The sequence below is a fragment of the uncultured Salinicola sp. genome (assembly GCF_937921195.1).
Classification (GTDB): Bacteria; Pseudomonadota; Gammaproteobacteria; order Pseudomonadales; family Halomonadaceae; genus Salinicola.
The window spans coordinates 1-96,409 of the sequence record NZ_CALFQK010000168.1 but is presented as its reverse complement, the minus strand read 5'-3'; the positions used below and the strand labels follow the sequence as shown (position 1 = coordinate 96,409).

Sequence of the window (96,409 nt, the reverse complement as noted above, 5' to 3'; positions counted from 1 at the left end):
GCTTCGGGCAGGCTTCCGTCGGGAAGGATCACCGCCTCGTCGATGAGTTGGATGTGTCCCTGCTTGACCGCGGCAGGCATGATGACCGTAGCCCCGCCGAAGATGTCGCGTCCGTGATGGATGCGGCATCCCATCGCCAGCTTCGTTCCGCCGGAATGCAGCGTGATGAGCGCCGTCCTCGTCTTCAGTCTCGTTCCTTCGAGGGTCTGCGAGAGGATTGCCTCCGAAAGCTCCTCGAAGGGCAGTTCCTGAGGACCGCTCCGATATGCGAGGACGATGAGCCTGCGTGCGTTGGTGCTGACGCGCAGGCTCTTCTTCGTCATTCGTCTCAGGCCGCGATCTTGTCGTAGTCGATCAGCTCGTCGTAGTGCTGCTCGACCCGGGCTTCGGCGCGTGCGACGAACGCGAGTTCGTTGTCGTTAACCGGCGTGAAGTCGCCGGCGCGGTGGGCACGGAAGACGGCTTCGGCGAGCGCGTCGGTCTGTGCGGCGATCTGCTCGTCGTTCTTCTCGAGCAGCGCCTTCTGCATGCGTTCGCAGGCGTGCGAGGGATCGCAGGCGCCGTCGATGATCCAGTGGCCCTGGCATACGGCCATCACGGTCTCGACCATGAGGTCGCAGCCGAAGTTGTAGGCGTCGTTGCGCTTGCGCTGCAGTTCGACGTGGCGACGGATGGATGTCATGGCTTTTTTCCTTTCAGCCTTGAGATTCGAAAGGGACGCTCAGTCCCCCAGGCCTTCCTTCTTTCCCGTTTCGCGGGACTTGGACATCTTGCGCTCGAGACGCTTCGCGTTCCAGACGCGGAATGCGAAACCGATGTCGCCCGTGAAGCGGGCGATCGGATTGGCGATCACGAACGCGATGCCGGTGGCGATGCCGATCGGACCGCCGAAGACACAGAGCGTGGCTGCTGCGGCACCGATGAGGTAGCTCGAAGCGCTCGCGGCCAGATACGGCAGGTATTTGTTGCTCGAGGTCTCCGAGAGCGTCTTCACCATGTGGCGGGTGTGCGCGGTGCCGGCGATCTGGTAGCCGAAGGCCTGGAATGCGACGGTGAGGAGGACGATCCGCATCATGGTGTCGTCCTCGATGAGTGCGGCCCCCAGGGCGGCCGATGCCACCATCATGCTGATGAGGAAGACGACGACGCTGCGCAGCGGGACGTTATCGCCGATGCCGTAGGTGGCAGCGAGCAGGTCGAAGTGGCTCACGGGGCTTTCGATGGTCTCACCGTTCGAAGCGGTGGCGCGGATGCTGAGGCCCATGGTCTTTTCCCTTCAATGACTGATTTCGAACTGGATGAGCATACGCTCGTCCGGAAGGGCCGCTCTCGGCGGCCCCTCCTGTCTCAGAGCTTGCGGTTGGTCAGCGCGACCATCCGGTCCATCCCGAAGGCGATCTCGAACACGATCAGCGGCACGTGCCCGTTGGGCGTGGGGAAGTCGGTGCGCCGCGAGGTGCTGGCGACCTCCCGCCATTCCCCTTCGGGGGTCAGGCATTCGATGTCGATCGTCTCGGTCGAATAGGAGGGCAGGCGGTCGGATTCGATCAGCCGAGTTTCGAGGCGGGTGATCGCCTCGACCATGGCGCGCAGGGCGTCACGCACCTCGGGGACAAAGTCCTTCGAGGTGTCGGCCCGGTAGACGCACTGCATCTCGAGCTGCGTGAACTCGTTGAACCGCAGCTTGGCCGCCGTGGCCCCGTGTTCGTCTCGCGGCGATAGCTCTTCCCCATCTGCCAGACGGCGAGCGGCACCTTGAGATTGGTGTTGCGCAGCAGCTCGACCGCGGCGAGATAGGATCCGTCGGTGGTCTCGGCGCGCATCGCCCACTGCTTGCTCCCTCCGGGAGCGTCCTGCAGCAGGAAGATGTCGTCCGAGGTGTAGGCCGAGCTCATCCGCTCGACCGGCATCATGGTCGGCGCCTCGACCTCCTCGAAGCGCCATGCCGGGTTGATCTCGGCGAGCGTGGTCTCGGCGGTCTCGACCAGCTGGTCCGCGATACGGCGGCGCTGGCGCAGTTCGGATGAGCGCCAGGTGCGCAGCCCGGCGAGATTGTCGTAGAATGCGTGGGACATGGGATCATGCCTCCTCTGTGAGATGTCATCGGGGATTGGTGGTGGATGCCGCCCTCCCGTTGATCTCGCGGGTGGCGGCCTAGATACCTCGTCCGTTCATTCTTCTTCTCCGTTGGCGATGGATCGCCCTTGTAGGATGGTCAGGCGGCGCGGCGCAAGGGGATGGGCATGCCTGCGGCGCGGTGGATCTCCGGATCGTAGTCCGGCCCGTATTTCTTCCACCAGCGCTTGACTTCGGAGCGCAGTGCGAGCGCTGCGAGCTTCGGTGGGATCACGAGGCGCTCGACGCCGAAGGTGTCCTTGTCGATCCAGCGCGGATCCATCAGCTTCTTGTCGTAGGGCTTGAAGATGGCGATCTGGAAGCCGTCGTCACGCCGCAGCCAGATGAGGTCCGACGTCCAGCGCTGGGGCTGGGTCCGGATCGAATCCGCGATCATCAGCGCGGTGCGGGCGTCGAGACGCTCCTGGTCACGGTAGATGATGTACATGGTCTTTTTCCTTTCGACCTGGTGGTCATGATCTGTCCCGATGGACGGATCAACCGCCGATGCCCGCGAATCTCTTGATCTCGGTCCGCACGAGGCCCAGGGCCTTGCGGTAGAAGGGCCGCGCTTCCGGCAGGATTATCGGCACGATGACGAGCGCGATGAGAGCGAGAGCCGCCGCGATGACCACGGCGAGCGGTAGCAGGATGGTCTTGACCGTCCACATTTTCCTTCTCCCTGATGGTTTCGTCCATCATGTCCTCGAGGGAGATTGTCGCATTTTCCGGATGGTCCTCCAAAGGAAAACCCTCCTGCCGGAAGGCAGGAGGGTTCCCTGGGCTCGCGTGGTGGAGGAGGATTACGCGGCCTTGTTCTTGGGCGGGAGCGGCACACCGACGGCGACCAGGAATTCGCCGCCTTCTTCGCCGTCGTCGTTCACGACCTTCTCGAAGAGGACGCGGACCTTGGCGTCTTCGCCGACGACCAGGATGTCGCGGACCGCATCGGCTGCCTTGCCCTGTGCGATCAGGGTGCGCGTGCGCTGTTCGCCGCGGATGTTGCCGGTGACCTTGGCACGGATGTATTCGTCGCCCTTGGCGTTGGTCGGCGTTTCGACGCTCACGACGTTCAGGGTCATGTTGTAGGCCTTGCGCGATGCGTTGGTCTGTTCGGTCATGTCGAAGATGTTCCTGTCACTGTGTTCCGGTGACCGCGTTCACGATTGCGGTCAGTGGCGTTCACGATTGCCACCCGGACGGGGTTGGTGCTTCCCTGCTGACCGGAGATATTTTTTCCCTCGGCCTATCAGGGCGAACATCCTTCATTCCCCTTCAGGATATGGTGGGACTTCGCCGGGTTCGGTCGACAGTCTTATCTCCTTCACGGTCACGGCGTCCTTCGCCTTGAGGGTCTCCGTGTTCCCTCTCTCGACGGGGGAAAGCTCCCCGGCCTCCTGCCTGACCTGCGTCATGGCCTCGAAGAGCGTCCCCCTGATGCGTCGGTATCCGTCAGGCGCTTGGCACAAGGGTCGCAGATGGGTGTCGACCCCGAATACTCCGTCCTTCTCTGCGGAGACGACGGGCCTCGCAGCGTCTCTATTGGCCGTCCTTGATTGCTGGACGTGGATGCCCTTGGTGCAGTCGAAGTCGACGATCGCGACCGTGTAGCCGCTCTGCGGCTCGACGCGTACGATCCGCTGCGGACCTTCCGTTCCGCTGACCAGCAGGGGCAGTTGTGCGGACCCCGGGACCACGAACCAGTTGGCAGGAGCCAGCATCGCGGCATCCCGTCCTGGGCGGCTCGTGCTCGACGCGACGATGTCCTCAGGAGTGACGGTCTTCTCCTGACAGGAGGTCAGCATGATCGCGCAGGCCATTGTTGCGCATGCGGAAATGTATTGTCTCATTGTTGACCTCTCTATTTAATTGTAGGATGGAGGACCAGCTTTTTTGTGCGGGCCGTCGTGCGTCCGCTCCATGGATGCAGACAGGGAAGGTAGACGATATGGTAAGGACACGGAAGGCGGCACTGGTCGCCGTATTGATGGGGACGTCGTTCTTCTCGTCCTCGGTGATGGCGCAGGAAGTGATCATGCGCCGGCCACTGCCGGTGACGGTGGGACAGCCAGGGGATCCCCTTCCTCCGTTGGACCCCTCGGACTGCCCGGCGGGTCACACCTGCGTCCCCGGCGACCCCGATCTTCCGCCGAACCCGAACCCGATGGAGATGCATGGATGGGACGTCGAATGCGACACGGTTCCTCCAATGGCCACGTGTGTCAGGGTCACTCCGGGGGAACCGGGGCCGGACGGTATGCTCGAGCTGATCACGACGAATGTCGACGATGATGCGTGCATGCGTCCGAACAACGATCCGAACATGAGCGCGGCGCTCATGGACATGATGGGATATGCGCCGGCGGGCCAGACGGTCGACCTCACCGAATTCTGCGAAGGCGGAGGCCCGGGCGGACCGGGCGGACCGGGCGGACCGGATGGCGACTTCGATCCGGACACGACCGCCGTCGGCTGGTATCGCAACTGTGCGCCGCCGAACTACGCGGTGTGCGAGAGGATCTCGGTGGAGGAGGATACCGGATACTTCATGTATCAGACGATCCCCTCCAGCGAGTGCGATGCGGCCATCGGCAACCAGACCGTGGAGCAGCTCAATCTGGTGAGCGCCTCGGGCGACCTGCCTCCCGGCGACTATGATTTCGAGGCCATGTGCGACGGCGGGGGTCTTCCCGGTCCCGGCCCCGGCCCTGGGCCGGGACCCGGTCTTCCGGGTGATGACGACATTCCGGGATTCGGCGACGATCCGGATCAGCTCGTCGGCAGCGGTGATCCGCCGCCCTGGGGCGTGGTCGGCTTCGAATGGGAGGTCGGCGAGTGGCAGGGCACCGCTCAGTGCGGCGAGGATGCGAACATGACGCGCCAGGTGTCCTGCGTGGCCCTGCGCTTCGCCGGCGGTGGTGAGATCGGCATGTCCCCGCTGGATGACGGCATCCGTCAGGCATCCTTCGGTGGCCAGTCCTTCGCTCCGGGAAGCGGCGAGGCGTCCTTCGTTCCCGCGCAGTTCCTGCCGGGCATGGGCCCGGACGAGATGGAGCGCATTCCCGTGTCGCCGTCCTATTGCCTGAACGAGGCCGGTCCGCCTCCGCCGACCGTCTACACCGGGACCGAGGCCGACTGCGGCTATACTCCCGTCGTGACGCAGGGACAGTGGATGAATCCCTACGGCGGTTCGACGACCTGCTCGCAGGACGCGATGCGTCAGAAGATCATGACCTGCATGAACAGCAGCGGCGATGTCGTGGATCAGGGCTACTGCCTGTCCGACCTGCGTCCTGGAGGGAAGTTCGACGAATCGGTCCTCCAGCCCGAGTTCGGCAACTTCTCGAGCTGCTCCTACTCGTGGGAGACGACCGGTTATTCGGCAGGATGTCATCCCGCGGGCCAGCCCCAGTCCACCGAGCAGGGTCCGGTCCACTACTACGAGATGGACTCGGAATGCCGCCGCGAGGACGGGATGATGGTCTCCGATTCGCAGTGCGGTTCCAAGCCGCAGGTCGATCAGTATCAGGCGGTGGGATCGTGCAACAAGACGTTCGACCAGAGCGTCTACAACGGGATCTGCCCCGCCTACAAGCCGGGGAACTACACACAGAAGGGCGCCTCCGATCTCCCGAACTGGCGCACCGTTGTCTTCGCCGGGTCGATGTATCAGGGTGGTCGTCAGGCGTGCGTTGACGCCGGATCGACCTGCTGCGAGCAGCGCTGGAACGACACGCTGAAGCGCACCGAGACGGTGGGCAGCAACCAGCCGGTGGCCCGTATGACCGATTACTATACGGGCAACGGCTACCGCATGGACGACGGTGACGGTCCGAACGTGCATTACGGGACCTCCACGTGGTCGGACGGGGAATGGCACAGGGACTACGGCATTCCCGAGCGGATCACGGGATCCAAGTCCGGCTACACCTGCAACCTGCCGGTCGGGACGATCACGGGGTGCAACGCCTCCTTCGGCTGCACCACGGAACCGGTGGAAGGCGGTCCGAAGATCATGAAGTGCGATCCTTCGACGGCCCACTGGAAGTATGACAACCAGCACCGTGTCCTCACCCAGGGTGCGTCCGGCGTCAAGTGGGAGCCCAGCTCCTATCCGGACATGGGCAACTGATGCTGTCCGTCGCGTCCGCGATGCTGCTGGCCGCCTCCCAGGCGGCCAGTGGCATGCTGCCGGTGGAGACCCCGGTCGACATCTCGCAGCCCTCGGAGGAACAGGAGAAGCCGCGTAGTGCGAACTGGAGGTTCCACGACCTGCAGACGCTCGCGTTCATGAAGATGGATCTCGATCACGACGACATCGTCACCGATCGCGAGCTGTGGAACTTCTACACGCGGCGCTACTCGATGGCGGACATGAAGCCGAGTGCCAGACAGGCGGTGGTCCGTTCCTCGATGGTGCGGTATATCCGCGCCTATGACATCGACGGGTCCGGGGATGTGTCCTTCGGGGAGGTCGTGGACGGCGGTGTCATGGGGGCCGCTCGAAGCGAGAGGGCCTCCGGTCCGCTTACCTGATCGCTCAGAGCAGGTTCCATCTCACTTCGGGGAAGTGCTCGACGGTCTCGATCAATGCCTCCTCTCGACCTTCGCTATCGTGCCGCAGGTAGATGTCGAACCGCTCCTTTTCGTTGGCGTAGCTGATGCGCTCCCTGCTTCCGAACTGGAAGCCGGGAAGGGGTCGCATGAGCTCCGCCTCGATGTGCTCGATCAGGTCGCTCTGCGTCCTCCTGCGCGCTTTGTGACAGTGGAGGACCTGGAACTCGTAGCGATGGAAGGCGCTCCGACCCTCCTTCAGGGGGTAGGTGCTGCGCCTCATGGACGACAGACAGGGAAGATGCGGCGAAGTTCTCGCGTCGTTCGTCGTTTGCCCCGTCATGACCCGATGTTCCATTCCCAGGCGAGCGGGTCTCCGTCCATCACGAGGACCCCTTCCTTGCCGAGCCGGTCGCGGATGGCGTCGCCCGCAGCGTAGTCGCCGTTGCGCCTGGCTTCGTGGCGTTCTGCGATCAGACGCTCGATCTCGGCCTCTTCGATCTCGGTCCCGTCAGGGCGGATCCGCAGGTCCTCGCGGGTGAGTCGCATGAGGCCGAGTCCCAGCATCGCATCCATCCGGTCGACGGCTGTCCGCCTCGAGGCGGCATCGGTCTTCTTGGCCGAGAGGACCTGTTCGAGTATCACGATCGCCTCGGGGGTGTTGAGGTCGGCGGCCATGGTGTTCTCGAAGCGTTCGAGCATCTCGGAGATCTTCTGATCCTCCACGTTCGCGGGTCCGCCGGCAGGCAGGCTCCCCGCCTGCATGACCATCCGCTTGAGACGAGTGGTCGCGGCGCGCAGGCCATCCCAGGTGAACTCGAGTTCGCTGCGGTAGTGAGCCTGCAGGATCATCAGGCGATAGGCGCGGGGGTGATGTCCGCGCGCTGTCAGGGTCGCGAGACGCAGGAAGTCGCCTTTCGACTTGCTCATCTTGCCGGTCCGGTCGACGAGGAAGTTGTTGTGCATCCACATCAGAGCGCCGGTCGATTCCGCATCCGTGCCGCCTCCACCGAGATGAGCCTGGTTCTGGGCGATCTCGTTGGCATGATGGACCTCGCGGTGATCGATGCCTCCGGTATGGATATCGAAGGGGAAGCCGAGAGCCTCGCTGCTCATGACGGAGCATTCGATGTGCCATCCGGGAGCGCCGCGGCCCCAGGGGGAATCCCATTCCATCTGCCGGCTCTCTCCCGGGGCGCTCCTGCGCCACAGGGCGAAGTCGGCCGGGTTTCGCTTGCCCTCGACGGTCTCGATTCGTCCGTGGGCATGGCTCTCGTCGGTGCAGCCGCCCGAGAGGCGACCGTAGGCCGGAACGGTCGAGGTGTCGAAGTAGAGACCGCTCTCCAACTCGTAGGCGTGCTTGTCCGCGATGTCCGAGATAAAGGCGATCATCCGCTCGACGTAGTCGGTGGCGGTCGTCCACTGATGGGGCGAACGGTTGCCGATGGCGGTGAAGTCCGCCTTGAAGGCGCGGGTATAGTGCTCGGCGATGTCCCAGATCGAACGGCTGCTTCCGGCGGCGGCCTTCTCCAGCTTGTCCTCGCCCTCGTCGGCATCATCGGTCAGATGGCCGACATCGGTGATGTTGATGATATGGGTGAGATCGAGGCCGGACGCGCGCAGTGTCCGTCCGAGGACGTCGGCGAACACATAGGCACGCAGGTTGCCGATGTGCGCGTAGTTGTAGACCGTCGGACCGCAGGTGTAGATGCGGGCCTCTCCCGGTCGAACCGGATCGAAGGTCCGTGTTTCACGGGTGAGCGAATCGAACAGTTCCGGAAGCCTCATCTCTTTTTCCTTCATCGCGTCTGCTCGGAGAACTCCGTCTCCTCTCCTGCTCTAGGTCCGACGAGGAGGATGGAACCCCGCTGGTATATGACCGGCTCCTCACCCGCCGCCCGCCGTGCCTCGAGATCCTTGATCGCGCGTGCGGAGGCCGATGACGGTCCCATGATCGTTGCGGTCCGGCGCACGACTTCCTCGTCCGCTTCCACCACCTCCATCCCGTTGGCTCGTGGCATGTCCTTCTCCTCAGACGACATAGGGGATGCGCTGGCGGAATCCGCCTTCGCGCTTGCGATCGGAGATCCACCCCATCAGGGTGATCATGAGATCGGGGTCGTGCTCGCGCGGATCGAACCGGTATCGAAGGATGTCGTCGATCAGTTCGATATGCTGCGCCGCGATCTCGTCGCGACCGCACATGCAGTCCGGTAGGCGTGCGTTCTCGAGGATGATATCGGGGACGCCCATCTCCTCGCAGGCGCGCATGACATCGCTCTTCCAGAGCGAGCGGATGGGCTGCATGGAGACGGCGTTGGCGAGGACGGAATGCTTGCCGAGCGCGTGCTCGGTCGCGTTGATGGTGCCCGCGACCCAGTAGCGTTCCTCTTCGGGTAACGCGGTGATGTGCGACCCGTCATCGCTCAGGATCACGGCGTTGACCGAACGCAGTTGCAGGTCGGCCCAGCGCTGCTGGTCCTGGTTGCCGCCGAGCGGTTCGACGACCATGATGTCGGCCTCCGGATGGCGCTCCTGGAGCCATGGAAGGGCGAGAAGCTGGAAGGCTCCCGGCTTCTTGGCCGGATCGGCGTAATGGATGCCGACGAGGCGGTAGGGCGTGCCGAACTTGCCCTGTGCACGCTCGAGAGCGCTGGAGAGGACGGAGAAGGCGACGATCGAATCGGTGCCGGAGAGTCCGATCATGAAACCGGGGACCGGGGTCTGGCTCATGCCGATCTTGTCGACGAGACGGTTGATGACGGCATCCAGCCGCGCGGTGATGTCCAAGGTTCTCTCCTTCAGCGCAACAGGCAGATGCCGTTGCCTTCCATGATGATGCCGTGTCGGCGCTCTACGTCCTTCAGACGCTCGATCTCGTCCTCGCCGTTGTTCGTTGTGCGCAGCGTTTCGAGACGCTGCTCCTCCTGACGCATCTCGGGATCGTCGTGCGTCACGATGGTGCGGTAGTCCTCGTGGAGCGCGGAGCGGTTGACGATCGTGACATCGGGCATGAGGATGGTCGCCTTCTGCGCCGAGCGTGCGAGATCGAGCATGGCCTGGTTGGCGACGATGTTCGCCGAATGGACGCGGATCTCGACCAGGCGCGGCAGCGCCGTCGGGGCGACGACGGGCGTGCCGAAAAGCTCGGCCATGATGTCGCGGCCCTCGGTCTCGAAGCCGAGGTCATTGTCGAAGGAGAGATGGGTGATCAGGTGCGCGTTGGCACGGATGACGCCGAAGGCCGTCGTCGGATCGCGCACGATGACCCATTCGCCGGCCTCGGAGGCGAGCGGCATGCGCTCGTCGTCGATGAAGATCCTCATGGCGTTTTCCTCATGATCATGGACACGGCCACGGCCAGGGTGGGCAGGAGGGTGACGAGACCCAGGATGTGGAAGTGCAGCTCGTAGCCGTCGTCACCGGTGATGGCGAGATGGACGATCATGGCGATCATCAGGAGCATCCCCCACAGAGACAGGGAGAAGCATGCTGCGGACCTGTCTCCCTCCATCCAGAGGCGCCATGGACTGAGTGCTCGCCTCATCCGTAGACGGCCTTGGCCACGGCCTCGCACTTGTCGAGGTCGAGACGGTCGTCCGTGCGGATGCCGCTCTCCATGTCGAGCCAGTGCGGGCCCGAGGAATCGACCGATGTCAGGACCTCGTCGATGTTGTCGGGCGAGATCCCGCCGGCATAGCCGACGAGACGGTCTCCGGGATGCTTCGGCCAGGCCTCGGGAGGCCGTCCGATGCCGCCTGATCGGTCGAACAGAATCGCGACGCCCTCGTCCTCGGGGAATTCGAGTTCGCGCGTCTGCATGATGCCGGTGAGCATGTGTCCCGCCGCGAAGCGGGCTATGCGGGCGGGATCGGGCTTGCGGCTGTTCACCTGGACACGCGTGAAGCGGGCGAGATCGAGGGGCAGGAGCGCGTTCTCCATGACCATCTTCGAGTATCCGCCGCACAGATGCGCGGACTTGACGACAGGCACCTCGCGGAACCGGTCGATCACGTCCATGGAGGGGTAGCGTGGCTCCTCGCCCTGGCGATCGGGCGAGAAGAGCACGCCCCACTCGAGAGGGAAGCGTCGCGAGAGGTCGAGGACACGGTCGAAGTCGGTCTCGGCATCGATACCGGTGAAGGTGAGGAAGTGGGGTTTCATGTCACGTTGTCCTTCAGCTGCGAATTGCGCAGGCGCCGGGTGACTGACATCAGGCGCACGTTCGTCTCGGACGAGGAATCGTAGGCCGTGGTCAATGCCTCCACCTGTGCGGTGACGTCCTTTCCTTCGGCGGCCTGATCGACCGCCTGACGGAGCAGGGTGGCGAAGTTGGAGCGCAGGGTCTCGTGCGCTTGCGCGTGTTCCTCGTCCGCGGCGATCAGTTCGTCGCTGGAGAGGATCCGGTATCCGAACTGCTCGCGCACCTCGCTCATGTGGCGACGCGCGGCTTCGCGGCGCTCGATCGTCTTCTCGTTCATGCCGCGCGGCTCCGCCATTCACCGTCGATCTTCTCGACCAGCGTGGGGACGTCGTCACCCATGAGGTGTTCGGCGATCGCGGGTTCGCGGCGCATGACGGCGACCGGGGTCCCGATCTCGAGCGGCATGTCCTCGGTCCAGCCCTCTCCGACGATCATCCAGCCGCCCCAGGGGAAATTGAGGCGTCCGCCGTCGTAGCCTTCGGGCTGCGGATGGCCGTTGGTCGCGCGAGCGGGGGCCATGTCGTCGTTCCAGACGCGCGCATCGACCCAGCAGCGATGGAAGACGCGGTCTTCCGTGACGTTCGTCTCCTCCGGGTCGTCCTCGCGGTCGGTCTGGATATCGATGATCGCGAAGCGGTCGAACTCGACCTCCTCGCCGTGGACCATCTCGAGGAAGGCCGGAATGTTCGTGAGGGTGCCGAGGAGCTTGCTCCCCCGCGTCTCGGTCACGTATAGCCACATGCGTTCGGCGCCGTCCTGGGGGTCCGGCGCCTCGAAGATGATCTGGACCATGTCACCGGTGGCGACTGCGTCCTGACGTGCCTCGCACGGCATGTAGAACGACCATGGGCTCTCCTTGCGGGTCGGCCGGGGATCGCGGATTGTGTAGCGCTTGGTGTCGGTCATTTCTCGTTCCAGTACTTGAGTGTGCCCAGGATCGAATCGACCCAGGCGCAGAAGGCGTCTGCGTGCTTCTTCTTCTCGAAGTAGAAGCCGAATTCCTCCAGCTTGCTGTTCGGATCGCACGACCAGCCGGGAGCATTCTCGTCAAGCCATGCGATCGCGTGCCGTGATGGCTTGGCGATCTTGCGACGGTTGTCGTAGCGGAGCTTCTGGAGCTTCGCGGCGAGTTCCGGGTCCATTCCTTCGTAATGGACCGGATCATCCGGGATCTCTCCGGCGGCGTATTGGCCTTCCGGTGGCATCTCCTCGTAGGCGAGGAACTGCTGGGCAGGGGTCAGGATGCCGTGGATGTAGCCGAACTTGTCGATGTCGGTGCTGTAGCGACTGATCGAGACCATGCATGGGAACGTGTGGACCTTCGTCTCGCCTTCCTCTTCGGTGAAGTAGGACCATCCGTTGCCGAAGCAGACGGTCAGACCGTGGGGTTTCTCGTGGAAGCGGCTCATTGGTCTTTTCCTCCCATGGATTCCTTGCGCACGGCGGCCTTGGCGAAGATCTCCTCGACCTTCCGGATCGACTCGATGCCGGGCAGTGCCACCGGATCCAGCTCGAGCGGCTCCATGGGTGTCATGACGAAGTCGGCGACCATGCCGGCCGTCTTCCCGTCGACGCCTGCTCCCGTCATGTGTGCGACGATGTCCTGCCTGTTGATCGGCTTAGGCTGCGCGAGCCGGTAGATGGTGTAACCCGGATGGCCGGAATGACCTTGCGGGAATTCATCACGGGTGACGACCTCGCCCGACTCGATCATCTGGATCATGGCATCGGAGAGGTCTTCTCCGGCACGCTGGGCGATCTCCTGGCGCGTCGTGCCGCCCGTCTGTTGGAGGACCGTTCGGATGGCGCGCTTGTCGCGTTCGAGCTGGGTCATGATGCTTTTCCTTCGGATCGTCGATTTCGTGGGAACACCGTCCGGGATCAGATGTCCAGGACGATGCCCTCGCGTGGTTGTGAGACGCCGAACTCGATCACGCCGTTCGGCTTGCGTCGGACGCTGGTGATGGTCCGGGTGTCGTCTTCCAGGAGGGAGCTCCCGATGACTTCCCCGATCCTGCGACCGATGCTGGCTTGGATCGCGGCCTCGGGCTGATGCTTCCGTCCTCCGGAAAGCGTCAGCGTGGTCCCCGAGAAGACCATGTCCTCCTCCCACGTGGAGAATCGCAGGTCGATCAGGTTGCAGGACCGCACCAGATGTCCGTAGACCCTCATGCTGGCAAGAGGTCGGATCTCGACCTTGTTGGCATCCTTGGTGCCGTCATCTGAAAGCATGGTGCGAAGGCACGGGCCTTTATAGGCAGTGCGTATAGCTTCTGCAGCAGCGGCAGTCGCGATCACCGGGCCGCACAGCGCATCGCGCCGTCCGGTGCCGACCTGACGTGAGTACTGGTCGAAGGTCCAGGCGAGGAGCCTCAGGTCGGTGAGGGGTATGTTCCCTCCCTCGACGGTCCAGAGCGGCACGACCTTGCGTCCCCTTGCGTCCACGGTCTCGATCCCGACACCGGCCGGAGTGGCGGAGCGCTTGCTGCGACGGGTGGCCGCTCGGCCGCACTGGTAGATGTAGGGCATCGGGAAGCCGGCGACCTCCGCGGCCTTCCTGCGGATGACGCCGAAGTCGAGGTCGCCATCGTATTCGAGGCCGTAATCGTCCCTGGCTCTCACGCGCCCGTCGAGGAGGTCGGAAAGGGATTGCTTCAGTGCGGTGATGCGAGGCAGCCAGGTCTTGACGAACGCATCCTTCCGCACGACCTCCCCCGGCATGGGATCCGGATGAGGATCGAGGGTTCCGTCTTCCATGCTCATGCCTTTCCGGTGTTTTCCATGGGGTGGTCCAAAGAAAAAGGACCGCCCCATCGGGACGGTCCTTCCTGCTCTGGTCGAGGGTCGATGATCAGGCCGCGGCGGACAGCGCCGTGTTGTCGTTCGCGATGATGCCGTAGCGCTGCTCGATCGCCTGTGCATAGGCGTCCGTCGCGGAGGCCAGGGCCGTCTCCTCGTTTGCCGCGCTGCGCGCCTCGCGGCGGACTGCAGCCTGCGTTGCCAGATCGAGGTTGTGCTGGGAGTGGGCTTCCATGCGGGCGGTCTTGGCAGCTGCGGCTTCGGCCTTGCGGGCCGCGTTGCGCTGTTCGTGGGCGATCTGCTTGGCGGTCTTGTCCATGGTGTCGTCTCCTGCTCGTGAAGCTGATTTTTCCTTCCCCGTCCGGGGAACGCCCTTCACTTCACCTCGACTGGATCTCGGTATCGGCCGGATCTGCCTCCAGCCGTGTTCCCCCGAAGGATTCCGCAGCGATCGCACTGAGGGCGATGAGGATGGCGGTGACGAGCAGCACCATCCGCCATTCTTCGCGCGGATCGTCGTTTCCGCGCAGCTGGTATCCCTCGCGGTCGATCACGGGCGTCTCCGCCCAGGGGTCGTCGTTCATTTCGCTCAACGCACTGTCTCCGTGGTATGGATGAAAGCGACGCCCGGCTTGTCGAAGCCGAGGCCGCGGATGAGATGGAAGCCTGATTCCCGGAGGGCCATGACCTTGCCATAGCGGTCGTTGGGACCGTCTATGAGAACGTGCTGGCCGGGCCGGGCATCTGTTCGCAGCTGATACAGATTACCGCTCATTCGCGCTAGCTCCTTTCTCGTATTCGATCGCGTCTTTCAGGAACAGAGAGACCCTTTCCATGATCTGCTCGTCAGGCGCCTCGATGCGGACGAGCATCAGTGGCTCGAGCATGGCGCGATCCATGTCGACCGCCATCCAGGCGGTGATCCTGGCGCGGTGGGCGTGGAAGGGTTCGTGGGTGACCCGGATGTCCATCGGGTCACCGAGCCGGTCGAGCGTCTCGGCCGAGCCGATCGCGAGGACGGTCACGTATTCACCCCGCATGCGTCGGTGGATCTCGCCGAAACCGGTCTTCCGGGCGACGAGTCGTCCATCGAGGAACAGCCGCGCGAGAGCGGCCATTCCGTTGGTCGTCGCGCCGTTCTCGTATTCCGACGCTCCCATGTAGTCGAAGCCGAATCCCCTGGTCTCGGAATCGACGAGGCGTTGAAGTAGCATGCGGTCTCTCCCTCAGGCGGCCTTGCGGGCGTTTCTCGTGCGTTCGTGCCGGTCCATCCTGTCGATAAAGACGGCGAAGGATGTCTGCGCCTTCGTCGTGAGCGAGACGTTGTCGACCCGTCGGTCGAAGGGATCGGGCGTCCTCTCGATGAAGCCGTCCTTCTGCAGGAGATCGAGATGACGGAGCGCGGTGGTCGCAGCGACGCCGGATGCTATGCAGACGGCGCTGACGCGCGCCTTGCCGTTGGCCTGGATGTCCATCAGCATCCGCCATTGCGGCTCGGTGAGAGGGCCGAAGGAATCCTCGCGCATCTGGTAGCTAGAGATGAGGGTAACGATGTCGATCATGCGGCGATCCTTTCCGGTATGGGGCCGAAGAGATCGTCGAGGTCGACGAAATCGTCGTTGTCGCCGCGACCCTCGCAGATCATCTCGAGGATAGGCAGGCTCTGTGACTTGATGCTGCGCTCGCCCTTCGGTTCGGCTTCGAAGCAGATGCGCGACTTCTCGCCGATCTTCTCGCGCGCGTAACTCATGAGGCCGGTCGCGTCGTTGATGTCGGCGAGCATGGCCATCTCGCGTACGTCGCCATCGCCGAAATCGACGGTGACGATGATCGCGTCCTCGTCGCGCGGACGGCAGGCGGTGACGGTGCCGTCTACCCATTCGAAGCTGTCGGAGAGCGTGCGGAAGTCCTCAGGAGCGGCATACGCGTCCTCGAGCGACATGGCCTTCCAGCGGACGAGATCGGTCTTCTCCAGGCGCAGGTGCCCGACCCATTCATAATAGCCCTCGGTGCCGGGGACGTAGAGGGAGAGGCTGGGATTGACCGACATCGCGTCGTTCACGACCGCGACGCAGCCGCGCAGGCTGCCTTCCGGGGTCGAGAACCAGTTGCGGTCGATGATGTCGCTGGCCCGGCGGTCGTTGAGACCGAGACGCGTCTTGATCGCGCGACGCAGCTGCTTGGTGGCGGTCTTGGTGAGCATCTCGTTTTCCTCTCGGTGACTGATTTCGCTTGGCTGATGCCGTCAGGTATCGTCGGAGGCGCTGCGTCCGCGCGCGCTCCTGGCTTCACTCTTCTCGAGAGCCTCGATGATCCTTTCCAGCGCCGATTCCACGAGCCGCAGAACGAGGATGATCGAATCGAGTGCTCCGAGGATGAGCATGACGCCGATCGTCGCGATAGCGATCATCAGGGAAACCGGATTTCCGCCGAGTGCGGAGCCGAGGACGTTCAGGACATCTTCCTGGGCACCCCTGAGGATGATCGTCACCGTCGTGATGAAAACCCCGATGCAGAGCCACTGCAGAATGTCCGAATGGACATGGGGGATGTTCATGCGGGCATTCTCGGGACGGGGTTCGGGTGTCATCTCGTTTTCCTGTGGAAGGGGAGGGATATCCGACCCGGTCGCACCCGCGGCGTCCCCCGCCCAGAGCCGGTAGGTGTTCATGCCATCCGGATGGTGGTCTCGTCCGCGCGTAGGCGCCGGGTCGGAATTAGGCTGGTCAGGCGCGCAGGCGTGACCGGGTGTCGGTGGGCCGTTCGTCGACGGAATCGACGGCGATCATGATGCTGCCGCCGACGAAGTCGTCGTGGGGCGAGTTCAGATTGGTGCCGTAGCCGATCACGTCGATACCGGCCGCCGTTAGCGCGCCGACGGTCTCGGTGATGTTCGTCATGTTGGGAGCACCGGGAAGACGGATCGTGCGTGCGCCGTCGTCATCGACGTGGACCGCGCCGGTCGCGTGGCCGGACTTGCGCAGGGTCTCGATGATGGTCGCGTTGATGAACATCTTTTTTCCTCCATTCATGCGTATCGCATGCATGTCTTGAGGAGGAGCCTTCTTTTCCCGCTGCGGCGGCATGCGAGAACGGTCAGAAGGAGAACGTGCAAGCATTCCCGATCTGACCGTTTCACATTCGGATCATGTCCTGATGGCGTTCCTGTCGATCATCCGCCCGGGAGCACGGTGCGGTGATTTCGACGGACGGTCCGCCCTGTCGTCGGACCGTCCCTGCGTCGGTCTCTCCCTATGGGAGGATCGCTCGCAGCGGCGGTCCGCTTTCCTGAGCCCGTCGTCCGGGTCGGCGCCTGCCTCCCGCGTGAGATGGGAGACCCGCGTGGACCTGATGGTCGAGGGGTTCGGCCCCGTCCTTGTCGGACGAGTCGCTTTCGCTGGAAGATGTGAGGACGACTCTCACCGGACGCTCATGGCGTCTCGCGTCAACGCACACCGATGTCCTGCCCCTGCGTCCCCGGGAGACGGTAATGGGCAGGACCGGTCGGTCCCTGGGCGGGCACCTCCCGTCACGCCCCTGGTCGGATCGCTGCAGGACGGATCCTGCTACCGCCGATGAGCGTGACCGTGGGAAGAGCCCGTTGATCCGTGCGCTGACGGGAGACGCCGCCCCTCGCGGGGCGGCGGCCCGTAGGCTCGCTTAGGCGGCCTTCTGTTCCTTCGGCTGCGGGAGGCCGACGACGGAGAGGAACTCACCGCCGCGCTTGCCTTCCTCGGTGCCGGGCGCGTTCTCGAAGAGGCAGCGCAGCTCGAGGTTGTTGCCCTTGCGCAGCATGCCCGAGATCAGCTCGGCCGCCTTGCCCTGGGCGACCACGGTGCGCGTGCGGAGCTGGCCGCGAAGCATCAGTTCGCCGCGGAACTTGATCTTCGGCGTGCCCTTGGCGTTCTCCGAACGGTCGGCGGTGGTGGTCTGCTTGATCTTCAGGTTGTAGGCACGGTTGCTCATGGTATTTCCTTCTCTACTTGAACCGATCCCAGCATGGTTGGCTGGGCGAGGTCGGAATGCCCGGATGGTGGTTTCGCGTCCGAAGGCCGGGCACCTTCTTGGCGAATTCTTTTTCCCCTCGAACCGAAGGGACGCTTTCATCGCCCTCAAGGCGACCTTCTTCAGAGCCTTTCGAGCGCGCCGAGCACGGCGTCCGCGTCCGCTGTCTCCTCGCCGGTCTCGTTGCGACCGATGACCGTTCCCGCGATGCCTCCGCCGGTCGCCGGCCGGAAGGTGAAGCGGTTGCGCGTGTCGCTGTGCTTGAAGTGGTGGAGGATGCTTCCGTCCGCCATCGTCTCGCTGCCCATCCACATGCATGAGGTGATCGTGCTCTCGTGGGCGGGATGCGCCTGGAGAAGGAGGCGGAAGGCCTCCGGCGCTTTGGCTTCGTCATACGAGAAGCCGTCGCCGGCGATGGCCTGCTGCGTCATAGGCCGCTTTCCTCGTATCGGATGATCGTGAGATACTCCTCGTATCTCGGCTGTTCGGTGATGTGGGACTGGCTCTGGTGCAGGCGGTATCCCTGCCGCAGCGCCCACAGATGGCCTTCTCGCCCATTGGCGAGGGACCTCTTCCCGATGACCACGTCGTCCTTGTCGTGGACGGAGACGGTCACGGCGGGGTTGTGCATGGGGTGGGCCGGGCCGAAGTTGCCCTTTCCGAAGAGCGTGTAGGTCACGCCTCCGTCAGGTATCGTCTGTGTCATGAGCGTCTCCGTATGGAATCCGTCCTCAGACGAACTGGATATTGATCTCGATGTCCTCGAAGGCCGGAAAGGCCTCCGACTGAGAGGGGTCGATCGCATGATCGATCGCGCACTCGACGGCATAGCACTGACCCGCGAGGTCGTACATGCGATCCCGCAGTCGATCGAGACGCCGATAGAGAGAGGGATCCGCCTTATCGACGCCGATCGCGACGATGCGCGCGCCGAGCTTTTCATGCCGCGCGACGGAGCGCTGGAAGGCGCGCCACAGGGTCGGCTTGAGATGGATCAGCTTGCTGCTGGACATCGATTTTTCCTCCGGAAGTGACTATCGTGGTCACCCGGATGCACCGCTGTCTTCAGCTCTTCGTGGAATTCCGCGGCTTCGGAATGACGCCCTTTCGGATCAGGTCGTTCCAGCGGGTACGCTCGATGAGCGTGCCGAGGGCGATGCCGGTCGTCAGCATGGCGATGATGAGCAGGATGAGGACCGTTCCCGGTATCTCCATCATTCGCCCTTCCGGTTCATGGCCCGCTCCGCGGCGATCGCCTCGTCGAGCGCGACCTCGGCGAGGAAGACCTCGTCCTCCTCCGCGAAGCCTGCGCGATGCATGTGGTCGATGACGTTCTGCGCGTGCGTGATCATCTCGCTGGCGGCGCCGCTGTTGCCTTCGCGATGCTCTTCGATGAGGTTGAGCACGATCTGGTCGTCGGCATCCGCGATGGCGCTGTCCACGTAGGGGAACTGACGCAGGTCGAGCATGCGTTCGCACAGGATGTCCTGGGCGGTCTTGAGTGTCTGCGTGCCCATGGTCATGCCGCCTTCTGGAGGCGGACCGGGACGGTCTCGCCGAGCAGGTTGACCTCGTCGACGAGCATGACGGTCGAGTATTCGCCGTCTTCTCCGTCCTGGAGGGTCGTGAGGCCGAGTTCGCACTTGCCGAGTGTGACGCGGGTCCGACTGACGCGCACGTCGCAGGGCTTGAACGGGTATGTCTCGTCTGCGATGGTCAGCACGGCCGGCTCGTTCTTCTCGAGGAGACGCACGAGATCGAGTGCGAAGGCCTGTCCCGCGCTGGTATCGGCGGAGCGACCCTGCTTCTTCAGGATCTTGTGCGCTTCGAGCAGCTTGTCGATGGCGCGGGAGTTGGTCTTGGGCATTCTCTTTTTCCTCTCAGGAATGATCCACATTCCTGTCGTTTCGTTCAAGGGTTTTTCAGGCCGCGATGTGCAGGTCCTCGACCTTGGGCCTCTCGTCGTAGGTCACCGTCGCCGGCTCCCAGTGGGTCGTGTTCCAGAAGTCGTAGTGACCGCTCCCGCCAAGGTCCTTGCAGTGCTGGCGCACCACCCGCTTCTCGAGGATGACGAGAGGAGGGCGCAGGAGCCGTTTGCGCAGGGCCAGGCGGTAGTTCCCGCTGGCGATCATCCGTGCGAGCTTCTCCGGCGCCGGAAGCTCCCTGAGTTGGGCGGCGTCCTTCTTGCGTGGTTTCGAGGTCATGTGCCTTTTCCTTCGTTCTTCGCCTGTCGCGGCGTGAATTCGAGTGAGGACAGGGACCTGGGGGCAAGTCCGAATATCTCGATGAACTCCCCTGAGGGCGATAACCTCTGGGCGATGTCGTCCTCTCCGATGCACGGGTGGTCGACGATGTCCTTCATGGGGCGGCCGCGCATGGCCGTCTGCCATGACATCGGCATCATCGGGACCGAGAGGGTCATGTCCTTGGTCGTCGTCAGCAGCCAGATGTCCTGTCCGAGATGGATGCTGAAGGTGGAAGGACCGGATTTTTCCTTCATGCAGTAGAGGTCCGAGAGGACCTCTCCGTCATCCCTGGTGTACTCGATGGTGAAGTCTCGCAGATGCCTCGACATCGCAAGGACGACGCCGGCATCGAACCCGCTCCCGTACTGCTGCATGTTGCAGCACCGGATGGCCTCGACGATCGCCGGATGCACCTTCCATCCCTCGTCCATCGCCTCGGCGACGTCCTGCGAGGCGATGGCGCTCAGTGTCCTGTTCTTCCCCGTCAGGCCGTCGGTCAGAATAGACAGGAGATCATCGAAGCTCCGCGCCTCGCTGCGCAGATGCCTCACGAAGGCGGGTGGCGTCTCGTCCGGCCACGGCCGGCAGCCCGGGTCGAGCTGTTCGGGGCTCCTGAACAGGAGGATGTCCATGTCGCTGTTGGAGGCGGTGACGTATCGTGTCATGTGATCCTTCCTCCTTTCGCTATCGTCTTTTCCTTCAGACGGCGCTCATCGTCAGAGGCCTGAACTGGAGATCCTTCTTGAATTCGAGACCCAGTGCGTCCCTGCCGGTCCTCTGTCCTGTGACGCGAGTCCCCTCCGGCGGCCATTCGGATGTCAGGAGTTCGGAGACGAGGCGTCCGACGTGGTCGGCGTTCTGGACGGATGTCGGCAGACCCTGCAGTTCGAGGCTCTCCTCGCGCAGGTAGTAGCGCTCCCGGACGGCCACCACCATCTCGATGAAGAGGACCCGTCCTTTGCCGAGATCGACGTTGGATCCGTTCACGGTGTGCTCGGTCTCGCCGCGCTTGAACCAGATGTGCTCCTCGTCGCCCTCCATGCTCTCGCCCATCTCCACGACGTAGCGATAGCTGGCGAGGAAGTCCTCGGCTCCTTCGTCGAGGAAGCGCTGGGTGATGCCGCAGTTCACGATTTGCTTCATCCCTTTGGTCCCCGGCAGCGAGATCGGATGGAAGCCTTCGTTCTCGACCGCGAAACGGATGCTGAGCGATTCGTCCTGTGACCATGGCGGCGTGGACTGGACGCCGGTCAGGTCGTCCACCTGTTCGCCCTTCTCGTAGACGATGCCCTTCCGGATCACCTGCCGGATGCCTACGCCGTCGACGAGTCCCTTTCCGATCAGCTTGGGGACGCTCATCGCGCCCGCGATCGTCGCCTGTGCGATCGTGTCCGGAACCCGGCGCACCATGGCGCCTGCGGCATCGACCCGATACAGGCCGATCCGTTCGACGGTGGCGGTGCAGGACATCCCGTCCTGATAGGGTTCGACATGCAGGGTGATCTCGCCACCATCACCCGGATAGACCATTCCGGCCGTTGCCTCGTCGGGATCGAGGGACCATTCCTCGAACAGGGCGGACAGCCTCTCGGCGACCTTCGTGCCCATGCGCTCGGATGCGAGCAGCCCTCGGGTGACGCGGCAGGCGTACAGGGGGCGTTCGCTCATGGTCTGATCCTGATCTTCTGGTAGTCGTGGGCGCCCTCGAGCATGATCTCGAGCTTTGTGTTCATCTCTGCCGGAGGATTGTGTGCGATCTTCTCTCCGTCCTTCCAGTGCTCCCCTCGCCACCACACGGAATGGATCGAGAATCCCTTCATCCACGGTTGCTGGATGACTTCCGAGAGGGAGCCCTGCCCGGACACGAAGCGGGTCACGAGGGATGCGGGGGGCGATTCGATGGCCAGTCTCGCCTGGTTCACCTCCCAGGGCGAATCGCCCGGGACACCGAGGGAGGCGTGGATCTCCACGTCCTTCGCAGGCTTGTCGTCATTGCTGGACCACGTCCCCTTGTTGAGCCGCTTGAGGAAGTCGCCGAGATCGCTGAATCCGGGAGGCGGATCGGTGTGCTTCCTCAGGGTCAGGACGTAGCCGCCGGGCGTCTCGCAGGTGACATGGTATTCCTTGGAACCCTCCATGTGGTTCTTCGCGAGACGCATCAGCGCCTTCTGCATCTCGTCCGACCAGCATTCCTCCATGAGGTTGCGGGTCAGCCTGCAGGCGGTCCAAGTGTAGAGCTCGGGCATCCTCTGGAGGAGATCGCGTGCCGCTGCGTCCGATGTCATGTGCATCAGGATTCGTCCTCCTGCTTGGGGTGCTTCGGGCGGCGTCGGCGTTCCTGCTTCTGCTTGGCCGTGGGGACGACCTTGGGCTGGAAGACGCCCTGCGACAGGGTGCCAGCCATGGGATTGCGTCGCGGCATGCGCTTCTTTTCCTTCTTCATGGCGGAACTCCTTCGTCCATGGATGATAGCAGGATCACCCCGGGTTTATCAGTCGTATTTCATGGATCCCGTCCGCCTTGGCGGTGACGCGGCTGATGACCAGGTGGGACAATGCCGGAATGTCGATCACCCTTTGCAGAGGGGTTCCCTCGGTGATCCCCGCGCCCTGCGTAGCGGTGAGGAGTCGGGTTATGAGGAAACCTCCGGAATCCTCTCCGCTAGCGTACCATGCGAGGTCGGGTAGCAGATTGATGAGCATGTGCTCGGTGGAGAATTCGACGATCGTGTTGCGGCTCATCGCGAACCCGAGACGCGTCTTCTTCCCGCTGAAGGCGGTATGCTCGTCTGGAAGGCGGACGTGCCCGGCGGGATTGTCCTGCATGAGCCCGATCGCCCCGTCCCCGTGGCTCCAGTCCATCATTGCGTGGTTGAGCCTGACGGGGGAGATGCCCATCGCCTTGATGAGTGCATGGGCGAAGGGATTCGTGAATGCCGGATGCGAGGCCGTTGCGCCGGGGTTGCTCGGGTCTGGGTCATCCGGACCATCAAACAGGAGGTGGCTGCAGTCTCCACCGGCTGCCTCTCCGTCGGGAAGATGGCTGTCCTCGATGTAGAGGCGCACGGCGTGTCTGGGCATGGTCGGGCCTTTGCGGTTGTGGATGTAAAAGAAAAGGCGCCCCCACCCGTCGGTGGAGGCGTCCACGATCACCCGACTCCCATCTCGGCTGGCCTGTTCGGCTTGCCTCCGGGATTGCTCTGGATCGTTTTCTCTTCGTCAGGCGGCCTTGGGGAGGCCGGCCTGGTCGTTCATCGCGCTGCGTGCGAGGTCGCGGACCCGGTTCATCGGATCGCGCTGCTCGCGCGGCTTCGCCGTGCCGTCGGCTTCGAACTGGCGTTCGATGTCCGCGTCGCTCAGGGCGAAGGGGAGGTCGAGGGCTTCGACCGCGGTGCGCTGTGCCTGGGTGATCATGATCTTTTTTCCTCTCGATGAGTGATTTCGATCACGATGCTTCCCTCATTGCATCTTCTCGAAGACCGATGGTTCGTGTTTGGCCTTCTCGGCCTGACGCGCGCGACGGCTCTTCATGTGCGTGTCATAGGCGTGGACCGTGCCGATTGCCGCGATGGTGCCGTCTTCCTGTGTCTCGAGCGTGATGGTCGCGCCCTGGAAGCAGATCACGGTGTCATCCATGTCTATGAGGACATCGGTCTCGTAGGATGAGAACAGGCCGAACTCGGCCGGATCCATATCCTGCTCGACGATCCGGTCGTCATCCTTGTCGCCGTCGTATCCCAGATTGAACAGGACCTTCATGTCAGTATTCTCCCATGGCCATCAACTGGCTCTGGATCTGTCGCTTCCCGGCCCGGCGCCGCATGCGCGTGACGAAGCGTGCGTCCTTGCTCCCGGACCCGCAGATGTCGTGGCCGTTGAGCCTGAAGCCGCCTTCCCTGTCGATGGTTGCGTGGATGCACTTGTGGGACTGTCTGGCCATGTCAGGCTGCCTTCTCGAACTGTGCGATTAACCGATCGAATCGGGACTCGATCGCCTTGGGATGAGGCCGCTTGCGGCGCTCGGCTTCGACCGCGTCGATGGAGGCGGTCCGATCGTCCTTCTTCACGAGAAGGTGGTCGACGATGTTCATGTCCTCATCGCCGATGGTGCAGTAGTGCCCGTCCCTCGCGGTGATGGTGACGCCCGGATGGGCGTCACGCAGGCGTTGCAGCATGCCCATCAGGCTGCCTTCCGCGCGTTCTCGGCGTCGATCTCGTCCTGCGCGAGCATGCGCTGGAACATCTCTTCGCCGTCGGCGAGGTGCAGCCAGGCACCGCTCGAGTCGGCGTTGTCGACGTGCATCGCGAAGTCGGCATTCTCCTCGTTCCACGCGGTGAGCGCGTCGCGGGTGCCTTCGCCTGCATCGTAGATCGAGATCAGGTGCTCATTGGCGTAGGCCGAACGCAGTAGGTCGTCGATGTCGTTCGCGCTCCCCACGCCGCGGCCGGGGATGTCGTGCCGGCGGGCGTCGTTGGCGGCCAGCATCGAGATGTCGCCGCCGGCGACGAGTTCGCGGGCCGAGGATTCGGTCGACCAGCTCGCATCGAGGATGTCAGGAGCGGTGTCGCCGTCTCCCGAGAGGTGCACGTAGTCGTATCCGCCTTCGTGGGCGATGGCGATCAGGCGTCGTGTGCCCATGGGATTTTCCTTTCGAATTGCTTCTTCGGTGAACCCGCTTTCAGGCGGCTTTCCGGAATGCCTCCGCGACCTTCTGGCCGTCGATGAGATGATGCCAGGGTCCTGCCTCGGAGATGTTCTCGAGGAACAGGTCTTCTCCCGCCTCGCAGGTCATGTTCCATTCTGCGAACTGGTCATAGGTCGTCGCGGTCTCGTCGAAGACCGTGAGGCAGTGGATGCCTTCGCGCGCACTGATCGCGAGAAGTTCGGTGAGGTCTCCTGCGATCCGCGTGATCCCGCGGTTGGAGACCCGCATGCCGCCCTTCTCGGTCAGGGTGAGCATGTCTCCCTGCGCCACCAGTCCGTGCATGGACATGGTGGTCGACCAGTGCCTCTGCAGCGTGCCGAGGAGTTCGTCCTTGTCGTATTCGACCCGGGCGGCGCGGTAGCCCGCGTAGGTCTTCACGGCGATCATGCGCGGCATGCTTCTTCCTCTTCCACCTTCTCGAGCGCAGGCCGGATCTCGTTCCAGAGCTCCTCGTCGTAGCCGGGCAGTTCGAGCCAGTTGGCGCCCCAGCTGGACTGGCCCGCTATGTGCCATGCGGAGCAGGCCTGCCGTTCGTCGATGTCCTTGCCGTTCATGCGGCAGACCGAGACGATGCGGGCGATATCGGTATCGAAGGCTTCCTTCTCGGCGCTGTCTTCGCCCGAGAACTCGATATGCGAAGAGAGAGAGGACCAGTTCCAGTCGTCGTTGTCGTGGAGCATGAGCCAGCCAGCGGCCGACGAATCGGAGACGGCGCTCCAGGCCTCGTAGATCTGCTCGCGCGTCGCGGGGACGCCGTTGACGAACGCGATGCGCATCAGGCGCTCGACGTCGTCGAGGTGGCGCTCCATGTGTTGTCTGTCGATCATTCGACCATCTCCGCTGCTTCGGTCACGTCCTGACGGACGCTGGAGGGGTCGAGGCCGGCCACTACCGCGAGGCGCGAGACGCCTTCGCTGATGTCCTCGCCGGCGGCTTCGTCGTATGCGAGGTTCGTGATGCCGAGACGGTAATCTTCCTGGGCCATTTTCCGCTCCTTGATTTCGTTCGGAATCGCCTTCCCCTCATTGGGTCAGGCGGCGCGGGCTACCCGCCCTGCGCACTGGCGACGCGTTTCGGCCGATCGCCGCGCGATCTCGAGGAGGAGATGCGGTCCGGGGCGGTCCGCGCTCTTCGTCGAGAGGATGGCGAGCATCAGCGAGTTCCTGGCCTCGAGCTCGGCGCCCTTGGCGCGTTCGGCGATCGAGGATCCCATGCCGTGGAGGAGGCGCATGGTGTCGGCGTTCTCGCGCGCGATGCGCACGCGGATGTAGAGGTTGGCGATGATGAGGCGGACCTGGTTGGGCTGTGAGCGCATCGTTTTTCCTTTCCTCGGATCTGTCTTGCCCTCGCCCGTCTGTGCTCAGTCGATCCGCTGTGGCCGCCGGAAGATCTCCACGCTGTCCACCGGGGGGTGGAGACCGAGGTAGCGGAACACCGTCTGCTGTCCGCGCTTCTCGTCGGTGCGCAGATAGTGATGGAGACGCGTGTCGCCTTCCTCGGGGTGCTCCTGCTTGAGATTGACTCCCCCGCATTCCTCGACGAAGCGCGAGCATCCGTCGAGCGGGCCGCCCTCGGTGAAGTATGCCTGGATACCGTCCTTGCCCTTGTGGCGCGGGTCGATGATCCCGATCTTCTCGACGGTCTTGTCCATCACGGCGTTGACCGTGTGGAGCTTGGCCTGATTCCATGCGTGCTGCTTGTTCGCGCCGAGGATGCGGTAGGCGAAGTAGATCAGCATGGCGGCCGTGTTGACGGTGAAGCTGGCCTTCGCCTGCGTCTTCGCGTCCTTGAAGTCGGCCTTGGCCTTGTCGAGATCGGATCGGGAGCTCATTTCGTCTTTCTCCGTGTTCAGCGTGTGCAGCCGTAGGGACCACTCGTGCGCATGCCGGTGGCGGGGTCGATGTCGACGATGCAGTTGCCGACGCGGGCCTGCGTCGGCGAGAGCCGTGTCGCCTGGCTGCGCGGGGCCACCGGGCGCTCCTGCGAGACGCGAGTGCGGGGAGCTGCATAGTGACGATCCGTTCCCACGAGGACGTCACGAGCCCGGTCGCACGAGAAGGAGTCTCCGTTGCGGCATGCATCCATCAGCGCACGTGCGGCGGTGATCTGCTGGGTGGTGATGCCGCCGACCCGCTGGCACGAATGGCGATCGCCTGCGGAGCAGGCGCGCTGCAGCGCCTGGATCTGCATGATCTGGCGATTCAGGTCGCTCGCGGCCTGGCTCCGACCGTTGCGCGGGTTGAAGATCTCAAGAACGCGCTCGGCCCGGCGGACCTGGCAGGTGGCCTGATAAGTGCCGCGCGCGTAGGAGCAGTTGTTGTAGCGCGTCGAATCGACGGCGCGCAGGATGTCGCCCGCGCTCTGGGCCGATGCCGGCTGCGCGAAGGCGGAGGCCATGGCGGCCATGGCGATGAGGATGATGGTGCGCATGTCTGCGTCTCCTGTCTGATTTTCCCTTCCACGAAGGGTTTCATGATCTCCTCTTCAGGAGAGATGCTGGAAGAGTTCTCGCGCCACGGCATCGTGGCGCGCTCGATCCCGTCCTCCCTCGTCGAGCAGGGTGGGGTGCGGGATGTAGAGGCGGTTCCACGGTATCATCCAGTGGGATGCATCGACGAGGAAAGGGCCCGTTCCCCCGATCGGATAGATGTCGGCGATGATCCCCCCGCCCATGTCGAGCCATGAATGGTCATGCCCGACCGCGCTGAACCATCCGTCGACACAGGTCGTGCTCTCGTGCTTGAAGGCGAGAGCACGGCATACCGCATGGCAGGAGACGGCATGGTTCGGCTCCAGATCCGGGATCTTCAGGAAATCGGCGACCATGGCGTCGAACGTCGCGAGGACGGCGGGCGCGATAAGGCCTTCACGCACGGCGTAGGTGCGCATGGCGGTTCTCCTTCCTTGGATGAATCAGACCTGGGGAGGTGTTATTCTGATGTATTGCCGACCGGTCTCGTTGTCGGACCAGCCCGGAGAGCATTCGACGGTCTTTCCGTCCTTCTCGTGGATGCACCATTCCATGGCGATGAGGGCGCTGCCGTCATCGCAGTCCACGTCGTTCTGGGGGAGTTCGAGTACATCTGCCCTGAGGCAGCGCCCTTCCATGTCGACGCCATCGAGAATTCGTTCGAAGATGTAGATCCGGGTGACGGCATTCTCGTTCTCGGAATTCATCTGCACGCGCAGGACCGTCACGGTCGGGATCGTCGGATGACGGTCCGCCCTGATGATCTCCCCTGTGAGGTCTGCTTCGGGATAGCGCTGCATCGAGGGAAGATGACGCAATCGTGTTACAAGGGCAAGACTCCTTACGCAGGAATCATGCGACCTTGCGCTTCGGCGTGTAACCGTTGCGGTGGAAGGCATTGCGCATGGCGGCTCTGGCCTGCGCTTCGGCGATGAAGCATGCGGCATGGTAGCGGCTCTTGCGCGCGTCCGGGTCGGTGATGATGTAGCGTGTCAGGAGGCGCTCCTGCTTGAAGGTGACCGGCTGCATCTCGAAATTGCGGCGCGGATCGCCCAGGGAGAGCAGGAACCTGTCGGCCATCACCATCGCCTCGTTGGCGGTCGTGCAGGCGGTCATGTGGATGTCATCGCCGAACCGGCGCGTGACGGTGTGCCACATGCCCTCGATGCAGGCGACGCCGGCCCAATGGTCGCGGCACATCCCGATCATGACGGGTATCTTGCCGGGGACCTCGATGAAGCGGGGCTTCGACTGGCGCATGATGTCGATCTCGCGCATCGCGAACTCGCGGATGACCTCCGGCGGCTTGCGGTCACGGTGGAACTCGTCGTTGTCGTTCGCCGGATGGGCGTGGGTCTGCGTCCGCACGCTTGCTTCGCGCTCGGCCAGCACGCGCGTCTCGATCGATCCGTGTCGCACCGCGGCGCCGGTGAAGTCGAGCAGGAGGCAGTCCTCCTTGCCGGACGCGGCTCGCATGCCGCGGCCCACGGCCTGGAGGAAGGTGAGCTCGGCGACCATCATGCGCAGATTGATGATGCAGTCGGTCTCGGGGCTGTCCCAGCCTTCCGTGAGCATCATCACGTTCATCAGGACGTCGTAGTGGCCCGCATCATAGCGGGCCAGGATCGAATCGACCTCGTTCTCGTCCATCTCGCTGTGGACGCAGGCGGCGCGGTATCCGTTCGCATCGAACTGCTCGGTCAGCGCGACGGCGTGCTCGATGGTCGGGCAGAAGGCGACCGTGCGGTTGCGTTCGGGTCCGCCCTGGTCGATCCAGTGGTCGACGACCGACTGATGGTGGATCTTCTTGTTGAGGAGGGTTCCGAGCGTCGCCGTTATGTCGTGCTCGTCGGCACCGAGGTCGATCTCCTCGAAGTCCTTCCGGAGGCCGAGATCGATGGTCATGGTTCGCACCGGCACGAGGATGCCTGCGTCGATGCACTCGGCATAGGTCACCTGGTAGGCGATCTCGTCCTCGGTGGCGATGGGGTCGCCGTCGGCCCGGTTGGGCGTGGCGGTGAACTTGAGGATCTTGATATCGGGATTGATTGCGCGAGCATGCGCGATGAGACGCTTGAAGCCTGCCGCTCCCATGTGGTGCGCCTCGTCGACGAGGATATGGGTGAGGAATGGCATGGACTTCAGGCGTTTCGGCCGCGCCAGTGTCGCCGCCGACCCGAAGACGATGTCTCCCGACCAGTCGTTGTGCCGTCCCATGACGAGGGAGGTCTTGGCCATGATCCCGGCGGTGGCCTCGGAGATCGTCTCGCGGTTCTGCTTCAGCACCTTGCGGCGGTCCTGCAGCACTAGGACGTGGGGCATCATGATCCGCGGCATGTGATGGGCGAGGTGGAATCCCATCGTCCAGGTCTTTCCGGCACCGGTCGGCATGATGACGAGGAGTTCGTTCGTCTCCTCGAGCTTGGCGTCCATGCCTTCGAGGCAGGCGATCTGGATGGCGTGCGGCGTCTTCATCGGCGTGAGTCCCGTGGCCATCATGTCGTCCTCCTATCCGTCTTTTCCGTTCACCCGCAGGTGTGCCTTCTCCCGCTTCTCAGGCGGCCTTGCTCAGGATGCACCACGGTTCGACCCCGTCGGGGATGCCTAATGCCACGCGGTCGACCTTCTCGTTGAATTCCTCGCCCGCATGGATCTCCCATGTGCCCGGATCCACGTCGAGATGGACGATGTTGCGCGCATAGCAGGCCTCGTGATGACCTTTGTGGTCGTCCGGAGCAGGCGTGGTGTCTGCCATGGCGAGATAGCGTTCCAGCTCGGCCTCGGCGTCCTTCTCACCGCCCGCGGTCATCCGCGCGATGGCGGTCGCCCGGTCGAAGGCGAAGGTGGCCCAGACATCGCAGGAGAACGTGCCGACGCATTCCCATCCTTCGACGAGGATGGCGCCATGTGGCCCTTCGGGAAGATCATTCCCGTCTTCGTCGCTGCCCCAGCGTTCGGCCGCCATCAGGCGGCCTTGCGCATCGCGGTAGACGGCGACGCTGGTGTTGGTCGTCCGCGTATAGGCGATGTCGTGCTCGGCAGCATGCGCCGAGATGCGCTTGGTCCGTCCCAGCGCGCTGTTGAGATCGAGCTCGCGATAGTCACGTTCCGGTTCGAAGTCCGTGCCCTCGTTGAAGCTCTCGATGCGCAGGGTGTCCGTCAGCATCAGCTTGCCCGTCGGGACCTCGAAGCGGGCGGTGACGAGTTCGAGCGGAGCCACGTCCTGGACCTCGACGAGCTGGTGTTCCTCGTTGTAGCGCATTAGCTTCGGAATCCAGTTCTCGAAGAACACCCGGCAGCGATCACCCGTGACGGAATCCTGGACCTCGATGTCCCACGAGTAGTCCGATGCGCCGGCATCGACGTCCTCGCAGAGCGCCTCCCATGCAGCGCGGGCCTGCTCTTCGGTCGGAGTCTCGTGCGTGCCGGGGACGTATCCTTCCTCGCGCTTGCGCTTGTAGCGCTCCGTGTCGATCCCGACGACATGACGCGTCAGGATACGCTGGAATTCCTGGAACATCCACTTGCGGGCGTATTCCTCGTCGATGTTGCCCGGCTCCTGTCCGGCGACGTAGGCGTTCCATGCACTGGCGAAGGAGATGCTCCGTCCCCCGATGCCGGCGATGGGCGCCAGACGTCCTTCGGCGAGAAGGCCGTCGAGATGTGTGCGGATGCGTTCGCAGAACAGCGTCTTGTGCGCCTTGTAGCGTTCGCCGTCGGCCTGATCGGCGGCCTGCGCGGCTTTGTAGGCGTCGCTGCTGTAGTCCGAGCCGCTGAAGTCGTTCGTGCGCCACCAGGCGACGTCGGCGATGGGAGCGAAGTCCTCGAACGGATAGATGTCCTTGAACGGCATGGATTTTCCTTCCTGCGGATGTCTCGGAGACTGACCTAGTCAGGCAGCCTTCTTAATCGGTGGCCGCCCTTCAAGCAGGTCGAACACATCGAGATCCTCGACCCTGGTCAGGCCTTCGATCGCTACCGGTCGTCGTCCTGGTGCCGTAACCGTCCTGCGACTGGCCCAGACATTCGTTGCGCCTGCCAACTGTTCGCTTCCTTCGCGGAACCGGTTGGATCCGTTGCGGATGTAGTGCGCTCCAGTCCGCCCTGGGGTCAGGACCCGGGTCAATCGCGCGCATCCCATGCTGAGCGGCCGGCACGAATAGAGATCGAGCGTCGCTGTAGCGGTCGACTGAGTGATCATCTGCCCATCGTTCTCGAATGCGAGCGATGTTGCTGGATCGCGGTCGTTGGGCTTAACGAAACCCCTGATGCCCATGAGCACGTCGTCTTCGGTGATGGTCCTGATGGTCAGCGCGATAACGCGGCGCCTGTCTCGGCGTCCGTTCCTCATGGGATGGACGACTCCGGTGATCATCACTTCAACCTCGTCTCCGACTTCAACGGCTTCGCCCTTATCCAAGAAGCAGATCTGTTCGTTTCCGTTGGGAAGTTCGATCTTGGCGATAAGCCGTCCGCTGTGGCCCTGCTCGATGCGGGCATAGAGAGGCTCGTAGTCGTTGCCGAAGATGTCGTGCATTGAAGATCCTTTTTATATGCTGTGACGCGAGCAGGGCCGGTGGATGGTTCCACCGGCCCTGCTCTGTCGTTTCATCGGGTCCGCGCGCTCAGTCGATCGTGCGGAAGGTCAGCGTGATCCGGTCCCGCTGACCGCGGCGCTTGGGCACGCCGTGCGTCCAGTTCTTCTGGGTGAGGCCGCGCATCACCAGCAGGCTGCCGGCGGGCGTCTCGATCCGTCTGGTGGCCGCGTCCGGGTGCCGCGAGATCAGCCAGTTCTTCGGCTTGAACTCGAGCTCGCGTCCTTCACCGAAGGTGAGCATCGCGATCGTCGGCTCCCGGCCGAGTTCAGGCTCGTTGTCGCTGTGGTGGCCGATGCCGTGGTTCTGGCCCGCCACGTAGCGATTGAGGAGCACCGAGTTGTAACTCTTCCCGGTGGCTTCCTCGACCTTCTCCTGGAGGCGCTGCAGCAGCCGGGTGAGGGGCTTCGGCTCGAGGGTCATGCCCGAGTAGGTGTAGGCACCCGTGCCGTACCACGCCACGAGGCGGGGCTGCTTGTAGGTGTTGCCGCGCACGACCACGTCGCGCTGCTCCCACTCGATCGTCTCTGTGAGCCGTTCGAGTATCTGGTCGCAGCTGTCGGCGGCGATGAAGCCGCGTTGCAGCTCGACCGTCGCGCCGGGGAGGCCGAGATCCGTGAGGCCGTCGTCCTTCAGGTCGAGGGGGAGGCTGGAGCCGAGTGCCTTGAGCATTTCCTGTTTTCCTTCTTCTGGTGGAATTCCACCATCTTGCTGGAAAGGGGATCGTCATCCTTCTTTCCGCTCATAAACAGGTTACGGATTTTCCTTCGTTCCCGCATCCCTATAGATGCGAGAGCAGGATGAGACCTTCTACGCGTCTTCCCTCATGGATGCGCATGCATCCTGATTCGGCTATGGATTCCCGCCATGTGGACAGCTCCGGTTCTCCTTCCATCTGGCGGTCCTCGGAGGTCATCGGCAATGGCGTGCCGGATGTGAGGACGGCTTCGAGCGGGGCGGCGAGGAGTGCCGGCTCGTTCCATCCCCTGTCTGCGAACGAGAGCGCATAGGAGAGCGGTCCCCAGTAGACATGGAAGGCGAAGCCTTCGCGGCGGGGCTTGAACCCTTCCTCGAGGATCGCCCGGCCGGCTTGCGATGTCGTGCCATGGAAGAGATGCCCTTCCGCTTCGAGCTCCCTTGCGCGTTCGACGGAGGACAGCCAGCGGGCGAGATGCGGTCCGCCCTTCTGGCGCAGGCGCTCATCGAGAGGAGTAATCAGCATGGTGCGTTCTCCTAAGGTGCGCCTGTCGGCCGGTATCCGGTCGCCATCACGTCCGCCAGGACGTGCGTCTTCGCCGAGGCCGTCTCGTCGCTCATCATCTCGGCGCAGCGGCGAAGGACATGGACATAGGGATGCATGCCCTCGGTGCGGTCGCGCATGCAGATGCCCACGGCGCCGCGCAGGCTCTCCTGCACGTCGAGCTGGACCTCGGCGTCTCCGGTGAGGATGACCGGCCTCAGCATCTCGAGCAGGTCGCTTGCAGCGAGGTCCCCGGTCTCGACGAGATCGAGGACCTTCCGATGGATCATTGCGCGGTCTTCCCCTGGCCGGGCTCCCATTCGACGAAGCGCCTGGCGAGGTCCAGGTCCCCGAGACCGCAGGCTGCGGCGTGTTCGAGGCCCATGTCCTGCGTGAGGGCGAAGAGCTGCCACTGGTGAGGGTTGGCACCCGAGAGGCCGTTCTCCTCGACGAAGTCCGCCACCTTCAGGTGGACATCGGACTTCTTCTGCTCCCGCAGATACTCGACGAAGAACTCCGCCCCGTCGATCGGCTCGGCCTCGGTGATGGGGAACTTCTGCTTCAGCTCGTCCGGAAGATCGCCGCCGCTCATGAGGCCGACGAGGACGACGAGCACCTTGCCTTGTGCTTGGTCGAAGATCTGTGTGATCAGCCGCTGGACCTTGTCGAACGTGTAGTCCGCGACTTCGTCGATCAGGACGACGACGGGTTCGTCGCTCATGAGGTGGTCGCGGACAGGAGGGTAGCCCATATCGGTTATCGTTTCGTCTTCGTTCACGATCTTGACGAAATCAAGTCCATCGAGAACCGGGGTCCGGATGTCGATGAGGGAGAGGTCTTCGCTCTTCGCGAATTCCTTGATGAGATGACAGGTGCCGAGGCCCGGATTGGTCTTTACGGATACGATCGCGACCTTGTCCTCGTTCACAAGGGCGGCGAAGAGTGTGTCGGTGAGCTTCTTGGTCATGTGGATGCCTTTTCGGATCGGATTGGGTGGAAGGCTTCAGCCTTCTATGCACTGAGGATCGTTGCCGGGCGCCACGGTCTCGGTCCAGCCGATCGAGCAGCAGATCCACCAGCTGACGGTGCTCCCGCATTCGACGCGGGCCATGTCGCCGACCATCAGCGAGCGACCGCCGTCCGGACACTGCTGGTCCTCGTCGATGTTCTGGTATGCGCCCCACGCCCGCTCGCATGCGGCATGGGCGTCCTCGACATCGGCTTCGATGGTCGGGCGCTCGTCATAGCTGCGGAGCGCCTGGACGGTGTGGCGATCCTCGCGGGCCAGGGATGCCATGGCATCGGTCATCAGGATGGAGCGGCCCAGACAGAAGGGAGTGACGCGGTATTTCATGGATGGTCTCCGATCAGGAATGGCAGGTGGCGACGAGCACGTTCCGCCCGCAATCGGCAAGCAGGCCGCGTGCGATGTCGGCGTCCTGTTCGACCTGCGCACTCTGCATGATGACGACGCTGCCCTTCGCCGCGTCCTGGACGGTGTTCGAGAGCAGAAAGCTGCCCTGCGCGTCGAGGCTGGTGATGAACTGGATGACTGCCGGTCGCTTCGAGTCGTCCTCTCCCTCAAGGCGATACTGCATCTCGAGGATCGAGGCGCAGCTGGCGGACAGGACGCCGTTGGGTCCGTTGCGCACGAACAGGACGCCGACATCGGCGTCCTTCGAGACCATCGAGGCGAGGTCTAGCAGGGCTTTGGCCCGGGTGATGCGGTCTTTCATGGGTTTTTCCTTTCGGAGAATGGTTTCAGGCCGCTTCTTCGACGCGGATGTTCTCGGCCGTTCTGGCTATCCGTTCGATATCCGCCCGCATCTCCTGGCAGGTGATGTGACCGCGGGGACGGAAGCCGTATTCCGACTTGTGGATGTTGTGGTAGAACTCGTATCCGTCCGGATCGGCGATCCCGGCGTGGACGTTCGGGTTGATGGCGAGGATGCGCGCCTTCTTGGCGTCGTATTCCGCGTTCAGGAGGGTCTTGTCCTCGCCTTCGGCCGCGTAGAGGTCCGACAGCATGTCGACCAGCTCGTCCGAGAGCTTGCGCTGCTCGTCGGTGGGCTCGTTGGGGTCGGCCACTACGACGGGCTCTTGGTCGAAGTTGCCGTTGAGGATCGCGGCCAGGTTGGCGGGGATGTTGTCGTAGTTGCTCATGACCGTTTTCCTCTCGGATGAATTGTTCAGCTGAATTGATTTTTCAGGAAACCTTCTCTGCCTTCTCGGCCCGTAGGGCGCGCAGGAAGAGATCGTCGATATCGACTTCAGGTGATTTCTCTGCGTGCATCAGGTTGATCAGGATCATGCGTATTGCGTTCTCGCGGGCTGTTTCTCGCGGATTATCGCGAAGCGCGTGACGGCGCATCGCTTCACGAATCACCTCGGCGCGGTCCATGCCTTCTGGAAGATGCCGCATGTTATGATCGATGTGCCAGAGATAGGTCTTCGTCGGCTGATTGGGTTCTTTCATGTCCGTGTCCTTGCTCATGCGACCCGCAGAATGCCGCGGCCACCGCAAGCGAGGATGGACCTGCGCACGACGGCGAGGTCCTGCCACGCCCTGCGCTCCTCGATGTCGCCGCATGCGATGTCGGCGAGGATCGTCCTTTCGCGCTCACGCAGTTCATGCAACGAGGCCCGGAGTATGTCCCGTCCGTCATTGGCCGGGACGAGACGGCAACGGGGGCGCGCGAGCGGCAGTCGCTGCCCGCGGATCGTGACTAGGCTTCGCATCGGATTTTCCTCTCGGATGACTGTTCACCCGAATCGTCCATGCGTCTCGCCCGTGGCGGATGTGGATGCAAAAAAAGGGTGCCGAATGGCACCCTCCTTCAGTTGCAGGGGCCGGCGAAGTAGCCGGGCGCTGTCACACGCAGCTTGCAGGGATCGCCTTCGATGGCGTGGAATTCCGCTTCCGTTCCTGTGTACCAGGGTATCGCGCGTGAGAGGACTTCCCGTTGACCGGCGTCGATGACGGCGTCGATCGGATTCTTCCAGTGCTCCCGATCCTTCACGGTGTCGAAGGCGTCCTGGAGCTGTTCGATCGTGAAGCCGCCCCTGCCCTCCTCGAGGAAGGCGTCGATCTCCTGCGTGCTGGCTCCCGTCCCGCCCTCCGCATGGAGGTCGACCTGGATGGCCTGTCCTTTGATCGTGAGTCTGGTCATGCTCGTATTGCCTCCAGTTCGTTGCGCAGATCCGTCCACTGGGTCATATGCTCCGCTGCGCTCCAATGCGGATCGAGGGTGCAAGACACCATCCCCCGCTCCTCGTGCATCGCACTCACCTGGATCGGAGGGAAGCCTCCATCAACGAGCATGTCGGCTGTCAGCCGATTCTGCTCGAGATCCTTCCTCATCTGCAGGAGCAGAACTTCCGGTGGAAGCCTGACGAGTATCTCGGACATGCTGATCTGGACGCCCGGCCGTGTGAACTGGACGAGGACCGTTACGTCTGACCGACCGTCGTTGCCGGTCGGCCGCAGATTGACGGTGTGGAGATCATCTCCGACATACTGGACATCCGAGGTCCAGTCCGGTGCAGTGCATCCGTCATCGGGTATGGCGTCGATCATGGCGATGAGGGCATCATAGCCCTCGTCCCGTCTCTTCGCGGCGCGTCGGAGCAGCCAGGAGGAGACGGGGTCGAGCAGCGGCATCAGGCCGCCTTTCGGTAGGCGCCCGTCATGAACGAGTAGGAGGTGATCTCCTCGAAGCGGTCGAGCATGGACTGCATCAGCGCTTCGCCTTCGATCTCGTAGTAGCGCGTGTCGAGGTCGTCGTAGATGTCGCCGTCATCGTAGTCGTCGTCATCATCGCCGTAGTAGCCGCCTGGCTGTTTCGATTCGCCCTTGCGCTTCTTGAACTCGTCGATGAGCGCGACGACCTTGTCGGCGTCATCGATTCCGACGTTCGCTGCTCCTTCGTAGAGCGCGCGGGCGGCATCGACCGAATTGGAATAGCCGTTGCCGTCGTATTGTGCCCAGCCGCCGTTGCCGATCTGGTAGTGCATGTTGCCGAGGATGACAGCGGCGTTGACCTTCGGCGGCATCACCGCTGCGATCTCGGACTGGTGCGGGCCGCGCATCATGCCTTCGACGTTGGGATTGACGAAGATGTCGCAGCAGCCTTCCTGAAGGGCGGCGTTGTTTTCGCGGACCTTCGCCGACAGCGTCTTCCAGTGATCGTAGAAGACGTTCATCAGGGCCTGGTGCTCGGTCGGCAGCGGACTGGGCAGCTCGGGCTGCGTGATCTCGATGGTGGGCAGGTTCATGGCTTTTTCCTCGGTTTCTGAGTTTCGCCTTCGCGCAGCTCGGTGTCGACTTCCTGGTCCGCTTCGCGCTTCAGGATGGCCCTGACGGGCGTGCCGTCCTTCTTGTGGTAGGTCGAGCTGTTGTGCGACCCGTCGTTGAATTTCCGGTAGCGTGCGCTCATGTTTTCCTCCTTGTCAGGCGGCCCTTCGGACGATCGTTCGGACGATCTGGCGAGGAGCCTGCGGACGACCGAAGTTCTCCACCTTCAAGAGCGGCTGATGCGCCCGGTTGATCCCGGTGTGGAGGACGGCGATGCCGTCGTCATCGACGAAGACGCTCTGCATCTCGACGCTGAAGCAGGAGATCCTCGCGCGTGCATCGCGCGATACTTCCGGCCATCCCTTGGCTTCGGCGGTCTCGATGATGCGATCCCGCACGTAGGCCGCCTTGATGGGATGGAGGCCGGCCTCCTCGAGCGTCGCCTGCATGCGGTTCGCGAAGTGCTGTCCATCGGTCTTCATGGCCGTTTTCCTTCAATATCGTGTATCACAGGATTCCTCCCAGACGCGCACCGAGGATGGCCAGGATGACTGCGCCGCTCGCCATCTGCATCCAGCCCTTCCTCGTATCGCCCGTCTTGAGATAGGCGAACCCGCGCAGCGAGACGATGGGACCGGCGAAGCATGCACCGAGCACCGGAAGTGTCTCGTGTTCCACGATGACCGTGGTCACAATGAGTGCGACGATCGTCAACGTCAGGCAGATCAGGATTGTGATGGTCTGCTGGCTGACCTGGTTGATGGTGTTCATTTTCCGTCCTGTGAGGCTATCTCTACCGCCTCGTCCCAGCTGAGGATGGCATTGTCCTTGTCGCCCGTCTCCCAGCCCTTCGGTTCTCCTATGAGGATGTGGTCCATCGAGCGGAAGGCGACGCCTTCGCAGGGCATCCAGCGCAGTTCCTGCTCGCCGTGACCATCGCCCAGATCCTCGTGGATCGAACGGTAGTCGCCGGCGAAGCCGCAGGGATGGCCTGAACCGAACGGGCCGCAACCGGGCCCGGCCTCGAGCATCAGCAGGCCCTGTTCGGCCTCGATGAAGTCGATCGTCGCGTCGAAGTCGCCGTCCATGAAGCCCATGGCTTCCAGCGCCTTCGCGTGGCGCGGGGACGAGCGCCGCATCAGCACGTCGTCCATCGACCGCGCGAGGAGACCCTGTTCGAGAGCCGCATCGACCATCGTCTGGGCGAGATCGCGGACCCGGATTGCCATGCGGGCCGATTCGGCGTCGATCCGGCCTGCCCAGGCGTAGTAGGAGGAGACGCCCACGACTTTGCCTGCACGCACGAAGGCGCGCCACTCGGCGGGCCAGGTGCCGGGGATGTCGATCGGCGTGCCGGCACGGTGCGGATCGCGCCCTTCCAGCCAGCGGCTGGCGACGACCCACGGTCGGGCGAGGAAGGCGATGTCCACCGTGTCGTTGCGGACGTAGAGCTGCATCGTGCGCTTGTCCTGGATGTCGATCCGGCGGCGGTTGCCGGTGCGCACCCAGCCGGGCCCGACTTCGAGATCGGGGCCGAACCTGACCTCGGGGATGAAGGTCTCGGTGACGCCGCAGCCTGCGAGCGCCTTGAGGTTCTCGCCGCCGCACACGCTCGAGCGGACCATCCAGCCTTCGGGAACGTCGTCCATGGCGCCGTGCAGGCGGTCCATGAGGACCTCCGTGTCCGTCCGCACGGCCTTGGTCTCTTCGACCGCGGCGCGTGCCTCTTCCATCTCCTCGGCGGTGTAGTCGGTCTCGACGCCCTTGCGGATCGCATCGAGGGTGCGCTTGATGCGCGGGTTGTCGCGATCAAGACCGTAGACGCCGACGAGCTCTCCGTATTCCTCGGCCGAGAAGGATGCGATCTGGCGCGCAGGGATGGCTTCGACGCCGGCCTTGTCAGCGATGGCGAGCCAGTTCCTGAGGTCGCAGGCATCGAAGCGTCCGGGCTTGCCTTCGGCGATGTCCTCGTGGGTCATCCACGTGGACGCCTCCTCGACCTGGGCCTTGCCGGTCTCTGCCATGCCCTGGATGGCGGCCTTGAGCTTGCCAGGCGAACGCGCGAGGCGCGCAGCACCTACGACGAGATTGCGGACATCACGGTCCTCGGCCGACTGGGCACCCATCTGGGTCATGCCGACGAGCAGCTGCCGCAGACGGGTCATCATGCCCTCGTCCTGGCCCTGCTGCGTGGGTGCGGTGTTGCGCGTCCCCGGGATCAGGGAGCGTAGACGGCGCTTGCGCATGGCTTTTCCTTTCGGAGATTGAATTCGTATTCTACACCTGCATCATGGTGGTCAGTTGAGAGTGTTCACCGCGGTCAGCGTCGCGTCCACGGTGCCCATGGCGTTCTTGATCGGGGTGCTCGCCTCGATCGCGACCCATACGGCCACGCCCGCACCGTATATCCGTGTCGCGAATCCGCTGATCAGTGCGCCGACGATTGTCGCCATATCCATTTTCCATTCTCCTTCAATCTGCATATCTGCGATCTCAGGGTCTTTCAGCGCATCGGAGTCTCCAGGGTCCCGGTATCCTCGAAGAAGGTGCCGATGGTCTTGGATCCGTCGTTTCCGAACGCCCGGACGAGATCCTCGTCCTTCTTGCGATAGACGTCGTATCCCGCGCCTCGGGGATAGCTGACGGAGGAAGTGACGATCCGTCCATCGGGAAGCGTCGCGCGCGTCTCGATGCGCCCGAACAGTCTCTTGGCGTGCGGGTTGCTCATGCTGCTCTCCTGATGAGGTGTGTGCGCCGATGAAGGGCGGTCTCGATGATCGTTTCTGGTGTTCAAGCCGCCTTGGGGGCCCAGTCGCCTTCCTGCTTGAGCCAGTCTCCCGGCTTGCGCGGTGATGCGATTACGCGGTAGCGTCCTCTTTCGGAGCCGTGGAAGCGCGCCGCCTCGTCGGCCTCGTCGAAGGTCTCGAAGCGCCATCCCTCTGCGATGACTGCCGACCAGTCGGGCCGGTTGCCGACGAGCGTTCCTTCCGTCGGGATCGGCCGGGTCAACCATTTTCCGTCCGTCCTGAGGACGGAGAAGTGCCAGAGTGCCGGATCATAGGTGCGTCCCGGCTCGATTTCGTGCTCTTCCATCGCTCAGTCCGGCTGGAAGGAGCGCTTGGAATGGTCGTGGCCCTGCCTGAAGGAGCCGTCGAGATCACCCGTCACCGGACGCTCCTCGCTGGACTTCTTGCCGCGCCGTCGGTTGCCGAGCCCGTCACCCGTTAGGACGCCTGCACCGAAGCTGTTGCCCGATCTGAAGATTCCCATTGCTCTTTCCTTCTCTCAGCGGTCCTGACAGCCGTCATAGGCGGTCTCGTCGTTCGAGCACAGACCGTCGGCGTCCATACGCATTGCCCGGTCCCCGGCTACCGCCAAGGCGATGCCGAGCACGGTGATGATGACGGTCATCACGGATGGTTTCCTGATCATCGTGGTTTTCCTTCCCTAGAGGAGTATCTCTCTGTCGGTGTCGATCTTCGAGAGCGCTTCCTCGACGTTGATGGGGCGCATCCGGTTGCGGAACTGCGTGTGTCTGGGCCGCCTGTGGATATGGCTGAAGACGAAGCCCTCGATCCGGTGCCAGTCGCGTCTCGCGCTCCCGCACCAGGTCAGGACGTTCCCCGCATAGGAGAGGTCCGGGCTGCTGTAGTCGATCGTGAGCTCGCGCTCGTCACCTTCGCCCACGATCTTGAAGTAGAGCTTGGCGTCCTTGGCGATGACCGTCATGAGGTCGGTCGCGACGCAGCGAGGTGCGTTACCACCGGGCGCGTTATCGCTCTCGATGGCTTCGATCCTCCGCCGGAGCGTGTCGTATTCCTTGGTCCGTGCCAGCATTTTGAAGGCGCTGCGATCCACCCGGGTGACGCCCCTGCCGAGAAGCCATCGGAGGAAATCGGCGCGTGTCATGTCGTCGTTGGCCGGCACGCCGTCGATGAGATCTCCCAGATCGGTGGTGTGCTCGGGGACCTTCAGGTAGCCCGTGCGTCCGACCACCTTGTAGATCTCGTATCCCTCCAGCAGGTCGCATTCGACGAGTGCCGACATGGGCTTCCGACGCATGCCGGTGAGATGCGTATCCGGGACGTCTGCGATGACCTCGCACTGCTGGCCGAAGACCTTGAGCGCGACCTTGTCCTTGCCGAAGCAGACCCGTGCCCGCATCCTCATGTTCGAGCCGTCGGAATCGCACTTCCATTCCATCATCATGTCCCGGACCTGCGGAATGCCGTGGACGCCGCGGGTGATCGGGATGCTGTTCTGAGGAGGGGCACCGTATGGCTTCCTGCGGCGGAAATCACGCGGCGGAAATCACGGATCCTGTCCGTCTTGCGTTTCAGCGTCCGCAGATGCGCGTTCGAGAGCTGCTGGACGATCCGGGCCGTCAGCGGGTCGGCGAGAATGGGTTCTGCCATCATGATGCTCCTTGATCGGCTCTTGCGTAGAGTCCGGGATTGTCCACGGCGAACTGGTGACGTCTGCGTCGGGCTCTCAGCTTCTCGGGGTTGGCTGCCTCGCTCCTCTGCAGTGCGCCGAGGAGTTCTCCCGCGCGGTCGAGCAGGTCGTCGGCCAGCCGTACGGCCACCAGGTTGGGCGTCGCTTCGGGCCGTAGCGCGAGCAGGGAGGTCACCGCTTCGTCCTCGTGTCCGGGCCCCAGCCTATCGGCGAGGTCCATCAGGGCGAGTGCGGCGGAACGGCCCACGCCGTGCATGCAGTGCACGAGCAGCGAGCCTTCGCGGTTCTCGCGCAGGAAGGCCAGGCCGGCCTGCAACTGGTCCGATGTGGCCACGGCATAGCCGAGGCTCTCGTCATCACAGTCCTCGAAGGCGAGCACGAGCTGTGGGCGGTCTTCGAGGCGCAGGCGCTGGCGTTCGCGCGGATCCTCGCAGGTGAGGACGGCGTCCCAGCGTCTCTTCTGGCGGTTGGCCTGCGCGAAGCCGCCCACCGCGAGGACGCCGGGTCGCGCCTCCGGAAGCGGAGTCGACATGGCTTTTTCCTTCGGACTGATTGTCTGCTGTTTACCGCGATGCGGAGTGTATGGAGGGCGCCGACCGATGGAGGAAGGCCGGCGCGCCCGATCAGGCGGCGATCTTGACGTCGATCACCGGGATGTCGTTCTTCTCCGCGTATTCACGCACGATGTCGCTCTTCGGACTGATCTCGTCCTTCTTCGCGAAGGGGAGAGGCGTCCCGCTATACGGATGGAAGAGGTAGTCGCGCTGGCGGATCTTGCCGTTCGCGCCGATGACCTGCGCATCCATGGCGACCCAGGTCGGGATGACGTATTCCGTCTCGGGATCGATCGCGAAGTCGATGGGCGTGAGGCCGCACTTCGTCCGGGGAGTGGTCGCGACGCGGAAGTGGTCGGCGAACTCGTCGGTCACCTCGATGACGACGATCTCCCAGTCCTCGGCCGAGAGATTGTCCTGCCCGTGGCGCTTGGCGTCCTCGAGTTCACTGGTGTACCAGCGTCCGCGAACGCGGTGCTCGGGACCCTTGCCGAGGTAGGGAGGGTGTCGACGCGGCCGCTGGCTGGTCGGTCTTGCTCTGTAGAGTCGCATGGCTTTTCCTTTCGCCTGTATTCTTCGATCGATCCATCGGAGGGGAAGGAGCGCGGATCACCCCGCGCTCTCCGTCATCAGCTGCCCTGCAGTTCGCGCGGAGCGTGCAGGACCTCGTTCACATAGGTCGCAAGACCCTGGCGCGCGGAGGCTTCGTCGGCGAATCCGCCGTTCCAGTCCATCCAGCACTCGCACCAGAAGCCCCACTCGCCCTTGTATCGGCCGACCGGGTCCGCGGTGTTGTCCGAGGCGCGGACGAAGTCCGGGATGGTGTCCGTGCCCGGCTGGCACTGGGCCTCAACGCCCACCGTCGCCATCTGCTCGAGCGTCTTCATCGCGTTCTGCTTCATGATTTTTCCTCCATCATGCATTTGCAGGATGACATTGTACCATGTCCGCATTCTTTATGTCGTGCTTTTATTGTCGTTCCGGTGCATGGACATGGATGGGACGGTCGTATCTGACACAGGAGTATCAGGATGAGAGCATCGATGTTGGCAGTGGTGGCGGGGGCATTGATCGTTCCTTCGTCCTCCATGGCACAGGAGGCCGGGACGAGGACTGTCCAGGAGAAGAGGCACGGAGCGGAGATGCGGCGTGCCATGCAGGATCCGGACTACGTTTTCGAGCGCATGGACACGAACAAGGACGGCGTGATCTCCAGGGCCGAGTTCAAGGCGGCCCATGCCAAGGTGCGCCAGAGGATGTCCGAACGTCACGATGCGCGCATGGGGCGCAGGAAGGCGCGCCAGCCGTAGTCCCTTCGGGTGGCGGATGTGGATGTAAAAAAAGGGCCACCCCGGATGGGGTGGCCCTTCTCTTTTCCAGTGGATGCAGAGGCGCTTAGGCGGCCTTCTGTTCCTTCGGCTGCGGGAGGCCGACGACGGAGAGGAACTCACCGCCGCGCTTGCCTTCCTCGGTGCCGGGCGCGTTCTCGAAGAGGCAGCGCAGCTCGAGGTTGTTGCCCTTGCGCAGCATGCCCGAGATCAGCTCGGCGGCCTTGCCCTGGGCGACCACGGTGCGGGTGCGCAGCTGGCCGCGAAGCATCAGTTCGCCGCGGAACTTGATCTTCGGCGTGCCCTTGACGTTCTCCGAACGCTCGGCGGTCGTGGTCTGCTTGATCTTCAGGTTGTAGGCGCGATTGCTCATGTTGGTATTTCCTCTACTTTGTCCTGTCCCAGCATGGTTGGCTGGGCGAGGCGAATGCCCGGTTCGATGATGCGGTATCCACCGCCCCGAGCAGGTGGCGGAAACCGTTTTCCCCTCTCTTGAGAGGAAGCACTTGACCCTTCTGACCGGAGGTCTTTTCCCCCGACCCTCTGGGTCACTGCGATCGCTCGCGCATCGTTTCTTATGGAGATGTCGCGCCATCGAGGATCGGCACGGTCTTGCCGTATCGGACCTCGAAGGCGTTTATCCGTATCTCAGAAGGACGAAGAAGAGGGACGGCCTGGCGGCCGTCCCTCCTTTTGTCGTCGTTCCCGACGCTATCGCGTCAGAAGCGCAGACCCAGGCCGACGAGGGCGCTGTTCACGCCTTCGCTGCCGAGGTCGAAGCCGCCGACATTGCCGAGGTCGTACTGCGAATAGCGGTATTCGACGCTGGCGTAGGCGCGGCTCGAGATGTTGAATTCGGCGCCGCCGCCCAGGCGGAAGCCGTCAAAGTCGACGCTGACGTTGTCTTCGCTGAAGTCGAGGTTCGTGTAACCTCCCGAGACGAACACGGCCGCCGCCGGCGAGACCGGGAAGGTTCCGCGAACCGCCGCGCTCAGCTGACGGTTGTCGACATCGTAGCCGCCGGTGTCGATCGAGACGCTGGCGATGTCGGCTTCGACGCCCAGGAGGAACGCGTCCGAGACGGCGAAGTCGTAGCCGATGACGCCGCCATAGGTGAATTCGGCATCATCGAAGGGGTGATCGTCACCGGTGGTGCCGGCGAGCACGCCCACGCGTGCACCGTCGAATGCGGCGGTCTGCGCCATTGCCGGGGTGGCGACCATGGCCAGGGCGACTGCGGCGAGAGCGAAGATGTTCTTGATCATATTGGTATTCTCCGTGACGACCCGCGACATGCGGGTCCGATAAGGGTGTGGTTCTCGATGGGCTCGAGGAGCCGCCTCCCGTCCAGGGTCGGCTGGTCGATCTTACTTCATGGTGTTTCCCCTGCTGGGTTGATCGGTATGAACCGGCGTCGCTCGCTCAACTGAGCGGGGCGATCTCGCCGTTCAGGTCGTGCTCGACGATCTCGCCGTCGATCATCACGTCGTAGTCGTCGCCTCCGTGGTATCCTCCGTACCACTTGGCCACGAGATGGGCCGACTTGGCCTCCACGCGCATCTGGGTGCTGCTGCCGGACTCCTGTCCGAGCGAGGCCGAGAAATCAGCGGCGTCGCGATTTTCGAACGAGAGGGTCACGATTCTATCGGACATGGAGCGATCCTTATGATGGATGATGGAATGGGTGGGAACCGCGCATGCGGTTCAGGCGGGGCGCACGGTCCCCTCGAAACGCGACTTGCGCTCGATGCGCTGGCGCACGAGCATGTCGAAGGCCTGTCCGCTCAGTGATTCGGCGAACTCGATCGCGTCGTAGTCGGCCATGACCGCGGTCACCGAGCTGTCACCGATGGCGCAGGCTCCCCCGAACATGGTCACGTGGATCATGCCGTCGACGGGGCTTATCTCTGCGGTCCCGAGGCGCACGACGATGTTCTGCGTCTTCTGCCGTTGGCCGGTGACCACTTCCTTGAGAGCGATCGCCATGGCGAGGGCGCTGTCGATGCTCATCGAGATGCGTTCCTGGTCGCAGTCCGGAGCCGCGCTCATGATCTGTGCGAGGACCTCGTCATCGACCATCGCGTTCTTCGCCACGGCCCAGTGACCCAGGTCGTGGTCCTTCTCCAGGCGGCGGAGCTTGTTGTGGATCATGCGTCTTCCTTGCGTTCTAGCGGATGAAGGGGGCGAAGAATGCGAGCGTCTTGACCGTCACGAGGACGAGGAAGAGAGCGGCGAGGATCAGGCAGCTCCGGTGCATCGTGGTCCTGTCGCGTCTCACGCCGGCGTAGTAGAGGAATCCGGAGAAGCAGATGAAGTCCACCATGATCGAGAGAAGATCCTGGACGATGTGGCCGGAGCGCATGTGCACGACGAAGAAGCCTGCGATCGCACAGACTCCGAGGGTCGTCAGCACGGGGTGGCGCTGGATGTCGGCGAGGACGGGGTTCTGCATGTCGTTGCTTCCGATTTGGATGGTGGATCGCCCGGCTGGATTCGAACCAGCGTTACGGTAGTCAAAGTACCGGGTCCTTCCGCTAGACGACGGGCGAACATGGTGTTCGGCGCTGTCGTCGCGGGGCTTTGGGAAGGCGGTGCGGGAGCGGGTCATCCCGCTCCCGTCATGTCGTGGTCAGTCCTCGAGCCCCAGCGCCTCGAGGATGGCTTGGCGGTCTTCGGCGCGCTTCAGGTTTACGATCTGCGCGCCCTTGCGCTGGGCCAGGCGCATGGCCTGTCCTGTGCCGCCGCTGGCCCGGCCGTCGACCGTCCAGCAGATGACGAGGTCCGTGACCCGGTTCAGGCTCGCGCCCATGATCTGCGGGATGTTGCGCGTGTGGAGCTTGCGAGCACCCTGACTGCACTTCTCCCATGCGGGATGCGTAGCCGAGGCGATCTCCTCCGCCCGCTCCAGGATCTCGCCCGAGATGACGATCGGCGAGCCTACGCCCTGCATAGGCCGCTTGCGCCCCAGAGCGCGGGTCACGTCGATCTCCTTCGAGCCGATCTTCGGCTTGAAGCCGTGCCAGGGGTGGAAGATCTCGCATGCCGACGCATTGCGCCATCCGGCCTCGAAGGCGAGGTCCGCGCCGCCGGCGCCGCCCGAACGCAGGATGCCGCCGAGTTCCTCGATGCGGCGTCCGATGCGCGTCATGAGCTTCAGAACATCGTCAGGCGTCTCGCGCGATCCGATACCCGTGACCACGAGTCCCTCGTCGGTCTTCGCCCGGGCCAGGATGGCGCGGAGAGTGTCGGCGAAGCTCGATCCGTCGACGGCCTTCGGCTCGTCCAGTCCAAGATTCATCATTTTCCATCTCCTAGAATTCTACGACGATCCGTTCGGTCCGCCCTTCTCCCGAAGGGTTTTCCGCTCCGGGATCACCAGTCTCCGCTGGCACCGCCCCCACCGAAATCGCCTCCGCCACCCGAGAAGCTGCTGCTGGAGGAGCTGCTTCCGCCGTAGGAGGAAGAGCCGTATCCGATACCGGCTCCGAAATCGCTGGAACTCGTCCTTCTGCGACGTTCTTCTTCCTCTTCCCGGGCCTTCTTGCGTTCGCGTTCGCGACGATCGCGTTCCTGGCGCTCGCGTTCCGCCCTTTCCTCGCGCTGACGACGTTCCTCGTCCTCGAGGCGTTGACGGATCGCCATGGTCTCGCGATTCGGTGCCGATATGACCTTGGCCAGCTGAGGGTCCATCGCGACCGCATAGGCCTGCAGCTCGTCGGAGGGACGCGAGAGGTGGGCGATAACCGCAGCCCTCTCGTGAACTGCCCGGCGCTTCTGCTCTTCGGTGACGTGGTCCGCGACGTAGCGGAGCATCTCCGGATCGCGGGCGATGACCAATGCGACCTCTTCCGGAGAGGGCGAGGCGATGTACTGGATGGCCAGGGGATTCTGGCGCAATGCCGTCATCCGCATCTCCTCGTCGACATCCATGATACCTCCGAGGATCATGCCATCGCGGGAGAGGGCGCTGATCTTGTGCTCCTTCGTCACTGACGCTCGCGGCCGCACCATCGTGACGGACCGCGGATCGTCGGCGATGGCGATGGCTATCTGCTCTTCGGTAGGATTGTCGATGTGCCTGATGGCGCTGCCCTGCAATCGGATGGCCATGTTGAGATGGTCGGTGTCGACGGGTCTCAGATCTGCGATGATGTCCGGATCGGCGGAGATCGCCAGTCGGATCTCTTCGCTCGTGACGTTCTTCAGCTTGAGTATGACCTGCGGGTTGTTCTCGATCGCGGTCTTCCGTTCCTCCGACGTGGGGTCGGAGATGAGGAGGATGTTCTTCCCGTCCGCCTCGATGAAGCGCCGTCGGAGCAGTTCCTGATCGAAGTTGTCGCCGTATTCCAGTCGTCGCTCGGTTCCGCTCATGCGCAGTGCCGCGAGGATGGTGTTGGGATTGCTGCCTGCTTTTCGCAGGAGGTCGTGCCATGCGGCGAGGCGACGGGCCTTCCGCCGTCTTGGGATCGTGGCGAGGAACCATCCGATGAGGACGGTGATGATCCCGGAGATGCCGATGCCGACCCAGCTCAGGAAGTTCCAGAACGCGTATTTCCTCTCGAGGGAGCGCTTGGACTGCCGTGCCGCCTCGTCCGCGGCCCGCTGCTGCGCCTCCGGGGTGATCTGGGGCAGGATCGCCTGGGTGACGGCCATGATCCCTGTGGCGTAGTCCCCTTCGCGGAAGTATGGCTTGGCGATGTCGAGGGTGCGTCCCGACTGTATGTCGGTCATGGACCATTCGAGGCCGTAGCCCACTTCGATCCGGTGCTTCCTGTCATTCGGAGCGATGAGGTATACGAGACCGTCATCGAGTTCTGCCGATCCTATTCCGAGGAACCGGGCATAGCGGTTCGTGAAGGTCTCGATGTCGTAGCCATGGAGGCTGGGGACGGTGACGATCGCCATCTGCCGCCCGTTCTCTTCGGAGAAGGCCCTGAGCTCCGCATTGAGGGCCTCTTCCTGCTCCTGCGGGATCACGTCCGCGGTATCGAGAACCGGCTCGCCCTGAAGGGGAAGGAAGTGGTCTTCGATCGCCGCTCTTGCCGGGGTGGCCGTGAGCGCGCCCGCGAATGCGAGCGTGAGGAGCATGCGTATCATCGTGAGTCTTCCTTGGAGGCGTTCCTCGGCGTATCAGTCGAGGAAGAAGGCATACCAGATGCAGATGCCGAATGCCGTGATGATCATCGCGAGGGGGAAGATCATCCTGGGCATGTCATGCGCCATGTTCTGGAGCATCTGGCGGGTTCTTGGCTTCATGCGGAAAGGGCCTCCTTGATGGGAGGCCCTCATGGATTGTCAGGATGGCGTTGTCGACCCTCAGCGCGCGCCGAGCATCCGCGCGAGGAGCCCGGGGCGGTCCTGGTCCATCGGCTGGATCCTGCCGTATTTCTGCAGACGCAGCGAGGCGTCGGTATAGGGGCGCGGCTGATTCCATGAATCAGGACGCGATGAACGGAACATCTGCGAACTCATGTGTCTACTCCCTGTCTCATGGTTTTCATTCTGTCGTATCCACGGAACGCTTTATCCCACATAGGTTTCCCCTTGGGAAGGGCCATTCCGTTTCCTGCGGTATCTTCGGAGGCTCAGCCGGCTCGAAAGTTGATCAGTTCTCCATTATCGGCGAACCAGAAGGTGCCCACGTTGGAACCGTTCCTTCCGCCCGAGACATGCTCGTAATGGAGCGCGACGAACACTGACGTGTGCTTGCCGTTCTCGTCGTCTTCGACCTCGCCGGCCCGTATCTTGAGATGGGTCCCGGAGACGATCATGTCGAAGATGCCGTGTTCCTGCTCGATCGGCAGACTGAAGAACTGCTCGCCCGAACGCGTGCGATTCTCGTCGTAGGGTGCGGGATCGACCGAATGGCCGAAGCGGTCCTTGATCTGCTCCGCGACGAGGGCGGCGATGCGGTCATTGTCGGCGATCATTCTCTTGTTCCTTCCTTGTCACCGGATATTGCCTGTCGGCGCTATGCGGCCTTCCGTCTTTCCTGTCCGGTCCTCTCGAATTCGAGCCAGCAGTATCCGTCCATCCGTTCGATCCGGTCGATCGTGATGTCGGGGAGGCCCTCGCATGCCATCAGGTCGTGAAGACCGATGCGGTCCTGACCCAAGAGCTTCTGGATCGTCGCCTCTGGGAGGGAGATGGTGAGACCGTCCTCCGCCAGATGAGGGTAGCGATTCTCGCGGTGTTCGATCCGTCCGCGCAGCTCTCCTCCGAGGACCTCGATGGTCGCGTCGTATTCACCGAGGCGGAAGTGATGACCCTCGCGGAAGAGCTTGGCTTCCACCGCCAGGAGCCTGTCCGTGGGGATCCTGTTCCAGAGCCATTGGCCCAGTGGCCTGAATTTCCTGAAGGCGTCCATGGGTCAGTCCTCTTTCTGGCTGCGTGGCAGGGCCCACAGCGCATCTTCCTCCATCCGCTCGAAGGAGCTTTCGAGGCGGTACTGTGCGACCCTGTTGAAATGGCACTGGGTCGCGGCGAGATCTGGGATGCCCGGCGCTTCGATCAGCATGGGCAGGCGCAGTTCGCCCTTCTCGATGAGGTGACGGTGACCTTCCATGGTCGCCAACGGGATCTTGAGGTGGAGGATGTCTTCCATCATGTGGACGACACGCCCTATCCCGAGGGCGTCGATCTGCCCGAAATAGTCGCCTCGGCTCTTGGTGAGGCGCAGCCACCACTTGCCGTGGAATGCGCTGTAGACGCCGTCCTTCGAGATCTTCTCGCGCGCCATGGACCGCTGTTCCTCATCGAGGAGGGTCACCAGCCATCTGGCTATCGCATATGCCTTCATGTCAGGATCTCGCTCAGCCTGGTGTTGTCGATCTTGGCGAAGATGTAGTCGCTCTCGCCGTTGCGATACCTTCCTCCGTCGATCGGGACGGCCGGCAGTTCCGGCACCCCCTCGAAACGGACGATCCTGTCGAGTGTCGTTCCGGCGTCCACGGCATCCCAGCGTCCGATGTGCACGGCTTCCGGCTCGGAGATGGTCATGAGCGTGTCGTTGATCCACATGCCCTTGTGCGTGAAGACGTGTCCGTCAGCAGGCTTCCTCCGGTTCCGCCATTCGATGCGCAGGGAGATGCTTCCGAGCATCTCGACGTAGACATCCTGCTCCAGGCCGCGTTCGATGCGTGCTCTGCCGTCCTCGAAGTGCGCCATGATGGCCCGTAGGTTCCAAGCGGCGATCGGGCGCAGGCGGAAGTCCTGTGTCATCGCTTTCTCCCCTCTTCGACATGGCTGAAGACCGGCCGCGGTCATCGCGCCGGTCGCCTTCCTGGATTTCTGTGTTCGGGTCCGAGGACCGCGCCCGGGCGCGGTCCTGTCTCGGCCTGCCTCTTTCGGTCGGACGGCGTGTTCCACCCCTCGGTGGGCACGTCCTCCCGGGACAACCGTGATTGCCCCAGACGCGGATCACCTCCTTTCGCGCAATGGGCACGTCCGGGGTGCCCAGTCGTCTGTTGTCCTGCGCTGACCGCCGTGCGGTGCGCGGGTTGATTCCTTCGGCTTTTCCCTCTCTCAGGGAGCCTTGCCTTGTCCGCCCTCTAGGCGGTGACTTCCTTCATTCTGGTGACTTCCATGCCCGCCGGGCTGAAGCTGACGAGGATCATCTCGTCTTCGGCCGGAGGCGCGAACGGCATTCCGGTCATGTCGAAGATCGTGAAGGTCTGGATCGTCTTCGGATCGTTGTCGCGAATGCGTTCGTCCGTCATGTTTTCCCTTCCTTCATCCTGTTTCGCTTGTCATTCTCCAATGCAGCGATCTGTCCAGACGGTCCCGTGCATCTGCGATCGCGATGAAGGGGCCTCCGAATTCGGTTTCCAGGTCCCCGCGATCCGCATAGCGCCACTTGGGCCAGATGCCCCATGCCAGAACGGTGCTGTCGTCTCCCATGCGGTGGCGGGCGTGGAAGGCGTGTCCTCGGACCTCGTATCCTGTGACCACGCGCCTCGTGTCCGTATGGCAGGGACCGGGCTCTCCTTCCTCGAGGAGGGAGTTGAGGGCCGAGCACAGCGTATCCGCCTCGGTGCGGCTATGACAGCTCATCGATCGCTCGTCGTGGTGCGGTCTCGTTCTCATCGCTCTTCCTCCTGTCCGGATATGGCCTCCGACACAGACCCGCGGATGTGTCCGACCACGCTGTCGCGCGGTGCGATGAGCGTCAGGACGATGATGAGGACTGCGAGGCCGCCTCCCGTCTTCATCCGCCCGCTCATGCGGTCGTCTCGGTCAACTGGCGTCGGCGTTCGAGGGCCTTGCCGCCGTCGTCGTCGCGCATATCGTGCATCTGGATGTAGTCCGGCGCCAACGCCAGGACCGCATCCCGTCCTGCGATGATGCCGTTCTCCACCGCGAACAACATGCCGAGACCCGCGCGCAGGGCATCAACGCGGTTCTGCCGCTGGAAGCGCCGCAGGGCGGCGTAGATGTAGCCGTGCCAGACGAGCTCGCCCTCCTGCTTCATGAGATGCGCGAACTGCAGACCGCCCTGCCGGTTCGGCGGGACATTGCTGCTGGCGATGTCGAATATGTCCATGGCATGGGCCATGTACTCGACGTTGTTGAGGCGCCCTTCGATCTTCTCGATCAGGGTTTCGTCCCTGATGTGCGTCTCGGCGCCAGGTGCACTGACGCGGCCCTTGTCGAAGACGTATCCCGCTGCCGCCATGAGCGGATGGTTCTCGGCGTCGATCGGCATGTCTCTTTTCCTTCCGTTGGGCGGTGTCAGCTCGTCTACCAGTTGGAGGGTGGATCCTTCAGCAGGAGAGGGGTCGCCACCGTTTTGGCGAAGTTGATCGTGGTCTGGCCTGCGGCCTCGTGCCAGCTGTCGATGACGAGACCCAGACCGCGCACGTATTCGTGATCGAAGATCGTCTCCAGCGGCTGTCCGATGGCCGCGGCGAGGGCGGTTTCCGGGAAGACCCTGTCGACGACCAGCTTGTGATCGTCGAGATGCGCGACCTCGGCTTCCTGCTCGTCGTCGCTCCAGTCGAGGACGATGATCACGATGGCGATGATCTGTCCCGGTGCGAAATTGAGTGTGATGTCTCTGGGGTGACCCTTCACGGGCTCCTTGGTGGAGAAGCCATGGAAGGTGGAATCGTCGGGAAGCTCGGACTGAGTGATGTTGGGGACGATCGTATCGATGTATTCCTGCGCGGTGCGTGGTTCGTCTTCCAGGGTCCTCAGTGCTTCGGCCCATCTGGGTCGGAGCTCCATTTCGACGATGTGACCGGCGATGTCCTGCGCCTCGCGTTCTTTCTGCAGAAGGGCGAGCGTCCTGAGTGTGACGGGCTGCACGCCGACGACGAGCCGATCCTCCTCGTCACGCTGCGATTGCTCGATCTTCCAGCACGAGACGTTCACCCATTCGTGGTCGACGTAGGTGCGCCCGTCCTGGATGGTCATGAGATCGCTTTCGATCTCTCTCAGGCGAGCCGCGACTTCTCCGGCTATGTTTCCCACTGTGGTGGTTTCGTCCATATCGTAGACTGGAATGTCGACGATCTTGTCGCTGATCACGGAATCGAGGAATACCTGCTCGTCGGGGACGACGCGGCTTATGCTCATGCTCATGAGCCGTTCGTGTGCCTTGGAGCAGGCATCGGCGATGCGCTCCCCGTGTGCGCTGACGATGTCGTGGAGCGTGAGGTTCATGCCGCGATCCTCACGAGACTGCGGATCTCTCCCGCATCGAGACGGGATTCCGTCGCGTGACACCATCCCTCGAGATCCTTCCGTGCCTCGATGGCCATACGGCCGAGATGATTGCTCGGATATCCTCCCCATGACACATCGCTGCATGTGGAAACGCCGGTCGCGAGCTTCGTGAACACCTTCCAGGACCTGTCGTCGTATTTCGGACCGCAGCCGAGATCGCAGTTGCCGATGTATCCGAAGGAGAGACCCAGGGTGGGGAAGAGGACGGAGAGTTCGGTGACCTGGTCGCGCAGCATGGCGTTCGCCTCGTCCATGCTCATGCCGTCCGCCCGGACCCGTTCGTCCACGATCTCCTCGATCAGGACGACGAGATCGGCATCGGTCCAACCGATTCCCTGTAGATGGCGGTTCCGCATTCCGATGGAGCTCTGCATCATCGGCCAGGCTCGCATTTCGAGTTCACGCAGGACCGGATCCTCGGGTATACCGCGCAATGCGTCGAAGACCGCGTGTGCGAGGACGTTCTCGAGATGCATGAGATCGCGTCCCTCGAAGTGGGTCTCCGCCTTCGAGATCGTCGATGCCCCGCTTTTCAGGCGAAGCAGGGGTTTCGCCATGCCATCGGTGACGAGCGTGAGCACCAGTGGGGCGAGCATGAGCTTGGTCACGTCTTTTCCTTTCGATTAGGACATTTCCGATATCGTCACCTGAAATGAGAAGACCCGCCGAAGCGGGTCTTCCTTTGCCGGTGTTCTGAGGTGCAGGTGTCACTGCTCCCGAATGCAGCGGTAGGTGCCGCCGGAATCGTAGTCCTGCCGGTATCCATCGGATACCCAGCGGCACTGCCCCGAGCGGGTCATTTCGACGTAGGTGCCGCCCTGGTTCCGGCAGTTGGCCCAGGCGGGGTTCATCGACTCGACGGGTGAATACTGCTCGTTCGCATTGATCCGCTCGCCGTTCTGCCATCCGGTGTAGCAGGAGTAGCCGTTCCGGTCGCCCCAGGTTCCGGTGAAGAGGACCGTCTGGGTGCAGGCCTGCGTCGACGTCGCCGGATGTCCGGCGCTTGTGCAATACGAGGTGGAGACGGTCTGGTTGACACCGTTCCTCCTGCACGAGGTCATCGAGGCGGTCTTCACGCCGTTGGAGCAGGCACCGTAGGCCCCGTAGGTCGGCGTGTAGGAGCAACCCGAATACTGCGCCGAATTCTCGCTGTCGGTGACCGCGAGACCGCGACTGGTGCAGACCGAGGACGCGACGGGTGTCCCGCTCGCGAGGCACGTCCCCGACCGGGTCCTCGTCGCCGAAGTCGAACAGCTGGAGCTCCATCCGCTCCATCCGCCCCAGTTGACGGTGAGATTGTCGGTGGGCGTGCAGCCCGAATAGTCCTCGACGGTCTGCGTGGTCGCAGGCTTGCCGCCACCGCAGTAGCCGTCGCTGACCGTCTCGCCCGTCTGGGTGCGCCGGCAGATGACGCTGCGCGTCTGGGTCTCGTTCGGCGTGCACGATGAACCCGGGTCCTGCCAGCCGCCGGTGATCCACTGGTAGGAACAGCCCGAGTAGTCCGCACCGTTCGAGACCGTGCGGGTCAGCGAGACGCCCCTGCTGGTGCAGGTGCTGTCCGAGACGATCGTGCCGTCCGAGCGCCGGCAATCGGCGGTCTGGGTCTCGGTGTTGGCCCCCGAGCAGGTCGGATTCGCGGGGTTCGTCCAGTTGACCGCACTGTAGGAGCAGCCCGAATAGTCGGCATTGTTCGAGACCGTGCGCGTCAGCGAGATGCCCTGACCCGTGCAGACGCTGTCCGAGACGATCGTGCCGTCCGAGCGCCGGCAATCAGCAGTCTGCGTCTCGGTATTGGCCGCCGAGCAGGTGGGGTTGGCGGGGTTCGTCCAGTTGGCCGCGGCATAGGTGCATCCGGCGGTGTTGCTGACACCGTTCTGCGTCTCCGTCAGGGCAACGCCGCGTCCGGTGCATTCGCTGTCCGACACGATCGTTCCGTCCGAACGGCGACAGTCGGCGGTCCGGGTCCGCGACGTGCTGGTCGAGCATGCGGAAGCATAGCTCCAGCCCGTCCAGTTGACAGCACTGTAGGAGCAGCTCGAATAGACCGCACCACTCTCGGAGCCGCTCGGCTTGGGACCTGCGCAGTTGCCATCGGCGACGGTCGTGTTGCCCGAACTCGACTTGCAGACGTAGTTGGCAGGCCGCGAGGCATTGCTGGAACAGGTGTTGTTCCATGCGCCCCAGCCTTCCTGCTTCCACGAATAGGTCACGCAGGATTCGGTCTCGGTGAGCGGATCCCCGCGGCTGGTGCAATTGCTTAGCGCGACGTTGTCACCGGTCGAACGGGTGCAGGTGGTCATCGTGCGGCTGCGGCTGGTGCCATCACACGCGCCCCAGGCACCGTAGTTTGCCGTGTAGCTGCAGGTCGAGTAGATCGCCATGCTCTCGGACGTGGCCGGCTTCGTGGCGGCATTGCAGCCGCTGGTGACGGTCGTGCCGTCCGAGCGGCGGCAGGTGACCGTCTGGGTCCGGCTGGCATTGTTCGAGCAGGTGCTGTTCCACGCGCCGAAGCCGCCTTCGACCCAGCTGTAGGAGCACGCCGAGTAGTCCGCCACTGTCTGCGTGGTCGGGGGCTTGGTCGCGGGGTTGCACTCGCTGTTGGCGACGGTCGTGCCGTCCGAACGGCGGCAGGTGACCGTCTGGTTCTGCGTCTCGCTCGCGGTGCACGAGGGACCCGGATCCTGGAAGCCGCCCTGGACCCACGCGTAGGAGCAGGACGAATAGTCCTCGACCGTGCGGCTGGTGGCCAGCTTGGGCTTCGTGCAGAAGCTGTCGGCGACGTCGCGGCCGTCGCTGCTGCGGCAGGTGACGGTGCGGCTCTGGGCCTCGTTCGCCGAGCACGACGCACCCGGATCCCGCCAGGCGCCTGGCACCCAGTCGTAGGTGCACGAATCGTAGACCGGCTTCGTCTCGCTGACGTCGGGCTTGGCACCGTCGTCCTCGAGGCAGCGAGCTGCCATGTCGTTCGTCACGGTTCCGTCGCTGCGCAGGCAGTTCACCGTGCGCGTGCGGTTGGCGGTCGAGGAGCACTGCGAGTCCCATGCCCCCCACGTCTGCGGATCCCAGGAGTAGTCGCAGCCCGAGAAGTCCTCGACACTCTGGGTTGCGGCCGGCCGCTCCGCTGCATCGCACTTGGTGTCCGCCTCGACATTGTCGTCGAGATCGCGGCGGCACCAGACGGCGCGGGTCTGCGTCTCGTTCGCGGTGCAGCTGTCACCCGGATCGGTGAAGTCCTCCTCGGCGTCCCAGCTGTACGAACACGAGGAATAGTCCTCACGCACGTCGATCGTCGTCGGCTTGCTGCCGGCATCGCACTGTCCGTCGGCGACCTGGACCTTGTCGAGATCGCGTTCGCAGAACACGTCGCGGGTCCACTCCTCGGTGGCTGTGCAGTTCTGGCCCGGGTCGGCGAAGGGATCGCTCGAGTTCCACGAATAGGTGCAGGTCGAGTGATCGACGACCGTCCGTTCCGTCGTGGGCTTGGTCCCGCTACAGAGGGCGTCGGCGACCTTCACGTCATCGTAGGAACGCCGGCACTCCACGGTGCGCTGCTGCGCCTCTGCGTTCGAACAGGAGGGACCCGGATCCTGCCACTGGCCTTGGTACCAGTCGTAGGAGCAGCCCGTGTCGATGAAGGACTGCTTCGAATCCTCGGGCTTGGGCCCCACGTCGCGGCAGTAGGAATCACCGACCGGGCGCTCGTTCACGACGCACTGGACGTCACGGCGCTCCTCGTAGGGACCGCAGGCGTTCTGCGGCTGGACCACGTTGCCGTTGGTGTCGTAGATGAGGAAGGGACTGACCCGCCACTCCGCGCCCTTGGTCGGGACGATGAGGGGCCGCCGCATGACGACCTCCTGGGCACTCGCGGCCATCGGTATCGTGGCCGTCATCACGGCGCAGGCCGCACTCGCAAGCAGAATGGCACGTCTCATGGTCAGCACTCTCGTCCGAATAGAATCACTCTGTGCAGAGCATAGAGGATTTTCAGGATGAGAGAAGAGGAAAAAGGCCACACATCCGGTATGTTACGCGCAAGAACCGCACCTGATCTGATCAAGGGTCAGATATTTTTCTCGCGATTCAATGACATCCGCCATACTGCGGTAGCGGAAGCCGAGGGCCTTTTCGGTGCGATCGACACGCTCCACGTCCTGCCTCGCTTTCAGGATGATGTCCCCTTCGCCGGTATGGATCCAGGAGTCGACATAGCTTTCGCGCCATATGCGCGCATGGAGGCAGGCGAGCGCCAGTGCGTCCTTCGTGTCCCCGTCCATGGCGGGCTGGTCGTCGGCGAGGCGGAGCAGCAGGGATCGGTGCGCTTCGATGGTCTTCCGGGTCTCTTCCTCTATGGAGGGATCGTCGAACGCTTCCCTGTCACTGATCGCGTCCATGACGATCGAGCGGAGGATGCGGCGCGGAGGCATCTTGGCCATGGTCAGGCCGCTCCCCGCATCTGAACGACGTTCCCGTCCTCCGCTTCGTCTGATACCGGGCAGTCTTCGGAGATGGCCTCCGCCATGAGCTGCGCGTCCCACGGATCCATGTAGCTGGACTGTGCGAACTGGGCTCCCCCGGGAACTCCGCCGATGATCGCCAGCATGTGCCCGGCTCCCATGAGGTCCTCTGCGCCGGCCTCGTCTATGACGAGGTTGGAATTGACCTTCGAGGACACCCGCAGGCAGATCTTGTTGGCGATGTTCGCCTTGATCTTGCCGGGGATCGTGATCTTGTCCGGACGCTGCGTCACGAGGATCAGGTGGATGCCGCAGGCCCGGCCCTTCGCCGCGAGCCTGGCGATCAGGCTTCCGGTGTCCTTGCGGTAGTCGTCGTCGATCATGTAGTCCGCCAACTCGTCGTGGACGACGTAGAGGCGCGGCATGACCCGGGCATCGTGCTCCTGGAAGGAGACTTCCTGCACGGGGCCGTCGGTGGCGACCTTCACCTTCACCTGGACCTTGTCGATCTCTCCGCTGCGCACGCGCTCGTTGAACGTGTCGAGATCGCGGGCGCGCGCCCCGCCGAGCAGGGCGTATCGACGCTCCATCTCGGCGACAAGGTCGACGTATCGCTGACTGGACTCGTCCATCTCGGTGACGATCCCGCCTTCGAGGTGAGGAAGGCTCTCGAGCCACTGGTAGTCGACGCCGGCCTTCGGGTCGATCAGGTGGATGCGCGCCATCTCCGGGGAGTTGGTGGCGCAGATGTCCATGATCAGATTGGCCGCGAGCACGCCCTTGCCGCCGCCCGATTCACCGGCGATGAGGGTGTGCGGCCCCGAGACCGGCTGCCCGCCGAAGGGGTGGGCGAGGTTGAGGTAGAGGAGTTCACCGCTGTCCTCGCGCTCTCCGACCACGAAGCTGGTGTTGTAGTAGGGCGCGGTTTCCGCGAGCTCACGGCGCTGCCACAACAGACCCGTCTCGGTCACGTGGCGGCTGTCGCGCTTGACCATGACCGCGATGTATCCCTTGCCCGGACGCACCGCGAGGATGTCGAGACCCCATGTGGTGTAGAGATAGCTGCGCTTCTTCTCGATGCGATCGACCGAGATGTTGTCGTTGCCCTTGAAGAGCACGAGTGCGGCATTGGGCGTCAGCCGGATCGACTTGATGTCGGCCTTCATGTGGTAGGAGCGGAGAGCCTCCTTGAGGGTCTCGGCGGTGTCCGAGAGCCACGCGTCGGCATTCGCCATCTCGCCGCCGTCGTGATAGTCAGCGAGAAGGGCCGGGACGCTCTTGTGGAAGGTTCCGGTCTGCGCGATCTTGGTCATTGTCGTTTTCCCTTGCGATCAGTCATTCGCATGCGCACCCACGCATGGGTTCAGGTGGCGACCGAAGGGCCGCCACCTGTGTTGTGTTCAGAGCTTTCCGATGATCTCGGATGCGTATTGCGGCGCCGCGAAGGAGGTGCCCGTAGCGAGAGTCGGCTGACCGTCGCGGTCGATGGTGGGCACATCCTCGCCGACGCGCCATACCATGCGTTCGCGCAGACGGCCGTTCATCCGGGCGCTGAATTCCGAAGGGCGACCTTCCGCGTCCAGCGACGAGACGATGTAGACGTTGGCATCCGCCTCCTTGAGGATCATGCCGCCCAGCGCCACGCCGCCCTGATTGCCCGCGGCGAGAACCACGGCGATACCCTTGTTGGCGGCCTCGATGAAGAGGTCACGCGTCTCGCTGTGCATCCGTCCGCTGAGCGATGCCTGGATCACATCGACGTCCATGTCGATGGCCATGCGCAGCGCGCGTCGGATGGCGCGTTCGTCGACCTCGCAGATGTCGCCGCGGCAGCGGTTCTTGTCGACGCGCATGCCGATGAAGCGCACGTTCGGTCCGGTCCGCTCGGCGATGATGTTCGCGACCATCGTTCCGTGCGAGGAGCGCATCTCCTCGCGGGGGTCCTCAGGATCGTAGAGGTCGTAGTTGCCGTCGACGCGGCCCGTGAGCGCACCGACCTCGGTGATGCCCGTATCCAGGACGGCGACGGTGATCGTGTTCCTGGTCTCCTGCGCGCTGATCTGCGTCGGCATTGCCAGCAGGGCCGCGATCGCGATGATGATCTTCTTCATTTTTTCCATCCTTGCAGATTATCTGCCCTAATCGCTCCTCGGAGCATTTTCGGAAAGTCGTTTTCCACCGGCGGGTGTGGATGCAAAAAAAGGGCCGCCCGTCATGGGCGGCCCTTCTCTGCGTCTGGTGCGCTCGACAGGATTCGAACCTGTGGCCCCCGGATTAGGAATCCGATGCTCTATCCAGCTGAGCTACGAGCGCATGGGAGATTTTCCTCTCCCTATCTGGTATTCATCTCTCCACGGACTGACAATCGTATGCCGATTCCTCGTGGTATTGTCCCTCGTCAGTCCTGATGGTGAGCATGGCTCCTCCGTCGAGGTCGCGCCGGATATTGGTGACCGTTCCTTCGATGGCCTCATCGTTCCGGTCGACCCGCACGCGACTTCCGCAGTGGAAGTCGGTCTCGTCGAAGTCGATCATGATCATCCTTTCAGGATTGCGTTTCCTCTTCCTCGTGGATCTCGACATCATACATGAACATGTTGATGATCCAGTCCGCTCCCTCGGGGTTGTGCATCTCCGCCGCGGTTAGCATGAGACAGGGGAATCGTTCGGGATCCTCGTCCCAGAGCTTCTGGTTCGGGATCGGTCTATCGTTGCCCTGCCAGGCGTAGCTGCGGCCCTTGAGGCTCTCTTGGTATTCGTCGAGTTCCTCGCGGTTCCGGAAGAGGACCGGGTTGCGGTAGCCGCCGATGGTGGCGGCGATGCGGGCGTCGTTGTCGAGGTATTGCATGTGCGTATTCCTTGGTGCGGCCTCATCGGCCGTAGATCTCAAGGCACGCGGATCTTTCTGCTTCAGTCCACGTGCCGCTCAGGCGGGGGTGCGGCTGAAGCCATTTAGTCGAGAATTCATTTTTCCATCCTTCATGATCAGGCTGCCTTCCTTCGGCTGGCCAGGTCGATGACCTCGAATTCATTGGTCTCGCGCAGGGGGTTCTCAGGCTCGTCCACGTGCCCCTTGGGGTCGATGTGGATGATCACTTCCGTATCGGGGAATTCCTTGGCGAGGTCCGCCTCGATGTTGTCAATGATGTCGTGTGCCTCGCCGACGGTCACGTCGTCCGGCATGTCGACGTGGAACTGAGCGAAGTGCGTCGAACCGCTGGTGCGGGTGCGCAGATCGTGCAGGTTGGAAACCTCGTGGTGCTGGGCCACGATCAGGATCAGCTTCTCGCGGCGTTCCTCGTCCCATTCTCGGTCCATGAGATGGTCGATGGCCTCGCTCGCGGTGTGCCAGGCTCCGTTGGCGAGCCATGCGGCGATGGCCAAGCCGCAGAGGGGGTCGATCCAGGTCACGTTGGTGAACGCCTGCGCGCCCATGGCGACGATGACCGACAGGTTGAGCAGGAGATCGCTCTTGTAGTGCATGGCGTCCGCCTTGATGGCGATCGAGCCGGTTCGCATGACGACGAAGCTCTGGTATCCGATGAGCGCGAGCGTGAGGGCGATGGCGATTCCCGAGGCGATGATCGCCGGTCCTGTCGCGATATGCCCCGACGTAGGTGATGCGAGCTCCAGCATTGCCGAATAGGCGATGAGCAGGGCGGCGGCGCCGACGAGTGCCATCTGCGCGGCGGCACCGAGGGCCTCTGCCTTGCCGTGTCCGAATCGGTGATCCTCGTCGGCCGGCTTGGCAGCGTAGGCGACGGCGATGAAGACCATCACCGAAGCGGCGAGGTCCAGGCCCGTGTCCGACAGACTGGCGAGCATGGCGGTCGAGCCGCTGGCGAAGGCTGCCCATCCCTTGACCGCGAGAAGCGCGAGGGCGGTGCAGACCGAAGCGATGGCGGCGGAGCGGGTCAGTGCCGAACGTTCCGTTGTCATGGCTTTTTCCTTTCGAAATTCATGTTGTGCAGCACTCTCCCCATGGAGAGATCCCCGCTCCGTGTTCGTATGGTCGCATTTTCAGGATGGGATGGGAACATGCCGCGTGCATGCGGCATGCCTCAGGCGGAGATGTCCGTCACCTCGATGCTCTCGATCATCCCGCCGCGGGCGCCGTAGGCATCGAGGACCGTCATGCGGTCCCCGAGCATGTCCTCAGCCGCCTTCTTCATGGCAGCGGGATCGCCCTGCAGGTCCTCGTCCATCTCGAGATCGAGGACGACCTTGGTCTCGACGCGATACTTGACCTTCATGTCCGTTCTCCTGTCAGGCTGCGATCTGTGAGAGGTGGCGGGGGAGGACGATCTCCGAGATCATCTTCTCGATCTCTTCATCTTCCGGCTTGGGCGGTAGCACGCTGTCGATCCGGTCGAGTTCGTCGACGAGGCCCTCGAGAAGGGGCTGGATCTCCGGATAGGCGAACTTGCCGAGCTTGATGGCGAGCAGTTCCTCGGCATCGGGACGCGGAAAGGTGATGCTGCCCGTGAGCATGAGCTCGTGCGCCTGACGCGCGACGCGCACCGCGTGGCTGACGGCCTTCCAGTCGACCCCGTTGCTATCCTTGGCCTTGCGCGCCCGGTCACCGTAGTTCTTCCAGACGGCGCCGTAGATCTTGGAGGCCTCCTCCAGGTCGTTGCGCATCGAGACCTTGCGGTCGCAGCACTCGATGTGGAGCATGTCCGGCGTATGTCCCGAGGAGAGGACGATCATGTTCGCCATCTCGACGCGCTCGGTGAACGCGCGGAGATCGTCCTCGATCACCTCCAGCCGGGTCTTGGGGCCGTGCTTCTCCTTGGCTTCGGCCAGAAGGACGACGAGCTTCTCGACCGCTTCCATGCGGCTGCCCTTGACGCCGTATTTCGCGGCCTGCTGCTTGCAGTATCCGACGAAGCCCTTGCAATCCGCATTGAGCAGTGTGCGTGCCTCGGCGCGCAGTGTCTCCCATTCCGGTGCGGCCTCGACGATGCAGTCGTCGGGAGCGAACAGGATCTCGGTCGCGACGCCGTCGCCCAGCGCCAGCATGCGGCAGAACTTCTCCACCGAGTAGGACTGGTGGTCCACGGCGTCACCTGTGTTCTTGCCGGCCGCGTTCTTCGCCTTGATCGATTCGTCGAACACGTTCTCGGGACGCTGGAGGAGGATGCCCCTGCCGCTGGGAAGATGGACACCCTTGTAATCCTCGTCCGAAGATGGCGTGCTCGTGCCGTACAGGTGCGAACCGTGAACGGTGGTGACGAGCTTTCGGAGCGGCTTCATACGTAGACCCTGCGTGCTTCGCGTGCCGCGTGCTCGGCGCGTGCACGGGCCATGGTGGCCGACGCGCTCTCGGCTCGTTTCTTCAGCGCGCACGAGACGTGCTGCGTGAAGATGGCGGTGTAGTCCGAAGGCTTGCCGCCGAACTTGCGAGCTCGTTCCGCGGCCGAGGGGACGAGCTTGATGGGCTTGCTGCAGATCGTGCAGTGACCCTTGGGCGTCTTGCTCATTTTCCGTCCTTTCCGATGTCTTTCCAGAACGGCTGCCATCCGGAGCTGGTCTCCAGCAGCTGTTCGATCTCGTAGGCGTAGGCCGCCTGGGCTCCGAGGAGCCTCTGCCGCCTGATGAAGCGCCATCTCGGTGTCTTCTCGCGGCTGCGCTCGATCTCGTCGCGATGCTTCTCGAGGCGCGAGAGGATGACGCTCACGGGAAGCAGATGGTCGACCGGTGCTTCCATGGCTGGTCCCTTTCCGCATTCTCGGGCATTGTGGCGATGATAGGATGGGTCACCCGCCATCTCGGCCTGCATTTCCGCTTGCGGTCGGCTGCAGGCTCCGGTGAACGAGTGACCCCCGTAGCCGCATCCCCCGTCTCGCCCTGCTGTGCAGGGTCCGACGAAGGGATGCGCCCGAGCGAACGCCCCTCATGTCTCGCCCTGCAGTGCAGGGTCCGAAGAAGGGCGCGCTGTTCGTGTTGCGTTATCCGACCGTGGTGTAGACCGGTATGGAGAGCTGGTGCACGACGCAGAACTCGCCGCGATCCTCTGCGGCCGTAACCGTCGCATCCTTGTCCGGGACGTTGGGGCAGTAGACCGGCTGGTCCTCCTCGCCCTCGCATCCCATGAGGACGAGGTATTCGGTGTTGATGTCGACCGGCTCGTCCGCGAAGTCCTCGATCATCGAGAAGTCCTCGATGTCGTCTTCGAGGATCGGCTGGAGGAGGTACTTGCCCTCCAGATCCATCTCGGCGAGCTTCGCCATGACCGCGCCTGCGGCGGCGAGGGTCAGGACCTCGAAGCTGGCGAAGTCGACGGGGCAGGTTCCATCGCCCTGGATGTTGTTACCGTTCTCGTCCGCGAGCTGGTATCCGATCAACTTGGCCATCTTGTATCTCCGTTGCTTGATGAGGATTACCCCGCACGCTTCGTGCGGGCAGGGCCGATGGCGGACGACACGTAGCCGTGGCCCGTCGGATGCCGCGCGCCCATCGCGTGCGGGGTTTCCTTTTCCTCCCCTCCCGGGGATTCACATGTTCGCTTAGCTCATTAGCCTTCTTGCGAAGGCAGCCGCCTGCGACATCGTCTCCTGGTCGAGATCGAGCCCGTCGCAGGCCTTCTGTATCATGGTCTCCGCATCGCTGTGGAAGCGTGGGGACTGGCGGGTCTCTGTCCGCGTCTGGTTGCTCGTATTTCCGATGGTGCTTCCCGTTCGGGCGGAGCCGAGGGTGAGCGTTCTGCGTGTCCTCTCGCTCATGCGCGAGACGTCCACGTCTTGGCATTCTCTATCATGATGTTCCCTGTGGTCTTGATCGCTCATCCGGCGATCGGAAGGATTACAGCAGGATGGACCTTCGGGTTCAAGGTCCATCCTGATTTTTCCACTGCGCGTTCCTCAGGCCACGCTGCGGCGGTCTGCGCCATTGGGCTTGAGCGCGCGGCCCATGTGCCGGCGCACGGCCGTCTCGGTCCAGTCGCCCGGAATGCCGGACCGCCTGGCCAGCATGGCGGAGAGCCTCTCGACCCTTCCGTCCTCGGTTCCCGTGCCCGTCCACTCCGCAGTGGTCTGGACATCGGATTCGCTGATCAGCATGGACATCGCGAGACGCATGATCGCGGCCTCCGCGATAGGCCGGAAATTGATGTCCGATCCCTTGTCGTGCCTGATGACACGACCGACGTCGTAGGTGATCTGGCCCTGTTCGTCCCTCTCGCGCCCGTCCGGCAGGGTCAACACGACCATGCGGACGCCTTCGATGGTATGACCGCGCGCCGGCTCCATCGCCGAATGCGCGAGTGCGAGCGCGATGAGTGCGCGGCCCTCGACCGAATCGGGATCGGCGTCGATCAGGATCATGGCGTCGCGTGCGGCGGTGCCGGTGTCGACCAGGATGACCCCGGGATGACCGGAGTCGCTGACTTCGGATGCATAGGCCGCTATGCCCTCGCCGTTATCGAGATGCCGGATCGCGGTATCCACCGTGATGATCTCCGCACCGGAAAGGATGGCGAGACGCCTCGCGTCCACGGGCTTGTCGTCCCGGTAGGCGCGCCTCTTCAGGCGATCCGATTCGAGCAGGAGGTCGCTGAGCATGATCATTGCGGGAGTTTCCTTGCTGGTTGTGAGGATTGTGAGGAGAGGTGATCGGATCGTCAGTCCATGTTGAAGCGACTCGCGTCCACGACCTGTCCTCGTCCGAAGCTGATGATCTCGGCGGTGACCCTGCGGTCCTTGCTGATCGTGTCGGCGAGCCTTTCGAGGGTCGAGAACATCTCGGCCTGGTCCGCGAAGCGGCGATAGGCGATGTCCTCCTCGAGCAGTTGCTCGGTGACTTCCTCACCGAGCGGGTCGAACAGGGAGTAGCGGCTGCTGCTGCCGGTGTTCTGGCTCATGATGACGGTGATGATCTCATCGGTGCCCTGACTGACGGTCTGGGCGAGTTCGAGGATGCTCGAGGGCATGATGTCGGTCATTCGGGGTCCTTTTCCGTTTTCTTTCATCTCTGTTCCGATGGTCATCCCATCATGTGGTCCAGTATCCCTGGCGCCGGAGCCTCGGGGCCTTCGATCCTCTCGCGTGCCTGGTCCCAGGTCATTCGCTCCTCGCGATGGTCGAGATGGTAGCTGACCCGGTCCTCCTCATGGACGAGGCTGTAGACCGCGCGGTCGCGATGGAACGGCAGATCGACGGCGCCGCCGAGGAGCAGGACATCATCGTTCATCTGCGCCCTGTGCGTCTCGATGAGCGCCTTGGGGAACGAGCCGTAGAGGGTCACGACGCTCTCGGTGATGTCCCACTTGGCCGACGGACCGGAGGTTCCGTTGAGATTGATCCTGCGTCCGTCGGGTCCGTCGTTCTGGAAGTGCAGTTTCCCGAAGACGTCGAAATCCATCGGAACTCTGATGCCGCCGCAGCGCACGCTCTCGATGATGCCCTTGAAGGTCTCGTATTGCGATGGTGACTCGTTCCTGCCGCGCTGGAGGATGTAGGCGGCGAAATCGCCGACGAGTATGGTGCGCATGGGGATGCCTCCTATTCGGACCGCATGGCCAGATAGTGGTCGATATCCTTGATCTCTCCCCACGAGGCGTCTTCCTGGTAGGCCTTCACCCGATGGTGGAATGTCGCAAGATCGTCCTTGTGGATGCGGATCCGGTGGTAGTCCCCGCCCTTCTCGTCGAGATGCTTCCAGCGCAGGCCCTCTCCGAGATCGGGGCTCCTGAGGATGCCGCGCGCATAGTGACTGGCATACTGGTTCTGCCCCAGACGCCGATCCTCGTTGAAGGGGACGTAGCCGTCCTCGTCCGCCTTCCTGAGGTAGGGTTCCATCCAGTCCACCGCGCTCATCGCGTCATCGCCTTCATGGCGTCGATGCTGCCGCCGCGCTGGGCCGACCGTGCGATCATGATCATGGCGTGGCGATCTCGGCTCACGTCGTCGGCCACCAGGCCGCCCGATGGGTAGGCACCGATGAGATCGACTGCGGCCCGCATCCGCGCGGCCTCCTCCCAGACGTTGCGCTCCTTGGCGTCGTCCTGCAGGATCGTGATCCGCGAAGGTGTCGCGGTCAGGTCGCCGTCCTCGTCCACGTCGCACACGATGGTGACCTTCCCCTCGTGGTTCCATGCCCGGTCGAGCGCTTCGTTGATGACGTCATCGCTGTCGTCCTCGTTCTCGCCCGTGATGATGAGCTGGGCCGTGTAGGCGAAGGGTCGCGATGCGTGGATCTCCGCGTAGCGGATGCCGCATTTCGCTCCGGTGTGGCGGAGCCATCCGGTGATGGTCGCTTTCGTCATTCTTCTTCTTCCTCGTCCTGTCCCAGTCGCTCGATCTTCTCGAGGATCGGGATCATGTCGATCGCACGGCCCTCCATCTGCACCTTGACGGTGTGATAGAGGATGCCGCGTTCCATGCTGATGTTGTCCTGCAGGCCGTTGCGCCTGATGTCCTCCCGAAGTCTGGCTGCGACCTCGGAGGCTCCGCAGAAGCGGAGTATCTCGACGGGCACGGTTATGCGTGCCCGCTGCTCGGGCTTCTCGAGTATCATGGCCTTCGTGGTCGCCAGATTGTATCGTGCCATGGGTTTTCCTTTCCCTGATGGGATCACGCGGCGATGGCGTAGTGCCTCATGCCGTTCGTCTTCCATTCCCGGGTCTGCCGGTGGCGTCCGGTGTCGCTGTAGAGCGCGCGCAGACGTTCCATCTGGTGGCGCAGGTGACTGATCTTCTCGTTGAGCGCTTCGAGTTCCTCGCGATCGGTGAGGCGGTCCTCGACATCGTCGTTCCTGCGCTTGAGGCGTTCGGCGACGCGGTTCCGCGCTTCCAGGTAGCTGTCGAGGCTCCGCTTGGCGTAGTCGGCGCCATCCGCAACGTGGATGCGGTGCTTGGGAAAGCTGCGCACGAAGCAGTCGATGATGTGCTCCAGCCGGTTGCGCGGCAGCCGGAAGAGCCACCGGTTGCCGCTGCGCTTCGTGTTCTGGACCTGCTGCACGAGAAGGCGGCGGCCGGCGGCGAAGGAGAAGCCGATCGTCATGACGTGCTCGCCCTTCCAGTGGACGAGGAAGCCGAAGACGCCGTCGAGATAGGTGCGCGAATGTTCGGAATAACCGTAGTCGTTACGGCCCGTCGTCTGGTCGAGCGTGATCTCGAACTCGTCGCTTCCCAGGTCGAAGGATGCGAGGCCTTCCATGGCGGAGACGATGTCGTTCCATGCACCGCGGTCGTATCCCCAACGCCAGGTGGAGCTGTCGATCTTGCGGATGATGCGCAGGACCGGATCCTTCTCCAGTTCGCGTTCCACGTCCGAGGGGAGCGAGTTCTTGGGGAAGAGCATGGTCTTCGCGGTCTTGCCGGTATCGAGCCTCCTGAAGGCTTCGATCGGGAGGTGATGAGCCAGTTCCTCGATGTCGTCAGTGTCGTAGTAGTCGAGCATGTACCTACGGAATTTATCACCGAAGATGCCCATGGCGTCGAACGAGCGGACGGGCTTGCGGTTCTGGTGCACGGGGACGCGGGTGAGGCCGACGTCGAGTGTGCTCAGCGGTGTGCCCTTCATTTTCCATCTCCTTCGAACTGTTCATTCGGACGCACAGTCCCGAAAAGGGGCATTCCCGGTTTTCAGGATGGACCTTCCTTAATGATTCGTTACCATTCGCCTTCATGAGACGCCGCAGCCTTGTCCTGACCACCGAATCCGCCCGTCACCCCTTCCGGGCATCCCTTCCTCCGCATGTGTTCGTGGTGCCGAAGGTGGAGGCGGAAGTCGAGGCCGCGATGACGAGGAACGACGGACTGCGGTCCGCCCGTGCGATCGCGCTGCAGGCGTCGGAACGCCGCGCGGAGATTATCGGGGACATCAAGGCCGTGTCGATCATCTGCTGCTTCGGCCTGCTCATGGCCTGGATGCAGCCCCCGGGATTCTGATCGGGCTCTCCTGACGGGAGGCCTTGCGGCCCGCCGGAAGGCGGGCCGCATTTCCCATCTACAGCATTCCCAGCATGCCCTTGGCGCGCGGCTTGCCGCCGCCGAGCTGCTCCCGCAGCTTCATCAGCAGCTGGCCCAGCACGTTCGCGCCGCGATACGTGCCATCGCCCTGGGGCTTCGCGCCCCAGAAGGCGTCACGCATGCTCAGCTCCACGATCTCGCGATCGTCGGTGCTCAGCAGCTCGTCGACGAACCGGCGGTTGGTCGACTTCAGCAGCAGCGCCTGCCACATCAGCTCCACATTCACCTCCAGCCAGTCGGCGCGGCTCTCGTCCACGCGCGCATGTGCGACCTGCTTGGCGAGGAAGCCGTTGCCCGCCAGGCGGATCTCTTCCTGCAGCGCCGGCAGGTGCGGGAAGCGCTGGGCCTGGTACCACGCTTCCGAGCTCGTCCAGCGCAGGCCCGTCGCCGGGTCGACGAACGGCGCGCCGCCGGCCATATTCCCCAATATCCCCAAGGGGTCGCGGGCCTTGCAGAATACCGCGGCACGGCCGTCCTTGCTCCAAAGGCGGCTCTTATCGCTCTCAAACTCTACCATTTTCCATCCTCCTGATCTTGGCAGGAGCACATCATCTTGAGAATCTTCAACGTGGGTTGAAGACTGTCCGGAGAGTTTTGTGGGAACGCGTTTCTGTTGGAATATGTGTTGTCGCCTACAACGGAAGCGCATCCAGTGACGGGTAGGAGGTCTTGCGCTCGATCGGCGAGCGATAGGCAGGTTCCGACACGACCTCCTGCGTGAGGCTGTAGACCGACCGGCTGGTGCCGAGCCCCGTGGCGCGGTGGATGTAGCCTTCCTTCACCATGGAGATGAGACAATCGGAGATCTCGGTCTCGTCGCATTCGAAGGCGGCAGCGAATTCCGAATCGCTTCCGCGGATGGCTCCGTGGGCGACAAGGGCGGTGAGGATGTCATCGCGCAGGATGGTTCGCATCGTGATACTCCCGTGTAGTTGCGGCATTCTCCCACATCCATTTGAGGATGGGAAGCGTTCAGGCGCTGAGCAGCGCGCCCTTGGTCAGCGCCGCGCTGGGATTGCTCCCGTCGTCGTCAGGGCCGTTGTCGTTCATGGCGTTGTCGTTGCGGGCCAGGCGGATAAGCTTGCGTGCTGCGGCCCGGCTGTCGGCGACGATCCGGTTGCTGAAGGTGCCCATGGGATTTTCCTTTCACTATGAGGACTTCGGCCATCCTCGTCCGACCCGGATGCGGATGCAAAAAAGGGGCGGCCTATACCGCCCCTTCCTGCTTCGGATGGAACACCGCCCATGGCGTGTCGTTCGTCCTGACGATGTCCAGTATCTCTGCGTCCGGGTCCCAGTAGGGCTCCATGATGCCCATCTCTCCGATGATGTCCCCCAGGCTGCGTCCGGGCATCGAGGCGATCACCGTCGACGGTAGCCTGTGACCGAGGTCGATGTGGTGCTCGACGGGCGCGCTGGAGGAGAGGCTGATCTCCCTGACGCGGGTCCGCCCCACGAAGAAGAGGATCTCGTATCCCGTCAGACCGGTCCTGAGGCCGCTGTACCATGGTTCGATCTTCGATATCGTGAAGGGCGATTCGGTGAACTCCAGCTCCTCCTGGATCCTCTCGAGGAGCCCGGTGCGGATGCGTATCCGCTCCTTGAGGTTTTCCGGCGAGCACACCCGCTGCGTCAGATGAAGGACGACGGGTCCGAACCTCATGGAGCCAGTTCCGAGGGAACCAGCCAGCGACCGCTCTCATGGCGCGTCGGCATGCCGGATGCTCTGCGTTGACCGAGATCCTCGAGCCATGTGTGCATCCAAGGATTGGGAGCGTAGCGGAAGGCGCGCGGCATCCGGTCGGGCTCGACGCCGTTGTGCTCGGCGACGATCGCGCACCCGGCCTCGCTCAGTGGGTGATCTGCAGCGGCCGCGGTGAAGCCCACGGCGCGGAATTCCTCCGGGGTCGGGACGTCAGGCATGGACGGATCCTCCGAGATAGTGGTTGATCGACCAGGAGGGCACCCGCACGACCATGTGCGATGAGCCCTTGATGGTTGCTATGCCGGTGATCCGCTCATCCGGATCCCAGACACCGGTCATCCTCTCGAGGCCCGAGACGATGTCACCGAGGCTGCGTCCGATGGTGCCTTGAAGGACCGCTTCGGGAAATTCCGAGCGGATGAGGTGGCGGCTGGAATGATCGTCGACCTGTTCGTAGAAGACCGTGTCCTTGACGAGCAGTCCGATCTGGTATCCCACATGCCCCATGTCGACGTCCACCAGTGGGTCGGCATTGAGATAGAGGAAGTCACATGGAGCACTCTTGAGGTTGACTTCGCCCGCATACTGCGGATTCTTCAGGAAGCGCCGCATGTGGTTCGTGCGCTCCACCGGATCGTCACTGGCCGCTTCGACGACCTTCAGGAGTGCGGGGCCGAATCTCCCCTTCATGCGATCTCTCCGAGGAGCTCGTCGATGGCGAGCACCCATGCATCCACGTCGGAGGCGTAGCGCCCGAGGTTCATGGGCGGGTTGAGTTCGATGGGAACGACCTTGCCGGTGTTCCTGTCGATGCACAGATCGAGGCTGTAGGCGAGGGCCCTGCCGTTCTCCGCGGCGAACTCCTTGCCGAAGGCTTCGGCGAACTCGCGATAGGCATCGAGCACGTCACGCGCGGTGACGACGCCCGTCCTGTTGCGCACCGGCTCCATCTTGGGATCGAAGACGTCCCAGTTGTCGAGCGGCGTGAAGGCCTCGACGCATCCCGCTCCGGTCACCGGGCGGTCGCCGACCATGAACATCCGGTATTCATGGGTCGGCTCGATGACGCCCTGGACGCTGAAGTAGGGCGCGGTGTTGCCCTCGTACTGGATGGTGGACCACATGATGCCCTCGTCCTGGGCGCAGATCTGCTCCCATGCGTCCTTGCCGGCCTCGATGGAGTAGCGCTGCGCCATCTCCTTCTTGATCGTCTTGATGAAGATCTCGCCCGCCTGCGGAACGATGCGCCGGATCGCTTCGGACACGGCCTGGCCGTCCGGTCGGACCAGTTCCATCTGACGTCCGGCGTGCTTGCGGAAGGTCTCGGAGGAGGCGTGCTTGCCGATCGCGTCGAGCGCCTTCGTGCTCTGCAGCGGGAGCGAGAAGTCGATGCCCGTCGTGTGGTCGCTCCCCCGGATTCCCGAATGGAAGAAGGCGGGCTCGCCCTCGCCCGAGACGAGCGTGTCGGCGGATGAGCTGATCCAGACCGCGGGAGTGGATCCCATGATCTCGTGCTCGACCCCCAGCCGCGCGAAGGACTCGATGAAGCAGGCGTTCTCGACCCAGTCCTCCTTGTCACGTTCCTCGGGTCTGGAGTCCGGGAAGGCCGCGAGCCATGCGGCCGTGATCGCCGGTGCGTACTGCTCGGCACCGATCGGGTGGCTGTCGCGTCCCAGAGGGCGCATCAGATGCTTGGCCATGGGCCTTTTCCTTTCTCGTGGAATTCTCAGAGCGCGTTGTGGATCACGACGTGCTTGTTGGGCTGCCGGTCGGCGCCGAAGGTGACGCTGACGGTGAGATCGTCCTTCTCGGCCTGCTCGATCTCGTCGATCCATTCGTCCCCGAAGGCGATGAACTCGCACATAGGGGCGATGTTCTTGCCGCCGTAGGAGGTCATGCGCCGGAACGAGACGATGGCGTAGCCCTTGCCAGTCTTGGCGACGCCCCGCCGCGTGATGCGCGGCTTGCCGGTGGCGCCCACAGGAAGGTCCTCGCGGCTCACCCTCGTGAAGCCCTGCTCCATGTCGCTGCGTGCGCTCTTCACCGAATTGTAGAGGTCATTGATATCCTTCTCGGTGAGTGGCGGTTCGGCCCGTGCATGCTGCCACATGCTCTCGCCGGCGGTCTCCATGAAGCTCGCGAACGCATCGTTCCATGCGGCACTGAAATCGGGCTGCGGCTCGTAGGGGCGCGAGGTTCCGCCCTGTTGCTCCCAAGGATCGCGTGACCGGCCCGGTGTCGATGCACTCTGCAGGCTGCCGGATTCCACGATGTCTCCCCAACTCGTCTTCAGCGCCGCGATCTCGCGACTGACGGCGACGATCATGCGGTCGCCCGTCTTGGTCTGGAGATGTTCGAGGACCCATTGCTGGGGCGTTCCGGTGAGGTGCCTGATCGCGCCCTTGCGGATGATGTCGACGATCATGAGCCCGGTCTTGCGCTCGATGAGGTTGACGGCCGACTGGCGCTCGTTCTCGTGGTCGGAACGCAGCCGTTCGGCGATGCCGCGGATTATGCTCATGTTCTTTTCCTCTCAGGGAAGGTGTATCGCCTGCCCTGCGTCTGTGGATGCAAAAAAAGGCGGCCCGGTCAGACCGTAACCGCCTCTATGTGTTCGTGTCTCACGCCCGGGTCACGCAGTGCTATCGTGATCGGTCTTTCATCGTTGGCTGACCGGCGCACCCTCGCGGCGGCATCGCCGCGAGCGACGAACGGGACGAGTGGTCTGAAGGACCTGTCCTGGTGATCCGCCTCCAGCATGTAGAAGACGACCGTCTTCCTCCCTTCGTTGTCCATGCCGGGCTCCCAGAGGTTGGGGATTCCCGTGATCTCGTCCGGCATGGCATCCCGGCGGACGCCTTCCAGACCCGGCCGCTTGGCGGCCGGATGATCGCATCCGGTGCGCAGGTGCTCGATTCGTTCGGCGATGCCGAGGGAATCGCCCTTGGCGATGACGTTCTGCCAACTGACTCCGTTTCGTCTCAGGATCACCTCGAGAGCCTGTATCATGACATCGCCGCTATAGGTCTCCATGAGATGCAGTGCGATAGCCCTCTCCTCGTGTCCGAGGCTTCGCCGCAGGCCTCGCCGGATGAGTTCGTCGACGTGCTTGCCGGTCTCTCGCTCTATCAGTCGCACTGCGGAGCGTCTCTCGTTCTCGGTGTCCGCACGCATCAGTTCGGAGAGGGCGGAAAGTCTGCGATCCATTTTTTCCTCCCGTCTGTCGATCTCGTCAGGCCGCCGATCTCATCGCCAGTCCATGCGCCATGTAGGTGCTCTGGGACCAGGAAAGATCCCTTTTCAGCTTCGGGATGTAGATCGCATGCTCTCCCACGCTTCCCATCTCCTTTACCGGGAAGTCGGGAAGCCCCTCGGCCTGCATGACCTCGGAGAGGTTCATTTTCCCCTCTCGTGTCATCGTCATATGCCTCTGTCTCGTGGTTTCGGGCACGATGAGCGTCAGACCTCCTTCGGGGTCCAGCGTCCAACCATCGGCATGTGTCAGGATCATCCTCACCTGGCTCCTGACACCGATGCTGATATCGTCGCCTTCGTCCGTGACCCGTGTGCTCGCTTTCACGATGGCCTCGTATCTTCCATCCCGGATCACATGGACGGTCGATGTCTCGATATTGTCGATCTCCTCGTTGGGCGTGCACATGGTGAGGAGATTCTGAACCGATGCGATGAAGCGTTCTGTCTCGTCGCGGCCCGACTTGGCCGCGTAGCGCATCAGGATCCAGCGGGAGATCGCATCGGTCCTGACCGTCATGCCGGCTCCCTGCGTGCCTCGATGGAGGCCTTCAATGCGCTCCACGTGATCGATGCATCCCGGTCCCAGTCCTCGAGATGGAAGACGGTGTAGCCCTCGTCGCGCATGATCTGGTACCCCAGGACGCGTCTCTCCTTCATCGAGCCGATGTCGATGAGCCTCGCGGCCAGCATGGCGCCCTCGGCGATCTCCGTGTCCCACCGCAGCATCACGGTGTGAGGAAAATGGACCTGTTCCACGAAGACTCGCGTCTCGTCGATCTGGTAGCCGTTGTAGTGGAGGAAGCCGGTCAGCTCATAGCCGTGAGCGCGGTCGTGCAGATGGACCTTGGTCCTGCCTTCGATGGTGAACATCCTCGGGCGCGCCTCGGTGATCGCTGTGTCGATCTCTGCGACGGCTGCATCCCGATCGCCGATGTTCTCGATGATGTGCCGAGCGAGCGGCCCGACCGTGGGGTTCAGCATATCTCGATCTTCTGGAAGGGGTGGCGCAGGCATGCGGCCATGAGGCGTGAGAGCATGAGCGTCGAGGTGAAGATCGTGCCCCACTTGTTCTTCGCGTCGAATTCGGCGCGCATTGCATCCTCGTCCTTCTCGCACAGCATCTCGCTAAGGCGCTCGAGACCCGCTTCGATGTATTCGGCGGCTTCGGCCCCGGTCATGCCGTAGAGGCCGTTTATGCCGGCTTCGCGTCCGCTGTCTCCAGGGAGGATCTCCTTGAAGAGCGCGTGGGTGTTGTAGGTGTGGTTGAATTCCTCGTCAGCGATCGAGATGTCATAGGACATGGCGGTCTCCTCAGGCGCGTTGGTCTTCGGTGTGGACGGTGCCGCCGAAGTTCAGGCGGTTGTAGACCTCCTTCAGCGCATCCAAGCTGAAGTCGCGGTCGATCGTGATGTATCCCAGAGGCGTGTTGCGGAACCGGCGTTGCTGTGGCAGATCAAGCTCGTCCCAGCTATGCTCATTCTCGGTGCCGACGAATATGCGCATGCCTTCTTCCATATAGGCACGCAGAGAGTAGAGCCTATGTTTTCCGTCGAGAAGATTATCCGCCTGAATCGGGTATCTCCCCGTTTCAGGATCCATCTGTCCTTCATCTGATACGACGATGGTGCCGATGGAGATTCCCAGCCAGACACTCTCCACGAGACGCCTCTTCTGGTCGGTCGTCCAGACGTCGGGTCGCTGGTATGACGGAATGTAGAAGTGCCCGAGTTGCTCCAGCCCCTGAACCGAGCCTTCGAACATCTTTTCGTATTTTGGTTCGCGTTTCCGCATGAGATCTGAAATTGTTCTCGAGCTGGTCGTGCCGCGGATGAGCGGCTGGGGAAGAGTGACGGTCATCGTGTCGTGTCTCCTCGCAGGGTGGCGTAGGCCTGCTCATCATAGGGCTTGCACGAATACGTGCTCTGGTCCCAGTAATGCGTTCCGCTCCGCAGGAGTTCGGCTGCCTGCCTACCCTTTGCGAGCGTCGGCCAGGAGCCGATCGGGTGCCATGGACCATGGATGTCGGGCTCGAACCACCAGGGTCCGTTTTCCGCTATCCGTCTCATCCTCATGTCGAAGGCCCAGTGGCCGTCCTTCTTGCGCTCTGCGCGGATGAATTCTCCGCCGTGGAGGCCTGGCATGGTTCGCCGCATGGCGAGCGAATCGCTTCCCATGTTGGTCTCCTCGTTGGCATGGGTGGACGAGGGGAAGGTGGTCCTCCCCCTCGTCTGGTTCAGAAGCGCAGGTTCCAGCTGCTGACCGCGCGCACGTCACGGCCTTCGACGTCGCTCGCCGCACCGAAGCGGAAGGCGGAGCGTTCGCCGGTCTTCTCGTAGCCGAAGGTCAGCTGCGGAGCCATCCGGCCGCGCATGTCGACGGTGCGATCCTCGAAGGTGAGGCCGCGGATGCCGAGATCGTAGCCGTTGCCGACGGTAAAGGTCGCATTGCCCGAGAGCGCGACCAGCCGCTGAGCGACCCCGAAGCTCACGAGACCGCCGAGGGCCTCGCGGCTGGCGGTGAGACCGAACCGTCCGCTGGTGATCGTGTCCGCATCGGTGAGCAGCATGTCGTCGGCCAGCTTCAGGCGCGTCGCGCCCAGGCTCGCATAGCCGTCGAACTGCCAGCGACCGAGGTCGAAGCCGCTCGCGGCCTCGACGAACACCGTGCTCGAGCCGTCACCGAAGCGCATCGCGCCGGCGCCGACCGGAGTGCCGAAAACCGTGCCGGTCTCGTCGACCAGTCCGAGCTTCAGCGAGGAGGGACCCTGCTGCCACTGGACCGTCAGGCCGTTGGTGGCGGTGTTCTCCTGGCGTCCGACGTATGCCGAGACCGCGAGGCGTCCCTCGCCCAGCTTGTGGCTCACGCCCATGCTGGTCTGCGCGAGCGGCGAGTAGGCGAACATCGCGTCCGAGGTTGGCGCGAGGCCCATGACATCGTCCATGACGTTGTCACCGGTGTTGTAACCGGCGGTCACGGTCGTGTCCTCGTTCATGCGGAACGCGAAGGCGGCGTTCGACAGGTGGTTCCGGAGCACCGGATCACCGTTCGAGTCGCGGAACTGCGTCTCGAAGGCCGTGTAGCCGATCGAGGCCGAGGCCTTGGGACTGATGAAGCCGGTGGACCCGGCGTTCGTCTGCGCCTGGACCCGGCGCTGCAGCCAGTTGGCGTTCGCCTGGCCCGGACGGATCACGAGACCCGAGATGTCGCCATCGTAGTCGCGACCGTAGGCATCGAGGACGGTGACGTCGCTGTAGACCGATTCGATCGAGGACGGACCGTATCCGCCACCGAAGGCACCGCCCACGACCATCACCGAGTTGTCGATCGAACTCGAGGTCTTGCCGTTCGACAGCATCGGATCGACGGGCGACAGAGCGGCCTTGGCATCGATCAGGCCGTGTCCGTAGATCTCGTCGACGCCCGCCTCGCCGATGTCGCGAGCGGTGTTGATGATCACGTTGCCGGCGTCCACGCCGGAGAGCTGCGGCCACTTGGACAGGATCATCGCAGCGAGCGCAGTGACCTGCGGTGCGGCCGAACTGGTGCCGCCGAAGCCGACGATTTCGCCGTTCACGTCATGCGTGACGTTGCTTCCGACCGCAGCGACGCAGCGATCCATCGCCAGGCCGCAGTGGTTGGAGTAGCTCGCGATCTTGTATTCGGTCTGCGACGGCGCGAGAGCCACGACGAACAGCAGCGCCTCGGCGTTTGCGTCGGTCATGTCCAGGTAGTTGCCGGGATTGTCCTGCACGTTGTTGCCCGCGCTATTGATCACGAGGCCACCGAATGCGGCATAGTCAGCCAGCACGTTCTGCATGATGGCCGAGGTCGTGGTCGGATCGCTGCGGCTCAGCGACATGTTCAGCAGCTTGATGTCGTTCGCGATGGCGTATTCGATCGCCTCGTTGCTGCGGAAGCCGTACATGCGATTGCCATTCACCATCGCGTCGACCCGCAGCGAGACGAGCGTGACGTCCGGAGCGAGGCCCTGGACGCCCTGGCCGTCGTTGCGTGCACCGATGATCGCAGCCACCGGAGTGCCGTGGATCGAGGTCCCGTCCCCGCTGTTGGCTCCGCCTTCGCGGGGCTGCAGCTTGCCGTCGACGACGACGCCGCCGAAGTCGCGACTGAGCTCGCGATCGACCTGGCCTTCGAGCTCCGGAATGGCGTTGATGCCGTCGTCGAGGATGCCGACGAGGACGCCTTCACCGGTCCAGCCGTTGTCGAGCGCGTAGAGAGCGTTGATGTATTCGGCCGCGGTGTAGTTGCGACGATATTCGGTGTCGTCCTGGACCGAGCGCTGCGGCTGCTGGTCGCGGGGAGTGATCACGTAGCCCGCGGGCGGGGGCACCGGTGCGCAGTTCGGCTCGCACGACGGAGGCGTCGGAGTGGGAGTGGGAGTGGGTGCCGGAGTCGGAGTGGGCGTCGGCGTCGGCGTGGGTGCCGGCGTGGGTGCCGGCGTGGGTGCCGGCGTGGGCGTGGGTGCCGGCGTGGGCGTGGGTGCCGGCGTGGGCGAAGGTGCCGGAGTCGGAGCGGGTGCCGGAGCGGGCGACGGGGTGCCCACCGGAGGAGGGGGCGGAGCGGGAGTCGACTGGACACCGCCGCCGCCGCCGCAGGCTGCGAGACTGGCGAGTGCGACCGTGCTGGCGGTCACGCGCAGGATCTGTGAAATCTTCATATCGTTTTTCCTCTTGATCTGGAACTATGCAATTCCAGTTTACCTATCGTTAATTTCGGCTTTCCCTTTTGGACTTTTCCGGATGGCGTCCGTAGTTCTCGGATGTTTCCGGGCGCTCTCGGACTTTTCCGGGCGCATGGAGGAGGTGGTAGCCCCGGCAGGATTCGAACCTGCGACCTACCCGTTATGAGCGGGCAGCTCTTACCGCTGAGCTACGGGGCCGTATTGTTCAGGAGTGCTGAGCGAGAAGCAGGTCGGCTGCCTTCCCGCACGCGCGTCGTATTCGTTCTTCCCCGATTTCCGGGTGCATCGTCATCGTGCGATCGAGGATCGTCTGCGCTCTCGTTCCAGGAACGGCCGCGCGCGCCATCCGCACCACATCGGCGACGACCTCGATGTCATCGATCGTTCTCGTGGTGGCGGACATGGTCGTCATCCCATCCTCATATTGCCTCTTTCCCTTGTCGGGAAGAGGCTTTTTCTCCGTGTCATGCGGCGAAGGGCAGGTCCCGGCCGGTTTCGTTGTCGCGGAACAGGTCCCATTGGAAGCCGCCGTGGATGCGGATGTGCTTCTCGGCCTTCAGGTCCAGATTGTGCCGGAGATGCCGCGTGATGTTCTCCTCGCGGATCTCCTCTTTTCTGCGTTCGGCTTCGGCACGCGCCAGCGCATACGAGGAGTGCTCGTCGCTCTCTTCCGTAGTCGCGCGCTGCATGGCATCGTGCGCAAGGGTGCGGGCCCGTGTCATGGACTCGCCGCTGGTCACGCAATCCGTTGCTGTGTCCTTCCAGGGCAGATCTGCCATTTTTCCGTTCTCCTTTTCGAAAATCGTCTCTCAGGCGTCTTTCGAAGATTCTATGAGATCCAGGATGATCCTGTAGATTATGATGTTGTGAGGATCGCTAGCCATGCTCGTCATAACGTCTTGCACGTCTTCCGGGGTGAACCGGTATTCCTCCGGGACGTAGCTCAGTCGCGGTATTCTCGTTTCCCGGACACGCGGCCCCGTCGTCATGGATACGCGCTTGTTCGCGACACGCATGGCGACTTTCGCCGTTCCGCTATGCCCGGGTGAGATCTCGATCGTGGCTCTCGTGGCGATTCCATCTCCCGTCATCGTCCGCAGTGCCGTTGAGGGGATGATGCGTGGCTCACGCATGTTCGCTGTCGCGACTCCGATCAGCAGGTCTCCGGCCAGCCCCCTGGCCAACAGTGCTGCCGATTGCTTTTCCGTGGCGCTGTAGAACCAGATCAGCATGAGGGCGATGGTTGCGAGCACTGTCTGCATGGTATCGAAGAGCGTTGCGGGGATTAAGGCGGAGGAGAGTATCTGCATCGCGAGGCATATCGTCAGGACGACGCTGACCGCCTGCTGGATCGTCGCGCTCCTGTTCCTGCGCCGGAGCGATGTCCAGCGCAGGTCGATCATCTCGCTGACGGGGTTCATGTCTCTTCGCTGGTCACAGCCAGCGATCTCACGAGCCGGGCCTGGGTGGTCAGTCCCAGTTTGATGTTCTGGTAGGCGGCGTATTGTGCAGGGAAGTTGCGGCGCGCGACCTTCATCATCGGGATGATGCGCTCATCTGTGAAGTCCACGTAGGACAGCATCTTCTTCTGGTTGAACACACCGCCCATGGTGTGCTGGTTCATCAGCCTGTCGACGGGTTTGCCGATCGAGGCTATCGGGCATGCGGCCATCGCCTGATAGAGCATGTCCTCGTCGCGCTTGTCGCCGTTCTCGTCGATCTTGGTCATGCGCCATGTCGCGTCCGCGATCTGTTCGCCGAACCGTCCCGCGACCTCATGGCGCGATACGGGGGTGTCCTCGATCGTATCGTGCAGGAAGGCCACCGCGATCGTGGCCTCCGGGAAGATGAGTCCGGGCAGGGTCGAGATGTGGATTGCGATCTCCGTCTGGTGCGCGAATTCGGGAGTGACATTGTCCTTTCGCGTGCCCTGGTGATGCTGCCGTGCGAATTCCATGGCTTCCAGTGCGACATTGTATCCACGCCCCTGCAGCCAGCCGCGCAGGAATACCGTCTGTTTCTGAAACTCGTTCATGGCAGGTTTTCCCTTCTCTGATATATCTCTTGCACCCCCTGACACCGAGAGGGTGACGGGTCGTCCGATTCCCCCTGGGCGGCCCGTCTTCGCGTCAGCCTGGCTGTCCGATGCCTACCCTGTAGTAGGGTATGCCTTCCCATTCCTCGGACAGCGGCTCCTGGAGCTTGCGCGCCATTGCGACCGCCTCGGAGCGATCGCTAGAATGGCAGGTGACGCGCTTCAGGTTCGCGAACCGCGCCGGTTCTTCGAGCATGAGGTGGAGGACGCGTTCGACCGCATCATGCCCGGTCGTCGTTCCCGATCCGAGATACCAGTCGAGGGAGAGGCGCTCGAGGCGGCCCGGCTCGAGGGTCCGCAGCAGTTCCATGAGCGCGGTGACGCTCTTGACCAGCGTCCATCCCTCGGGAGGTGCGCGTTCGTCGTCGAGATAGATCTTCACGCCGCCTTCGGTCGGAGGGGTTTCGCGCCGGAGGGCTTCCTGTTCAGCTTTGCGGGCGAGGAACTTCGCCGACGGCTTGCGCGGTTTCTTGGGAGGCTTGATCTTGAAGCCGCTCATGCTGTCTTTTCCTCTTTCCGTGAATCAGGCATATTGCTCTTCATCAGATCAGGGCATCCTTGCTGACCAGTTGTTTTGCTTATGGTCTAACGGAACGGCCTGTGACCATTGCCTGTCTCATCGCTGTAAGGCCAGTTCTTGAGGCAGCCGCCTGTATATCTGGATCCCATCCGGGAGCGATCGAGAATGAGAGCGTGAAGTGGCATGTGACACAGCTTGGGACGTGAGCCGCTATCATCGTATCCCATGATCATTTATGTGTCCTTCCTCTGGTCGACGGCAGACGCGTTCATGCTGCCTTCTTTTTCTCTTCCGTGACATTCGGAAGACCCGCCCTGTAGGCGGAGATGTGGGCCTTCACGGACCGGAGGATCGAGGCGTGGTGCGGCCGGTCGATGCTCTGTCCGATCACTTCTGAGGCGATTGTCGCGCTGACCGCGTTCATGTCGGTCTTCTCGATGCCGAGGAAGCGCTTCAGCTGCTCTTCCGTCGGCCAGAGGAAGACACCATCCTCCGGTTCGATGACGATCGAATCCTTGGCCATGCGCGCCTGTGACTTGACCGGGGTGGGAATGGAGGTGGACTTGGGCGTGATGCGCCGCAGCCGGCCGCATTCCTTGCCGTCGTTGAGCGACTTCGAGTGCGAGACGTCGCGGCACTGGTCGAGATCGTTCTTTACCACCGCCCAGGCATCCTTCTCGCGGTCCGTGAAGGGCTCTTCGAAGGCGAAGGGCGCATCGAGCTGCGTGAAGACCACGTAGGCCCGGCGCCGTGACGTCCATCCTCCGTAGAGCCGGGCGTCGCCCACGTGCTCATGGCACGTGTAGCCCCAGCGGCGCAGACGCAAGGAGGCGACCTTGTATGCGGCCGAATCGAGCATGCCGGCGACGTTCTCGAAGAGCACGACGGGCACGGCCAGGCGCTCGATCACGTTGAGGAGGTCGATGATCATGTCCTCGCTCGATGTCGCCTCCTCGTTGTGGCGCTCCTTCAGCTTGCCGGCCTTTAGCGGGGAATGGTCGTCGCATTGGGGCGAGGCGTGGAAGAGCATCACCGGGTTGCGTTCCATGGCCCGCTCGATCTCGTCGAGGACCGCGCTGGTGACGTCCTCGTTGAAGAGGGCATGCAGTGGGCCCGAGTTGGCGAGCGCGCACAGGGCGCCCGTCTCGGTGAGATCGGCCTTGTCGCGCGATTCCTGCGGTCGCCATTCGAGGACCGCGGAGACCGAGAACCCTTCTTCGCGCAGCGACATGAGATCGACGCCTGAGGTCAGTGCGGCGAAGGTCGACGCCGGATCCGCTGTCTGGGCGTTGGCGATCGCTCGTTCGCTCATGGTCCGTAGCGGCGTGACGACCACGCGGCCGCGCTCGAAGCGCACATGGACCCGCGTGCAGTCGGAAGGGAAGCTCTCGTCGAGCAGCTTCTGCGAGGAGACCTCGAGCTGGGTCTCGAGCGGATTGTTCTTCCGACGCGGATAGCTGCGGGCATAGACCTTCTTGGTCGGTGCCTGCTCGAACAGGTCGTAGACGCGTTCGATCACCATGCCCTTCCCCTTGCCGAGACTGGTCTCGACGACATCGTCGCCCTTGTTGAAGTCGAACAGAGTCAGCAGGTTCGAGGAGATGGTGAGGATGCGGCGGCTGCCCTTGTGGCGGAAGGCGAGCTGTTTGGTCGCGATCTCGGGCACGTTCACCTTGACGAGTGTATCGGTCACGGGATTCTCCTTCGAAGGATGTGTGTCAGTTGCGGGGCGCTAGGCGCAGGCCGTTGCCCTGCCGGATGATGGGCCGGCCGTTCACGGCGAGGCAGCCATCGACGAGACCTGCGTGGATGGGGTGGTCATCGAAGGCGGTGTGGGTGTTCCTCGCGGACCCCCATTCGAGCACGAGCTCGTTCCGGTCCGTCCGGTTGATCTCGACCTCGGTCAGATCGCGATCATGGATCCGATCGTCGAGATGGCGTTTCATCACCCACAGTCCTTCGCCATGTGACATGATGCGCGCCGGCCACCAGAGGAGACGGTCCTGTTCGGCGATGTGCACGCCCCGCAGGAGCTCGTTCTCGCCTGCCATGTTCGAGAGGGTCAGCCGGGCGATCTCCCAGTGCCGTTCGGCCTGGACGATATACTGGACGTTCCGTTCTCGGTCACGTCTCTGGCCGCGCAGGCGTTCTTCGTATGGGATGTCCCACGCTATCAAGCTCGGCCTCCTGCGCTGCGATCCGGGTTCGTATGCTGTCGGTCTCGACTCGTCTCCCGGCATGCCGGTCAGTCTGCGAGTTCTTCTTCGGCGGGCGTCAGGCCGACCTCGAGATAGGCATCGCCTTCGCTGCCGTCGTCGTTGACCTCGACGAGACTCAGGCCGCCTTCGTCGATCGCCACGTCCGCATCATCGGGCAGGGTGGAGAGCCAGCGTTCGATTTCCTTCTTCTTCATCATGGTCGTTCAATCCTTAGTGTAGATCTCATAGGCCGCGAATTCGTCATCGAATCCGAATACGGTGATGCCGACGCCCTCGAGTGTATCGCCATCGGCGGTATAGCGGGACTTCGCTTCATCGAGCGGAAGATCCATGTAGCATCGCATCACCCCCGTGTAGCCGATGGCGATCATCAGGTGCTTGTGGTCTCCCTTGATCTCGTCGCACATGACCTGTGTGACGTTTTCGGCGTCTTCGAGGAGCTTCATTTTCCGTTCTCCGTGTCTCGGGCGATCATTGCGTTGAGACCCTCCGCCTTGGTCAGCGGGAAGCCTGCGATGCGCAGGTGTGTCTTCATGTCGGTCAGCGATCCGCCCTCGGGGTAGTCGAATACCTGGAAGGGCGCGACACCGACTTCCACCATGGGCATGTCGCGCGGCTCGTTCCGCAGGAACTGGGCTGTGTCGCGCTTTACCAGCTCCACGAGCTTCTCCTCGTCGAGGGGGTAGGGTTCGATTTCCTTGCCGCCGGATTCGACGATACGCAGGCGTCCTGCTTCCATGAGCGAGCGCCCTTCTTCGGACGGATGGACCTCGAAGCCGTCCATCGTCCCGTGGTTGTGGAAGTCCATCATGGACTTCATCCTCGTGACCTCGTCGCCTTTCCATCCCGTCCTGTTCAGGTCGGTGAAGCTGGCTAGGATCTTGCGTTCGGCGAACCCCGTGTAGCCCTGCATCGAATGGATGGCGCGACCGATGAAGTCGATCACGACGATGCCGTAGCCGCTCGCCCGGAAGGGCTGGGGGCCGGCGTAGCTGTCATGACGCAGGGTCTCGAGCAGTGTTTCCCGTACCACCCTGTCGTCACCCGACAGGGTGGTCTCGTTCATGACCATGCGCGGGATGAAGTTGGTCCATCCGTCCACACAGATGGCGTCGCCGTCATTGAAGCGCGTTGCGATGTTGATGCTTCCGCCCATGGTCTTCCTCGTGTCGTTTCAGGGACGAGGGCGCCGCGGTCATCCGCGACGCCCTCGTCGGTTCACTTGATGTTGACGAGTCCGTTCGCATCGCCGTCCATGACGACGGTGTTCGCACCGGTCTCGGCGAACTTCATCAGCGCCTCGTTGTATTGCTGGCGCAGCAGCGAGGGCGTGATGGAGGCGGAGACGGCGCGGTTGGCTTCGGCTTCGCCCTGGGCACGGGTGACGGCGATCTCGGCTTGCTTCTCGGCGATCTCGAGTTCGACCTCGGTACGCTCCAGGTCCTTCTGCGCCTTGACCGCGAGCTGGATCGATTCCTCGATCGACTTGTCGGTCGTGACCGCGCGCAGGGCGACCTGCGTGACGGTGAAGGCGCCAGGGCTCAGCGAATCGAGACTGCGCTGAAGGCGGATCTTGATCGCGTTCGTCAGTTCGTCGCGCTTCTGGTGGATGGTCAGGCTGTCGATCGTGGAGACGGTGTCGTAGATCGCTTCACGTGCCTGACGCATCACGACGCCGTAGCCTGCGAGATAGACGCCTTCCTGCTCGTCATAGCGCGTCTGGCCGAGGAACTCGACATGGAGGTCCGCGACCCGACCCGGATTGACCTGGTAGAACACGGAGACGTCGAGGTCCTGCAGCGAGAGGTTGTCGCCGGCCTTGGGCTTGAGGTCGATGAAGTCGATCACGGTCTCGCGCACGTTGTACTCGTCGACCGAGGTGACGAACGGCAGCTTGGGCACGAAGCCGGCCGTCGATTCCTCGAGGCTCGTCTGGCCCATCGTCTTCTTGACGCCGACGTTGCCGGTCGAGACGATGCTGAAGCAGCCCATCAGGGCGATCAGGATGACGATCGGGACGACCACCCATTTCACGATGCCGCCGACGCGGATTCGGGGAGTCTGGTCCATTCGTAATTGCATGTGTTTTCCTTCCTTTGAACTTGTTCGGGTATTCTTCCGGTCAGTCGTCCTGCCCGAATTTCCTGAGGAAGACGTCGCAGTGCGTCTTCAGTATCGGTCGCATGAAATTGCCGAGCTTGGTCTGGCGCATGTCCTGTTCGCCGACAGCCCGGATGACGATTCCCTCGCGGATGTGCTTGGCATCGAGAGTGGTGTCCCCCTCGCGCAGTTCCTCGACCTTTGCCGCGTCGTACATGCCGCGCCACAGCACGGGTGCGGGCTGGATCCCGGCCTGCATGAGATAGCTGTCGATCTCGGTCTCGTTGAGCCAGCGCTGGCCCACGCGGATGTCGAATCCGCGCACGGATGGCTTGCTCTGGCCGTAGTGAAGCTTCTTGATGCCCGGCCCGATGGCTTCGGCGAAGAGCTGGACGGTCTGGTCGGCCGCGCGCATATTGTGGACCATCATGCCGAAGCGGCGGATGAGATCGGCGTTGCGCGCGGCGCGGATGACGGGCACCTTCTCTGAGGCCTCGCACTCGCGGAAGATGAGACCTTGTCGGGCGAGTCCCTTGGTGGCGATCGCGATCTGTCCGTCACCGTGAGCCCCTTCGACCGGTTCGTCACCGAGCCAGGTCATTTGGAGGCACTCGCCTTCGAGCTTCTCGGTGATGACGACCTCCGAGCCTTCCAGGAATTCGGGATAGGTCTTGAGTCGGCCGATCTGGTAGTCCACCTTGGCGCGAGCGACGGGCATGGCGATCTTCAGGAGTTCGGGGTCGATCTCCGGAATCCATTCGGTGATGCCGAAGTGGTCCGAGACGTCGGTGGTATCGGGCAGGTGCGCGAGTTCATCGGGCAGCTTCCACAGCAGCCCTGTCGAGAGCTGGCCGCGCAGGGTGACCGGCTTGATGACGTCGCCGCCGGGGCCGGAGAGGAGGCCCATCTCGGTTTCCTTCTGGGGATGCAGGCCCCAGAAGCCGTGCTCCTTGAGGAGATTCTCGGGCAGGCGGCAGCCCTCTGCCACGTAGACGACCCGTTCGCCGACGGCGAACCGCGGGCTGCCGTCGGGCAGGTTGTTGCTCACGGCGTCGTATCCGAGGACCTTGTAGGCTGTGAGCCGATCGGCCTTGGGGATGTGATGCGTGCCGGTGATGGGAAGAATGCGTGCGGTCGTCATGTTCTGTCTTTTTTCCGTTCGCTGTGATTGTCGTGGATCTCACTTCCACTGGGTGCGCCGCCATCCCTTCCAGCCGCGCGTGTCGGTGCGGCGCGAAAGGTCCCAGTCGGGATTGCTGCGCTTGCGCTTGAGAGCGATCCGCCGTCCGCAGACGAGGATCTCGCTCAGCTGGCTATCGTGGTCGTCTTGGTGGCGAATTTCCTTCAGACGGCATTTTCGCGTCTTCCAGGGTCCGCCCTTGTAGGACCCGGTGCCCGGGATGGGCAGCCCGTGCTCGCGCGCGTGGCGCAGTTCCTTGCAGTAGCGGCTCTCTCGCCGGCATTCCGGCTCGCGGGGCCAGTCCGCATTGGTGACGATCCGCCCGTGGTCATCACGGGCGATGTAGCGGTTGGTGATGGTGTGGATCTCACCGTCGATGTCGACGATGCGCTCGACATGCTGACGGTGGAGAGGGAGGTGCAGTCGTCCGGCGAAGGTCCGGCGACGGATGGTGGGAGCGAAACGTCGCGCTTCGATCTCGTCGTAGCTGAAGACGGTGCCGTCGATGTCGATGATGTGGATGGGATAGGCGATGTGCATGGATCATGCTCCTTGTTGGTTCATAATCTCATGATGATTTTCCTTTCTTCCGATGGTTGCCTGTTCTCGTTTCTCAGAGGAACCAGTTCTTCCTGATGCTCACGGACCAGCCTGTAGCACGGTCGTAGAGTACTGCGTCCTATCCCGTCTTGCCCCAGACGTATCTCTCGCCCTGATAGGGCAGTCCGTAGCGCCATGGACGCTGCAGCAGGATGATGCCCGGATTATAGACGGGCGGACTCGGCTTCTCCCTGACCCGACTATCCCGCGGATCTATGACGACCCGGCCGTCACCGTCGTAATTCCTGACGGGCACTCCGTCCTTGACGATCTCCTCGACCGGCCTCCCCTCGTAGCGAACGGTGGGCACCTGACCGTAGGGCTGCGCCTTGACGGAAGGGGCGATGCACATGGCGCAGGAGAGAATGATTCCGATGTGTGTCTTCATGGACGCGATCATGCCCGCTTTCTCATTTCATGGACGTGAATCCTCGTCCGGCTGGTCGTCTTCGTTCCGTCTTTCGCGATCCTCATTGCATTTGCGATGGGCGGCGACGAGGTTCGGAGGGCCGTCGAGCCCTCCGTCCTCGAAGCGGATCACGTGCTCGAACGTGGCGAGCCAGGCAGCGGGTCGCCTGTCCTCCTCGCCATCGGGGACTTCGCCGAACGATCTCGAGCACCAGTGGCACAGACCATCCTGCTCCTCGATGAGCCGCTCCTTGAGTTCGGGCGGATGTCTCAGGCGTATCCGACGCCCCCATGCATCGTATTCGGGTTCGTCCGGTCTCCGCCACTTGCGCTTGGGAGGCGGTCGTGTCGGCTTCATGCCGCGATGGGCAGGCCGAAGTCCGATGCCAGATCGGGACGCATGCGCTCGACCTTGGGGAAGACCATGTTGCCGTTCTCGTCGAGGCCGTAATGGCTGACCTCGACCACGTAGTGATCCATCATGGTCATGACGGCGTGGCGATCGAAACGCTTGTCGAACGATCCGACGCGACCTGCCTTCACCAGTTTGCCGTTCTCGTCGTAGCGTTTCACGTCGAGGCTGCCGGCGCCGAGCGAGGGATCGCCCTTGTTGGGGTTCCAGCCGGTGACGATGAGGTCCTCGGTCTGGCGGATCTTGACCTTCCAGGCCCGGCCGCGCTTGGTGTTGCCGTTGAGGTTGAGCGCGTGCGGCGCGGTACGATCCCAGAAGACCAGGCCTTCCATCTTGCGCCGCTCGATCTCGGCGAGCATGCCGTCGTAGTCGCGGATGTGCTCGAGATCGTATTCGACCCCCATCGTGGAGATCGGCATGGAATTGTAGACCTGCATGAAGTCCTTCACACGCTGGAAGCGATCCTCGTAGGGGTTGCAGGCATCACTGCCGTCGAGACGCAGCATGTCGAAGGGCGACACGAAGATCTCTTCGGGGTCATCGTTCAGCGCCCTCTGGAAGCTGTAGGTGCCCTCCTCGAGCGTATGGGCCTCGACGTCGAACATCCACCCTTGGGGCGCGCTCTTGAAGGCCCATACGACATGTCGCAGCTTGTCGGTCCAGTCGAGCGTGCCGTTGCGCGAGTAGATGCGGGTGTTCTCGCCGGCGGTGATGACATGAGCGCGGTTGCCGTCGCGCTTGCGCGTCCCGATCAGCTGGCCGCGCTGCCACATGCGGTTGAATTCTTCCGGTTCGATCGTCTGCACCGGCTTCTGAAGGGCCCAGCCCTGGGGGAAGAGGGTCATTTTTCCACTCCTGTGTGATTTCATCCTGTATGCATGATCTGATGGAACAGGCCGTCAGGCCACGCTCTCCACGCCCGCTGCCGTCAGGACGTGCCGCGGCGCTCCTCTGTTGAGGGCTATCGACACCTTCCCGTCCTTCTCCTCGGCCCTGCTCGTCCACGCTCCGATGAGGTAGGGGTGATCGATGATATCGCTGGCCTTCATGACGACGTCCCTGTCCGTGAGCTTCAGACGCAGGGCCTCCGGGACCATCTCCTTGCGTATCAGTATCCCTCCGCGTCCGAAGCTGTAGCCCTCGCCATCGTAGTTGGCGGCCAGGATCACGGTCCGGGAGGCGATCTTGCGGTAGTGGACCTCGACCGACCGCTTGGGCGACGGCCATTGGCACTTGAAGACCGTCGAGTCGTATTTCTCGACACGTCCGCACAGCTCATGCATCCTGCGGGCGGTCGTGCCGGTGTTCGTCTCGATCCATTTCAGCAGTTCGGCCATCCCTGCGTCGAGCAGGGGATCGCGCATGCTCGCCCGCTGCATTCCCATAGCGACCGTCTGCCTCATGTCATCGCCTCGATGCCCGTGGAAGTGAGGACGTGTCTCGCGGGTTCGCGGTAGATGGACAGGAGCAGGTTGGTGTTCATCTCTCCGTCGCCCGCCTTTGCCCCCGTGAGATAGGGGTGATCTATGATGGTGCTTGCATCAACGATGCCGTCTGGATCACATAGGACCGTGAGACTGGTCTGGGTGAGGGCCTTCCTCCCGATCACGAGCAGATCGTTCGTCAACGTCCAACTCTTGCCGTAGATGGTGGCGATGAGGATCATCCTGCCCGAAGGATCTTCTGGATCGTCGCGGTGACTGATCTCGATCCAGTCGTCAGCCGACCTTTTCCTCTCATAGACCTTGGCGTTATCCCCGGTGGTATCGAGGCATTTCTGATGGATGTCTCTCAGGATGCGCGGTCTGGTCTGTTCCAGCCATCGTAGTAGCGCGACCATGCCGTCATCGAGAAGCGGGTCGCTCCTCTTCATCGTGTCTCCCCTTCATCGATCTCGATGCAGTGGCGATCCGCATATTCCATGACGCACCTCCTCGTCCGCTCGTCGACCTCGCTTCCGATGCGTATGCCCGTCAGCTTGCCGTGCAGTTCGCGGATGTCTCCGATGACGAACGCCTCGTCAGGGTCGTCGAGCGATGCCTTCACTGCTCGGGCACGCATCTCGGGAAGGCTCTCGACCGCCATGAGGCGGCGCCTGTCATAGGCGTCGGACATCAGGAATATCTCGTGTCCGTCGATGTCGCAGATGTGATTCGCGAGTCGGGTCCTGTCGACTGTGAAACCGATCCCCTCCCCGCTGTGCGCGTTCCAGTTCTTGCCGGGAATGCCGAAGGAGAGACCGGTCTTGGGGTATATCTTGTCGAGACCGCTGATCTCATGGGGGATCCAGTGTCGCACGCGTCCGATCATGGCATCGCGCCTGACATACTGGGAGGCCGCCTTGTGATCCACCCACCGTATGAGGTGTGATGAATCGAACGCCTGCATCATGCCTCGAGGATTTCCTGGATCTTGCGCTGCCCCTCGACGTAGGACTGGAAGCTCTCCCTGATCGGGGTCGCCCATGCCAGCGCATCCTCGCGGTAGGTGGTGTCCGGATCGTGGTATTCCGGAGCGGTCAGACCGGTCTCCTCGAGGATCGTCTCGGCCGCCTTGCCGATACTGCCGCCGAAGACCTCGTCATAGACCGCGCTCCAGTCCTCGTCGTTCCCCGCCATGTTGAAGGCGACGCCGCAGACCGAATCGAAGGCTGCGATCTTCGAGATCGTGTCGAGGCGCTTGAAATCGGGCGTGGCGAGCGCCGAGGTTATGCCCTTGATTGCCGACATGGCTTTTCCTTTCGATTGGGATTCACAGAAGGCCGAGCTGCTGAGGCCCTTCCTGCTTGCTGGTTGTCTGGGTGGTCTGCTGGACGGCTTCCACCGGTCCTGCTCCTTCGCCCCATCTACCGAGTTCCACGCCGATTGCCACTCCCAGCGCCCGGAAAGGTGCTGCGACGATCGACTGCCCGAGCATCTCGTGTGCTGTCGTGATGCCGAGACCCTCGATCATCTCCTCCGGGGTGCCTTTTATGCGGGCGTGCTCCACCGGGGTGAACTGGCGCAGGAGCTTCGGATCGGTGGGGTGACGCAGCTTGGGTTCTGTCGAGCGGATCTTGGCGTAGCCGCGACCGATTGTGCCGACCTTCGTGTCCTGCGGGCCCAGGATCTGCATCCGGAAGCCCTTGCCTGCTATGCGGTCCCGCGTTTCCTTGTCCTTCAGGTAGCGCATCTCGGACCACAGACCCGAATCGGGCGGGACGTCCTCGAGGATGTCACCGACGGTGATCTCTCCCTGACCGCCCTTCTCGATGGCCGAGAGGATGTCGGCCTTCATGCCCCGGCTGGTGGCGAGCAGGGCCATCCGGTGGCGATGTTCCAGGCAGTCGAAGTCTTCGCCCTTGAGGATGACGTGGACGACGTCGTACTGCCATTCGCGCAGCTGGTTGCATAGGATCGAGAAGCTCGCGGAATCCGCATACTGGGGCACGTTCTCCACCAGGACTACGGATGGATTGGTCGCGGCGACGATGGCGAGGAATCCGACGACGAGATGTCCCGCGACCGGATCGTGCTCGGGCATCGCCAGCTTCTTCTTGGATCGTCCCGCGATCGAGTGTGCGGTGCAGGGGATGCCTGCCTCGAGGATGTCCACCTCCTCGATTCGTCCGATGGCGTCGCGGTCGAAGGCGAATTCCTGCAGCGGCATGTTGATGGCGACGGTATCGTCATGCCAGGCAGGATTGCGCGCCGCGCACAGGTCCTGGTATTCCTGGTCGATCTCGACCGAGAAGGCGAGTTCGCTGGTCCTGCCCGCATGGGCGAGACCCTCGTGGATCGCGTGACTCAGGACACCAAGACCGGTCGAGACCGATCCGGCGCGCAGGGGCAGATGCGCATCGAGACGTGATTTCGTTCGTTGCTCGCGGCGCTGGCGCCGCGCCTCGACGGCGGAAGGCTCGATCGTCAGCGTTCCCTTGGTGAAGTCGATTCGCAGCGTCTCGATGCCCTCGAAACTGCGCAGGATGCCGGCATTGGCGATGTCGATGATGGGATCCTCGTTGCCGCGACGCTTGCGCCGACTGACGGTGCGGTCCCCCTGCGCGTCTAGCGCTAGGACGATCCTCTGCGCATCGGCGTCGATCGTCATCCGGTAGCGGGACTGCGGAAGGAATCCGGCTGCCTCGAGCTTCCGCCCCTCGATCCAGATGCGTGGATTGCCGCGCTTGTCACTGGCGAGCCTGGTGGTGGAGATCGCGTTGGCGTTCATCAGAATTCTCCTGGATAGATGGGTGTGTCGCGATTGGGACGTGGCGTGTCCTCGTAGATCGGGACGACGCGTGGATAGCCGCGGTTCTGCATGGCCTTGCCTCGTCGCACGAGAAAACGGCCCGCTCTCTCGAGAAGGCGTCCGAATCGATCGATCATGTCGTGGTTCCTGGTTCTGTGTGCTGTCATGTTCGCCGGCGGTCGTCATGCGACCGCCGGGCTCATTGTGTGATGGGGTGCGGGACGGGCTCGTCGAGCTGCAGGCGCATCCTCCAGTTCGCGCTCCCGCGTCGCCGCAGCGAGACGACGACCCTTTCGGCGAGATGGGGAAGGGCCACGATCTGGTCGACCGTGCGTCCGGTCACACTGGCCTGTATGCATTCGGGCAGGTCGCGCAGCACGATCTCGGTCTCCCTGATCCTCCAGTCGTCGCTCGTGATCTCCGCAGAGAACCGGTGGAGATGGAAGTCGTAGGAGATCTGGGTCCGCGTCCCCTTGCCGAAATGATCGGGAAGCCCGTTGAAGAACATGACCTCCTGCGGAGCGTTGAGTATGCCGTACCTGTTCGGGCGCTTGTTGCCGATCCGGTCGTGCAGCTTCATGGCGAGATCGTGCCATGCGCGTTCGATGCCGATCTCGATCAGCGCGGCATGGGCATTGGGGAGGGCCGTGATCGGCGTGCCCGGCTTGCGTTTCGGCATCGCGTTTTCCTCTCGCTCAGGGATTCTCTTCGTCTAGGAGCTTCACGTAGGCGATACCGGCATTGCGCCATTCGCCCATGGACCGGGGGATATCCGCAATGGCTCCGTCCCTGTGGCTGCCCGACAGGATCAGGATGGCCCCGTCTCCGCTCAGATCGATGTCCTCGATGCACCGGCCTTTCAGGTAGTGCAGATCCATGATCTCGGTCGCCGGGAAGGATCCCTCCGTCAGTCTTTCCCGGTATGCGTGGAGAATGCTCGATGGTGTCCCGATCACGCTGATCGTGTCGTCGTCGATCCTCCACTTGAGCGGTGCGGAGGCCGAGGTAAGGCGTGCATGGAGCCAGGTCGTCTCCTGTCCCGGGTCCTTTTCGATCCGCCATTCGATCTTGCGCGTCGAGCCGCTGATGGAGCCTACCGCGTTCCTGATGCGGTTATCGATGCCGGCATGACGCAGATTGTCCATGGCGTTGCTGCAGGTCATCATCGCCTGCCTGGGGGCGCTGGCGGCCTCGATCATGAGGAGATGGTGTGCGGCTCTCGTCAGTAGCACAGGTCCGCCTCCTCGTGGGTCAGCAGGAGGTTCCATTCGTGATCGAGCAGGTACAGGGTCGAGCCCGCTCCCGCGTCCACGACCCTGGTGATCCGGACCCCGTCGAGGAGCTCCATGTCGACGACCTCGCGTGCATCGAAGCCGGCGGATGCCCTAGCCTGGTGCTGCGTGCGTTTCGTCTCCGGCACGCCGTGTATGGTCATCGAATGGGCATCGATGGCGAGGATGGTCGTGAGGTAGGTCACCGCCAACGTGACCTTGTCCATGTCCGCCTCGAGGAAGAACTGCAGCGTGGCATCGCCGCAGGGCATGGAATGGATCATGGCGGTGATGGTATCCTCGCTGGAACCATCCAGTTCCTCGTCGATCCTGGCGAGCAGCGTGGCGTCGAGCTTTCCATCATGCCTGCGGCCGATGTCGAGCATGCGCTTCGTCCCCCGCGTCATTCCGATCTTCATGGATTTTCCCTTCATCCGTGTTCCTGCTGTCTCCCGATCCGTGTCGGGCTCTCATTTCGTCCATCCCTCGACGACTGGCAGATCCGTGGCCGGCCTGTCCGCACACGGCGCCAGGTCGAGGATCATCCGATTACTCATTCCGGTGCGTACTGCGATGACGCTGCGGTTCTCGAGGACGCCGAAGGGGCCGTCCTCTATGACCTTCCGGACATCGAACGGGACCTTCCCCGACAGGGAGGTGATGATGGTGCTGGGCACTCCGGGGATCGTCACGAGATGGCTCTGGATGGTGATGTTCCCGGAAGGGTCGGTGATCAGCCAGCGCGCATCGAGAGTGGCGACGCCATCCTCGACCGTGACGGCGTATTCGAGGTCGTATCGACCGGACTTCTCGCGCCTGATCATCCTCGGACCCTTGCGCTGCCCGCTCGCCATCTCCCGGGCGACGTGATGGGCGTCGAGCGTGATGCTCTTGCGGGCTCCGTGGTCCTGAGACGTGCTGTGTTCGAGGGCGAGGCGCGCCCAATGGGTTACGAGGACCTTCACCGGCATCATCGGATGGTCTCGGCGGTCTCGGACCACGTGGGCCATTCACGCACCTGTGCGTGCGTCACATAGGCGATCTGCAGCCAGATCTTGTCGCGGTCGGCATCGATGTGGCCTTCCGTGATGCTGCGCGCGTCATCCGTCATGAACGAGACGACGTCCTTGACGAGCAAGTCGCCTTCCTTGGCCTTGGATAGTGTCGAATTCATCTTGGCGTGAGGCATGCCGACGATGGAGATGAGAGCTTCACCGATGTAGGTGGCACCGCCATCGAGCGTGATCTGGCCGCAGAGGGCCGGCACGCCGTCCTGGAACCTCGCTTCCAGTCGGTATTCGATGCCCGCCTGCTCGTGGACGTAGTTCTTGGCGCCCATTTCCTCGCAGCGATTGGCGATGGCGTCCTTGATCGCCGAGAAGGCATGCCGCCTGTCCGTAGCGGAGAGGCCCTTCAGGACGGAAAGGACCTTCCGTGCGACTGGCCCGACATGTGTCGGCGCTCCGGCGTGAGTCGAGGTCCTCTTCACATCCAGTCCCCTGTCCATGTCCTGAGGCCATCGTGGGTCAGCGCCCCGGCCCTGTTATCGCTTCTGAGGTCGGACACCAGGAGAGCGAACCAGGGCGGTCCCTCGTCGTATTCGTCGTGATCCTCGTCCGTCTCCACTCCGGTGTAGCGCATGCTCTCCCAAGGAGCCGTCATGACGGCTCCCACCTGTCCGAGAGTGCTTCCGACCTTGCTCGCGAAATCCATCTTGAACGACTCGGGGATGTCCTTCAGCCAAAGACGGCCGCTCGACATCTGCCATGCGGAAGTATCCAGATTGAAGAGGAGATCGGCATCGCCGTTCTTCAGGATCATGTTGCAGGAGAGACGGATGTCCCCGATGGCCACTTCCGACAGATGGATGATCTTCTGGATGCCTCCCTGATCGCTCGTGAATGCATTGTGGGCTGACCTATGGATCTCCCTCTCGAGACCGGGGAAGCGATCGCGCGCCATATGGAGCCCGATCGCGCCGAGCAGGGATACGGGGAATGCGTTCATGTCGGCGCTCCTACGCGAAGATGAGACTGATGGCGCAGCCGGTTACGATCAGCGTGCGAAGAGCCTCGACGAGGCGGCCCCTCATGTGATCGCGTGACGTCGTGTCCAATACTGTCTGGATGATGCCCATGTTCGGGTCCTTTTCCTTCATTCGGATGTCCTCCCGCGTGGAGCGAGAAGAAAAAATTCCTGTCCGTCGTATTTTCCGCTGGACACGGATTCCCATCCTGCATATCATTCGCCGCATGTTCACGAAGACCATCCTCTCGCAACGATATTTGCGACTATCGGAATCATCCCTTCAGGGGTGAGGTCTTGACGCGCCTCACCCCGTTAATACGGAGGGTGGCGCAGGATGGCTGCAAACCGGATTCGAAACCCGGGCCTACCGAAAGGTAGAGAGTTCGACTCTTTCACCTTCCGCCAGTTCACATGAAGGCGTCAGTTCCCCTCTCGGGATCTGACGCCTTTTTCGTTTCATCGCTTTCAAGGTTCAACGGGTAGTCAAAGCCATACTGGATTTGCGCAACCGGACTGTAAATCCGGTCCTCGAAAGAGGGGGAGGTTCGATTCCTCGGCTGCCCACCAAGTTTAGGAGAATGAGTATCGGATGCATGCAATGACGCGAGAGTGGCGGAACCGGTAGACGCGCCCGCTTTAAGCCCGGGTGTCCTCGTGGCGTGGGGGTTCGAGTCCCTCCTCTCGCATCATTGCCGATAACGGATCGCGGAGTTGGCGGAACTGGTAGACGTCCCTGCTTCAAACCCAGGCGCTCCGGATGGAGCGTGAGAGTTCGAATCTCTCACTCCGCACCGGTCGTCCTTTCGATTTATGAGATTGCCCGATTGGCGAAGCTGGTAGACGCGCTGGATTCAGGATCCAGTGTCCCGTGAGGGACGTGCAGGTTCGAAGCCTGCATCGGGCACCAATATACAGGACGGTTCAAGCGACCGTGGCGAAGCTGGTAGACGCGCGACGTTGAGGTC

The 96,409-nt window shown here is 63.1% G+C and carries 170 protein-coding genes and 7 tRNA genes (1 of these 177 cut by a window edge); 8 read left to right on the top strand and 169 right to left on the bottom strand.

Going from position 1 to position 96,409, the window contains the following annotated elements; translation table 11 throughout:
- From Q0602_RS20290 to Q0602_RS20250, 9 genes are all read right to left on the bottom strand, one after another.
- Nucleotides 1-323: the 5' portion of a hypothetical protein gene (locus Q0602_RS20290; protein ID WP_298847458.1), read on the bottom strand. Its footprint begins 205 nt before the window's first position; only the first 323 of its 528 coding nucleotides appear in the window; its start codon is at nt 321-323; its stop codon lies beyond the left edge, outside the window.
- A 5-nt stretch (nt 324-328) separates the two neighbouring features.
- The gene (locus Q0602_RS20285; protein ID WP_298847455.1) at nt 329-682 is read right to left on the bottom strand and encodes a hypothetical protein; all 354 of its coding nucleotides are present in this window, start codon (nt 680-682) and stop codon (nt 329-331) included.
- 39 nt (nt 683-721) lie between these two features.
- A complete protein-coding gene (locus tag Q0602_RS20280; protein ID WP_298847451.1) occupies nt 722-1,264 on the bottom strand; it encodes a hypothetical protein in 543 nt (180 codons plus the stop codon).
- 83 nt (nt 1,265-1,347) lie between these two features.
- Nucleotides 1,348-1,605, bottom strand: coding sequence for a hypothetical protein (locus Q0602_RS20275; protein WP_298847449.1), 258 nt, complete (start codon nt 1,603-1,605; stop codon nt 1,348-1,350).
- Nucleotides 1,548-2,075: a hypothetical protein gene (locus tag Q0602_RS20270; protein WP_298847446.1), complete on the bottom strand. Its 528-nt coding sequence runs from the start codon at nt 2,073-2,075 to the stop codon at nt 1,548-1,550. Before Q0602_RS20270 ends, Q0602_RS20275 begins: the two co-directional genes overlap by 58 nt.
- A gap of 140 nt (nt 2,076-2,215) precedes the next feature.
- Nucleotides 2,216-2,563, bottom strand: coding sequence for a hypothetical protein (locus Q0602_RS20265; protein ID WP_298847443.1), 348 nt, complete (start codon nt 2,561-2,563; stop codon nt 2,216-2,218).
- 49 nt (nt 2,564-2,612) lie between these two features.
- Nucleotides 2,613-2,786, bottom strand: a complete 174-nt coding sequence (locus Q0602_RS20260) for a hypothetical protein (RefSeq protein WP_298847441.1) — start codon at nt 2,784-2,786, stop codon at nt 2,613-2,615.
- Between the two features lie 132 nt (nt 2,787-2,918).
- On the bottom strand, nt 2,919-3,236 hold the full coding sequence (locus Q0602_RS20255) for a hypothetical protein (RefSeq protein ID WP_298847438.1): 318 nt from the start codon (nt 3,234-3,236) through the stop codon (nt 2,919-2,921).
- Between the two features lie 144 nt (nt 3,237-3,380).
- Nucleotides 3,381-3,965, bottom strand: a complete 585-nt coding sequence (locus Q0602_RS20250) for a hypothetical protein (RefSeq protein WP_298847435.1) — start codon at nt 3,963-3,965, stop codon at nt 3,381-3,383.
- A gap of 98 nt (nt 3,966-4,063) precedes the next feature.
- On the opposite strand from Q0602_RS20250, the gene Q0602_RS20245 reads away from it, so the two are divergent.
- Nucleotides 4,064-6,247 carry a hypothetical protein gene (locus Q0602_RS20245; RefSeq protein ID WP_298847431.1) on the top strand — a complete coding sequence of 728 codons (2,184 nt, stop codon included), beginning with the start codon at nt 4,064-4,066 and terminating at the stop codon, nt 6,245-6,247.
- Complete coding sequence (locus tag Q0602_RS20240) at nt 6,247-6,651, top strand: hypothetical protein (RefSeq protein WP_298847429.1); 405 nt, start codon at nt 6,247-6,249, stop codon at nt 6,649-6,651. Before Q0602_RS20245 ends, Q0602_RS20240 begins: the two co-directional genes overlap by 1 nt.
- A gap of 4 nt (nt 6,652-6,655) precedes the next feature.
- Here the strand turns inward: Q0602_RS20240 and Q0602_RS20235 are convergent, their stop codons facing one another.
- The 75 genes from Q0602_RS20235 to Q0602_RS19865 form a co-directional block, all read right to left on the bottom strand.
- The gene (locus tag Q0602_RS20235; protein WP_298847426.1) at nt 6,656-6,952 is read right to left on the bottom strand and encodes a hypothetical protein; all 297 of its coding nucleotides are present in this window, start codon (nt 6,950-6,952) and stop codon (nt 6,656-6,658) included.
- A gap of 56 nt (nt 6,953-7,008) precedes the next feature.
- Nucleotides 7,009-8,457 (bottom strand): cysteine--tRNA ligase, encoded by a 1,449-nt coding sequence (gene cysS / locus Q0602_RS20230; RefSeq protein ID WP_298847424.1) that lies wholly within the window; start codon nt 8,455-8,457, stop codon nt 7,009-7,011.
- An 11-nt stretch (nt 8,458-8,468) separates the two neighbouring features.
- Entirely contained in the window at nt 8,469-8,690 is a 222-nt protein-coding gene (locus Q0602_RS20225) for a hypothetical protein (protein ID WP_298847421.1), read from the bottom strand.
- 10 nt (nt 8,691-8,700) lie between these two features.
- Nucleotides 8,701-9,459 (bottom strand): hypothetical protein, encoded by a 759-nt coding sequence (locus Q0602_RS20220; RefSeq protein ID WP_298847418.1) that lies wholly within the window; start codon nt 9,457-9,459, stop codon nt 8,701-8,703.
- Between the two features lie 11 nt (nt 9,460-9,470).
- Complete coding sequence (locus Q0602_RS20215; protein ID WP_298847415.1) at nt 9,471-9,995, bottom strand: cyclic-phosphate processing receiver domain-containing protein; 525 nt, start codon at nt 9,993-9,995, stop codon at nt 9,471-9,473.
- Nucleotides 9,992-10,126 carry a hypothetical protein gene (locus tag Q0602_RS20210; RefSeq protein WP_298847410.1) on the bottom strand — a complete coding sequence of 45 codons (135 nt, stop codon included), beginning with the start codon at nt 10,124-10,126 and terminating at the stop codon, nt 9,992-9,994. Before Q0602_RS20210 ends, Q0602_RS20215 begins: the two co-directional genes overlap by 4 nt.
- Before the next feature lie 86 nt (nt 10,127-10,212).
- Nucleotides 10,213-10,833, bottom strand: a complete 621-nt coding sequence (locus Q0602_RS20205; protein ID WP_298847407.1) for a hypothetical protein — start codon at nt 10,831-10,833, stop codon at nt 10,213-10,215.
- A complete protein-coding gene (locus Q0602_RS20200; protein WP_298847405.1) occupies nt 10,830-11,150 on the bottom strand; it encodes a hypothetical protein in 321 nt (106 codons plus the stop codon). The genes Q0602_RS20205 and Q0602_RS20200 overlap by 4 nt, the downstream gene beginning before the upstream one ends.
- Nucleotides 11,147-11,779: a hypothetical protein gene (locus tag Q0602_RS20195; RefSeq protein WP_298847403.1), complete on the bottom strand. Its 633-nt coding sequence runs from the start codon at nt 11,777-11,779 to the stop codon at nt 11,147-11,149. Before Q0602_RS20195 ends, Q0602_RS20200 begins: the two co-directional genes overlap by 4 nt.
- A complete protein-coding gene (locus Q0602_RS20190; protein WP_298847400.1) occupies nt 11,776-12,282 on the bottom strand; it encodes a hypothetical protein in 507 nt (168 codons plus the stop codon). Before Q0602_RS20190 ends, Q0602_RS20195 begins: the two co-directional genes overlap by 4 nt.
- Nucleotides 12,279-12,707: a hypothetical protein gene (locus Q0602_RS20185; protein ID WP_298847398.1), complete on the bottom strand. Its 429-nt coding sequence runs from the start codon at nt 12,705-12,707 to the stop codon at nt 12,279-12,281. The genes Q0602_RS20190 and Q0602_RS20185 overlap by 4 nt, the downstream gene beginning before the upstream one ends.
- A 47-nt stretch (nt 12,708-12,754) precedes the next feature.
- A complete protein-coding gene (locus tag Q0602_RS20180; protein WP_298847395.1) occupies nt 12,755-13,630 on the bottom strand; it encodes a hypothetical protein in 876 nt (291 codons plus the stop codon).
- Between the two features lie 94 nt (nt 13,631-13,724).
- Nucleotides 13,725-13,991, bottom strand: coding sequence for a hypothetical protein (locus tag Q0602_RS20175; protein ID WP_298847392.1), 267 nt, complete (start codon nt 13,989-13,991; stop codon nt 13,725-13,727).
- Between the two features lie 61 nt (nt 13,992-14,052).
- The gene (locus Q0602_RS20170; protein WP_298847389.1) at nt 14,053-14,265 is read right to left on the bottom strand and encodes a hypothetical protein; all 213 of its coding nucleotides are present in this window, start codon (nt 14,263-14,265) and stop codon (nt 14,053-14,055) included.
- Nucleotides 14,262-14,447 (bottom strand): hypothetical protein, encoded by a 186-nt coding sequence (locus Q0602_RS20165; protein WP_298847386.1) that lies wholly within the window; start codon nt 14,445-14,447, stop codon nt 14,262-14,264. The genes Q0602_RS20170 and Q0602_RS20165 overlap by 4 nt, the downstream gene beginning before the upstream one ends.
- Entirely contained in the window at nt 14,437-14,886 is a 450-nt protein-coding gene (locus Q0602_RS20160; RefSeq protein ID WP_298847383.1) for a hypothetical protein, read from the bottom strand. The genes Q0602_RS20165 and Q0602_RS20160 overlap by 11 nt, the downstream gene beginning before the upstream one ends.
- Nucleotides 14,887-14,898: 12 nt before the next feature.
- Complete coding sequence (locus Q0602_RS20155; protein WP_298847381.1) at nt 14,899-15,234, bottom strand: MarR family transcriptional regulator; 336 nt, start codon at nt 15,232-15,234, stop codon at nt 14,899-14,901.
- Nucleotides 15,231-15,875 (bottom strand): hypothetical protein, encoded by a 645-nt coding sequence (locus Q0602_RS20150; RefSeq protein WP_298847379.1) that lies wholly within the window; start codon nt 15,873-15,875, stop codon nt 15,231-15,233. The genes Q0602_RS20155 and Q0602_RS20150 overlap by 4 nt, the downstream gene beginning before the upstream one ends.
- A 42-nt stretch (nt 15,876-15,917) precedes the next feature.
- Nucleotides 15,918-16,262 carry a hypothetical protein gene (locus Q0602_RS20145; protein WP_298847377.1) on the bottom strand — a complete coding sequence of 115 codons (345 nt, stop codon included), beginning with the start codon at nt 16,260-16,262 and terminating at the stop codon, nt 15,918-15,920.
- A 136-nt stretch (nt 16,263-16,398) separates the two neighbouring features.
- On the bottom strand, nt 16,399-16,686 hold the full coding sequence (locus tag Q0602_RS20140) for a hypothetical protein (protein ID WP_298847374.1): 288 nt from the start codon (nt 16,684-16,686) through the stop codon (nt 16,399-16,401).
- A 646-nt stretch (nt 16,687-17,332) separates the two neighbouring features.
- Complete coding sequence (locus tag Q0602_RS20135; RefSeq protein WP_298847371.1) at nt 17,333-17,638, bottom strand: hypothetical protein; 306 nt, start codon at nt 17,636-17,638, stop codon at nt 17,333-17,335.
- A gap of 161 nt (nt 17,639-17,799) precedes the next feature.
- Nucleotides 17,800-18,108: a hypothetical protein gene (locus Q0602_RS20130; RefSeq protein WP_298847368.1), complete on the bottom strand. Its 309-nt coding sequence runs from the start codon at nt 18,106-18,108 to the stop codon at nt 17,800-17,802.
- Entirely contained in the window at nt 18,105-18,383 is a 279-nt protein-coding gene (locus tag Q0602_RS20125) for a hypothetical protein (protein WP_298847365.1), read from the bottom strand. The genes Q0602_RS20130 and Q0602_RS20125 overlap by 4 nt, the downstream gene beginning before the upstream one ends.
- 25 nt (nt 18,384-18,408) lie before the next feature.
- A complete protein-coding gene (locus Q0602_RS20120) occupies nt 18,409-18,690 on the bottom strand; it encodes a hypothetical protein (RefSeq protein WP_298847362.1) in 282 nt (93 codons plus the stop codon).
- A 52-nt stretch (nt 18,691-18,742) separates the two neighbouring features.
- A complete protein-coding gene (locus Q0602_RS20115) occupies nt 18,743-18,895 on the bottom strand; it encodes a hypothetical protein (RefSeq protein ID WP_298847359.1) in 153 nt (50 codons plus the stop codon).
- Nucleotides 18,892-19,200: a hypothetical protein gene (locus Q0602_RS20110; RefSeq protein ID WP_298847356.1), complete on the bottom strand. Its 309-nt coding sequence runs from the start codon at nt 19,198-19,200 to the stop codon at nt 18,892-18,894. Before Q0602_RS20110 ends, Q0602_RS20115 begins: the two co-directional genes overlap by 4 nt.
- Nucleotides 19,197-19,544, bottom strand: a complete 348-nt coding sequence (locus Q0602_RS20105) for a hypothetical protein (protein WP_298847353.1) — start codon at nt 19,542-19,544, stop codon at nt 19,197-19,199. Before Q0602_RS20105 ends, Q0602_RS20110 begins: the two co-directional genes overlap by 4 nt.
- Nucleotides 19,545-19,599: 55 nt before the next feature.
- Entirely contained in the window at nt 19,600-19,881 is a 282-nt protein-coding gene (locus tag Q0602_RS20100; protein ID WP_298847350.1) for a hypothetical protein, read from the bottom strand.
- Nucleotides 19,878-20,588: a hypothetical protein gene (locus Q0602_RS20095; protein WP_298847346.1), complete on the bottom strand. Its 711-nt coding sequence runs from the start codon at nt 20,586-20,588 to the stop codon at nt 19,878-19,880. Before Q0602_RS20095 ends, Q0602_RS20100 begins: the two co-directional genes overlap by 4 nt.
- Nucleotides 20,589-20,622: 34 nt before the next feature.
- Nucleotides 20,623-21,591 (bottom strand): hypothetical protein, encoded by a 969-nt coding sequence (locus Q0602_RS20090; RefSeq protein WP_298847343.1) that lies wholly within the window; start codon nt 21,589-21,591, stop codon nt 20,623-20,625.
- A complete protein-coding gene (locus Q0602_RS20085) occupies nt 21,588-22,214 on the bottom strand; it encodes a hypothetical protein (protein WP_298847339.1) in 627 nt (208 codons plus the stop codon). Before Q0602_RS20085 ends, Q0602_RS20090 begins: the two co-directional genes overlap by 4 nt.
- Entirely contained in the window at nt 22,214-22,366 is a 153-nt protein-coding gene (locus Q0602_RS20080; RefSeq protein ID WP_298847334.1) for a hypothetical protein, read from the bottom strand. Before Q0602_RS20080 ends, Q0602_RS20085 begins: the two co-directional genes overlap by 1 nt.
- A 34-nt stretch (nt 22,367-22,400) precedes the next feature.
- On the bottom strand, nt 22,401-23,069 hold the full coding sequence (locus Q0602_RS20075) for a hypothetical protein (RefSeq protein WP_298847331.1): 669 nt from the start codon (nt 23,067-23,069) through the stop codon (nt 22,401-22,403).
- Nucleotides 23,070-23,141: 72 nt separating this feature from the next.
- The gene (locus Q0602_RS20070) at nt 23,142-23,336 is read right to left on the bottom strand and encodes a hypothetical protein (protein ID WP_298847326.1); all 195 of its coding nucleotides are present in this window, start codon (nt 23,334-23,336) and stop codon (nt 23,142-23,144) included.
- Nucleotides 23,337-23,381: 45 nt separating this feature from the next.
- Nucleotides 23,382-23,681 carry a hypothetical protein gene (locus Q0602_RS20065; protein ID WP_298847323.1) on the bottom strand — a complete coding sequence of 100 codons (300 nt, stop codon included), beginning with the start codon at nt 23,679-23,681 and terminating at the stop codon, nt 23,382-23,384.
- Between the two features lies 1 nt (nt 23,682).
- Nucleotides 23,683-23,862, bottom strand: coding sequence for a hypothetical protein (locus tag Q0602_RS20060; RefSeq protein WP_298847319.1), 180 nt, complete (start codon nt 23,860-23,862; stop codon nt 23,683-23,685).
- A 1-nt stretch (nt 23,863) separates the two neighbouring features.
- On the bottom strand, nt 23,864-24,103 hold the full coding sequence (locus tag Q0602_RS20055; protein ID WP_298847316.1) for a hypothetical protein: 240 nt from the start codon (nt 24,101-24,103) through the stop codon (nt 23,864-23,866).
- Nucleotides 24,103-24,561: a hypothetical protein gene (locus tag Q0602_RS20050; protein WP_298847313.1), complete on the bottom strand. Its 459-nt coding sequence runs from the start codon at nt 24,559-24,561 to the stop codon at nt 24,103-24,105. The genes Q0602_RS20055 and Q0602_RS20050 overlap by 1 nt, the downstream gene beginning before the upstream one ends.
- A 40-nt stretch (nt 24,562-24,601) precedes the next feature.
- Nucleotides 24,602-25,024, bottom strand: coding sequence for a hypothetical protein (locus Q0602_RS20045; protein ID WP_298847310.1), 423 nt, complete (start codon nt 25,022-25,024; stop codon nt 24,602-24,604).
- On the bottom strand, nt 25,012-25,455 hold the full coding sequence (locus tag Q0602_RS20040; protein ID WP_298847307.1) for a hypothetical protein: 444 nt from the start codon (nt 25,453-25,455) through the stop codon (nt 25,012-25,014). The genes Q0602_RS20045 and Q0602_RS20040 overlap by 13 nt, the downstream gene beginning before the upstream one ends.
- Nucleotides 25,452-25,613: a hypothetical protein gene (locus Q0602_RS20035; protein ID WP_298847304.1), complete on the bottom strand. Its 162-nt coding sequence runs from the start codon at nt 25,611-25,613 to the stop codon at nt 25,452-25,454. Before Q0602_RS20035 ends, Q0602_RS20040 begins: the two co-directional genes overlap by 4 nt.
- Nucleotides 25,614-25,658: 45 nt before the next feature.
- Nucleotides 25,659-25,943 (bottom strand): hypothetical protein, encoded by a 285-nt coding sequence (locus tag Q0602_RS20030; protein WP_298847301.1) that lies wholly within the window; start codon nt 25,941-25,943, stop codon nt 25,659-25,661.
- A 45-nt stretch (nt 25,944-25,988) separates the two neighbouring features.
- The gene (locus Q0602_RS20025) at nt 25,989-26,459 is read right to left on the bottom strand and encodes a hypothetical protein (RefSeq protein ID WP_298847298.1); all 471 of its coding nucleotides are present in this window, start codon (nt 26,457-26,459) and stop codon (nt 25,989-25,991) included.
- Between the two features lie 17 nt (nt 26,460-26,476).
- Nucleotides 26,477-27,058, bottom strand: coding sequence for a hypothetical protein (locus tag Q0602_RS20020; protein WP_298847296.1), 582 nt, complete (start codon nt 27,056-27,058; stop codon nt 26,477-26,479).
- A gap of 54 nt (nt 27,059-27,112) precedes the next feature.
- On the bottom strand, nt 27,113-27,517 hold the full coding sequence (locus tag Q0602_RS20015; RefSeq protein WP_298847293.1) for a hypothetical protein: 405 nt from the start codon (nt 27,515-27,517) through the stop codon (nt 27,113-27,115).
- Between the two features lie 24 nt (nt 27,518-27,541).
- A complete protein-coding gene (locus Q0602_RS20010) occupies nt 27,542-27,916 on the bottom strand; it encodes a hypothetical protein (RefSeq protein ID WP_298847290.1) in 375 nt (124 codons plus the stop codon).
- Nucleotides 27,917-27,950: 34 nt separating this feature from the next.
- The gene (locus tag Q0602_RS20005) at nt 27,951-29,597 is read right to left on the bottom strand and encodes a DEAD/DEAH box helicase (protein ID WP_298847287.1); all 1,647 of its coding nucleotides are present in this window, start codon (nt 29,595-29,597) and stop codon (nt 27,951-27,953) included.
- Between the two features lie 55 nt (nt 29,598-29,652).
- Entirely contained in the window at nt 29,653-30,951 is a 1,299-nt protein-coding gene (locus tag Q0602_RS20000) for a hypothetical protein (RefSeq protein ID WP_298847284.1), read from the bottom strand.
- Nucleotides 30,952-30,990: 39 nt separating this feature from the next.
- Nucleotides 30,991-31,635: a hypothetical protein gene (locus tag Q0602_RS19995; RefSeq protein WP_298847281.1), complete on the bottom strand. Its 645-nt coding sequence runs from the start codon at nt 31,633-31,635 to the stop codon at nt 30,991-30,993.
- Between the two features lie 88 nt (nt 31,636-31,723).
- A complete protein-coding gene (locus Q0602_RS19990; RefSeq protein ID WP_298847279.1) occupies nt 31,724-32,365 on the bottom strand; it encodes an alpha-ketoglutarate-dependent dioxygenase AlkB in 642 nt (213 codons plus the stop codon).
- Between the two features lie 109 nt (nt 32,366-32,474).
- Nucleotides 32,475-32,915 carry a hypothetical protein gene (locus Q0602_RS19985; RefSeq protein WP_298847276.1) on the bottom strand — a complete coding sequence of 147 codons (441 nt, stop codon included), beginning with the start codon at nt 32,913-32,915 and terminating at the stop codon, nt 32,475-32,477.
- Nucleotides 32,916-32,926: 11 nt separating this feature from the next.
- Nucleotides 32,927-33,223: a hypothetical protein gene (locus Q0602_RS19980; RefSeq protein ID WP_298847274.1), complete on the bottom strand. Its 297-nt coding sequence runs from the start codon at nt 33,221-33,223 to the stop codon at nt 32,927-32,929.
- Nucleotides 33,220-33,900 (bottom strand): hypothetical protein, encoded by a 681-nt coding sequence (locus Q0602_RS19975; protein WP_298847272.1) that lies wholly within the window; start codon nt 33,898-33,900, stop codon nt 33,220-33,222. Before Q0602_RS19975 ends, Q0602_RS19980 begins: the two co-directional genes overlap by 4 nt.
- Nucleotides 33,901-33,936: 36 nt before the next feature.
- Nucleotides 33,937-34,287, bottom strand: coding sequence for a hypothetical protein (locus Q0602_RS19970; RefSeq protein ID WP_298847270.1), 351 nt, complete (start codon nt 34,285-34,287; stop codon nt 33,937-33,939).
- Nucleotides 34,288-34,300: 13 nt separating this feature from the next.
- Nucleotides 34,301-34,669: a hypothetical protein gene (locus Q0602_RS19965; protein ID WP_298847266.1), complete on the bottom strand. Its 369-nt coding sequence runs from the start codon at nt 34,667-34,669 to the stop codon at nt 34,301-34,303.
- Nucleotides 34,670-34,694: 25 nt separating this feature from the next.
- Nucleotides 34,695-35,096, bottom strand: a complete 402-nt coding sequence (locus Q0602_RS19960) for a hypothetical protein (protein ID WP_298847262.1) — start codon at nt 35,094-35,096, stop codon at nt 34,695-34,697.
- 43 nt (nt 35,097-35,139) lie between these two features.
- Nucleotides 35,140-35,409, bottom strand: coding sequence for a hypothetical protein (locus Q0602_RS19955; protein WP_298847259.1), 270 nt, complete (start codon nt 35,407-35,409; stop codon nt 35,140-35,142).
- A gap of 14 nt (nt 35,410-35,423) precedes the next feature.
- Nucleotides 35,424-35,672: a hypothetical protein gene (locus Q0602_RS19950; RefSeq protein ID WP_298847256.1), complete on the bottom strand. Its 249-nt coding sequence runs from the start codon at nt 35,670-35,672 to the stop codon at nt 35,424-35,426.
- 98 nt (nt 35,673-35,770) lie between these two features.
- A complete protein-coding gene (locus Q0602_RS19945) occupies nt 35,771-36,103 on the bottom strand; it encodes a hypothetical protein (RefSeq protein WP_298847253.1) in 333 nt (110 codons plus the stop codon).
- Nucleotides 36,100-36,594, bottom strand: a complete 495-nt coding sequence (locus Q0602_RS19940; RefSeq protein ID WP_298847250.1) for a hypothetical protein — start codon at nt 36,592-36,594, stop codon at nt 36,100-36,102. Before Q0602_RS19940 ends, Q0602_RS19945 begins: the two co-directional genes overlap by 4 nt.
- A complete protein-coding gene (locus tag Q0602_RS19935) occupies nt 36,594-37,208 on the bottom strand; it encodes a hypothetical protein (protein ID WP_298847248.1) in 615 nt (204 codons plus the stop codon). The genes Q0602_RS19940 and Q0602_RS19935 overlap by 1 nt, the downstream gene beginning before the upstream one ends.
- Entirely contained in the window at nt 37,205-37,369 is a 165-nt protein-coding gene (locus tag Q0602_RS19930; protein ID WP_298847244.1) for a hypothetical protein, read from the bottom strand. The genes Q0602_RS19935 and Q0602_RS19930 overlap by 4 nt, the downstream gene beginning before the upstream one ends.
- Nucleotides 37,370-37,382: 13 nt before the next feature.
- Nucleotides 37,383-37,709 (bottom strand): hypothetical protein, encoded by a 327-nt coding sequence (locus tag Q0602_RS19925; protein ID WP_298847241.1) that lies wholly within the window; start codon nt 37,707-37,709, stop codon nt 37,383-37,385.
- 25 nt (nt 37,710-37,734) lie between these two features.
- The gene (locus tag Q0602_RS19920) at nt 37,735-37,998 is read right to left on the bottom strand and encodes a hypothetical protein (RefSeq protein ID WP_298847239.1); all 264 of its coding nucleotides are present in this window, start codon (nt 37,996-37,998) and stop codon (nt 37,735-37,737) included.
- Nucleotides 37,995-39,473: a hypothetical protein gene (locus tag Q0602_RS19915; RefSeq protein ID WP_298847237.1), complete on the bottom strand. Its 1,479-nt coding sequence runs from the start codon at nt 39,471-39,473 to the stop codon at nt 37,995-37,997. The genes Q0602_RS19920 and Q0602_RS19915 overlap by 4 nt, the downstream gene beginning before the upstream one ends.
- 51 nt (nt 39,474-39,524) lie before the next feature.
- A complete protein-coding gene (locus Q0602_RS19910; protein WP_298847235.1) occupies nt 39,525-39,686 on the bottom strand; it encodes a hypothetical protein in 162 nt (53 codons plus the stop codon).
- A gap of 44 nt (nt 39,687-39,730) precedes the next feature.
- A complete protein-coding gene (locus Q0602_RS19905) occupies nt 39,731-39,955 on the bottom strand; it encodes a hypothetical protein (protein WP_298847233.1) in 225 nt (74 codons plus the stop codon).
- Nucleotides 39,956-40,017: 62 nt separating this feature from the next.
- Nucleotides 40,018-40,320 (bottom strand): hypothetical protein, encoded by a 303-nt coding sequence (locus tag Q0602_RS19900; RefSeq protein ID WP_298847231.1) that lies wholly within the window; start codon nt 40,318-40,320, stop codon nt 40,018-40,020.
- Between the two features lie 3 nt (nt 40,321-40,323).
- Complete coding sequence (locus tag Q0602_RS19895; protein WP_298847228.1) at nt 40,324-40,497, bottom strand: hypothetical protein; 174 nt, start codon at nt 40,495-40,497, stop codon at nt 40,324-40,326.
- Between the two features lie 15 nt (nt 40,498-40,512).
- On the bottom strand, nt 40,513-40,641 hold the full coding sequence (locus Q0602_RS19890) for a hypothetical protein (RefSeq protein ID WP_298847225.1): 129 nt from the start codon (nt 40,639-40,641) through the stop codon (nt 40,513-40,515).
- 33 nt (nt 40,642-40,674) lie between these two features.
- Nucleotides 40,675-41,436 carry a hypothetical protein gene (locus Q0602_RS19885; RefSeq protein ID WP_298847222.1) on the bottom strand — a complete coding sequence of 254 codons (762 nt, stop codon included), beginning with the start codon at nt 41,434-41,436 and terminating at the stop codon, nt 40,675-40,677.
- On the bottom strand, nt 41,433-41,642 hold the full coding sequence (locus Q0602_RS19880; protein WP_298847219.1) for a hypothetical protein: 210 nt from the start codon (nt 41,640-41,642) through the stop codon (nt 41,433-41,435). The genes Q0602_RS19885 and Q0602_RS19880 overlap by 4 nt, the downstream gene beginning before the upstream one ends.
- Nucleotides 41,642-42,214 (bottom strand): hypothetical protein, encoded by a 573-nt coding sequence (locus Q0602_RS19875; RefSeq protein ID WP_298847218.1) that lies wholly within the window; start codon nt 42,212-42,214, stop codon nt 41,642-41,644. Before Q0602_RS19875 ends, Q0602_RS19880 begins: the two co-directional genes overlap by 1 nt.
- Nucleotides 42,215-42,305: 91 nt before the next feature.
- Nucleotides 42,306-42,788: a hypothetical protein gene (locus Q0602_RS19870; RefSeq protein ID WP_298847215.1), complete on the bottom strand. Its 483-nt coding sequence runs from the start codon at nt 42,786-42,788 to the stop codon at nt 42,306-42,308.
- 77 nt (nt 42,789-42,865) lie between these two features.
- Nucleotides 42,866-43,138: a hypothetical protein gene (locus tag Q0602_RS19865; RefSeq protein ID WP_298847212.1), complete on the bottom strand. Its 273-nt coding sequence runs from the start codon at nt 43,136-43,138 to the stop codon at nt 42,866-42,868.
- Between the two features lie 129 nt (nt 43,139-43,267).
- On the opposite strand from Q0602_RS19865, the gene Q0602_RS19860 reads away from it, so the two are divergent.
- A complete protein-coding gene (locus Q0602_RS19860) occupies nt 43,268-43,546 on the top strand; it encodes an EF-hand domain-containing protein (RefSeq protein WP_298847209.1) in 279 nt (92 codons plus the stop codon).
- An 85-nt stretch (nt 43,547-43,631) separates the two neighbouring features.
- Here Q0602_RS19860 and Q0602_RS19855 read toward each other — a convergent pair whose 3' ends face one another.
- From Q0602_RS19855 to Q0602_RS19660, 40 genes are all read right to left on the bottom strand, one after another.
- A complete protein-coding gene (locus tag Q0602_RS19855; RefSeq protein WP_298847207.1) occupies nt 43,632-43,937 on the bottom strand; it encodes a hypothetical protein in 306 nt (101 codons plus the stop codon).
- A gap of 346 nt (nt 43,938-44,283) precedes the next feature.
- Nucleotides 44,284-44,829: an outer membrane beta-barrel protein gene (locus Q0602_RS19850; RefSeq protein ID WP_298847205.1), complete on the bottom strand. Its 546-nt coding sequence runs from the start codon at nt 44,827-44,829 to the stop codon at nt 44,284-44,286.
- A 157-nt stretch (nt 44,830-44,986) separates the two neighbouring features.
- A complete protein-coding gene (locus Q0602_RS19845; RefSeq protein ID WP_298847202.1) occupies nt 44,987-45,217 on the bottom strand; it encodes a hypothetical protein in 231 nt (76 codons plus the stop codon).
- Between the two features lie 51 nt (nt 45,218-45,268).
- Nucleotides 45,269-45,715, bottom strand: a complete 447-nt coding sequence (locus tag Q0602_RS19840) for a hypothetical protein (RefSeq protein ID WP_298847199.1) — start codon at nt 45,713-45,715, stop codon at nt 45,269-45,271.
- Nucleotides 45,716-45,731: 16 nt separating this feature from the next.
- Complete coding sequence (locus tag Q0602_RS19835; RefSeq protein ID WP_298847197.1) at nt 45,732-46,016, bottom strand: hypothetical protein; 285 nt, start codon at nt 46,014-46,016, stop codon at nt 45,732-45,734.
- Nucleotides 46,017-46,039: 23 nt separating this feature from the next.
- Nucleotides 46,040-46,113: transfer RNA gene (locus Q0602_RS19830), tRNA-Gln, on the bottom strand.
- A gap of 80 nt (nt 46,114-46,193) precedes the next feature.
- Nucleotides 46,194-46,862 carry a hypothetical protein gene (locus tag Q0602_RS19825; RefSeq protein ID WP_298847195.1) on the bottom strand — a complete coding sequence of 223 codons (669 nt, stop codon included), beginning with the start codon at nt 46,860-46,862 and terminating at the stop codon, nt 46,194-46,196.
- Between the two features lie 74 nt (nt 46,863-46,936).
- On the bottom strand, nt 46,937-48,661 hold the full coding sequence (locus Q0602_RS19820; protein WP_298847193.1) for a TPM domain-containing protein: 1,725 nt from the start codon (nt 48,659-48,661) through the stop codon (nt 46,937-46,939).
- A 33-nt stretch (nt 48,662-48,694) separates the two neighbouring features.
- A complete protein-coding gene (locus Q0602_RS19815) occupies nt 48,695-48,820 on the bottom strand; it encodes a hypothetical protein (RefSeq protein ID WP_298847191.1) in 126 nt (41 codons plus the stop codon).
- A 60-nt stretch (nt 48,821-48,880) separates the two neighbouring features.
- Nucleotides 48,881-49,036, bottom strand: a complete 156-nt coding sequence (locus Q0602_RS19810; protein ID WP_298847189.1) for a hypothetical protein — start codon at nt 49,034-49,036, stop codon at nt 48,881-48,883.
- A 113-nt stretch (nt 49,037-49,149) separates the two neighbouring features.
- Entirely contained in the window at nt 49,150-49,494 is a 345-nt protein-coding gene (locus tag Q0602_RS19805; RefSeq protein WP_298847187.1) for a hypothetical protein, read from the bottom strand.
- Between the two features lie 41 nt (nt 49,495-49,535).
- A complete protein-coding gene (locus Q0602_RS19800) occupies nt 49,536-49,931 on the bottom strand; it encodes a hypothetical protein (RefSeq protein ID WP_298847186.1) in 396 nt (131 codons plus the stop codon).
- 3 nt (nt 49,932-49,934) lie between these two features.
- Complete coding sequence (locus Q0602_RS19795) at nt 49,935-50,363, bottom strand: hypothetical protein (RefSeq protein WP_298847185.1); 429 nt, start codon at nt 50,361-50,363, stop codon at nt 49,935-49,937.
- The gene (locus Q0602_RS19790; RefSeq protein WP_298847184.1) at nt 50,360-50,785 is read right to left on the bottom strand and encodes a hypothetical protein; all 426 of its coding nucleotides are present in this window, start codon (nt 50,783-50,785) and stop codon (nt 50,360-50,362) included. Before Q0602_RS19790 ends, Q0602_RS19795 begins: the two co-directional genes overlap by 4 nt.
- A gap of 329 nt (nt 50,786-51,114) precedes the next feature.
- Nucleotides 51,115-51,282: a hypothetical protein gene (locus tag Q0602_RS19785; protein WP_298847183.1), complete on the bottom strand. Its 168-nt coding sequence runs from the start codon at nt 51,280-51,282 to the stop codon at nt 51,115-51,117.
- A 13-nt stretch (nt 51,283-51,295) separates the two neighbouring features.
- A complete protein-coding gene (locus Q0602_RS19780) occupies nt 51,296-51,616 on the bottom strand; it encodes a hypothetical protein (RefSeq protein ID WP_298847182.1) in 321 nt (106 codons plus the stop codon).
- Nucleotides 51,617-51,782: 166 nt separating this feature from the next.
- Nucleotides 51,783-52,268, bottom strand: a complete 486-nt coding sequence (locus tag Q0602_RS19775) for a hypothetical protein (protein WP_298847181.1) — start codon at nt 52,266-52,268, stop codon at nt 51,783-51,785.
- A 35-nt stretch (nt 52,269-52,303) separates the two neighbouring features.
- Nucleotides 52,304-53,227, bottom strand: coding sequence for a hypothetical protein (locus Q0602_RS19770; RefSeq protein ID WP_298847180.1), 924 nt, complete (start codon nt 53,225-53,227; stop codon nt 52,304-52,306).
- Nucleotides 53,224-53,898, bottom strand: a complete 675-nt coding sequence (locus tag Q0602_RS19765) for a hypothetical protein (RefSeq protein ID WP_298847179.1) — start codon at nt 53,896-53,898, stop codon at nt 53,224-53,226. Before Q0602_RS19765 ends, Q0602_RS19770 begins: the two co-directional genes overlap by 4 nt.
- Nucleotides 53,899-53,997: 99 nt before the next feature.
- Nucleotides 53,998-57,225 carry a hypothetical protein gene (locus Q0602_RS19760; RefSeq protein ID WP_298847176.1) on the bottom strand — a complete coding sequence of 1,076 codons (3,228 nt, stop codon included), beginning with the start codon at nt 57,223-57,225 and terminating at the stop codon, nt 53,998-54,000.
- 93 nt (nt 57,226-57,318) lie between these two features.
- Entirely contained in the window at nt 57,319-57,726 is a 408-nt protein-coding gene (locus Q0602_RS19755; protein ID WP_298847173.1) for a hypothetical protein, read from the bottom strand.
- 2 nt (nt 57,727-57,728) lie between these two features.
- On the bottom strand, nt 57,729-59,060 hold the full coding sequence (locus tag Q0602_RS19750) for an FtsK/SpoIIIE domain-containing protein (RefSeq protein ID WP_298847171.1): 1,332 nt from the start codon (nt 59,058-59,060) through the stop codon (nt 57,729-57,731).
- A gap of 87 nt (nt 59,061-59,147) precedes the next feature.
- Nucleotides 59,148-59,858, bottom strand: coding sequence for a S8/S53 family peptidase (locus Q0602_RS19745; protein WP_298847168.1), 711 nt, complete (start codon nt 59,856-59,858; stop codon nt 59,148-59,150).
- A 125-nt stretch (nt 59,859-59,983) separates the two neighbouring features.
- Nucleotides 59,984-60,060, bottom strand: a tRNA-Arg gene (locus Q0602_RS19740).
- A 30-nt stretch (nt 60,061-60,090) separates the two neighbouring features.
- On the bottom strand, nt 60,091-60,282 hold the full coding sequence (locus Q0602_RS19735) for a hypothetical protein (RefSeq protein WP_298847165.1): 192 nt from the start codon (nt 60,280-60,282) through the stop codon (nt 60,091-60,093).
- A gap of 10 nt (nt 60,283-60,292) precedes the next feature.
- Nucleotides 60,293-60,595, bottom strand: coding sequence for a hypothetical protein (locus Q0602_RS19730; protein ID WP_298847162.1), 303 nt, complete (start codon nt 60,593-60,595; stop codon nt 60,293-60,295).
- A 137-nt stretch (nt 60,596-60,732) separates the two neighbouring features.
- Nucleotides 60,733-61,686: a cation diffusion facilitator family transporter gene (locus tag Q0602_RS19725; protein WP_298847159.1), complete on the bottom strand. Its 954-nt coding sequence runs from the start codon at nt 61,684-61,686 to the stop codon at nt 60,733-60,735.
- Between the two features lie 122 nt (nt 61,687-61,808).
- Nucleotides 61,809-62,000, bottom strand: coding sequence for a hypothetical protein (locus Q0602_RS19720; RefSeq protein WP_298847156.1), 192 nt, complete (start codon nt 61,998-62,000; stop codon nt 61,809-61,811).
- A gap of 13 nt (nt 62,001-62,013) precedes the next feature.
- Nucleotides 62,014-63,003, bottom strand: a complete 990-nt coding sequence (locus Q0602_RS19715; protein WP_298847153.1) for a nucleotidyltransferase domain-containing protein — start codon at nt 63,001-63,003, stop codon at nt 62,014-62,016.
- Nucleotides 63,000-63,230, bottom strand: a complete 231-nt coding sequence (locus tag Q0602_RS19710; RefSeq protein WP_298847149.1) for a hypothetical protein — start codon at nt 63,228-63,230, stop codon at nt 63,000-63,002. Before Q0602_RS19710 ends, Q0602_RS19715 begins: the two co-directional genes overlap by 4 nt.
- Entirely contained in the window at nt 63,227-63,457 is a 231-nt protein-coding gene (locus Q0602_RS19705) for a hypothetical protein (RefSeq protein WP_298847146.1), read from the bottom strand. Before Q0602_RS19705 ends, Q0602_RS19710 begins: the two co-directional genes overlap by 4 nt.
- 241 nt (nt 63,458-63,698) lie before the next feature.
- Entirely contained in the window at nt 63,699-64,103 is a 405-nt protein-coding gene (locus Q0602_RS19700; protein ID WP_298847143.1) for a hypothetical protein, read from the bottom strand.
- 153 nt (nt 64,104-64,256) lie between these two features.
- Nucleotides 64,257-64,472 (bottom strand): hypothetical protein, encoded by a 216-nt coding sequence (locus Q0602_RS19695; RefSeq protein ID WP_298847140.1) that lies wholly within the window; start codon nt 64,470-64,472, stop codon nt 64,257-64,259.
- Nucleotides 64,473-64,610: 138 nt separating this feature from the next.
- Entirely contained in the window at nt 64,611-65,315 is a 705-nt protein-coding gene (locus tag Q0602_RS19690) for a hypothetical protein (protein WP_298847137.1), read from the bottom strand.
- Between the two features lie 53 nt (nt 65,316-65,368).
- Nucleotides 65,369-65,689 carry a hypothetical protein gene (locus tag Q0602_RS19685; RefSeq protein ID WP_298847134.1) on the bottom strand — a complete coding sequence of 107 codons (321 nt, stop codon included), beginning with the start codon at nt 65,687-65,689 and terminating at the stop codon, nt 65,369-65,371.
- 41 nt (nt 65,690-65,730) lie between these two features.
- A complete protein-coding gene (locus tag Q0602_RS19680) occupies nt 65,731-66,237 on the bottom strand; it encodes a hypothetical protein (protein ID WP_298847131.1) in 507 nt (168 codons plus the stop codon).
- 11 nt (nt 66,238-66,248) lie between these two features.
- The gene (locus tag Q0602_RS19675) at nt 66,249-66,563 is read right to left on the bottom strand and encodes a hypothetical protein (RefSeq protein ID WP_298847129.1); all 315 of its coding nucleotides are present in this window, start codon (nt 66,561-66,563) and stop codon (nt 66,249-66,251) included.
- Nucleotides 66,560-67,012, bottom strand: a complete 453-nt coding sequence (locus Q0602_RS19670; protein ID WP_298847127.1) for a hypothetical protein — start codon at nt 67,010-67,012, stop codon at nt 66,560-66,562. Before Q0602_RS19670 ends, Q0602_RS19675 begins: the two co-directional genes overlap by 4 nt.
- Nucleotides 67,009-67,296, bottom strand: coding sequence for a hypothetical protein (locus Q0602_RS19665; protein ID WP_298847125.1), 288 nt, complete (start codon nt 67,294-67,296; stop codon nt 67,009-67,011). The genes Q0602_RS19670 and Q0602_RS19665 overlap by 4 nt, the downstream gene beginning before the upstream one ends.
- A gap of 23 nt (nt 67,297-67,319) precedes the next feature.
- Entirely contained in the window at nt 67,320-68,270 is a 951-nt protein-coding gene (locus Q0602_RS19660) for a hypothetical protein (RefSeq protein WP_298847123.1), read from the bottom strand.
- Between the two features lie 104 nt (nt 68,271-68,374).
- On the opposite strand from Q0602_RS19660, the gene Q0602_RS19655 reads away from it, so the two are divergent.
- A complete protein-coding gene (locus Q0602_RS19655; RefSeq protein ID WP_298847120.1) occupies nt 68,375-68,638 on the top strand; it encodes a hypothetical protein in 264 nt (87 codons plus the stop codon).
- 58 nt (nt 68,639-68,696) lie between these two features.
- On the opposite strand, the gene Q0602_RS19650 is transcribed toward Q0602_RS19655, so the two are convergent.
- The 45 genes from Q0602_RS19650 to Q0602_RS19430 all read right to left on the bottom strand — a co-directional run bounded on the left by Q0602_RS19650 (nt 68,697) and on the right by Q0602_RS19430 (nt 95,574).
- Entirely contained in the window at nt 68,697-69,236 is a 540-nt protein-coding gene (locus Q0602_RS19650; RefSeq protein ID WP_298847114.1) for an NADAR family protein, read from the bottom strand.
- Between the two features lie 115 nt (nt 69,237-69,351).
- Nucleotides 69,352-69,633, bottom strand: coding sequence for a hypothetical protein (locus Q0602_RS19645; RefSeq protein ID WP_298847111.1), 282 nt, complete (start codon nt 69,631-69,633; stop codon nt 69,352-69,354).
- A 58-nt stretch (nt 69,634-69,691) separates the two neighbouring features.
- Nucleotides 69,692-69,853: a hypothetical protein gene (locus Q0602_RS19640; protein WP_298847107.1), complete on the bottom strand. Its 162-nt coding sequence runs from the start codon at nt 69,851-69,853 to the stop codon at nt 69,692-69,694.
- 73 nt (nt 69,854-69,926) lie between these two features.
- Complete coding sequence (locus tag Q0602_RS19635; protein WP_298847102.1) at nt 69,927-70,382, bottom strand: hypothetical protein; 456 nt, start codon at nt 70,380-70,382, stop codon at nt 69,927-69,929.
- Complete coding sequence (locus Q0602_RS19630) at nt 70,379-70,642, bottom strand: hypothetical protein (RefSeq protein ID WP_298847099.1); 264 nt, start codon at nt 70,640-70,642, stop codon at nt 70,379-70,381. Before Q0602_RS19630 ends, Q0602_RS19635 begins: the two co-directional genes overlap by 4 nt.
- A complete protein-coding gene (locus Q0602_RS19625; protein WP_298847096.1) occupies nt 70,635-71,114 on the bottom strand; it encodes a hypothetical protein in 480 nt (159 codons plus the stop codon). Before Q0602_RS19625 ends, Q0602_RS19630 begins: the two co-directional genes overlap by 8 nt.
- Complete coding sequence (locus Q0602_RS19620; protein WP_298847094.1) at nt 71,111-72,124, bottom strand: hypothetical protein; 1,014 nt, start codon at nt 72,122-72,124, stop codon at nt 71,111-71,113. Before Q0602_RS19620 ends, Q0602_RS19625 begins: the two co-directional genes overlap by 4 nt.
- A gap of 26 nt (nt 72,125-72,150) precedes the next feature.
- Entirely contained in the window at nt 72,151-72,945 is a 795-nt protein-coding gene (locus Q0602_RS19615; RefSeq protein ID WP_298847092.1) for a hypothetical protein, read from the bottom strand.
- 68 nt (nt 72,946-73,013) lie between these two features.
- Nucleotides 73,014-73,631, bottom strand: a complete 618-nt coding sequence (locus tag Q0602_RS19610; RefSeq protein ID WP_298847089.1) for a hypothetical protein — start codon at nt 73,629-73,631, stop codon at nt 73,014-73,016.
- Between the two features lie 25 nt (nt 73,632-73,656).
- Nucleotides 73,657-74,196 (bottom strand): hypothetical protein, encoded by a 540-nt coding sequence (locus Q0602_RS19605; RefSeq protein WP_298847084.1) that lies wholly within the window; start codon nt 74,194-74,196, stop codon nt 73,657-73,659.
- Nucleotides 74,193-74,660, bottom strand: a complete 468-nt coding sequence (locus tag Q0602_RS19600) for a hypothetical protein (protein ID WP_298847079.1) — start codon at nt 74,658-74,660, stop codon at nt 74,193-74,195. Before Q0602_RS19600 ends, Q0602_RS19605 begins: the two co-directional genes overlap by 4 nt.
- Nucleotides 74,654-74,980, bottom strand: a complete 327-nt coding sequence (locus Q0602_RS19595; protein ID WP_298847076.1) for a hypothetical protein — start codon at nt 74,978-74,980, stop codon at nt 74,654-74,656. The genes Q0602_RS19600 and Q0602_RS19595 overlap by 7 nt, the downstream gene beginning before the upstream one ends.
- Nucleotides 74,981-74,990: 10 nt before the next feature.
- The gene (locus Q0602_RS19590) at nt 74,991-75,536 is read right to left on the bottom strand and encodes a DUF262 domain-containing protein (RefSeq protein WP_298847073.1); all 546 of its coding nucleotides are present in this window, start codon (nt 75,534-75,536) and stop codon (nt 74,991-74,993) included.
- The gene (locus tag Q0602_RS19585) at nt 75,533-75,853 is read right to left on the bottom strand and encodes a hypothetical protein (protein ID WP_298847070.1); all 321 of its coding nucleotides are present in this window, start codon (nt 75,851-75,853) and stop codon (nt 75,533-75,535) included. Before Q0602_RS19585 ends, Q0602_RS19590 begins: the two co-directional genes overlap by 4 nt.
- 59 nt (nt 75,854-75,912) lie before the next feature.
- Complete coding sequence (locus tag Q0602_RS19580) at nt 75,913-78,357, bottom strand: S8 family peptidase (RefSeq protein ID WP_298847065.1); 2,445 nt, start codon at nt 78,355-78,357, stop codon at nt 75,913-75,915.
- Nucleotides 78,358-78,503: 146 nt separating this feature from the next.
- Nucleotides 78,504-78,579: transfer RNA gene (locus tag Q0602_RS19575), tRNA-Ile, on the bottom strand.
- A 7-nt stretch (nt 78,580-78,586) separates the two neighbouring features.
- Nucleotides 78,587-78,784: a hypothetical protein gene (locus Q0602_RS19570; protein ID WP_298847062.1), complete on the bottom strand. Its 198-nt coding sequence runs from the start codon at nt 78,782-78,784 to the stop codon at nt 78,587-78,589.
- A gap of 61 nt (nt 78,785-78,845) precedes the next feature.
- Nucleotides 78,846-79,160, bottom strand: a complete 315-nt coding sequence (locus tag Q0602_RS19565) for a hypothetical protein (protein WP_298847059.1) — start codon at nt 79,158-79,160, stop codon at nt 78,846-78,848.
- Nucleotides 79,161-79,190: 30 nt separating this feature from the next.
- On the bottom strand, nt 79,191-79,802 hold the full coding sequence (locus Q0602_RS19560) for a hypothetical protein (protein ID WP_298847046.1): 612 nt from the start codon (nt 79,800-79,802) through the stop codon (nt 79,191-79,193).
- The gene (locus Q0602_RS19555) at nt 79,799-80,416 is read right to left on the bottom strand and encodes an HD domain-containing protein (protein ID WP_298847043.1); all 618 of its coding nucleotides are present in this window, start codon (nt 80,414-80,416) and stop codon (nt 79,799-79,801) included. The genes Q0602_RS19560 and Q0602_RS19555 overlap by 4 nt, the downstream gene beginning before the upstream one ends.
- Before the next feature lie 94 nt (nt 80,417-80,510).
- Nucleotides 80,511-80,975: a cyclic-phosphate processing receiver domain-containing protein gene (locus Q0602_RS19550; RefSeq protein WP_298847040.1), complete on the bottom strand. Its 465-nt coding sequence runs from the start codon at nt 80,973-80,975 to the stop codon at nt 80,511-80,513.
- Nucleotides 80,976-81,264: 289 nt separating this feature from the next.
- Complete coding sequence (locus tag Q0602_RS19545) at nt 81,265-82,689, bottom strand: DNA cytosine methyltransferase (RefSeq protein ID WP_298847037.1); 1,425 nt, start codon at nt 82,687-82,689, stop codon at nt 81,265-81,267.
- A 25-nt stretch (nt 82,690-82,714) separates the two neighbouring features.
- Nucleotides 82,715-83,173, bottom strand: coding sequence for a hypothetical protein (locus tag Q0602_RS19540; RefSeq protein ID WP_298847034.1), 459 nt, complete (start codon nt 83,171-83,173; stop codon nt 82,715-82,717).
- Nucleotides 83,174-83,241: 68 nt separating this feature from the next.
- Entirely contained in the window at nt 83,242-83,412 is a 171-nt protein-coding gene (locus Q0602_RS19535; RefSeq protein ID WP_298847031.1) for a hypothetical protein, read from the bottom strand.
- Nucleotides 83,413-83,418: 6 nt separating this feature from the next.
- Nucleotides 83,419-83,661 (bottom strand): hypothetical protein, encoded by a 243-nt coding sequence (locus Q0602_RS19530; RefSeq protein WP_298847027.1) that lies wholly within the window; start codon nt 83,659-83,661, stop codon nt 83,419-83,421.
- The gene (locus Q0602_RS19525; RefSeq protein WP_298847024.1) at nt 83,658-84,371 is read right to left on the bottom strand and encodes a hypothetical protein; all 714 of its coding nucleotides are present in this window, start codon (nt 84,369-84,371) and stop codon (nt 83,658-83,660) included. The genes Q0602_RS19530 and Q0602_RS19525 overlap by 4 nt, the downstream gene beginning before the upstream one ends.
- A 62-nt stretch (nt 84,372-84,433) precedes the next feature.
- Complete coding sequence (locus Q0602_RS19520; RefSeq protein WP_298847021.1) at nt 84,434-85,297, bottom strand: SPFH domain-containing protein; 864 nt, start codon at nt 85,295-85,297, stop codon at nt 84,434-84,436.
- Between the two features lie 40 nt (nt 85,298-85,337).
- Nucleotides 85,338-86,456, bottom strand: coding sequence for an RNA ligase family protein (locus Q0602_RS19515; RefSeq protein WP_298847019.1), 1,119 nt, complete (start codon nt 86,454-86,456; stop codon nt 85,338-85,340).
- A gap of 39 nt (nt 86,457-86,495) precedes the next feature.
- Nucleotides 86,496-87,035, bottom strand: a complete 540-nt coding sequence (locus tag Q0602_RS19510) for a hypothetical protein (RefSeq protein ID WP_298847016.1) — start codon at nt 87,033-87,035, stop codon at nt 86,496-86,498.
- Nucleotides 87,036-87,174: 139 nt separating this feature from the next.
- Nucleotides 87,175-87,483 (bottom strand): hypothetical protein, encoded by a 309-nt coding sequence (locus Q0602_RS19505; RefSeq protein ID WP_298847013.1) that lies wholly within the window; start codon nt 87,481-87,483, stop codon nt 87,175-87,177.
- Nucleotides 87,484-87,510: 27 nt separating this feature from the next.
- Nucleotides 87,511-87,861 (bottom strand): hypothetical protein, encoded by a 351-nt coding sequence (locus Q0602_RS19500; protein ID WP_298847010.1) that lies wholly within the window; start codon nt 87,859-87,861, stop codon nt 87,511-87,513.
- A complete protein-coding gene (locus Q0602_RS19495) occupies nt 87,858-88,760 on the bottom strand; it encodes a hypothetical protein (RefSeq protein ID WP_298847007.1) in 903 nt (300 codons plus the stop codon). Before Q0602_RS19495 ends, Q0602_RS19500 begins: the two co-directional genes overlap by 4 nt.
- Nucleotides 88,761-88,814: 54 nt before the next feature.
- Nucleotides 88,815-89,318 carry a hypothetical protein gene (locus tag Q0602_RS19490; protein WP_298847004.1) on the bottom strand — a complete coding sequence of 168 codons (504 nt, stop codon included), beginning with the start codon at nt 89,316-89,318 and terminating at the stop codon, nt 88,815-88,817.
- The gene (locus Q0602_RS19485) at nt 89,315-89,788 is read right to left on the bottom strand and encodes a hypothetical protein (protein ID WP_298847001.1); all 474 of its coding nucleotides are present in this window, start codon (nt 89,786-89,788) and stop codon (nt 89,315-89,317) included. The genes Q0602_RS19490 and Q0602_RS19485 overlap by 4 nt, the downstream gene beginning before the upstream one ends.
- On the bottom strand, nt 89,785-90,306 hold the full coding sequence (locus tag Q0602_RS19480) for a hypothetical protein (protein ID WP_298846998.1): 522 nt from the start codon (nt 90,304-90,306) through the stop codon (nt 89,785-89,787). Before Q0602_RS19480 ends, Q0602_RS19485 begins: the two co-directional genes overlap by 4 nt.
- Nucleotides 90,303-90,644 carry a hypothetical protein gene (locus Q0602_RS19475; RefSeq protein WP_298846995.1) on the bottom strand — a complete coding sequence of 114 codons (342 nt, stop codon included), beginning with the start codon at nt 90,642-90,644 and terminating at the stop codon, nt 90,303-90,305. Before Q0602_RS19475 ends, Q0602_RS19480 begins: the two co-directional genes overlap by 4 nt.
- 22 nt (nt 90,645-90,666) lie before the next feature.
- Entirely contained in the window at nt 90,667-92,124 is a 1,458-nt protein-coding gene (locus tag Q0602_RS19470; RefSeq protein ID WP_298846991.1) for a DNA cytosine methyltransferase, read from the bottom strand.
- Nucleotides 92,124-92,282 carry a hypothetical protein gene (locus Q0602_RS19465; RefSeq protein ID WP_298846990.1) on the bottom strand — a complete coding sequence of 53 codons (159 nt, stop codon included), beginning with the start codon at nt 92,280-92,282 and terminating at the stop codon, nt 92,124-92,126. The genes Q0602_RS19470 and Q0602_RS19465 overlap by 1 nt, the downstream gene beginning before the upstream one ends.
- A 62-nt stretch (nt 92,283-92,344) precedes the next feature.
- Nucleotides 92,345-92,824, bottom strand: coding sequence for a hypothetical protein (locus tag Q0602_RS19460; protein ID WP_298846987.1), 480 nt, complete (start codon nt 92,822-92,824; stop codon nt 92,345-92,347).
- Nucleotides 92,825-92,840: 16 nt separating this feature from the next.
- Entirely contained in the window at nt 92,841-93,377 is a 537-nt protein-coding gene (locus Q0602_RS19455) for a hypothetical protein (protein WP_298846984.1), read from the bottom strand.
- The gene (locus tag Q0602_RS19450) at nt 93,368-93,835 is read right to left on the bottom strand and encodes a hypothetical protein (protein ID WP_298846981.1); all 468 of its coding nucleotides are present in this window, start codon (nt 93,833-93,835) and stop codon (nt 93,368-93,370) included. The genes Q0602_RS19455 and Q0602_RS19450 overlap by 10 nt, the downstream gene beginning before the upstream one ends.
- Nucleotides 93,836-93,886: 51 nt before the next feature.
- The gene (locus tag Q0602_RS19445; RefSeq protein ID WP_298846978.1) at nt 93,887-94,381 is read right to left on the bottom strand and encodes a hypothetical protein; all 495 of its coding nucleotides are present in this window, start codon (nt 94,379-94,381) and stop codon (nt 93,887-93,889) included.
- 5 nt (nt 94,382-94,386) lie between these two features.
- Nucleotides 94,387-94,905 (bottom strand): hypothetical protein, encoded by a 519-nt coding sequence (locus Q0602_RS19440; protein WP_298846974.1) that lies wholly within the window; start codon nt 94,903-94,905, stop codon nt 94,387-94,389.
- Nucleotides 94,902-95,423, bottom strand: coding sequence for a hypothetical protein (locus Q0602_RS19435; protein WP_298846971.1), 522 nt, complete (start codon nt 95,421-95,423; stop codon nt 94,902-94,904). Before Q0602_RS19435 ends, Q0602_RS19440 begins: the two co-directional genes overlap by 4 nt.
- Nucleotides 95,424-95,433: 10 nt before the next feature.
- Nucleotides 95,434-95,574, bottom strand: coding sequence for a hypothetical protein (locus tag Q0602_RS19430; RefSeq protein ID WP_298846968.1), 141 nt, complete (start codon nt 95,572-95,574; stop codon nt 95,434-95,436).
- 347 nt (nt 95,575-95,921) lie between these two features.
- Here Q0602_RS19430 and Q0602_RS19425 point away from each other — a divergent pair.
- The 4 genes from Q0602_RS19425 to Q0602_RS19410 all read left to right on the top strand — a co-directional run bounded on the left by Q0602_RS19425 (nt 95,922) and on the right by Q0602_RS19410 (nt 96,351).
- Nucleotides 95,922-96,011, top strand: a tRNA-OTHER gene (locus Q0602_RS19425).
- Nucleotides 96,012-96,047: 36 nt separating this feature from the next.
- A tRNA-Leu gene (locus Q0602_RS19420) sits at nt 96,048-96,130 on the top strand.
- A 19-nt stretch (nt 96,131-96,149) separates the two neighbouring features.
- A tRNA-Leu gene (locus Q0602_RS19415) sits at nt 96,150-96,235 on the top strand.
- A 27-nt stretch (nt 96,236-96,262) separates the two neighbouring features.
- Nucleotides 96,263-96,351: transfer RNA gene (locus Q0602_RS19410), tRNA-Leu, on the top strand.
- The last annotated feature ends 58 nt before the right edge of the window (nt 96,352-96,409 follow it).

Excerpts from the sequence above, each read along its gene's own strand:
- Q0602_RS19855 (WP_298847207.1), bottom strand. The coding sequence starts at position 43,937 with ATGAGCAATCGCGCCTACAACCTGAAGATCAAGCAGACCACGACCGCC.
- Q0602_RS19935 (WP_298847248.1), bottom strand. The coding sequence starts at position 37,208 with ATGAACCTGCCCACCATCGAGATCACGCAGCCCGAGCTGCCCAGTCCG.
- Q0602_RS20015 (WP_298847293.1), bottom strand. The coding sequence starts at position 27,517 with ATGCGCACCTACGCCGTGCGTGAAGGCCTTATCGCGCCCGCCGTCCTC.
- Q0602_RS19745 (WP_298847168.1), bottom strand. The coding sequence starts at position 59,858 with ATGAAGAAGATCATCATCGCGATCGCGGCCCTGCTGGCAATGCCGACG.
- Q0602_RS19535 (WP_298847031.1), bottom strand. The coding sequence starts at position 83,412 with ATGATGAAGAAGAAGGAAATCGAACGCTGGCTCTCCACCCTGCCCGAT.
- Q0602_RS19520 (WP_298847021.1), bottom strand. The coding sequence starts at position 85,297 with ATGCAATTACGAATGGACCAGACTCCCCGAATCCGCGTCGGCGGCATC.
- Q0602_RS19690 (WP_298847137.1), bottom strand. The coding sequence starts at position 65,315 with ATGATCATGCTCAGCGACCTCCTGCTCGAATCGGATCGCCTGAAGAGG.
- Q0602_RS19965 (WP_298847266.1), bottom strand. The coding sequence starts at position 34,669 with ATGAAAGACCGCATCACCCGGGCCAAAGCCCTGCTAGACCTCGCCTCG.
- Q0602_RS20200 (WP_298847405.1), bottom strand. The coding sequence starts at position 11,150 with ATGAACGAGAAGACGATCGAGCGCCGCGAAGCCGCGCGTCGCCACATG.
- Q0602_RS20055 (WP_298847316.1), bottom strand. The coding sequence starts at position 24,103 with ATGGGCATGCTGCAACGCCTGCGTGACGCCCATCCGGGCGTCACCATC.
- Q0602_RS19515 (WP_298847019.1), bottom strand. The coding sequence starts at position 86,456 with ATGACGACCGCACGCATTCTTCCCATCACCGGCACGCATCACATCCCC.
- Q0602_RS20110 (WP_298847356.1), bottom strand. The coding sequence starts at position 19,200 with ATGACCATGGGCACGCAGACACTCAAGACCGCCCAGGACATCCTGTGC.
- Q0602_RS19505 (WP_298847013.1), bottom strand. The coding sequence starts at position 87,483 with ATGAAGACACACATCGGAATCATTCTCTCCTGCGCCATGTGCATCGCC.
- Q0602_RS20025 (WP_298847298.1), bottom strand. The coding sequence starts at position 26,459 with ATGAGCTCCCGATCCGATCTCGACAAGGCCAAGGCCGACTTCAAGGAC.
- Q0602_RS19780 (WP_298847182.1), bottom strand. The coding sequence starts at position 51,616 with ATGAGCTGTCATAGCCGCACCGAGGCGGATACGCTGTGCTCGGCCCTC.
- Q0602_RS19925 (WP_298847241.1), bottom strand. The coding sequence starts at position 37,709 with ATGAAGACCGATGGACAGCACTTCGCGAACCGCATGCAGGCGACGCTC.
- Q0602_RS19670 (WP_298847127.1), bottom strand. The coding sequence starts at position 67,012 with ATGACGAAAGCGACCATCACCGGATGGCTCCGCCACACCGGAGCGAAA.
- Q0602_RS19915 (WP_298847237.1), bottom strand. The coding sequence starts at position 39,473 with ATGCGCAAGCGCCGTCTACGCTCCCTGATCCCGGGGACGCGCAACACC.
- Q0602_RS20260 (WP_298847441.1), bottom strand. The coding sequence starts at position 2,786 with ATGTGGACGGTCAAGACCATCCTGCTACCGCTCGCCGTGGTCATCGCG.
- Q0602_RS19705 (WP_298847146.1), bottom strand. The coding sequence starts at position 63,457 with ATGGAAGCACCGGTCGACCATCTGCTTCCCGTGAGCGTCATCCTCTCG.
- Q0602_RS20135 (WP_298847371.1), bottom strand. The coding sequence starts at position 17,638 with ATGAGCAACCGTGCCTACAACCTGAAGATCAAGCAGACCACCACCGCC.
- Q0602_RS19700 (WP_298847143.1), bottom strand. The coding sequence starts at position 64,103 with ATGGCCAAGTTGATCGGATACCAGCTCGCGGACGAGAACGGTAACAAC.
- Q0602_RS19840 (WP_298847199.1), bottom strand. The coding sequence starts at position 45,715 with ATGATCCACAACAAGCTCCGCCGCCTGGAGAAGGACCACGACCTGGGT.
- Q0602_RS19675 (WP_298847129.1), bottom strand. The coding sequence starts at position 66,563 with ATGAGCGCGGTGGACTGGATGGAACCCTACCTCAGGAAGGCGGACGAG.
- Q0602_RS20175 (WP_298847392.1), bottom strand. The coding sequence starts at position 13,991 with ATGGACAAGACCGCCAAGCAGATCGCCCACGAACAGCGCAACGCGGCC.
- Q0602_RS19555 (WP_298847043.1), bottom strand. The coding sequence starts at position 80,416 with ATGAACGAGTTTCAGAAACAGACGGTATTCCTGCGCGGCTGGCTGCAG.
- Q0602_RS20030 (WP_298847301.1), bottom strand. The coding sequence starts at position 25,943 with ATGCGCTCACAGCCCAACCAGGTCCGCCTCATCATCGCCAACCTCTAC.
- Q0602_RS20235 (WP_298847426.1), bottom strand. The coding sequence starts at position 6,952 with ATGAGGCGCAGCACCTACCCCCTGAAGGAGGGTCGGAGCGCCTTCCAT.
- Q0602_RS20205 (WP_298847407.1), bottom strand. The coding sequence starts at position 10,833 with ATGAAACCCCACTTCCTCACCTTCACCGGTATCGATGCCGAGACCGAC.
- Q0602_RS20095 (WP_298847346.1), bottom strand. The coding sequence starts at position 20,588 with ATGACACGATACGTCACCGCCTCCAACAGCGACATGGACATCCTCCTG.
- Q0602_RS19485 (WP_298847001.1), bottom strand. The coding sequence starts at position 89,788 with ATGAAGAGGAGCGACCCGCTTCTCGATGACGGCATGGTCGCGCTACTA.
- Q0602_RS19585 (WP_298847070.1), bottom strand. The coding sequence starts at position 75,853 with ATGGGAAGCGATTCGCTCGCCATGCGGCGAACCATGCCAGGCCTCCAC.
- Q0602_RS20130 (WP_298847368.1), bottom strand. The coding sequence starts at position 18,108 with ATGACGCAGCAGGCCATCGCCGGCGACGGCTTCTCGTATGACGAAGCC.
- Q0602_RS19960 (WP_298847262.1), bottom strand. The coding sequence starts at position 35,096 with ATGAGCAACTACGACAACATCCCCGCCAACCTGGCCGCGATCCTCAAC.
- Q0602_RS19850 (WP_298847205.1), bottom strand. The coding sequence starts at position 44,829 with ATGATCAAGAACATCTTCGCTCTCGCCGCAGTCGCCCTGGCCATGGTC.
- Q0602_RS19825 (WP_298847195.1), bottom strand. The coding sequence starts at position 46,862 with ATGAATCTTGGACTGGACGAGCCGAAGGCCGTCGACGGATCGAGCTTC.
- Q0602_RS19940 (WP_298847250.1), bottom strand. The coding sequence starts at position 36,594 with ATGCCGCTGCTCGACCCCGTCTCCTCCTGGCTGCTCCGACGCGCCGCG.
- Q0602_RS20250 (WP_298847435.1), bottom strand. The coding sequence starts at position 3,965 with ATGAGACAATACATTTCCGCATGCGCAACAATGGCCTGCGCGATCATG.
- Q0602_RS20270 (WP_298847446.1), bottom strand. The coding sequence starts at position 2,075 with ATGTCCCACGCATTCTACGACAATCTCGCCGGGCTGCGCACCTGGCGC.
- Q0602_RS19710 (WP_298847149.1), bottom strand. The coding sequence starts at position 63,230 with ATGAGCAAGACGCCCAAGGGTCACTGCACGATCTGCAGCAAGCCCATC.
- Q0602_RS20255 (WP_298847438.1), bottom strand. The coding sequence starts at position 3,236 with ATGACCGAACAGACCAACGCATCGCGCAAGGCCTACAACATGACCCTG.
- Q0602_RS19750 (WP_298847171.1), bottom strand. The coding sequence starts at position 59,060 with ATGACCAAGATCGCGCAGACCGGAACCTTCCACAAGAGCGTCCCGGCC.
- Q0602_RS19655 (WP_298847120.1), top strand. The coding sequence starts at position 68,375 with ATGAGACGCCGCAGCCTTGTCCTGACCACCGAATCCGCCCGTCACCCC.
- Q0602_RS19565 (WP_298847059.1), bottom strand. The coding sequence starts at position 79,160 with ATGGCAGATCTGCCCTGGAAGGACACAGCAACGGATTGCGTGACCAGC.
- Q0602_RS19470 (WP_298846991.1), bottom strand. The coding sequence starts at position 92,124 with ATGAACGCCAACGCGATCTCCACCACCAGGCTCGCCAGTGACAAGCGC.
- Q0602_RS19715 (WP_298847153.1), bottom strand. The coding sequence starts at position 63,003 with ATGAAGCCGCTCCGAAAGCTCGTCACCACCGTTCACGGTTCGCACCTG.
- Q0602_RS19610 (WP_298847089.1), bottom strand. The coding sequence starts at position 73,631 with ATGGATCGCAGACTTTCCGCCCTCTCCGAACTGATGCGTGCGGACACC.
- Q0602_RS19500 (WP_298847010.1), bottom strand. The coding sequence starts at position 87,861 with ATGAAGCCGACACGACCGCCTCCCAAGCGCAAGTGGCGGAGACCGGAC.
- Q0602_RS20160 (WP_298847383.1), bottom strand. The coding sequence starts at position 14,886 with ATGCTACTTCAACGCCTCGTCGATTCCGAGACCAGGGGATTCGGCTTC.
- Q0602_RS20245 (WP_298847431.1), top strand. The coding sequence starts at position 4,064 with ATGGTAAGGACACGGAAGGCGGCACTGGTCGCCGTATTGATGGGGACG.
- Q0602_RS19695 (WP_298847140.1), bottom strand. The coding sequence starts at position 64,472 with ATGAGCGAGAGGACACGCAGAACGCTCACCCTCGGCTCCGCCCGAACG.
- Q0602_RS19955 (WP_298847259.1), bottom strand. The coding sequence starts at position 35,409 with ATGAAAGAACCCAATCAGCCGACGAAGACCTATCTCTGGCACATCGAT.
- Q0602_RS20120 (WP_298847362.1), bottom strand. The coding sequence starts at position 18,690 with ATGTCCAGCAGCAAGCTGATCCATCTCAAGCCGACCCTGTGGCGCGCC.
- Q0602_RS19980 (WP_298847274.1), bottom strand. The coding sequence starts at position 33,223 with ATGATCCATCGGAAGGTCCTCGATCTCGTCGAGACCGGGGACCTCGCT.
- cysS (WP_298847424.1), bottom strand. The coding sequence starts at position 8,457 with ATGAGGCTTCCGGAACTGTTCGATTCGCTCACCCGTGAAACACGGACC.
- Q0602_RS19775 (WP_298847181.1), bottom strand. The coding sequence starts at position 52,268 with ATGCCGATCGACGCCGAGAACCATCCGCTCATGGCGGCAGCGGGATAC.
- Q0602_RS19810 (WP_298847189.1), bottom strand. The coding sequence starts at position 49,036 with ATGAGTTCGCAGATGTTCCGTTCATCGCGTCCTGATTCATGGAATCAG.
- Q0602_RS20060 (WP_298847319.1), bottom strand. The coding sequence starts at position 23,862 with ATGGCCAGACAGTCCCACAAGTGCATCCACGCAACCATCGACAGGGAA.
- Q0602_RS20165 (WP_298847386.1), bottom strand. The coding sequence starts at position 14,447 with ATGAGCGGTAATCTGTATCAGCTGCGAACAGATGCCCGGCCCGGCCAG.
- Q0602_RS20180 (WP_298847395.1), bottom strand. The coding sequence starts at position 13,630 with ATGGAAGACGGAACCCTCGATCCTCATCCGGATCCCATGCCGGGGGAG.
- Q0602_RS20145 (WP_298847377.1), bottom strand. The coding sequence starts at position 16,262 with ATGACACCCGAACCCCGTCCCGAGAATGCCCGCATGAACATCCCCCAT.
- Q0602_RS19525 (WP_298847024.1), bottom strand. The coding sequence starts at position 84,371 with ATGGGCGGAAGCATCAACATCGCAACGCGCTTCAATGACGGCGACGCC.
- Q0602_RS19435 (WP_298846971.1), bottom strand. The coding sequence starts at position 95,423 with ATGAACGCATTCCCCGTATCCCTGCTCGGCGCGATCGGGCTCCATATG.
- Q0602_RS19875 (WP_298847218.1), bottom strand. The coding sequence starts at position 42,214 with ATGTCGACTCCGCTTCCGGAGGCGCGACCCGGCGTCCTCGCGGTGGGC.
- Q0602_RS20105 (WP_298847353.1), bottom strand. The coding sequence starts at position 19,544 with ATGCCCAAGACCAACTCCCGCGCCATCGACAAGCTGCTCGAAGCGCAC.
- Q0602_RS19615 (WP_298847092.1), bottom strand. The coding sequence starts at position 72,945 with ATGAGCATAATCCGCGGCATCGCCGAACGGCTGCGTTCCGACCACGAG.
- Q0602_RS20065 (WP_298847323.1), bottom strand. The coding sequence starts at position 23,681 with ATGAAGGTCCTGTTCAATCTGGGATACGACGGCGACAAGGATGACGAC.
- Q0602_RS19460 (WP_298846987.1), bottom strand. The coding sequence starts at position 92,824 with ATGCCGAAACGCAAGCCGGGCACGCCGATCACGGCCCTCCCCAATGCC.
- Q0602_RS19475 (WP_298846995.1), bottom strand. The coding sequence starts at position 90,644 with ATGTCGGCAATCAAGGGCATAACCTCGGCGCTCGCCACGCCCGATTTC.
- Q0602_RS19845 (WP_298847202.1), bottom strand. The coding sequence starts at position 45,217 with ATGTCCGATAGAATCGTGACCCTCTCGTTCGAAAATCGCGACGCCGCT.
- Q0602_RS19665 (WP_298847125.1), bottom strand. The coding sequence starts at position 67,296 with ATGGCACGATACAATCTGGCGACCACGAAGGCCATGATACTCGAGAAG.
- Q0602_RS20090 (WP_298847343.1), bottom strand. The coding sequence starts at position 21,591 with ATGAGCGAACGCCCCCTGTACGCCTGCCGCGTCACCCGAGGGCTGCTC.
- Q0602_RS19865 (WP_298847212.1), bottom strand. The coding sequence starts at position 43,138 with ATGAAGCAGAACGCGATGAAGACGCTCGAGCAGATGGCGACGGTGGGC.
- Q0602_RS20190 (WP_298847400.1), bottom strand. The coding sequence starts at position 12,282 with ATGAGCCGCTTCCACGAGAAACCCCACGGTCTGACCGTCTGCTTCGGC.
- Q0602_RS19795 (WP_298847185.1), bottom strand. The coding sequence starts at position 50,363 with ATGAAGGCATATGCGATAGCCAGATGGCTGGTGACCCTCCTCGATGAG.
- Q0602_RS19995 (WP_298847281.1), bottom strand. The coding sequence starts at position 31,635 with ATGCACGACATCTTCGGCAACGACTACGAGCCTCTCTATGCCCGCATC.
- Q0602_RS19450 (WP_298846981.1), bottom strand. The coding sequence starts at position 93,835 with ATGAAGATCGGAATGACGCGGGGGACGAAGCGCATGCTCGACATCGGC.
- Q0602_RS19815 (WP_298847191.1), bottom strand. The coding sequence starts at position 48,820 with ATGAAGCCAAGAACCCGCCAGATGCTCCAGAACATGGCGCATGACATG.
- Q0602_RS20280 (WP_298847451.1), bottom strand. The coding sequence starts at position 1,264 with ATGGGCCTCAGCATCCGCGCCACCGCTTCGAACGGTGAGACCATCGAA.
- Q0602_RS19905 (WP_298847233.1), bottom strand. The coding sequence starts at position 39,955 with ATGAGCAACCCGCACGCCAAGAGACTGTTCGGGCGCATCGAGACGCGC.
- Q0602_RS20265 (WP_298847443.1), bottom strand. The coding sequence starts at position 2,563 with ATGTACATCATCTACCGTGACCAGGAGCGTCTCGACGCCCGCACCGCG.
- Q0602_RS19530 (WP_298847027.1), bottom strand. The coding sequence starts at position 83,661 with ATGAAGCTCCTCGAAGACGCCGAAAACGTCACACAGGTCATGTGCGAC.
- Q0602_RS19920 (WP_298847239.1), bottom strand. The coding sequence starts at position 37,998 with ATGAACACCATCAACCAGGTCAGCCAGCAGACCATCACAATCCTGATC.
- Q0602_RS19860 (WP_298847209.1), top strand. The coding sequence starts at position 43,268 with ATGAGAGCATCGATGTTGGCAGTGGTGGCGGGGGCATTGATCGTTCCT.
- Q0602_RS19870 (WP_298847215.1), bottom strand. The coding sequence starts at position 42,788 with ATGCGACTCTACAGAGCAAGACCGACCAGCCAGCGGCCGCGTCGACAC.
- Q0602_RS19950 (WP_298847256.1), bottom strand. The coding sequence starts at position 35,672 with ATGCGAAGCCTAGTCACGATCCGCGGGCAGCGACTGCCGCTCGCGCGC.
- Q0602_RS19640 (WP_298847107.1), bottom strand. The coding sequence starts at position 69,853 with ATGGGCACCTTCAGCAACCGGATCGTCGCCGACAGCCGGGCCGCAGCA.
- Q0602_RS19835 (WP_298847197.1), bottom strand. The coding sequence starts at position 46,016 with ATGCAGAACCCCGTCCTCGCCGACATCCAGCGCCACCCCGTGCTGACG.
- Q0602_RS19560 (WP_298847046.1), bottom strand. The coding sequence starts at position 79,802 with ATGAACCCCGTCAGCGAGATGATCGACCTGCGCTGGACATCGCTCCGG.
- Q0602_RS20210 (WP_298847410.1), bottom strand. The coding sequence starts at position 10,126 with ATGATCGCCATGATCGTCCATCTCGCCATCACCGGTGACGACGGCTAC.
- Q0602_RS19465 (WP_298846990.1), bottom strand. The coding sequence starts at position 92,282 with ATGATCGATCGATTCGGACGCCTTCTCGAGAGAGCGGGCCGTTTTCTC.
- Q0602_RS19975 (WP_298847272.1), bottom strand. The coding sequence starts at position 33,900 with ATGACCAAGAAGCTCACCGACACACTCTTCGCCGCCCTTGTGAACGAG.
- Q0602_RS19910 (WP_298847235.1), bottom strand. The coding sequence starts at position 39,686 with ATGGATATGGCGACAATCGTCGGCGCACTGATCAGCGGATTCGCGACA.
- Q0602_RS19885 (WP_298847222.1), bottom strand. The coding sequence starts at position 41,436 with ATGATGATGGAATGGAAGTGCGATTCCGACGGCTCGAACATGAGGATG.
- Q0602_RS19735 (WP_298847165.1), bottom strand. The coding sequence starts at position 60,282 with ATGATCGACTTCGACGAGACCGACTTCCACTGCGGAAGTCGCGTGCGG.
- Q0602_RS19550 (WP_298847040.1), bottom strand. The coding sequence starts at position 80,975 with ATGAGCGGCTTCAAGATCAAGCCTCCCAAGAAACCGCGCAAGCCGTCG.
- Q0602_RS19820 (WP_298847193.1), bottom strand. The coding sequence starts at position 48,661 with ATGATACGCATGCTCCTCACGCTCGCATTCGCGGGCGCGCTCACGGCC.
- Q0602_RS19945 (WP_298847253.1), bottom strand. The coding sequence starts at position 36,103 with ATGACCAGACTCACGATCAAAGGACAGGCCATCCAGGTCGACCTCCAT.
- Q0602_RS19800 (WP_298847186.1), bottom strand. The coding sequence starts at position 49,931 with ATGGACGCCTTCAGGAAATTCAGGCCACTGGGCCAATGGCTCTGGAAC.
- Q0602_RS20240 (WP_298847429.1), top strand. The coding sequence starts at position 6,247 with ATGCTGTCCGTCGCGTCCGCGATGCTGCTGGCCGCCTCCCAGGCGGCC.
- Q0602_RS20020 (WP_298847296.1), bottom strand. The coding sequence starts at position 27,058 with ATGCGCACCATCATCCTCATCGCCATGGCCGCCATGGCCTCCGCCTTC.
- Q0602_RS19605 (WP_298847084.1), bottom strand. The coding sequence starts at position 74,196 with ATGACGGTCAGGACCGATGCGATCTCCCGCTGGATCCTGATGCGCTAC.
- Q0602_RS19570 (WP_298847062.1), bottom strand. The coding sequence starts at position 78,784 with ATGTCCGCCACCACGAGAACGATCGATGACATCGAGGTCGTCGCCGAT.
- Q0602_RS19595 (WP_298847076.1), bottom strand. The coding sequence starts at position 74,980 with ATGTCCTATGACATCTCGATCGCTGACGAGGAATTCAACCACACCTAC.
- Q0602_RS20050 (WP_298847313.1), bottom strand. The coding sequence starts at position 24,561 with ATGGGCACACGACGCCTGATCGCCATCGCCCACGAAGGCGGATACGAC.
- Q0602_RS20045 (WP_298847310.1), bottom strand. The coding sequence starts at position 25,024 with ATGCCGCGCATGATCGCCGTGAAGACCTACGCGGGCTACCGCGCCGCC.
- Q0602_RS19645 (WP_298847111.1), bottom strand. The coding sequence starts at position 69,633 with ATGCGAACCATCCTGCGCGATGACATCCTCACCGCCCTTGTCGCCCAC.
- Q0602_RS20040 (WP_298847307.1), bottom strand. The coding sequence starts at position 25,455 with ATGATCGACAGACAACACATGGAGCGCCACCTCGACGACGTCGAGCGC.
- Q0602_RS19480 (WP_298846998.1), bottom strand. The coding sequence starts at position 90,306 with ATGATGCAGGCGTTCGATTCATCACACCTCATACGGTGGGTGGATCAC.
- Q0602_RS20185 (WP_298847398.1), bottom strand. The coding sequence starts at position 12,707 with ATGACCCAGCTCGAACGCGACAAGCGCGCCATCCGAACGGTCCTCCAA.
- Q0602_RS19970 (WP_298847270.1), bottom strand. The coding sequence starts at position 34,287 with ATGAAATACCGCGTCACTCCCTTCTGTCTGGGCCGCTCCATCCTGATG.
- Q0602_RS20080 (WP_298847334.1), bottom strand. The coding sequence starts at position 22,366 with ATGAAGAAGGAAAAGAAGCGCATGCCGCGACGCAATCCCATGGCTGGC.
- Q0602_RS20000 (WP_298847284.1), bottom strand. The coding sequence starts at position 30,951 with ATGCCGTTCAAGGACATCTATCCGTTCGAGGACTTCGCTCCCATCGCC.
- Q0602_RS19900 (WP_298847231.1), bottom strand. The coding sequence starts at position 40,320 with ATGGAAGAGCACGAAATCGAGCCGGGACGCACCTATGATCCGGCACTC.
- Q0602_RS20155 (WP_298847381.1), bottom strand. The coding sequence starts at position 15,234 with ATGATCGACATCGTTACCCTCATCTCTAGCTACCAGATGCGCGAGGAT.
- Q0602_RS19510 (WP_298847016.1), bottom strand. The coding sequence starts at position 87,035 with ATGCACATCGCCTATCCCATCCACATCATCGACATCGACGGCACCGTC.
- Q0602_RS19725 (WP_298847159.1), bottom strand. The coding sequence starts at position 61,686 with ATGACAACGGAACGTTCGGCACTGACCCGCTCCGCCGCCATCGCTTCG.
- Q0602_RS19590 (WP_298847073.1), bottom strand. The coding sequence starts at position 75,536 with ATGACCGTCACTCTTCCCCAGCCGCTCATCCGCGGCACGACCAGCTCG.
- Q0602_RS19650 (WP_298847114.1), bottom strand. The coding sequence starts at position 69,236 with ATGGTAGAGTTTGAGAGCGATAAGAGCCGCCTTTGGAGCAAGGACGGC.
- Q0602_RS20115 (WP_298847359.1), bottom strand. The coding sequence starts at position 18,895 with ATGATGGAGATACCGGGAACGGTCCTCATCCTGCTCATCATCGCCATG.
- Q0602_RS20225 (WP_298847421.1), bottom strand. The coding sequence starts at position 8,690 with ATGCCACGAGCCAACGGGATGGAGGTGGTGGAAGCGGACGAGGAAGTC.
- Q0602_RS19600 (WP_298847079.1), bottom strand. The coding sequence starts at position 74,660 with ATGCTGAACCCCACGGTCGGGCCGCTCGCTCGGCACATCATCGAGAAC.
- Q0602_RS19730 (WP_298847162.1), bottom strand. The coding sequence starts at position 60,595 with ATGCAATACCTCGACAACGACGCCCGCATCGCCGCCACCATCGGCGGC.
- Q0602_RS19880 (WP_298847219.1), bottom strand. The coding sequence starts at position 41,642 with ATGGCAGAACCCATTCTCGCCGACCCGCTGACGGCCCGGATCGTCCAG.
- Q0602_RS19680 (WP_298847131.1), bottom strand. The coding sequence starts at position 66,237 with ATGCGCACCATACTCGTCGGCGATTTCGCCGCCTACATCCTCCAGCGC.
- Q0602_RS19625 (WP_298847096.1), bottom strand. The coding sequence starts at position 71,114 with ATGAAGGGGAGATTCGGCCCCGCACTCCTGAAGGTCGTCGAAGCGGCC.
- Q0602_RS20215 (WP_298847415.1), bottom strand. The coding sequence starts at position 9,995 with ATGAGGATCTTCATCGACGACGAGCGCATGCCGCTCGCCTCCGAGGCC.
- Q0602_RS20100 (WP_298847350.1), bottom strand. The coding sequence starts at position 19,881 with ATGACCTCGAAACCACGCAAGAAGGACGCCGCCCAACTCAGGGAGCTT.
- Q0602_RS19620 (WP_298847094.1), bottom strand. The coding sequence starts at position 72,124 with ATGGCCAAGCATCTGATGCGCCCTCTGGGACGCGACAGCCACCCGATC.
- Q0602_RS19790 (WP_298847184.1), bottom strand. The coding sequence starts at position 50,785 with ATGACACAGGACTTCCGCCTGCGCCCGATCGCCGCTTGGAACCTACGG.
- Q0602_RS19635 (WP_298847102.1), bottom strand. The coding sequence starts at position 70,382 with ATGAGGTTCGGACCCGTCGTCCTTCATCTGACGCAGCGGGTGTGCTCG.
- Q0602_RS20195 (WP_298847403.1), bottom strand. The coding sequence starts at position 11,779 with ATGACCGACACCAAGCGCTACACAATCCGCGATCCCCGGCCGACCCGC.
- Q0602_RS19630 (WP_298847099.1), bottom strand. The coding sequence starts at position 70,642 with ATGCCTGACGTCCCGACCCCGGAGGAATTCCGCGCCGTGGGCTTCACC.
- Q0602_RS19985 (WP_298847276.1), bottom strand. The coding sequence starts at position 32,915 with ATGCTGATTACTCCTCTCGATGAGCGCCTGCGCCAGAAGGGCGGACCG.
- Q0602_RS20285 (WP_298847455.1), bottom strand. The coding sequence starts at position 682 with ATGACATCCATCCGTCGCCACGTCGAACTGCAGCGCAAGCGCAACGAC.
- Q0602_RS19720 (WP_298847156.1), bottom strand. The coding sequence starts at position 62,000 with ATGAAGGTCAAGTATCGCGTCGAGACCAAGGTCGTCCTCGATCTCGAG.
- Q0602_RS19685 (WP_298847134.1), bottom strand. The coding sequence starts at position 65,689 with ATGACCGACATCATGCCCTCGAGCATCCTCGAACTCGCCCAGACCGTC.
- Q0602_RS20140 (WP_298847374.1), bottom strand. The coding sequence starts at position 16,686 with ATGTTCATCAACGCGACCATCATCGAGACCCTGCGCAAGTCCGGCCAC.
- Q0602_RS19895 (WP_298847228.1), bottom strand. The coding sequence starts at position 40,497 with ATGGGAATCTTCAGATCGGGCAACAGCTTCGGTGCAGGCGTCCTAACG.
- Q0602_RS19755 (WP_298847173.1), bottom strand. The coding sequence starts at position 57,726 with ATGGCCAAGATGCCTCCGCGCCGCATCCTCCGCTCGATCGTCATGGAC.
- Q0602_RS19805 (WP_298847187.1), bottom strand. The coding sequence starts at position 49,494 with ATGATCGCCGACAATGACCGCATCGCCGCCCTCGTCGCGGAGCAGATC.
- Q0602_RS19770 (WP_298847180.1), bottom strand. The coding sequence starts at position 53,227 with ATGAACCTCACGCTCCACGACATCGTCAGCGCACACGGGGAGCGCATC.
- Q0602_RS20070 (WP_298847326.1), bottom strand. The coding sequence starts at position 23,336 with ATGATCACCCAGGCACAGCGCACCGCGGTCGAAGCCCTCGACCTCCCC.
- Q0602_RS19495 (WP_298847007.1), bottom strand. The coding sequence starts at position 88,760 with ATGACCCTCTTCCCCCAGGGCTGGGCCCTTCAGAAGCCGGTGCAGACG.
- Q0602_RS20085 (WP_298847339.1), bottom strand. The coding sequence starts at position 22,214 with ATGCACATGACATCGGACGCAGCGGCACGCGATCTCCTCCAGAGGATG.
- Q0602_RS19785 (WP_298847183.1), bottom strand. The coding sequence starts at position 51,282 with ATGACGGACGAACGCATTCGCGACAACGATCCGAAGACGATCCAGACC.
- Q0602_RS20005 (WP_298847287.1), bottom strand. The coding sequence starts at position 29,597 with ATGATGGCCACGGGACTCACGCCGATGAAGACGCCGCACGCCATCCAG.
- Q0602_RS20150 (WP_298847379.1), bottom strand. The coding sequence starts at position 15,875 with ATGCTCACCAAGACCGCCACCAAGCAGCTGCGTCGCGCGATCAAGACG.
- Q0602_RS19760 (WP_298847176.1), bottom strand. The coding sequence starts at position 57,225 with ATGAGACGTGCCATTCTGCTTGCGAGTGCGGCCTGCGCCGTGATGACG.
- Q0602_RS19430 (WP_298846968.1), bottom strand. The coding sequence starts at position 95,574 with ATGAAGGAAAAGGACCCGAACATGGGCATCATCCAGACAGTATTGGAC.
- Q0602_RS19580 (WP_298847065.1), bottom strand. The coding sequence starts at position 78,357 with ATGAAGATTTCACAGATCCTGCGCGTGACCGCCAGCACGGTCGCACTC.
- Q0602_RS19990 (WP_298847279.1), bottom strand. The coding sequence starts at position 32,365 with ATGCTCAAGGCACTCGGCTCCAGCCTCCCCCTCGACCTGAAGGACGAC.
- Q0602_RS19930 (WP_298847244.1), bottom strand. The coding sequence starts at position 37,369 with ATGAGCGCACGCTACCGGAAATTCAACGACGGGTCGCACAACAGCTCG.
- Q0602_RS19660 (WP_298847123.1), bottom strand. The coding sequence starts at position 68,270 with ATGAAGGGCACACCGCTGAGCACACTCGACGTCGGCCTCACCCGCGTC.
- Q0602_RS20035 (WP_298847304.1), bottom strand. The coding sequence starts at position 25,613 with ATGGCCCAGGAAGATTACCGTCTCGGCATCACGAACCTCGCATACGAC.
- Q0602_RS19490 (WP_298847004.1), bottom strand. The coding sequence starts at position 89,318 with ATGAGGCAGACGGTCGCTATGGGAATGCAGCGGGCGAGCATGCGCGAT.
- Q0602_RS20125 (WP_298847365.1), bottom strand. The coding sequence starts at position 18,383 with ATGACACAGACGATACCTGACGGAGGCGTGACCTACACGCTCTTCGGA.